Source organism: Flavobacterium tyrosinilyticum, assembly GCF_023656565.1.
In the GTDB taxonomy this organism is placed as follows: Bacteria; Bacteroidota; Bacteroidia; order Flavobacteriales; family Flavobacteriaceae; genus Flavobacterium; species Flavobacterium tyrosinilyticum.
Genome location: NZ_JAMOKG010000001.1, coordinates 241,470 through 356,812 on the forward strand (window position 1 = coordinate 241,470; position 115,343 = coordinate 356,812).

Below are 115,343 nucleotides of genomic sequence, written 5' to 3' on the forward strand. Positions count from 1 at the left end.
TTTCATGGCCGTTTTGATTTCGTCCATGATTTGTGTTTGTAAACTCATGTTTATGTTTTATTTAAAATAAGCCAAAGCTTATTAATTGATATATTAATTTGGCCCTTCGACTTCGCTCAGGTTGACCATAAGATTCACTTTAAAAACCTATTTAGAAAGTCAAATTTTGAAATTCTGTGCGAAGATAAAAAAAATAACCCGAAAATTAAATCCAATTTTCGGGTTACCCAATATTATGATTCTAAAATTAATCTACGTTATCGTGCAAAAATGAATTGTTTGAACGCAATTGCAAATCGTTGTTACTATCTGTTCCAACAGATATTCTAGAATTTGTATTGTTAGATTGTGAATTAGATAAATCTATTCCTAATCTTTTATAAGCTGGCTCTTTTTCCAACTCATCTATTCTAGAAACATTGTTATGAAATTTATAGTTAAATTCTTTTAGTTTCTTTCTTCTTTCTTCAGCTCTTAAACGTAATGTTTCTTCAATAGTTAATTCTAAAGGAGAAACTTCAGAAGTTGTAGAGAAATCAGGTTGACTAGCAAAATCAGGTCTTGGTTTCAACGTGATGTTTAATTCCTCTGGAATGGTTTCTTCAACCACTTTTTCAACTGGTTTAGAAGCCAATAAATCGTTTTCAACTTCCATATATTCTTCTAGAGAATACTTAATGATTCCGTTATCTGAAACTTCAGTTACTGGAACAAATTGTACTGGATCGTTTACTTTAATATCACGAGTTTCATTTGTCAATTCAAACAAAACTCTATTATCTTCAACAACTGGTTCTCTTTTTATAGGCTCTTGCTTGAACAAAGGAAGATCAAAAGAAAAAGTAGTTTGCTCTTCTCTTTCAAATACTCTTTGCTGTTGCACTGGCTGTTGCTGTACTGGTGGCTGTTGCACTTCTCTTGCTGCTGGCGTTTCAGGAGCAGAGATTGTAAAATCGATATCGGTAATTGGCGAAACAATTTCGAAAGTTACGTCAAGATTTTTGATAAACTCAGACATCACCACTAACTCTTCCTGATTAATAGCTGGAGCAACAGCTTGAACTGGAGTCGGAGTAAAAGTTTCGTCATCATCAATTAAATCAAAAACTACTTTATCTTCCACTTTTGCTGTTGGTGTATCCACAGTTAAATCAAAAGATGCAAGCGGTTTATTGGTTAGATTATGAACACTTCTTTGCTCATCTTCTAACGTGTGAATGATTTTCTTTGGTTCTGTATTTACAATTTCATTTTGTTGTTCTACATCAAAACCTGTTGCGATAATAGTTACTGCAATAGCTTCGCCAAGACTTTCGTCTTCACCAACTCCCATGATAATGTTTGCATTGTAACCCGCTTCAGCTTGGATGTGATCGTTGATTTCTCCAATTTCGTCCAGAGTAATCTCATTAGTTCCAGAAACGATAAGCAACAATACGTTTTTGGCACCTGTAATTTTATTATCATTCAACAATGGAGAATCCAAAGCCGAAACGATAGCATCTTTAGCTCTGTTTTCGCCTTCAGCTACAGAAGACCCCATTATAGCAGTCCCACTGTTGGCCAAAACAGTTTTCGCGTCACGTAAATCGATATTCTGAGTATAGTGGTGCGTAATTACTTCGGCAATACCTCTAGAGGCTGTTGCCAAAACTTCATCCGCTTTCGAGAATCCAGCTTTAAAACCTAGATTTCCATATACTTCTCTTAATTTATTATTGTTGATTACAATTAAAGAATCGACTTGCTTACGCAATTTCTCGATCCCAATAATAGCTTGCTCCTGACGTACTTTCCCTTCAAACTGAAACGGAATGGTCACGATACCAACTGTTAATATTTCTCTTTCTTTTGCTAATTGCGCAATTACCGGAGCTGCACCAGTTCCTGTTCCTCCGCCCATACCAGCAGTAATAAATACCATCTTAGTACCACGGTCCAACATCTTTTCAATATCAGAAATACTTTCAATTGCAGACTGCTGTCCAACGTCTGGATTTGCTCCAGCTCCTAAACCTTCAGTTAAATTAACTCCTAACTGAATTTTATTGGGAACTGAACTATTTTGAAGCGCTTGCGAATCGGTATTACAAACGATAAAATCTACGCCTTTAATACCTTGTTTGAACATGTGGTTAATTGCGTTACTTCCGCCTCCACCTACACCTATTACTTTGATTACATTTGATTGATTTTTTGGTAAATCAAATGAAATACTTCCAAATTCTGAGTTGCTCATCATCTTTTTGGTTTTTTGAAATTCTTATTAAGTACATTTTTTACTTCTTGACTTGGGGCAAGAAATAATCCTTCTCTTTTTATTATTCTGCGTTGTCTAAAAATTCTTTGATTTTGTCGACATATCGATCAAAAAATGATCTTCTTATTTTGGTTTCAGTAGATTCATTTTTAGGCGCCTTCTGACTTACAACTTCTTCAGGCTCATCAATGGTTTCTACTCTTTCAACGTAGTTTTCTTCAACTTCGTATCGCTGTACTGGCGGAGCGGTTCTATAAACAATTTTTGGTTGCTCTTTTACCATTTCCATTCTAACAGCGCTTTGCGAACTGTTTTCGATACTGTTCATTACTAATCCTACTGCAGTTGCATATAGCGGGCTAGAGATTTCTTCTCCAGAGTTTCCTGCCAAATGCTCGTTCGGATAACCAATTCTCGTATCCATTCCTGTAATGTATTCTACCAGTTGCTTAATGTGCTTTAATTGTGCACCACCACCTGTTAATACAATTCCAGCGATTAGCTTTTTACGAGGATCTTCGTGTCCGTAAGCTTTAATTTCTGCAAAAACTTGCTCTACAATTTCCACCACTCTTGCGTGGATAATTTTAGATAAGTTTTTAAGCGAAATCTCTTTTGGCTCTCTTCCTCTTAAACCTGGAATAGACACGATCTCGTTATCTTTATTTTCGCCTGGCCAAGCAGATCCGAATTTTATTTTTAAAAGTTCAGCTTGTTTTTCGATGATCGAACAGCCTTCTTTGATATCATCTGTAATTACATTTCCACCAAAAGGAATTACAGCCGTATGGCGAATGATACCGTCTTTGAAAATAGCTAAATCTGTTGTTCCACCACCAATATCGATAAGCGCAACACCAGCTTCTTTTTCTTCCTGACTCAAAACAGCATCTGCCGAAGCTAATGGTTCTAATGTCAATCCAGACAATTCTATTCCTGAACTCTGAATGCATCTTCCGACGTTTCTGATTGAAGACGCTTGCCCTACTACAACGTGAAAACTAGATTCTAATCTTCCGCCATACATTCCGATTGGCTCTTTAATTTCAGACTGTCCGTCAATTTTAAACTCTTGAGGCAAAACGTGAATAATTTCTTCTCCTGGTAACATCGCCAGTTTGTTTACCTGATCGATTAGAAGCTGAATGTCTTTTTCGCCAATTACTTCTTCTGGATTATTTCTACTGATGTAATCTGTATGCTGAATACTTCTGATGTGTTGCCCGGCAATACCCACAACCACATCTTTAATTTTGTATCCTGAATTATTTTCTGCTTCGACTATCGCCTGCTGTATCGATTGAATCGTCTGCGTAATGTTGTTTACTACTCCTCTGGCAACACCCAAACTTTTGGATTTGCCAATGCCCAAAATCTCCAACTTACCATATTCATTTTTTTTGCCAATCATGGCAACGATTTTGGTTGTTCCAATATCTAGACCTACTGCAATATTATCTTTTTCCATTTTCTATTATTTAGTGCAAACTACTTGTTCCGTAAACCTAAGGTCAATTTTTTTGTATTTGTATAACGAACTATCTAAAACTGCTTTTTGAAAAAAGGCTTTATAGTTTCTAAATTTCTTATCAACATTCATCGTTCTTCCAAAATCTATGAAGTAATCATAGTTACGATTAAACATTTTTAAGCTTCCATTCGGCATAATCTCTACAGCAATGATGTTTTTTTTCAAAAACGCATCGTCATAAATTGTGCGAAATAAAGCGGCTAAATCTTCGTTATTTTTTTCATTTATTGCCCCTGAAACAAGAGGAACTCGCGCAGTGAAATTGTCCGATAAGGGCATTTTATTCCCCTCATAGTCAATATAAAAAGAAGCAGCGCCGTCATAAACTCTTGCTATGGGCGTCTTCTGTTTTACTACTGCTTTTAGAACTCCATCAATACTTACAAAAACATTTGACTTCTCAATCATCTCTTGCGTATCGAGGGTTTTCTCTATCTTATTCAAATCTAGTTCATCTTTTCTAATACTGGAAGCGTCTCTTCTATTTTCTATCAACAATTTATTAACCGTCTCTGGCTTCACAAAAAGCGTATTTTCTCCTACAAAAACGACCACTGATTTTTTCAATTTTCGATCGCCATTTCGGTGTTTAGCGAAAGAATACAGGAACAAAACCAGTCCGAAAATAAGTACTAATCTAATATTTGCCCAATTAAATATTTTCATTTAAAACCTTTTTAATTGACGGAACCATCTCTCCCAGATCACCAGCTCCAATTGTTACAATAATAGGTGCATCACTGGCTTTAATTTCACCTAATAGATCTTCTTTTGCAACAATTTTTTTGTTCGAATTTGTCATTTTACCCAAAAGCCACTCAGAAGTTACTCCTTCCATCGGAAGCTCTCTAGCAGGGTAAATATCCATCAAAAACACTTCATCAAACTGCGATAAACTTGCTGCAAATCCGTCAATAAAGTCTCTTGTTCTGCTAAACAAATGCGGCTGGAAAATTGCCAAAACTTTACGTCCTGGATACAACTCTCTAACTGCTTGATGAACAGCATTTATTTCTGTTGGATGATGTGCATAATCATCAATATATACTAAATTTTCACTCTTAATTTGGTATGAAAAACGTCTTCTAATTCCGTTGAATGAAGCAATGGCTTTTGCAATAGAATCAGTCGGGGTGCCATAAGTTTTAGCCATCGCAATAGCCATCAATCCATTCATTAAATTGTGTCTTCCAGGCAATCCAAAACGCAAATCCTTCATAATTTCTGATGGCGTCTGCACATCAAAAACATAGGCCCCATCTTCAATGCGAACATTAAAAGCCTTATAAACAGCATCTTCATTTACAGCACATTGAACTCCCTCTAAAGGCAATTCTTTGGTAATGAAGAGATTATTTTTATCCTCAACTTTTGAAGCAAATTCTCTAAAAGAAGCCTCAATTGCATCACTTGTTTCGTAGATATCTAAATGATCCGCATCCATAGAAGTCACACAAGCGATATCTGGACGCAAATGCAAAAACGATCTGTCAAATTCATCTGCTTCTACAACTGTTACCGTTTTTCCACTTCCTATCAAGTTTGAATTATAATTTTCTACAATTCCACCAATGAAAGCCGTTACATCAGCACCGCTTTGAAACAAAATATGCCCCAAAATACTAGAAGTCGTTGTTTTTCCGTGTGTTCCTGCAACTGCAAAACAAAAAGTATCTTTACTTATAATTCCAAGAACTTCTGCACGCTTTTTAACCTCGTAATGTCTTTCAATAAAATAATTCCATTCTGAATGTGTTTTTGGAACCGCTGGAGTATAAATTACCAATGTATTCTCTACATAATAATCTTTTGGAATTAAGTTTATATCATCTTCAAAATGAATATCAATACCGCTTTCAATCAATTCATTAGTTAGCATAGAAGGCGTTTTGTCGTAACCTGAAACTTGTTTTCCAATAAACTTGAAATAACGAGCCAGAGCACTCATTCCGATTCCTCCGATACCAATAAAATAAACGTTTTGTATTTGATTTAAATTCATTTTTATTTGCTTTAAGCCTTCAACTTATTTTATTATTTAATTAACTTGACAATTTCAGCTACGATATCTTGCGTAGCTCTTGGTTTTGCCAGTTTTTTAATGTTATCACTTAATTGTTTCTGTTTTCCAGAATCTTTCAGCAGCGCTTCAAAAACAATGCTAAACTGACTGTCAAGCTCAGATTCTTTCAACAAAATCGCACCTTTAGCATCAACAATCGCTTGTGCATTTTTAGTCTGGTGATCCTCAGCTACATTCGGTGACGGAATAAAAATCACTGGTTTCCCCACAATGCACAATTCTGACACTGATGAAGCACCTGCACGTGAAATTATGACATCTGATGCTGCGTAAACAAAATCCATTCTTTCAATAAAATCAACCACTTTTACATTTGGCTGATTGTATTTTTTATAATCTTCAAAATATAATTTTCCACATTGCCAGATTACTTGAACATCTTGCGAAAGGAAATTCTGCAATTCTTTTTCAATTAACTGATTGATTCTTCTTGCTCCTAAACTTCCTCCTAAAACCAATAATGTTTTCTTATTCGGATCTAAGCCATAGTAAGCAATTGCTTCTTCACGTTTACTTTCAATATCAATCAAATCTTGACGAACGGGGTTCCCTGTTAAAACAATTTTTTCTTTTGGAAAAAAACGCTCTAAATTTTCATAAGCTACACAAATCGCATTGGCTTTCTTGCTCAACAATTTGTTTGTAATTCCTGGATAAGAATTCTGCTCCTGAACAACCGTTGGAATTCCTGCCGAACCTGCCGCTTGCAATAAAGGGCCGCTGGCAAAACCACCCGTACCGATTACCACATTTGGCTTAAACTTTTTAATTATCCTTTTTGATTCCAATAAACTGCTTGCCAGTTTAAGCGGAAACATTAAATTTTGTAATGTCAATTTTCGCTGTAAACCAGCAATCCAAAGACCTTTTATTTCGTAACCTGCCTGAGGCACTTTTTGCATTTCCATTTTATCTCTGGCACCTACAAAAAGAAACTCTGCATCAGGAAATTGTAATTTTAATTCATTTGCAATTGCAATCGCAGGATAGATATGCCCTCCTGTTCCTCCTCCGCTAAGTATGAATTTATACTTTGTCATCTGTCTAAAAATTACAACTTTTTAAAAAATTTTTATATTTTAATCTTATTTATTTAAAACCGCATTCATCGGATTTCTCGAATTGTCTTCTATCGAATACATTGCCTCTTCTTCATATATTTCATCTGCTGGTAAATCCTCTTCTGCCATTTCTTTATCTATCAATCGCTGTAAGGCTTCTTTTCGTTTTTCTCTCTCCAATTTATCCTCAGCAATTTCTTCTTCTTTTCTTGTTACACTAATGATAATTCCAAGTCCAAGACAGGTCATCCAAATCGAACTTCCCCCGCTACTTATCAACGGAAGTGTCTGCCCTGTAACTGGCAATAATTCTACCGCAACCGCCATATTGATCATTGCTTGAAATATCATCGGAAACCCAACCCCAACGACAACTAATTTTCCAAACACTGTAGGAGCTTTATGCGAAGCAATTACAAATCGGAACAACAATAACAAATACAGAATAACAATTGAAACTCCTCCAACCAAACCGTATTCTTCTACAATAATGGCATAAATAAAATCGGAAGAAGATTGCGGTAAAAAGTTCTTCTGAACACTTTTTCCTGGACCTAATCCACCTAATTTTCCAGATGCAATTGCAATTTTTGCTTTCTCAATCTGATAATCATCTTCGTCTGGCTTGTCTGTTGTAAAATTCGTAATACGACTTTCCCAAGTTGAAACCCTGCTAAAGAATCTTGAATCTGGAAAAGCTTTTGCTACCAAAAGGAAAAATGCCAACATCGCAACTCCTGAACCAATGATAAAAGCAATATATTTTAATGGATATTTACCAATAAATGTCAGCATCAAAACCATTGCAAAAATTAACGCCGTAGTCGAAAAGTTTGCCGGAAGAATTAATACTAATGTGATAAATACTGGAACCCAAAGCTGAATCAACGAGGTCTGAAATGGCTCATTTTCTTCTTTAGTCTTTGACAAATAACGCGCTACATAAATAAACAATACAATAGATGCCAATGTTGATGTCTGAAACGTAATTCCGATAAAAGGCACCTGAATCCAACGGCTAGCATTTGCACCAGCGATAACAGTTCCTTTTAAAAGCGTATAAAGCAGTAAAATCCAAACCACCGGGAGCGCAATCTTCGAAATGGCTCTAAAATAGTGATACGGAACTCTATGCACCCAGTAAATAATCAAGAATCCAATACAGATATGCGCCAGATGTTTTACCAAATACCCTAATGTATTTCCTGTTCCGTGTCCAATATAAGCCAAATTACTACTCGCACTAAAAACAGGCATAAACGAAAACAACGCCAATAAGGCCACAAATGACCATATTACCCTATCTCCTTTTAGTTTGTTTACTAGCTCCTTCATAATCTTTTTGTTTCAGGTTTTGTTTTGTTTCATGTTTCAAGTTCCGTTCAACTTGAAACCTGAAACATAAAACTCTTTCTTTTCTACAAGTTGTGTACCGCTTGCTTAAATTGTTTTCCACGGTCTTCGTAGTTTTCGAATAAATCGAAACTTGCGCAGGCTGGAGACAATAAAACCACGTCGCCTTTTTCTGTTAATCTTTGAGCAGTTTTTACTGCATCGTTCATATTATTTACTTCAACCATAATATCAACAACGTTTCCAAAAGCATCAATAATTTTACGGTTATCGATTCCAAGGCAGATAATTGCTTTTACTTTTTCGCGTACTAACGACATTAATTCGTTGTAATCGTTTCCTTTATCAACACCACCAACAATCCATACGGTAGGTGAATTCATACTATCCAAAGCAAAGAAAGTAGCGTTTACATTTGTTGCTTTTGAATCGTTGATATATTGAACGTTCTGTATTTTTAATACTTTTTCTAAACGGTGCTCAACACCTTGGAAATTAGATAGACTTTCACGAATCGTTGCATTTCTAATTTGCATCAATTTAGCTACAGAGCTTGCTGCCATGGCGTTTTTCATATTATGTTTTCCTTCTAACGCAATGTGTTCTGTATCCATTGTAAACTCTTCTTGGTTGATCTTTATTTCCATTTTGTTGTTATTTATAGAAGCCCCTTCATCAAATTTTTTCGTCAATGAAAAAGGAATTAGTTTTGCTTTTGTTTTGTTCTTCTGTAACCATTCTGTACTTGCGACATCATCTGCATCGTAAATGAGATAATCATTTTCAGTCTGGTTCATTGTTATTCGGAACTTCGAATTGATATAATTTTCATATTTATATTCGTATCGATCTAAATGGTCTGGACTTATATTGGTTATAATCGCAATATCGGGTCTGTAATTTATTATTCCGTCCAACTGAAAACTGCTTAATTCAAGAACGTAGGCATCAAATTTATTCTCAGCCACCTGCCAGGCGAAGCTCTTTCCAATATTCCCTCCCAATCCGACATTTAATCCTGCATATTTCAACAAGTGATGGGTCAGCATTGTGGTGGTTGTTTTGCCATTACTTCCCGTAATCCCGATAGTCATGGCTTCTGTGTAAGGAATTGCAAATTCAATTTCAGAAATCACTTTCACTCCTGCCGCAACCAGCTTTTTTACTATCGGAGATTTATCTGGAATTCCTGGGCTTTTCATTACCACATCTGCATTTAGAATTAAATCTTCTGTATGCTGCTCTTCTTCCCAGGCTATTTTATTAATGATAAGAACTTCTTTGTAACTCTCTTTTATTTTTCCGAAATCGGATACAAAAACATCATACCCCTGTTTCTTACCGAGGATCGCGGTTCCTACACCGCTTTCTCCTCCACCTAAAACTACTAGCCTCATTTATCTTAATTTTAGGGTAATGATTGATAAAATGGCTAACATTACAGCAACAATCCAGAAACGGGTTACGATTTTACTTTCGTGATATCCTTTTTTCTGATAATGATGATGCAAAGGCGACATCAGAAATATCCTTCGCCCTTCGCCAAAACGCTTTTTGGTATATTTAAAATAAGTTACCTGAATAATTACTGAAGCACTTTCTGCCAAGAAAATTCCACAGAACAAAACAATCAATATTTCTTTACGAACTGCAATGGCCAATACCGCAATGATTCCTCCGATTGTCAAACTTCCTGTATCTCCCATAAAAACAGATGCCGGATAAGAATTGTACCAAAGGAAACCAATCAATGCACCAACAAAAGCCGAAATAAAGACCGTCATTTCTCCCGAATTGGGGATATACATAATATTCAGATAATTCGAAAAAATAATATTACCAGAAACGAATGTAAAAATCCCGAGCGCGAGGACGGATATTGCGGAGGTTCCGGCGGCGAGCCCATCAATTCCATCTGTTAAATTAGCCCCATTTGAAACTGCTGTAATAATAAAAATAACTACCGGAATAAATACTAGCCAAGCCCATTTCTCATAGCCGTCTCCCATAAAAGACAATACTTCTGCGTAGTCAAATTCGTTGTTTTTTACGAAAGGAATAGTCGTTGCTGTAGATTTTTCTTCAACCCCTGCTGGTACAATAACTGTTGAATTTACTACAGTTTTAAATACATCTGTACGGCCAGTATCTGTTCTTACCGTTACGGCAGGATTAAAATAAAGAACTGCTCCAACGATAATTCCAAGACCAACCTGTCCAATTACTTTAAAAATACCTTTTAAACCTTGCTTGTCTTTTTTGAATATCTTGATATAATCGTCAACAAAACCAATAGTTCCCATCCATAACGTAGTTACAATAAGCAATACGATATAGATATTATGCAATCTTGCAAATAACAAAACTGGAATTAAGGTTGCAACAATGATAATTAACCCTCCCATTGTTGGTGTACCAGCTTTTTCATTCTGACCTGCAAGACCAAGCTCACGCACTGTTTCTCCAACTTGCTGACGGCGTAAAAAGTTAATTACTCTTTTACCATAAATAGTCGACAGAAGCAACGAAAGCATAAATGCCAAAGCTGACCTAAATGTGATGTACTGGAAAACTCCTGTTCCAGGAATGTCCAATGTTTTATCAAAATATTCAAATAAATAGTACAGCATATTTTCTTATTTTTTTAAATTCCAATCTCGAATTAAATTCCAAATTTTAAAACTCAAAATCCAAATTTTATTGGGATTTGGAATTTGAAATTTCCTTTTTGTTATTTATTTAGTTGTTCTAAAATCTCTTTTACCGTTTCCATATCATCAAAATGATGGCGAACACCATTTATTTCCTGATACGTTTCATGCCCTTTTCCTGCAATTAAAATGATATCTTTAGGCTGAGCCAATTGACAAGCCGTTTTAATTGCCTGTTTTCTATCTGTAATTCGCAGCATTTTTTTATAGTTTTGAGGCTCAACTCCCTGCTCCATTTCATCCAAAATAACTTCAGGATCTTCGTTTCTTGGATTATCCGAGGTCAAAACTGCTTTATCGCTTAAATCCGAAGCAATCTTTGCCATAATTGGACGTTTCGTTTTATCTCTGTTTCCGCCACAACCAACAACAGTAATCAGCTGTTCATTTTTGGTACGAATATCATTTATCGTTTTTAAAACATTTTCTAAGGCATCTGGCGTATGTGCATAATCTACAACAGCAGTAATTCCGCCATCTGATACGATATACTGAAAACGACCCGATACACTTTCTAAATCAGACAGTAAACGCAACGCTTCAAGACTATCAATTCCTAGCTCTACAGCAGTTCCATAAATCGCTAAAACATTGTATGCGTTGAATGTACCAATCAGTTTTACCCAAACTTCATTATCATTGATTTTCAACAATAATCCAGACAATTGGCTTTCTAAAATCTGCGCTCTATAATCTGCATACGATTTTAAAGCGTAAGTCAGTTTTTTAGCCACTGTATTCTGAAGCATTACTGATCCGTTTTTGTCATCAATATTCGATATTACAAAAGCTGATTTTGGAAGCGAATCAAAAAACGACTTTTTAACATCTCTATATTCAGCAAATGTTGGATGATAATCTAAGTGATCGTGAGAAAGATTCGTGAAGATTCCACCCACAAAATGTAAAGCTTCTGTACGTTTCTGGTGAATTCCATGCGAACTTACTTCCATAAAACAATGCGTAACTCCCGCTTCAACCATTTCATTCAAATAATGATTAATAGTTAAAGAATCTGGTGTTGTATGCGTTGCTGGATATTCTGTTTGATCTACTACGATTTTTACCGTTGACAATAAGCCAACTTTAAAACCCGCTTTTTGAAACAATTGAAACAATAATGATGCAATTGTAGTTTTACCATTTGTTCCTGTTACACCGACTAATTTTAGTTTTGCAGATGGATCTTCAAAATAATTAGCCGCCATAAAAGCCAAAGCCGTATTGGTATCTTTTACTTGAATATAAGTTACTTCATTAGCTGTATTTTCAGGAAGCGCATCACAAATAATCGCTTTTGCTCCAAGCTGAATTGCTTTTTCGATATAATCGTGTCCATCTGAAAGTGAACCGCGAATTGCTACGAAAATATCATTTGCTTCTACTTTACGAGAATCAAATTCGATTTTCTGAATAGCAATATCTGTTGAACCTTTTACAGATTCAATAGCTACTTTATATAATATGTCTTTTAATACTTTCACGATAATTCTAATACAATTGTTGTGTTTTTACTTATACTGGTTCCCGCTTGAATCGATTGATTCTTTACTTTTCCCATTCCATTTACTTTTACTTTCAAACCTAAATTTTCTAGTAAAGCAATCGCGTCCATTCCTGGCATTCCTTTTAAATTCGGAATCTGGTTAAGCTTTTTATTAGCTTCAGCCGTATATTTATCATAACTAGCATCCTGCTTCGGAATCCTAGAATCTAATTTTTTGATTTTATTTGTCGAAGGCGCATCAGTAAAAATCTTTTGCGCAATTCTCTTAAAAACCGGTCCGGCAACATCTGCTCCATAGTAATTATTTCTAGACGTATTAGGTTTATGAACCACTACAATACAAGAATACTTTGGATGATCAGCTGGAAAATACCCCGCAAAAGAAGATGCATAATACATTCCTTCTCTTCCTGCGTTACCATAATTCACCATAGCTGTTCCCGTTTTTCCTGCCATTGAAAAATCTTTCGAATACAACTTAGAACCTGTTCCTTTTTTAACCACATTCGCCAAGACTGCTTTTACTTTTTTAAGTGTTTCTGGCGAACAAACCTTTGGATTCATTACTTCTGTATCAAACTTTTTAATGGTTTTGTTCCATTCTTTAATTTCTGACACAAATTGTGGTTTTACCATTACCCCATTGTTTGCAACCGCATTATACAAGGTTAAAGTCTGCATTGGCGTAACCGAAACATTATATCCAAAAGCCATCCACGGAAGCGTAGTTCCCGACCAATGTTTGTCTCCAGGCTGCGGAATATAAGGCCTTCCTTCTCCTTTAAAATGCAATCCCAATGGTTTATTTAAACCTAATTCATTAATATGATTTACAAACTTACGCGGGTTGCTTTTATAATTTTCATAAACCGCCTGAACCATTACGGTATTCGACGAAAGCTCAAATCCGCGTGCCAAAGTAACTTTCCCGTAACCACCTCTATGCGAATCACGAACAGCTCTTCCATAATATCTAATTTCCCCTCCATGGCTATCGTAAACTGTACTCGTATCAGCCACTTTATCTTCTAAAATTGCCATTAAATCAACTAATTTAAAAGTCGATCCAGGTTCGTGAGATTCAGCAACTGCATAATTGGTTGTTTCGTAATAAGAACCGTCTTCTGCTCTTCCTAAATTTGAAATTGCTTTTATGTATCCTGTTTCCGTTTCCATTACTACCACACAACCGTGATCTGCTTCGTAATCTTCCAATTGTTTCAACAAAGCGTGGTGTGCGATATCTTGAATGAAAACATCTATAGTCGATATCACATCATAACCGTCAATGGGATCTACTTCGTTTACATCACGAATTGGTTTCCATTGTCCTTTTGCAATTTTTTGCTTTAGAATCTTACCATCTTTTCCGTTCAAATAGCTTTTAAAAGCCCATTCAATTCCTTTTCCTACTTCTATTCCAGTTGCTGGATCAATACGGTCGTAACCAATTGTTCTTTCTGCAATTTTACCTATTGGATGTTTTCTAACAGTTTCTTGCTCAACAATAATTCCACCTTTGAAAGCACCTAAATTGAATAATGGAAACCCTTTAATTTTAACATATTCCGTATAACTCAAATTGCGAGCAATCAAGTAATAACGGTTTTTATTCTCTCGTGCTTTTCGCAATTCTTTTTGAAAGTAACCGCTTGGCTTATCTAAAACTGTTGCTAGAGAATCTGACAATTGTTTTACATATTTTTCGAAAGTCTCTGTTTTTGGCGCTTTTGCATCAAAACGAATTTCATAATTCGGAATTGATGTTGCCAACAAACTTCCATCGGCAGAATAAATATTTCCTTTATTGGCAGGAATTACAAAGTTTCTAACCGTACGCTGTTTCGCCAGTTTTCTGTAATAATCTCCATCAACCCACTGAATATTGGTTAATTTAACGACAATAGCAATTGCCATCAAAAAGATGAAAACTGCTACGAGGTAAATTCTGTAGGATATATGTTTATCGTCTACTGCCATATTCTTTTAAAGAAACTTTTTTCTTCTTCTTTTTTAACTTCTATTTTCACTGGAGGAACCGTCGACGGAAAAATTTGTTTTTCTAACATTTTATCCGAAATGGTTGACTCCATTTTTAATTTCATCAATTCTGAACGGCGATCTACAAATTCTGATCTTAGTTCTTTTACTTCATTATTTAATTTCGCGATTTCAAAAACCTTTTGTTCGTATCGCTGTGTATTGGCAATCATCAAAATGGCCAGCAGAATTATAAAGACGATAAATCGCCAATTTTTCACTGCATCTTCATGAATCAGGAATCTTGCTTTTAATATGCTAAATACACCACTTTTCATTATTTCCTACCTTAATATATATTATAGCTTTTCTGCGACTCTTAATTTGGCACTTCTTGCTCTATTATTAATTTTGATTTCTTCGTTGTCTGGAACAATCAGTTTTCCGATAGTTTTGAATGGAACTGAAAAATTTCCGTAAAAATCTCTTTCTGGCTCTCCTTCAAACATTCCGTTTTTAATAAATCTCTTTACTAAACGATCTTCTAGAGAATGATACGAGATTACCGAAAATCTTCCTCCTGGTTTTAAAATCTCCAATGACTGCTCAATAAATTCTTTTAGAACATCCATTTCCTGATTTACCTCGATTCGAATTGCTTGATAAATCTGAGCCAAAACTTTATTTCGAACTTTCTCTGGCAAAAACTTTTTCAGAACATCTTTCAATTCTTCAGTCGTTTTGATCGGGTAATCTTTTCTTGCTTCGACAATTGTTCTAGCCAAAACCGGTGCATTTTTCAATTCCCCATAATCAAAAAAAACACGACGTAAATCCTGTTCTTCATATTCGTTAACCACTCGATAAGCATTTAAATCATTTTTTTGACTCATCCGCATATCTAGTTCGGCATCAAATCGGGTTGAAAAACCTCTTTCTGGAACATCAAACTGATGTGATGAAACTCCCAAATCTGCCAAGATTCCATCTACTGCTTTTACTCCGTGAAAACGCAAAAACCTTTTTATGAACCTAAAATTTTCGTTTATCAAAGTGAACCTTTCGTCTGGCAGTGCATTGGCAAGCGCATCTTCGTCTTGGTCAAATGCAAACAGCCTTCCGTTTGGCCCTAATCTTTTTAAAATCTCTTTTGAATGACCACCGCCTCCAAACGTAACATCTACATACACACCATCAGGTTTAATATTTAAACCATCTACTGTTGGATGAAGCAAAACCGGATTATGATATTCCATCTTCGTCGTCATTAATATTTCCCATTACTTCTTCGGCTAGATCTGCAAAATCCATATCTTCGCCACTAATTGATTTCTCGTATAAATCTTTGTCCCAAATCTCAACAATATTAACCGCAGATGAAAAAACCACATCTTTAGCAATACTTGCAAACGTTACCAAATCTTTTGGAACAAGCAATCTTCCTAATGCATCAACCTCAACCACTTTAACACCAGCAGTAAACCTTCTAATGAAATCGTTGTTCTTTTTTACAAAGCGATTAAGCTTGTTGATTTTTTTCATCATCGCATCCCATTCTACCATAGGATACAATTCTAAACACGGCTGAAAAACAGAACGCTTCAAAACGAATCCGTCTTGAAGAGAAGCCGTCAACTGCTTTTTTAAAGGTGCAGGCATCATTAGCCTCCCTTTAGCATCGACTTTACATTCATATGTTCCAACAATTGTGTTCAAAAAAAACTAGTTAACATGTTATACAGCAAAAATATAAAAAATATTACCACATTTTACCACTTTATACCACTTTGTTAATAAGTTTAACCACTTTGCTACCACTTTCCATAACCTACATTTAATCAATAGATTAACTATTAATTAACAGATTCTTAAATACGTTATTCAATCAAAAAAATAATGCGCTAATTTTCTTAAAAAATTGATTATAATGCACATTTCTTAACATTTGCTCATTTTAACAAATATCATCTTAATTACTGATTTTTAACATTTTACATATTCTACTGAAATTATCTAGTTAAAAAATCACATCAAAAATTCATTTTTGTTGAATTAACCCTATATTTGTCGAAATTGAAATTGGCATTAGATTAGATGGACAAACACTATAAAAAAGAAGGCAAATACAGCTATTTCGAAGCTGGAGAAGGAACTCCGATCGTTATTCTGCATGGTTTAATGGGAGGTCTAAGTAACTTTGATGGTGTAGCACAATATTTCCCAACGAAAGGATATAAAGTTGTTATCCCAGATTTGCCAATATACACCCAAAGCATTTTAAAAACGAACGTAAAAAGTTTTGCGAAATACGTAAAAGACTTTATCACTTACAAAGGTTTTGACAAAGTTATTCTTCTAGGAAATTCTCTTGGAGGACATATTGCTTTGTACCATACAAAACTTTATCCTGAGAAAGTTGCCGGACTTGTAATTACTGGAAGTTCTGGACTTTACGAAAGCGCAATGGGAGATAGCTATCCAAGAAGAGGTGATTACGAATACATCAAAACAAAAGCTGAAGCTGTATTTTATGACCCAAAAATTGCAACTCCCGATTTGATTGATGAAGTTTACGCTACAGCTAATGACCGCATCAAATTAATCAAAACTTTAACCATTGCAAAGAGTGCCATTCGTCATAATATGGCTAAAGATTTGCCAAAAATGGACGTTGAAACCTGTATTATTTGGGGTCGAAATGACTCTGTAACTCCTCCAAATGTAGCTGAAGAATTTGATAAATTATTGCCAAATTCAACTTTATACTGGATTGACAAATGCGGACACGCAGCAATGATGGAACACCCTCAGGAATTTAATGAAATTCTTGAAAAATGGCTTACTGAAAAGAATTTTTAGCCGTCAAAATTTATTTTTTTTAGGAGGTTTTAAAACGAAAGAACATGAAAATTAACACCGCCGAATTTATTGTCAGCAATTCTGATGCATCAAAATGTCCAAAGGACTTTTTGCCAGAATATGCTTTTATAGGAAGATCAAACGTAGGTAAGTCATCTTTGATTAATATGCTTACCAACAATAAAAACTTAGCCAAAACATCTGGAAAACCAGGAAAAACACAATTAATAAATCATTTCAAAATCAACAACAATTGGTTTTTGGTCGATTTGCCTGGTTATGGTTACGCTAAAGTTTCTAAGAAAACAAAATCAGTTTTTCAGCAATTTATTACTGATTATTTTGAAAACAGAGAACAACTGGTTTGTGCTTTTGTTTTAATTGACATTCGCCACGAAGCTCAAAAAATAGATATCGAATTTATGTCTTATATGGGCGAAAGCGAAATTCCATTCTGCATTATTTTTACTAAAGCAGATAAAATTAGCAAAACAAAAATAGATTCGCATATTGCAGCTTACAAAAAACAGATGTTTGCCAACAACTGGGCCGAAATGCCTCAATATTTTGTAACCTCATCTACAGAATCTACCGGAAAAGAAGAACTATTATCTTATATAGATGAAGTGAATCAAGAAGTTTTTAAAAACAACTCGGAATTTTAGAGTTTAAATTCCAAAAATTCAAAACTTATAATAGCTTAAATCCCAAATTCCAAGTTTGCAATTGGAATTTGGGATTTTTTTTATTGAAGTTTTCTTTTTACTGTTCTTCTAAAGTTTAAAGCTTTCCATTCTTTATAAATCAAAAATTGATAGAGGATATAAAAGAGCGAATTGAAAAACCAGAAATCAAGCACAAACGGTTCTGTAAAAATTACCGATTCGGTATTTCCTGATAGAAAAATACCCGCACTACTTGTTAGGTAGATAATTAACCCATTACAGAAATAGAAATAATTATGCTTGTGGTTTTTTAAATTTGAAACAATAAAATAAACCGCATAACATAACAATGGAATAGATGTTAGAGCTATTTCTACTAAATTAAACTCCCAATAAAGCGAAGGCTTGTTATAATATTGATATCCTAAAAAAAGCAACACCGAAACGAATACCATTATCATAACCTGCTTTAATTTCTGGTTTGAAAAACTTTTATAAAAAAAGAGATTAAGCGTGATAAACTGGAAATTAAAATAATAGTGCGAAAGGAATAAATTAGAATTCGGATAAAGGAATCCGATGATATTGCAAAGCAATTCTACACAAAATAGCAGAACCAAATAAGTGGTTATAATACGATACAATACATCTCTATCTTTGCAAGTCATGTAAAACCGTATCGCATTGGCAAGTAAAAAAAACAATCCGACAAGGCTTACAAGAAAAGGAAATAGCATACATTTTTTTTTACTCAGACAATTTACAATAAAAAGCAAAAAATCCCAAACCCAATCTTTGAAATTGGAATTTGGGATTTTTTATATTGGAATTTCTGTTACTTTGTAAGCTCCAGTTTTTCTGCAAAGTAGTCACAGAAATCTTTCATTGTGTCAGACATTTTTTCGTCGTCTGTTGCACGTTTAAAAGTATCGGCCATTGCAACTAAAGTCTGGTGGAAGAAAATCTTCATTTCATCTACCGGCATATCTTTTGTCCACAAATCTATACGCATTGTTTCTTTTACCTTACTGTCCCAAATAGACAGCATGATTGCTTTTGCTTCTTCCGCTTGAACTCCACCATCTTGCGCACTCCATGTTAATTTTTCAGGAACACGGTTTTCGTCCAATTCTATATTAAATTTAATCTCTGAGTTTATATTTGCCATTATTTCTTAGGTTTATATTTTGATTTTTCGAAGATTTCTTTTGGCTCAAGCTTGAATAATTCAGCCAAAGTAACATCACTATTGTTTTTCATGTAAGAACGTACCATCTGCCAGCCAATCCAAGCTCCCACTCGTCCTGGAGAATCGTTATCTATTTCTAGAAAGAATTTAGAAAAAGGTGCTGGAGCTATAAATCTTGCTCTCAGCTTTGGGTCTTCGTTGTAAAGCATTTCATTTTCTATGAAATAACGCCACATATAGGCTTCATTTTCTTCACACCATTTTATCTGCTCTGGAGTATATCCCATTTTTTCTGCATCTGTATATTCAGGAATCAGCAAATCTTTTGCATAAAGCTGTTTCCCTTCAAAAACCATTTGAGCAACCAAACTCTTATCTATAGAATTTGGAATATTTCGATACGAAAAACTAGACACTACGTCTGGCATAATTTGTCTTTCTTCAAAGTTCTCTTTTAAGTAATTTGGAAACTCATAAAACTTATGATTTTTACCTAAATACAATTCTAAAGCCACCACTACAAGACTATCTGCATAAATAGATTTTGCATTATAATCCATTTCTCCAATTACCGTAATTACTTTAGGAATTTTAGTTTTAGGAAAATAGTATTTTACATGCTGAAAAAGTTCGTTAAACTCTTTGCGAACCGGCTCAAAATTGCTGTACTTTTTCTGAACTTCTGTATAAACTTCTCTCCAGATTGGATCGTTCATTTTCTGAACCCAAACGTTATCGTCATTACCAGGAAAGAAAAACGGATATTGTTTTTTTACTTTCGCAAGATCTTGCGGTTTGGTTTCAAAAAACACCTTATCAAATCGTTCTACTTTAATATCAACAGGAATTTCTTCTACTTCTTTTTCAACCTTACTTTTTTGATTGCAAGACAAAAAAAACAGGCATAGAACCACTGCAAAGCGATATATTTTCATTTTATTTTAATTAGATTTGTGTTATCAGAATTTTAAGTAGTTGCATACTCAAAATAATTCTGCAAATATACATCCCTGCATCTTAAAACTTAAACTATTATGGCTAAAAAAAGCACAATTCAGACAGAAAAAGTAAATACGCACATTGTAGAGTGGTTAAAAAATTACGCTGCTAATGCAAAAGTAAATGGTTTTGTAATTGGAATCTCAGGAGGTGTAGATTCTGCAGTAACTTCTACTTTATGCGCACAGACAGGACTGAATGTTTTATGTGTCGAAATGCCTATTCATCAGGCAGAAAGTCAAGTTTCGAGAGGAAGAGAGCATATTGAACAGCTCAAAAAACGCTTCCCTAATGTTTCTGACGTTAAGACCGATTTGACCCAAACTTTTGAATCTTTTAAAAGCGCAGTGCCTTCAACTGAAGATGCAGCAAAAGTTAATTTAGCTTTAGCAAACACACGTGCCCGCATTAGAATGACTTCTTTGTATTATTTAGCAGGAATTCATGGTTTACTTGTAGCCGGAACAGGAAACAAAGTGGAAGATTTTGGCGTAGGTTTTTACACCAAATACGGAGATGGCGGCGTAGATTTGAGTCCGATTGCCGATTTAATGAAATCTGATGTATATGCTTTAGGAGAATTTTTGCAAATTCCACAATCTATTTTAACAGCCGCACCTACAGATGGATTATTTGGAGACAATCGTACAGATGAAGATCAATTAGGTGCAAGTTATGACGAATTAGAATGGGCGATGTTAGCCGCGGAGTCAGGAAAAACGGCATCTGACTTCGAAGAGAGAGAAAAATCTGTCTTTGAAATCTATAAACGATTAAACACCAGCAACAAGCATAAAATGGATCCAATTCCTGTCTGTTTAATCCCAAAAACGTTAAAATAATACATTTTAACATTCTCTGCGAGTTATTACAGAATTTATTTATTAATTTTACCATTCCAAAAACATGAACAATTCTAAAAAAGGTAAAAATTATGATTAAAGTATGTCTAGCAGACAATCATCCTGTGACGCACTTTGGCGTTAAGTCTTATTTTAAAGACCACGATCAAATTTCAATTGTTGCCAACGTAGGCAATTTTTCAATGGTTAGAGATATTCTTCAAACGAAGGAGATCGACATTTTAATTCTAGATTTAGAGTTAGAAGGTCTTTCAAGCATCTTTGAAATTAAATCTATCTTAAAAAATTTCCCAAAAACAAAAATTGTTATTTTCAGTGATCTTGCTGAGCAAATGTACGCTCCAAACGCAATTAAAGCAGGAGTTTCTGGGTATGTACACAAAACAGAAAAACTTGAAACATTAGGTCATTCTATTATTAAAGTACACGAAGGAAAAATTATCATCAACGAAACAGTACGTAAAAACATGGCACTTATTGCGAAACAAAGCAAAAGTGAGCGTCTGTACAGAAAACTTTCTAACCGCGAAATCGAGGTTTTACGTTATTTAAGCGATGGTAAGAAAAACAATGAAATCTCTAAAATCTTAAATCTGAACGAAAAAACAATCAGTACTTACAAACTGAGATTATTAACAAAATTAAATGTTACTAATCTTGTTGACTTAGTGAACAAAGCTAAGACTTTAGAAATTATTTAATCAAGTCGAAAATCTTAGCCTTTTAAGAGAATCGAAAATTATAAAACTCTATCTATTTTGAATTATCAAATTAGATAGAGTTTTTTCTTTTAGTGATAAGGCACTACTACTCGCCCTAATTTTTTCGAAAAGTTATTCAGCAATTTAGAATAATCGATCACCATACTCAAAACTTCTGAATTATCTTCCTGCGGATCGGTTAAAAGAGAATTCTTTAATTCTGCAATAATTCCAGATACCAAATACCATCTCATAGAAAATATCGTATCTGAAACATTCTGCTCAATGGTTTCACTTTTATGTTTTGGGTAAATATTCTGCCCTTCCCAATTATGAATGGTTAATCGTTCATCTTCCATCAAAATATTGGTTACTTCCTGAGCAAAATCAGGTTCTAAATGCATCAAATATTTATCTAAACTAAATGTTTCATTCTGATTATAAAAATCAATGATGTTCGTGTAAATATTCTGAAACAAAATATTAGACAACTGCACCTCATCTTCTTGAAGACTTAGATATATTTTTTCGAATACCTTATATTGTCTTTTTTCTGAAACTTCTTTTACATTTCCTTCTTCATCTGCCCTCAAAAAAACATCTTCAAAATTTTCTACTACACTTCCGTACAATAGTAAAATCTCAATGACTTTTCTTTCGAAACCATATAAAATATCTACTTTTTGATTTTGTTCTTGCGGAAAATATCCTGGATCTCCCGGATAATCGTAACCTTCGGGCGGGCCAGTTCTTGGATCTTCTGGGTCTCCTCCTGAAAATGAACCTGCTTGCGGAGGCTGATTTCTGACTACCTCAAAAGGCCTTTGTTCCTGTTTCTGCTTTTTATTAGCGTCTGCTATATCTTTCTGAATCAGCTGCGCCAAAGTACTCGTCAAAACCTGCTCCGAAATATCCATGATTCGAGCACATTCCTGAATATAAACTTCACGCTGAATACGGTCTGGAATTTTAGAAATACTCGTAACCATATCGCGAATTAGATCTGCCTTTTTTATGGGGTCATTCTTAGCTTCGCCCATTAAAATCGAAGCCTTAAATTGTATAAAATCTTTACTGTTGTTTTCTAGATACGCAACTAAATCGTCATGAGAATTTTTACGCGCAAAACTGTCCGGATCTTCTCCCTGAGGAAAAGAACAAACACGAACATTCATACCTTCTTCCAAAATCAAATCAATTCCTCGAATGGCCGCTCGTAAACCAGCCGCATCTCCATCAAAAAGAACGGTGATATTTCTAGTTAGACGATTGATCAAACGAATCTGATCTGGCGTTAATGCAGTTCCCGAAGATGCCACAACATTTTCTATTCCTGCTTGGCTAAACTGAATAACATCGGTATAACCTTCAACCAAATAACAGTTATTTTGTTTGGCTATAGATTGTTTGGCATGATAAATTCCGTAAAGAACCTTACTTTTATGGTAAATATCACTTTCAGGCGAATTGAGGTATTTTGCCGCTTTTTTATCATTCGTTAAAATACGCCCTCCAAAACCTAAAACACGACCCGACATACTTTGAATCGGGAACATTACACGCCCTTTAAATCGGTCAAATGGTCGATCTTCTCTCGGAATTGTCAAACCTGTACTTTCTAGAAATTCTAATTTATATCCTTTCCCTAAGGCTTCTTTCGTCAAAGCATCCCAAGTTTCTGGAGAATATCCTAAATTGAATTTTTTAATGGTTTCATTCGTAAATCCTCTTTCTTTAAAATACGATAAACCAATTGCTTTTCCTTCTTCAGAATTAACCAAAACATCCTGAAAATACTTAGCAGCAAATTCAGAAACCAAATACATACTTTCACGAAGATCTGTATTGGCTTTTTCTGCTTCAGTCTGCTCCGTTTCTTCAATTTCGATATTGTATTTTTTAGCTAAATAGCGAATGGCTTCTGGATAAGTAAATTGTGAATGTTCCATTAAAAATTTAACAGAGTTTCCGCCTTTTCCGGTACTAAAATCTTTCCAGATTCCTTTTGCCGGAGAAACCATGAACGAAGGAGAGCGCTCGTCTGAGAACGGACTCAGCCCTTTAAAATTACTTCCTGCACGCTTCAAATTCACAAAATCGCCAATAACCTCCTCTACTCGAGCAGTTTCAAAAACAGAATCAATGGTGGTTTGTGAAATCAAAGTGTATTAAATTTTAGAAGTTGAGAGCTTGCAAAAATACGTAAATCTTGTTGGAATTCTAATCATTTTTAAATCAAAAAAAGCATCTCTGTTGAGATGCTTTTTCCACTAACTAAACGACCAATACTTTTAGTTTAAATCTACGCGAAGTCCTAACGATATATTATTCTCTTTTACTAGATTATTTTGAAATAATGGATTTAAATCATACTTACAATACAAACTCAATTCTCTATATCCGATATAGGAGCTCAAACCATAAATGAAATTATTTACATTGTAATCGCCTTTTATTGTGGTTTTATATTTTAAATCTTCTTCTTCAAATTTTAATATCTGTTTTGATTTTACGTTGATTCCTGCATAACCCCCAATACCAAAACGGAAACTTTTATGAGTTTTAAAATACGTTTTCCCGTCACGTTCTATTGGTCTCGTAAAATCAAATTCTAAATGCACTGGCGCTACCAAATACACATTTCTGAAACGAGATTCGGTCAAATGCACTTGGTTTTCTACTAGATTGGTCTGTTCTCCATCTACGACAAAACTTCTGTTACTTGTTGGACGTATATTATTATACATTAACGAAAGTCCATATTTTGCATGAAGCAGATTGTCATTTTTCATTAATCTTGAATTATAGGTTAAACCCCATTCGTAAAAATGCGATCCCATAAATTTATAATTTGAATCCTGAAGCTTTCCATCTGCCAGCATATTATTTAAACCCATCGCAAATACAAATTGAGACGTAGTTCTTTTTTCGCTACGAATAGAATCTTTATGATGGCTATATGACTTCCAGCGAATCATGTAGATTTTTGCAGAATCTTCTTTTATTTTCCCATCTACTTTTTTCTGAACTAAATCGTTTAGTTCATTTTGAGCCATAGTAATTTTTTCCTCCATAATTACAGCTCTTACCTCTGCCAATTCTTTTTTACGTTTTTCAGCCTGTTCCTGAGTAATTTTTCCTTCAGATAACTGAACATTTACTGCTTCAACTTCTTCTTTTAAAGCTTCTTTTTCTTCTTTTGTAATTTTCTCGATTTTATTGGCAATTGCTTTTGCTTTTGCTTCAAAGGTTTCCTGCCCTACTACTTTACTTACTACTAAAAAGAAGAAAAGTATAAGGTAAATGGTAAAATTTCTCATGATTGATTGGTTTTTAAATGATTGATTGATGATGATTAATTGTTAATATAAATTGTAAATGTTGATTCTTTTATTCCATCTCCAGCGGATTAAAACCCTGCGCTACAATACGGATCGTTCCTTCTGGAATACAATCTATCTTCTTTATTCTATGCTCTTAATTCTCACTCTTGTTGATTTCTATTAGACAAAGCGACTTTTACTTCCTGAAGGTTTTTGTTTACTTTAGTAATTACTTTTTCTCTAAATGAAAGCTCTAATTCGCCGTCGACTTGATTCAATAAATCGTTGGCATTGATTTTTACTTTTGCTTTTTTAACGCCACTTTCTGCCAGAACTTTATTTTCTGCTGTTTGCAATAATTGATCAACATTTTCTTTTTTAGGATTCTCTGGAATTACGGTTTGATTGTTTGTTAATTGTTTTTCTTGATTGTTTTTGATGATTGAAGACTCCGCTATTTGATTTGATTTATTTTGAGTGATTTTATTTGAAATTTGTCCCGAAACTTTGGGATTGTTTTTTTTGTTTTTGTTTACTGTTTCTTCCGAAGTTTTTTCGGCAATTGCAGTTTCCGTTTTCACTGAATCAGCAGTATTTAAAATAGGTTCTGTTAGTGATTCTTTCTCGGTTTCAGTTTCTTTTTCTTTTTCAACAATTACCGTTTCTGGCGTTTTAGCTGCATTTTTATTTTGATTGAAAAACAGCATTCCAACCAATAAAAACCCGATGAAACTTGCTGCGATATACAACCATTTTCTTTTTGATTTTTTTTCTGGTTTTTTCTCTTCTGCCACACTCAACATCGCATCCAATCGATCCCAGGCTTTGTTGCTTGGTTCAATTTCGCGTTGATTTAGTTTTTCACGGAAATCCTTTTCAAAATTATTCGGTTCCATTATCTTGTTTTTTTAAAATAGTAATTTGTGTTTGCAGCATTTTTCTAGCGTGCGATAATTGCGATTTCGATGTTCCTTCATTAATTCCTAACATCTTGGCAATTTCATTGTGTTTGTAACCTTCAATTGCATATAAATTGAAAACCATTTTATAGCCGTTGGGCAAAGCATCAATTAAATACTGAATCTGTTCTACGGTAAATTGGCTATCTATTTCATTAAAGCTTTCTTCTACAAAAAATTCATCTTCGGCAAATTTTACCTTTTTCTGAACTCTTAAATACGAAATGCATTCGTTAACCATAATTCGGCGGATCCAGCCTTCAAAACTTCCTTTGTGTTCAAACTTGCTTAAATTGGTAAAAACTTTCATGAAAGCCGTTATCATTACATCTTCTGCCAATTGAATGTCTTTTATATATTGACGACACACACTTAACATTTTAGAAGAAAACTTGCTATAAATCTGCTGCTGTGCCTGACGATTGTTCTCGGCAGCCAGCTTTATGATTTTGGTTTCTTCTTGATGTAACTGGATAATTTTCATTAATAAGCTTTTCGGTTTTGGTTTTAGAAACAGACTTCTATTAGCATAGACGATTGTCGATTTGAAATGGTTGCATGGAGTTAAAAAAAAATCAAATTTTTAAATTCCAACATATAACAATACATAACTGATTTACAACAAAGTAAATCAATTATCTAATTGACAAATTTTCTGATTATCTAATTTAAAAAGATTATTTCTTTCTCTCAATAACGTAGTTGACCATCAAAGTCAAAGCGTCTTTGTATTCTGAATCTTCGAAGTTTTGAAGTAATGCAAGTGCTTCTTGCTGAAATTCGACCATTTTATTTTCGGCGTAAGCCAAACCATTATTATTTTTTACAAAGGCAATAACTTCTTTTACGCGTTTTTTGTCTTTGTTGTGGTTTTTGATGGAGTTTATCAGCCACTTTTTTTCTTGTGGAGTACAAGTATTTAAAACGTGAATTAAAGGCAAAGTCATTTTTTGCTCTTTAATATCTATTCCGGTTGGTTTTCCGATGGCTTCTTCGCTGTAATCAAATAAATCGTCTTTGATTTGAAATGCCATTCCGATCAATTCACCGAATTTGCGCATGTTTTCTACCTGAGCATCATCTTCGATTACGGCTTTCGCGCCAAGCGCACAACAAGCAGCAATAAGCGTTGCGGTTTTTTTTCTGATGATTTCGTAGTAAACATCTTCCGTGATATCAAGTCTTCTTGCCTTTTCTATTTGAAGTAATTCTCCTTCGCTCATTTCGCGAACGGCTACAGAAATAATTCTCAATAAATCGAAATCGCCATTATCTATAGAAAGCAATAAACCTTTAGACAATAAATAATCTCCAACCAAAACGGCAATTTTATTTTTCCAAAGCGCATTGATTGAGAAAAATCCGCGACGGCGATTACTATCATCTACCACATCATCGTGTACCAAAGTTGCCGTGTGAATAAGTTCTATTACCGAAGCTCCGCGATAGGTTCTTTCGTTTACAGTACCTCCAGAAACCATTTTTGCAGTAAGAAAAACAAACATCGGACGCATTTGTTTTCCCTTGCGGTTTACGATATAATAAGTGATTCGATTTAGCAACGCAACCTTTGAAGTCATCGATTCATGGAACTTTTTCTCGAAAAGTTCCATCTCGGTAAAAATAGGCTGCTTTATTTGAGACGTAATATTCATTTAGATTCCAAATATACTATTTTAAATAAAAATACGTTGTTTATTTTAGGTTAGGATTTAAATATTTTATGTTTTAACCTGAAAAAAAACGCCAAAAATAGCTCTAACTAATACTGATTTGAATTCATTAAGTTAAAAAAAGAACCTAAAACCATTTTTTTTATGAAAACAAAACTTTTATTAATTAGTACTTTTATTACTATGTCTTTTTTCATCAGCTGTAATTCTGATGAAAAAACAAATGACGGATCGGGAGCTGCGATTACCAACGAGGAGATTGTAACCAATGCTAAAATCGATGCTTCTGTTGAGGATGTTACGGATATTGCTGAAGATCAGTTTAGCTCTCAATTGAATATAAATGCAAAACCAAACGGACCTATAAAAAAATATCTTCCTAGCTGTGCTACAATCACTACAGTTTTAACCAATAGCACTTGGACAAAAACAGTAGATTTTGGCGTGGAAGGCTGCACTCTTAATAACGGAAATACAGTAAAAGGTAAAATGGTTGTTTCTTTTTCAAACGATTTTACTTCTTCTACCCAAACCATTAGCTACACTTTTGATGGATTTTATCATAATGGTAAAAAAATTCAAGGAAGCAAAAGTATTGTGAGAACTATTAAAGAGACCAATTTATTGGTGACAGCACATCCTGTTTCTACAGCTTCTATAGATTTAACCATTACGTTTGATGATGGAAAAGTGTATACTAGAAAAGGAACGCTAACAAAAGAAATGACTTCTGGCTATGATACATGGTTTGATTGGGATGATAATGTGTTTGTGGTTACCGGAAGCGGTTCTACAACTTTCCCGAACGGAGATACTTTTTCGGCAGAAATTACAACTCCTCTAGAGTTTAATGCGTCTTGCAGAAAATCGATTGCTGTAAAAGGAATCGCTTCTATAACTAAAAATGGCGCTACAGCAACTATTGATTATGGTAGCGGAGAATGCGATACGCTTGTAAAAGTAACAAAAGACGGCGTTACTGAAGAAGTAGATTTGAAAAAATAAGCATCCTTTTTGTCCAAGAAAAAAGCATTAAAAACGAAAAATAATTCTTGTTTTTAATGCTTTTTAATTGACCAATCAAATGTCCCGATGGGACATATTCATCATTGTCAATATTTTTTTTGTACCGACCATATACTCCTACGGAGTATTTTTTATGCTTCTTTGTTTGCTAATTGTCCGCAGGCTGCATCGATATCTTTACCTCGGCTTCTTCTCACTTTTACCACTACTCCAATATTTTCTAACGCTTTTATGTAAGCCATAATCGATTCTTCTGAAGCTTGCTGGAATTCGCCATCATCAATCGGATTGTATTCGATCAAATTGACTTTACAAGGCACATATTTACAGAATTTAACCAACGCATCAACCGAAGCTTTATCATCGTTAATTCCTTTCCAAACTACATATTCGTACGAAATTTTGCTTTTGGTTTTTCTATACCAATATTCTAAAGCTTCTCGTAAATCTTTTAAAGGGAAGTTTTTACTGAAAGGCATAATGCGAGCACGAGTTTCATCTATAGCGGAGTGCAGAGAAACTGCCAGCTTAAACTTTACATCATCATCGGCCATTTTTTTTATCATCTTCGGAATTCCTGAAGTCGAAACCATAATTCGTTTTGGAGACATTCCTAAACCTTCTTCTGAAGTAATCATGTCTATTGCTTTAATGACATTATTATAATTCATTAAAGGTTCTCCCATTCCCATGAAAACAATATTAGAAAGCGGATGATTGTAATACAAACGGCTCTCTCTATCAATAGCTAGAACTTGATCGTAAATTTCTCCAGGTTCTAGATTTCGCATTCTTTTTAATCGTGCTGTTGCACAGAAATTACAATCTAAACTACAACCCACTTGACTAGAAACACAAGCAGTAGTTCTCGTTTCTGTAGGAATTAAAACAGACTCTACTACAAGTCCGTCATGAAGCCTAACAGCATTTTTTACTGTTCCGTCACTACTTCTTTGCATTGTATCAACCTTAATATGATTGATAACAAAGCTATTTTCAAGCATAGACCTTGTAGCTTTGGCTACATTTGTCATGTCTTCAAAACTGTGGGCTCCTTTGCTCCATAACCATTCGTAAACCTGATTTCCGCGGAAAGCTTTATCTCCATTTTCAACAAAAAAATCGCGAAGCTGTTCTTTTGATAAGGCTCGTATGTCTTTTTTCTCCATTTGCATGCTGCAAAGTTAGTTTATTTCCAGTATTTTCTAAAACTTAAAGCACTTTCCCGCTTTTTTTATTGATTTCTTTCCAAAAAAATGGGCTGAAAAAACAGTACGAGATGTTTTCGATCAAAACAACACAATAAACTAATAAGCAATTACTTATATCTTGTTTTATTTCCTTTAAAGATAAAATCTTAGTGTTAATAGGCCATTCCCTCCTTTACTATAACAATTTAATAAAACTTTAGCCATGATTTTTATCATTTCGTTTTCTTCGCGCGCGCGATAATTTTGGTCTAAGAAATAAGGATAGTTTTTAATTCTGCATCCACTAACTGAATTTTAAAACGTCCTCATTTAAATGATTAACCTATACTTTATCAACATGAAAACAATTCAATCATTTTTACTGACCGTAATTTTTACAACAATAGCATTACAGGCAAATGCTCAAAAAAATTATAGTGTAGCTGCAAACTCAACTTTTGAAGTAGCAGGAACCTCTACAGTACACGACTGGGTAATGAAATCTACAGAAGGAACTGGAATGGCTAACTTAATAGTTAAGGATTCTAAACTTGCTACAATAAATAGTTTAAGAATTTCAATATTGGCCGAAAGCTTAAAAAGCTATAAAGCGAGTATGGACAAAGTAGCTTACGAAGCTTTGGATACCGAAACACACAAGAATATTGAATACGTTTTAAAATCTGCTGAAAAGATAGATGATAACACTTGGAACTTAACAGGAGTTTACACGATTGCAGGAGTAAGCAAAGAATACAAAACCCAAGTAAAAGTAACCACTAGTAAAGGAAATATTATTCTGCAGGGTTCTAACCAAATTACTTTTGGAGATTTTGAAATGACACCTCCTAAAGCAGCTCTTGGAGTTGTTAAAGCAGGAAAAGATTTAACTGTAATCTTCAATATTATTTTAAGCTAAATCAAATCGACTTAATGTTAAAAATGTCTCTCTTTTTAAGATTTTGATTTTTTAGCAAAATGTTAAAAAATGACAATTTAATAAAAATCAATACTCTTTTTTGCTTTAGTAATCGATTATGCAGAAAATGAAAACGTTGTAGTTATTAAATACCAATTTAATAAAATTTTAACAATGATTTTTATCATGTACCAAGCTGGTTTTTAAGTAGATCTTTGATACAAGTTAAAAACAAACAATAAACACTTAGAGATAGAATTGGCCGAGTTTATCTATTTTTTTTAATCAAAATCCATAATTAAAATGAAAACCCATAAAATGAAATTATTCGCCCTTGTTATTGCAATTTTCGGAATCACCTCATTTGCGACAGCACAAAAATCATATGCCTTAGATAGTAAATCAACTTTTTCTGTAGCTGGTACATCTACACTTCACGACTGGGAGATGAAATCGGCGTCTGGAACTGGAACAGCAACTCTAAACATTGCTAGCGGAAAGCTAACTGACATAGACGCTCTAACCGTTACTCTATTGGCAGAAAGCGTAAAAAGTGAGAAAAAAAGTATGGATAAAGTGGCATACGAAACGCTAAAAACAGATAAAAACAAGCAAATAAAATATGTTTTAAAGTCTGCTGAAAAAGTAAACGAAACTACTTGGGAACTCACTGGTACTTACACCATTGCTGGAGTTAGCAAAGTTTACAAAACTTCTGTAAAAACAACTGTTACTGCAAATGGATTAAATCTTCAGGGAAGCAACAAAATCACTTTTACAGACTTCGGAATGAAATCGCCAACAGCAATGCTTGGAACAATCAAAACAGGACAAGACCTGACTATAAAATTTAATTTAAACTTTAATTTATAACCGCCATGAAGAAGATTTATATCCTATTTATTACAGTAATAAGTACGTTCGCTGTAAATGCACAAGTAAGCTTTGGGAATATGCAAAACCAAATATCTAGAGGGAAAGACGGTATTAACGTTTTTGACGTACAAAAAGACAATAGAGAATTTAAAGGCCTTAGCATTGACCTTGGCGGTGCTTTCAACATGGATTTCCAAGCAACAAATTCATTCAACAACCAGCCTGCTAGTTCTACGACTACGACCACTACAGCAACTGGGACTACTACTAGAACAATTACTGGATATCGTTTAATGAATACTGAAAACAATTTTACTCTTCCAGCAGCTGATATGTATATTGGTGCACAATTGTTTGACGGAGTACGAGTAAATTTAGATGTTTATTTAGCTTCAAGACACCACAATGATTCTTACGTAAAAGGTGGATACTTACAAATTGACAAGTTAGACTTCATCAAAAAAGACTTCTTGGCTGATGTAATGAAATATGCTACCATTAAAATTGGACAAATGGAGAACAATTTTGGTGATGCTCACTTTAGAGGGTCTGATAATGGTAATACCATTAGAAATGCATTTGTTGGAAACAACATCATGTATTCTTTCACTACAGAAATGGGTATGGAGGTTTACTACAACCGAAGCGGGTTGGTAAGCATGTTAGGTATTACAAATGGTAATTTAAATCAAAGTAATGAAGAAGTTTTTTATACTAATGGTCCAAACACCAATACAACACACAGTCCTTCAATCTTAGCTAAATTAGGTTATGACAAACAGCTTAAAGAAGACTTAAGAATAAGATTAACTGGTTCTCTTTACCATAATGCAAATCTTGGAAACGCAAACATATATTCTGCCAATAGATCAGGATTTGGTTATTGGGGTATATTAAATAACAACTCTTATAAAAATACGATTACTAAGACCGACGCTGATGGTAACGTTACTTCTACAACTACTACAGATGTTCCTACTAGTTTCAGTAAAACATCTACTCCAGAAGCAACGTTCAACCCTAATTTCAAAAACTGGGCTACTACATACATGATTAACCCTTTTGTGAAATATAAAGGACTTGAATTCTTCGGAACAATCGAATTAGCTTCAGGAGGAGATAAAGCGGGTACTGACGACAAACGTACTGCTAATCAATATGCTTCAGAGCTTATTTACAGATTTGGAGGAACTGAACAATTCTATATCGGAGGAAAATACAATACAGTCTCTGGAAAATTATCTAATGCTGACGCTAAAAAGGTTACTGTAGATAAATTTGAAGCAAGTGCTGGTTGGTTTATGACGAAAAACATTTTGGCTAAATTAAACTATGTGAATCAAAAATATAAAGATTATTCACAATTTGTAGGAGATCCTGCTACTGGAAATGTAAACAACTTTTATGGCGGTAAGTTTGAAGGTATAGTATTCGAAGCAACCATTGCGTTCTAATATAAAAAAAATGAAAACGAGATTTCAAATATTAATAATGGGTTTAGCAATGTTCTTTTTACTAGGAAGTGCTAAACCCACTTTTTTCGCAGAAGATAGCGCTGTGGCAATTAATAAAATTAAAATAGAAATCACAGGACTATCTACAGTCGGTAAATATAATTGCTCCAATACCTTCGCTATAAAGGATACTGTTTATGTAAACTCAGTTAAAAAAAACACCTTTAATACCGACATCAAAATGTCAAACTTTGATTGTGGGAATAAGGTAATGACCAAAGATTTGCAAGGAACGGTAAAAGTCAAACAATTCCCAAACAGCACAGTTTCTATAAGCGACATAAAGCCAATGGGAAAGAATTACAAATGCAGACTCAACTTCTTCATAACCGACAAAACACTCAAATACAAAGATTTTATACTATATAATACTGATGATAAAATTCAAGGAACGCTTAGTTTAAAGTTCTCTGATATTGAGTTGGAACCACCAGTAAAAATGGCCGGCTTGATTAAAGTGAAAGACGACATTGTTATTAATTTCAGTTTATATAAAAACTAAATTTTATTGTAGAAAAAAAATTGAACACCAAGCTAAAAAAAGCCAAAATTTGGCACAAGAATTGTTTTGCTCTCAAAAGAAAAATAATCTTACAAAGAGCTCAATCATTTTAAAATTTGTAATTTTATTTTCAGCCATTTAACCTTTAAGTTTTATCAACCTAAAAAAATGTAATTATGAAAAAACAAATTTTAAGTTTAGCTGTTATTGCCTTATTAGCATTTGCTGTTCAGTCATGTGAAAAAAAAGAAAACAAACCTGCCGAAGATGAATTAACGCTAGGCAACAAAGTTGATTCTCTTACAACAGATATCGAAGAAGTAAAAGACAGTGCGGTAAGCAAAGCCGAAGGCGCTGCTGCTAAAGCAAAAGATGCTACAGAAACTGCTGCTCAAGATGTAAAAGACGCTACTAAAAAAGCGGCAAACGATGTTGAAAATGCAGCTAAAAAAACCGCAACTGATGTAAAAGATGCTACTAAAAAAGGAGCTGAAAAAGTTGAAAATGCGGCTAAAGCAGCCAAAGACGGAACTGTAAAAACAGCCAAAGACGTAAACGAAGCTTTGAAAAAATAAAACCTTTTTAAACCTTAAAATAAACCATTCGCAAAACGAATGGTTTTTTTATGCCCAATCGCAAGCAGATATTTTTGTATTTTTGCCTTCAAATTACAAGATACTACACCATGCATTTTATATCACAAGAATTAGAAGATTATATCGAACAGCATTCTGAAAATGAACCAGAATTGTTAGCTAAACTTAATAAAGAAACGTATCAGAAAATACTTTTGCCTAGAATGCTCAGCGGTCATTTTCAAGGACGTGTTTTAAGCATGTTGTCAAAATTGATTCGTCCGGTTAATATTTTGGAAATCGGAACTTATACAGGCTATGCTGCTTTGTGCTTATGCGAAGGAATGCAGGAAAATGGTCAATTACACACTATTGATATCAAAGAAGAATTAATCGATTTTCAGCGAAAATATTTTGACATGTCTCCTTGGGGAGAACAGATTTTTCAGCATTTAGGAGAGGCAGTAAACATTATTCCAGATTTAGACTTAAAATTTGATTTGGTTTTTATTGATGCTGATAAAGAAAACTACTTGAACTACTGGGAAATGATTGTTCCAAAAATGAATAAGGGTGGTATCATTTTATCTGATAATGTTTTGTGGAGCGGAAAAATCCTAGAGCCAGTCCACCCAAATGATGTAAGCACAAAAGTACTTTTAGAATACAATCAGCTTTTAAAAGACGATCCGAGAGTAGAAACGGTTTTATTGCCAATTCGTGATGGGTTGACGGTTTCGAGAGTATTGTGATTTTTAAGATGCTAAGGTTCTGAGATGCTGAGATTCTAAGTTTTTTTTAAAGATGCTAAGGCTCTAAGATCCTGAGCCTCTCAGTTTTTATACTGAATGAATATAGTATTGAGTTTCCTCTAGAACTGGAGGAACATAATTTAATATGAAAACTTCCCCTAGCTAAGGCTGGAGGCAATTCAACAACTATTAAAGATGAATTATAACACAGAAATAAGCGCTGAAGGTTTTTCAATCATAAATAATGTTTTTACAGAAAATGAAATTCAGAATCTAATTTCACTGATTGAAAACAAAACTGCAGATAATCAAGAAAATACGACTTTTAGAAAGTCTCAAGATTTATTTGCGATTAGACAATTTCATAAAGAAATACCTGAAACGCTTCCCTTCATTTTTAATGAAAAACTGCAGGATATTATCGAATCTACTTTTGGCGAAGGCTTTTTTATAACAAAATCTATATACTTTGATAAACCGGAAAAATCGAATTGGTTTGTGGCTTATCATCAGGATTTAACGATTTCTGTTGACCAAAAAATTGAAGTGGAAAATTTTGAAAACTGGACTGTAAAACAAAATCAATTTGCGGTTCAGCCACCTACAGAAATATTAGAAAATAATTTTACAATCAGAATTCATATTGACAAAACCACTAAAGAGAATGGTGCTTTAAAAGTGATTAATAACTCTCATTCAAAAGGAATTTTGAGAATTGAGAATCTAGATTTTAAAACTGAAAAAGAAACAATTTGTGAAGTCGAAAAAGGGGGGATTATGATTATGAAACCTTTATTATTTCACGCATCAAACAAAACCACAAACAACGAACGCAGAAGAGTCATTCATATTGAATTTAGCAAACAGCAACTTCCAAATGGTTTGGAATGGAGCGAAAAAACAATCATTAACTAAGGTTCTGAGACACTAAGATTCTAAGTTGCTAAGATTCTGAGATTCTAAGTTTTACACTACTCACTTGTCTCCTGCTTTCGCTGGAGATATATAATTTAACTACCTAAGGCTTTAGCCAAATACTTCATAATATTTGGCTAAAGCCTTTTATTTGCATATAAAAAAACCTCCAGCTAAAGCTGGAGGCAATTTAATATATATCTTTAAAACCTTAAAATCTTAGTATCTCAGAACCTTAGCACCTTTAAAAAGAACTATCCTGGAAAATACTGTGGTTTTAATTTTCTATAAACTAAATAAAGTAAAAATCCGAAAAGTGCACCAAAGAAATATCCGGTAAGGATATCACCTGGAAAATGCAATCCTAAATAAATTCGGCTGTAAGCAAAAACTAAAGGCCAAAAAAATATGAATCCGAAATATTTGAAATAGCGTTTTAAAATCAAAAATAAGAAAGTTGCAACCGCCATAGTATTGGCAGCATGTCCAGAGAAAAAGCTATATGATTTTCTAACCTGAACAACTCTAATAATTGTATTTACTTCTGGATCATTGCATGGTCTCAAACGTTGAAAAGTGTGTTTGAATAAATTGCAGGTCTGATCTGTAAAAGCAATTAGAACAGCTATAAAAAGCAACAAATACAGGGTTTGTTTTCCTCCTATTTTTTTATAAATAAGATAGAATAGTAATAGAAAAAATGGCGTCCAATACAATTGATTGGTAATAATAAGCCATAATTTGTCGTATGTTTCAGAACCTAATCCGTTAAGATAGATTAAAAGATCTTTATCTAATTCCTGTATTTTTTCAAGCATTACATTTGGCGTTTAATAGGTCCAGAAAGAGTATCAATATCTTCTTTTACTTTTTCGATTTCAGCTGTAGTGTCTCCTAAAAGGTTTCCAGTATCTCCAAGCAAATTAGATTTTGCATTATCAATTTCTGCGTTGATATTTCCAGTAATATCATTCAAAGATTTCGCATCAAGACCATTAGCCTCTGCTCCTTTTTGAATTTCACTTTTAATATCATTAGTTGCATTTTTTAACTGAGCCATAGCCTTCCCCATTGTACGCGCAATTTCAGGCACTTTATCAGAACCAAAAAGCATTAGCACTATAAACAGTATGAAAACTAATTCTCCTCCTCCTATACCAAACATAACTTTTATTTTTGTTGTCGCAAAGATATTAAATTTTGCAGCTTAGAGTTTTAAAATTAACTTAAAAAGTCCTTGAAAATACATTTAGTTAAAATAAAAAAGCTCATCAAGCTTTTATAAACCTGATGAGCATTTTATTAATTTCTATTTTATTTAGTCAAATTTTGACTTAGTTTCTACTTTTGGCCAAGAGTTATTGGTCACATCAATATCTGCTGTTAGCAATTGTGGATCAATTTGAATGCTCTTAATTGCTTTTGTAGTAGCATATACTTTTTTAGCTGTCTCGTTACTTTTTCTCCAGATTTGTGCTGGATATTTGTAATTATCTTTAGAACCATCTTCATAAGTAATCTCAACTAAGATAGGCATAATCATTCCGCCTGGCTTATTAAATTCTACTTCGTAGAAGTATTTAGGAGATTTAATAGAAGCTTTTTCTTCAGCCGTAAAAGTCTGATCTACGTAATCTGCCAAAGACTTGAAATCTTGCACTTTTAAAGCTTTTTTCTTAGAATCGTTTACTTCTGCATTATCTCCAGAAACTAAGTAAACAAAAGGTCCTTTTTCAAAACCAAAACGTCCTTTTCTAACTTTTACATCTTTAATGTCTGTAGTTGGAGTATCTGAAACGTAATATTGTTTTACGTCTTTAATTCCGATATCTACGAAATCTGTTGAGTAAAACCATCCTCTCCAGAACCAATCCAAATCTACTGCCGAAGCATCTTCCATTGTTCTAAAGAAATCTTCTGGTGTTGGGTGCTTAAACTTCCATCTGTTTGCATACGTTCTGAATGCGTGATCAAATAATTCTCTTCCCATAACTACTTCTCTCAAAATATTAAGACCTGTAGCTGGTTTTCCGTAAGCGTTATTTCCAAATTGGTGAATCGTCTCAGAGTTTGACATAATTGGCTCTAAGAACTTTTGGTCACCGCTCATGTAAGGAACAATATTTTTTGCTGGTCCTCTTCTTGAAGGGAAATTTGGATCTAATTCCTGCTCTGCCAGATATTCTAAAAATGAATTCAAACCTTCATCCATCCAAGTCCATTGGCGCTCATCTGAGTTTACAATCATTGGGAAGAAAGTGTGTCCAACTTCATGAATAATAACACCAATCATTCCGTTTTTAACTTCTCTACTTGTCACTCCATTTTCATCTGGACGACCATAATTCCAGCAAATCATTGGATATTCCATTCCTTGATCTTCTGCCGAAACAGAAACTGCTTTTGGATAAGGATAATCAAAAGTATGAGAAGAATAGCTTTTTAAAGTATGTGCTACAACCATTGTAGAAGTTTCTCCCCACAATGGGTTTGCTTCTTTTGGATAAACAGATTCTGCCATAACAGTTCTGTTTCCAATTTTCACAGCCATTGCATCGTAAATGAATTTTCTTGAAGAAGCAATTCCGAAATCACGAACATTTTTTGCACTGAATTTCCAAGTTTTTTTCTTTTCAGAAAAACCTTTTTCAGCTGCTTCTGCTTCTGCCTGCGTTACAATAACAACAGGTTTGTCAAATGATTTTTGAGCTTGCTCGTATCGTTTAACTTGTTCAGCAGTAAAGACTTCGCTTCTATTCATTAATTCACCAGTTGCATCGATCACGTGATCTGCAGGAACTGTAATATTTACATCAAAGTTTCCGAAAGGAAGAGCAAACTCTCCGCTTCCCCAGAACTGCATGTTCTGCCACCCTTCAACATCGTTGTAAACTGCCATTCTTGGATAGAATTGTGCGATTACATATAATTTATTTCCGTCTTTCTCGAATAATTCGTATCCTGAACGACCGCCTTCTTTTCTGTAGTTATTGATGTTGTACCACCATTTTATTGAGAAAGAAATCTTTTCTCCTGGTTTTAATGGTGAAGTCAAATTAATACGCATCATGGTTTCGTTGATCGTATAAGACAATGCACTTCCTTTAGCATCTTTAACTTGTTCAATATTAAAACCGCGCTCTAAATCTTTTTTCAAATATTTAGAAGAAAAACCATCCAATGGAAGAACTTGACTTATTTTGTCACTTTCTGCCAATGAGGTTTGCGTATTTGCTTTTGCTTGATTTTGATCTAACTGCACCCATAAATATTCCAGACTATCTGGTGAATTATTAGTGTAGGTAATAGTTTCAGATCCGCTTAATTTTGAATTTTTATCATCCAATTCAACATCAATTTTGTAATCTGCTTGCTGTTGGTAATAAGCAGGTCCTGGAGCCCCAGAAGCCGTACGAAACATATTTGGCGTTGCCAGCAAATCGTACATTTGGCTAAACTTGTTCGTATCGTACTTTCCCTGTTGTTTGGCTGGTGTGGTTGTTGCTTTATCCTGCGCTACTAACATTGCAGGAAAAAGTAATAATAATGAAAGTTTTTTCATAAAATTTTAATGGTAATTTCTTTAGGCTGTGAAAATAGTAATTAAAACATTAATTTTAGTAATACCTTAATATTTTAACAATTCTTTCCTTGAAGATTCTGTAAAAAGCACACTTCTTTTTGTATCAAATGCTGAAATATGTGTAATGTTTTGCTGCTCTGAATTCCAATCTACCAAAATAGTATTCGAAATTTCAAGTGTTTTGAATTTATCAATGTCTTTTATCCTGGAATAACACACCAAAACATCATCGGCTTCAACTTCTTTAGACAAAAAAGTTATTGTTTTTGATTGCCCATTTACTTTAATCAGAAAGTGTTCTGATAAATATTTTTTTAATAATTCAACATCTGCCGGAGTTTCTTTGCTTGTACCAACAAATGTTTTTTTGTGATACTTTTTCTCCATTGCATTATTTAAATCATCAATAAAAATGCGGGAAGTAATTTGCAGCATTTTCTTTTCTGCCGCATAATTTACCTGAAAAACACCAACATAAAATTTATGAAAAGCAAATGCCGAAGACAATACAAACAAAACTCCCAGCAAAGGGAAAACTAACTTTTTTTTCATTTTTGAGTAGCCTCAGCTTTCTTAAATTCTTTATTCTTATTAATCATAAAATCCATTAACTGAAACTTCTGATCTGGATTTACCAAGTCTTTAGAATGCGGATCGTTTGAGCAATACATTAAAAAAAGCTCTACTTCATCATCTTTCAAATTAAGCGTTTTAGAATAAAAATCTTTTGTAAAATTATCTTTAGCGTATTCTACAAAAGCAATATCGGTAACTTCTTCCTCTCTTACTTCGTCTTTTTTACTCAAAAGTTTTTTGACATCTTTAAAGATTCGCACAAAGTCAGTTCCATACTTTATAGTCTGATCAGAAAGCATTGCATTGTTTTTTGCAGTAGACTGCTGATCGTCTTCAAACTGCATATCTACATATTTCTGCGAACCGCCTTGTAACGCTTTTACTTTTAATTCTTTATGAACAACAACTTCTTTAAGCTGATTATTAACTAAATCTAATTTTACTTTTAAAAGGATCTCAGCACAATCTTTTTCGGTTAAAACTATTTTTTTTGACTGAAATGTAAGGCCTGAGAATAATAAAGTATCTTTTGGCTGTGCAACAATATCAAACAAACCGCCAGAACCAATAAATGTCCTAACATTGGCATTAATATTCATTACATAACCACTTTCTATGGCTAAAAAATCATTTATAACCTGACCGTGTAATGGTTTCCTGAAACCGTTTTGCCCTAATGCAATTTGACAAAATAAGCATACAACGAGTACTCCTAATTTATTTTTCATTTTCGAGAATTGTTAGATATTTTCTTGCTAGATCTGTGATTAAAAACATACTCATTGTTTTGTTTTTGATATTCAAAGATACAGCAAAATCAGCATCATCCACACAAAATAATTGAAATCCTTTAATATCATCTACTGGAATTTTCAATCTATCTGTATAATAATTCTCCTCAAAAAGGTATTCCAATTTTCTAAAAAGCGCTTCTTTTTTCTCTACATTCACCTCTTTTTTCAGCATCGAAGTTCGTCCCGAAATCGCATTTAACAACTTATCTACAGAAGTCGAATTTGCCGTATAAAGTTTTCGTTCTGCAGGCGTATATTTTTTTTGTCCGTACGGAATAATTCCTAAATTCTCAGCCGTTATATTCGCGTTTTCATTGACAATTACTTCTTTTAACTCCACTTCCTTAGCCGTCATTTTTACAACTAAAGAACTGACAGTCAAATCTTCTGCCGATATTCTTCGTTTAACAGGCTCTAAGTTTACAGCAGAAAAAACCAAAACGTCTCCTTCATGCACTCCAATCGAAAAATTACCATCAGAATCCGAAACCGTAGCGGCCTGTGTGGCATTATTTATAATATTAACCCCTTCAAGCGAAGTCGATTGCTCTTGTACTCTTCCCACCAATAACTTCAAATCTGTTTTTTGCCCAAAACCAATCTGAACAAAAAAAAGAAAAACAATAATCGATATAATCTTATTTACCCTCACCAGCAATCATTTCTTTATATTTTACAGCCAATTCTCCTAAAAGAAATTCTGTAGAAGTTTTATTTTTCGAATTCAATATCACCGTAAACTTATCATTTTCTATCGCATAATATTCAAACCCCTTTACATAATCTGCCGGAATTTTTAATCGGTCAACAAAATGATCCAGACTAAACATATTTTCCAGAAGTCTCATAAAAAATTCCTTTTTCTCAACCGCAACTTCTTTCTTAAGCATAGCCGTTCTTCCTGAAAAGAAATTCAGCAACGGATCCGCAGAAATAGAACCTCCAGCCATTGACCCTGCATTTGCTGTAGCATTTAACGCAGTCGCCGTCTGCAATTTACGTTCTGCTGCAGTATATTTCTTTTGCCCCATGGGAGTTATACCCAAACTTTCGGCATTAATATTATCATACCGTTTTACCACAACCTCTTGCAATTGATACATAATCATAGTAAGATTAACAGCAAAATTAAGATTTGAAAAATCTTCTTGTTTCAGCATCACTCTTTTTTCTTTAAAGCTTATTGACGAAAAAACCAGAACATCAGTTGGTTTTGCCAAGATTGAAAAAGAACCAGACGCATTTGTTGTTACTGTTTCTTCTGTTTGCGCATTAATCACATAAATACCATCCAAATCCAAAGTGCTTGAGACCACTTTGCCATTGAAAGCAGAACGATCTTGACTTTGAGACCAACAAACTTGCCCCGCGATAACAATTAAAAAACAAGTAATTTTCTGAAACAAAATAAAATAAATTAGAAATATTCTTAAAACGGTAAAAATATCTCAAGTCTTTCCAAATTTAATACTAATGACTTCGTAAAAATATGTTAATTAAAACATTAAAAACTAAGACAAAAACAGAGTTTTTAATATCTTTAACAAACAAAATTTGAGTTTAAAAAATCATGAAAAGCGTTATTATTGCAAGCACCTCTACTTTACACGGAGGCAACTACTTAGAATATATTTTACCTACTTTAAAAACACATTTTAAAAACTGTAAAACCATCTTATTCATTCCGTATGCGCGTCCTGGCGGAATTTCCCATGACGAGTACACCCAAAAAGCTGCGGAGGCTTTTGCGAGCATCAACATTGATGTTAAAGGAATTCATGAATTTGAAAATCCACAAGATGCTGTAAAAAATGCGGAAGGAATTTTTACAGGCGGAGGCAACACGTTTTTACTAGTTACCCAACTTTATAAAAATAATATTATGCAGTTACTTTCTGAAACTGTAAAAAATGGAACTCCGTATTTAGGATCAAGCGCAGGAAGCAATATTTGCGGTTTGTCAATGCAGACTACGAATGATATGCCTATTATTTATCCTCCAAGTTTTCAGACTTTAGGATTAATTCCATTTAACTTAAACCCACATTATTTGGATGCCGATTTGCAATCTAAACACATGGGAGAAACTCGCGAAACAAGAATTAAAGAATTTCATGCATTCAATTCGATTCCGGTTTTAGGCTTAAGAGAAGGAAGCTGGCTTGAAGTAAAAGGTAAAAAAATTACTTTGAAAGGTTCTTTATCTGCGAGATTGTTTAGACAAAATCAAGAAGCGCAAGAATTAGAATCAGAAAGCGACTTAAGTGATTTAAAGTAAAATCCAATTTTAAAATTCCAAATTCCAAAATTAAGTCAACATAATGAATACAGAATTGGAATTTGGAATTTTAAAAATATTGGAATTTACGTTTAGTCTAAAAACAAAAAAGCCTCAAACAATGTTTGAGGCTTTTGAAGAGCGAAAGACGAGGCTCGAACTCGCGACAACCAGCTTGGAAGGCTGGAGCTCTACCAACTGAGCTACTTTCGCATTAACCGGGTGCAAATTTAAAAATTTTAATTTTAAAAACAAATAAAAATCAAAAATTTTATTTTCACAAAAACAAAACTAAAAAGTTTGTTTTCTAGAGCGAAAGACGAGGCTCGAACTCGCGACAACCAGCTTGGAAGGCTGGAGCTCTACCAACTGAGCTACTTTCGCATTGGTTGTGCAAATATAGAAAGAAAGTTCAGTTCAAAACAAGCTTTTGGGCAAAAAAAATCAATAAAAATCAACATTTTTTTATAACTTATTTAAAATTAAAAAGTTATAAATGCAATATTTTTTCAAAAAATCATGATTACAATTAGAGAAATTACATCAAAAGAAACTTATGCTGTTCGCCAACCCGTTTTAAGAAAAGGAAAACCTATAGAAAGTTGCGTCTTTGAAGGCGATGATTTGAAGTCTACTCATCATTTTGGTTTATTTGATGATGAAGATTTAATAGGAATTATTTCGTTATTTGACAAAATCAACACTATATTTGCCGCACAAAATCAAGCGCAAATTCGCGGGATGGCAGTTTTAGACACCTATCAAAAAAAGGGATTTGGAGAGGCTTTGGTAAAACATTGCGAAACCTATTGCAATGAAAATCAAGTCGATCTAATTTGGTTCAATGCAAGAACAGCCGCTGTAGGCTTTTATCAAAAAATGAACTACCAAACAGTAGGCGAAGCGTTTGATATTAAAGATGTTGGCGAACATTATTTGATGTTTAAAAAATTATAATTATGAAAAAAATCTACTCTTTAGTAGTAATATGTATTCTTGTGGGTTGTAAAAAAGAGCGCCCAGAACTCGCACCCATTGTCAAAAAAAAGGTGCCGGCAATTATACTTACTGATGAGAGAAAAGTTGAAATAGATACTGCAACGATAAACGTTTTTAAAAGCGAAACGTTGAAACAATTTTACATTGCATCTGAAAATCAAACGGTATGGGGAAATCTTAAAAAGAGAGCTTTTGTTTTATCTCAATTAGAAAAATCTGATGAACTAGGCTTAGATCCAGAAGATTACAAAATATCTCAGCTGAAAAAATTTGAAAGTAAAGTGGCTTCGCTTAGCGATAAAGATTTGGCCGCTTATGACATTTTACTGACTTATAATTTTGAGAAATATCTCAATCATATTTATAAAGGGAAGCTAGACCCTAAAAAATTATATACCAATTGGGATTTGGACGCGAAGGAATTTGATGTAAATTCTGTTTTAATTAAAGGATTCAATAAAAACAAATTGGACAGCGTTGTTGAAAACATTCAGCCTAAAACACAAATTTACAAAGAGCTGTTAAAAGCACTTCAAATCATAAACACTTTTCCAGATGATAATGTAAAACCGATTGAAGCTGCTGATAAAATCGTTTTAAACGATACTAATCCTGCTTTAATAAACATCAAAAAAAGGCTTTTGTATTGGAACGACATGTCAGGAAAAGACAGTCTTACAACAATTTACAATCAAAAAACTTTTGAAGCTGTTAAAAGATTTCAAGAAAGACATGGATTAGCTTCTGACGGCGTTATCGGAGTAGGAACTATCCGCGCTTTAAACTATTCTAAAGAAAGTAGAAAAAAACAGATAATTGCCAATTTGGAGCGCTGGAGATGGTATCCATCAGAATTGGCTGAAAATTATTTCATTATTAATATTCCCGATTACAGCTTAAATGTTGTTGAAAATCAGGACACCACTTTGGTTCGGAATGTTGTAGTAGGAACTAGCAAAAGAAGAACACCTATTATTACTTCTTTCTTAAAAACAGTTGTTTTTAATCCGACTTGGACTGTTCCGCCAACGATCTTAAAAGAAGATGTAGTTCCAGCAATGAAAAGGAACCGAAATTACCTGGCCAATAAAAATATTACGATTTATGACACTTCTGGAAAGGTAGTTTCTCCAATGGCTTGGAATGAAAACAAACCTAATAATTACCGATATGTACAAAGTCCCGGCTCTAATAATTCGTTGGGATTAATGAAAATTTTGTTTCCAAACCATCACAGTGTTTATCTGCATGACACCAATCACCGTGGTGTTTTTGGACGTAATAATCGTTCTATGAGCTCTGGATGTGTGCGTGTTGAAAATCCATTAGAACTTGCACAACACATATTAGATGTTGACGGAAACTGGCCTCAAGACAGAATCGACACAATTATTGCAAGCAAAACAACAATGAGTTTTAAGATTACCAAAAAATATGCTTTATATCAATGGTATTGGACAGCATGGAGCAAAAAAAATCAGCTCATTTTCAGAGCTGATATTTATGATTTAGATTCGGATTTATATGATCAATTAAGAAATTAACCTCTCCTCCATCGAAAAGCTTCTAGATGGATGATAGATATATAAACACGATTTGTCTTTTATTAATTGAATAATTTCATTTGTCAATTCAACTGGAACTGCAGGACAGCCTTGACTTCTGCCTAATCTTTTATGATCTCTGATGAAAGATTCAGACACATAGTCTGCACCGTGCATTACAACACCTCTTTCACGAGCATTGTCGTTTACGCCATTTTCTAAGCCATCTAAACGAAGTGAAGCACCATGTTTTCCTTGATAGATTTCGCCAGTTGCATAAAATCCTAAACTGCTTTTAAATGAAGAATTAAGATTTGAAAATGCTGAAGCAAATTCTTCACCAGTGTTTCTTCCGTGAGCTACAAGAGAATTAAATAAAATAGTATTGCTAGTTAAATCAATCACCCACAAACGTTTGGAGTTTGATGACAAACTAAAATCAATCAGTGTTAAGATGTTTTTCTTAATCACTCCTTTTTCTTTCAACAAATAAAATCCTTTTAAAGCTTCCGAGAAAGTTTTAAGTTCGGGCATTTTAAAGTTGTTTGAATTTAATGAATTATAAACGCTCTCGATTTTAGAATCTACTGTAAGTTTTTCGACTTTAGCAATCGCTTTTACAGTGGCATTTTTTTTAAGGTCGGGTGTGCTTTTTGAATCTTTTCCAAAAGACAATAGCAAAAACACAAATAGCGGATAAATTTTGTAAATCATTGAATTTCTTTAGGTTAAACAAAAAATTTGGGTATCGCAAAAATATAAAAAAATCACGCCTTGCAAAATATAAGCCTGATTTTCAAGCCTTTTTTACTTAAACTTTAACATTATTAACATAAAAATGCTTTTTCTGTAAGATTTTGCCTTACAGAAAAAATCATAACATTTTGGCCTATTTCTTAAAAAAAATGAAACAAAAATGGAAATCTTGAAACAAAAACTGTAACAAGTAGAACAAAATAGAGTCTATTTCTACTATAAAAAATACATTTGCATTTTATTTCGCATCAAAAAACCAATGAAAAAAATCCTATTCTTCTGTTTTCTAATATGCTCTGTATGGAGTTATGGCCAGAAAAAATCAATTCAGGCACAAGTAACTTCGCACACAATTTCTATTGATGGAAAACTAGACGAACCTGCTTGGGAAAATATACCAGTTGCTACAGACTTTATCATGCTGGAGCCAGACAATGGAAAAGCCATTCCGCATGAAAAACGTACAGAAGTAAAAGTCCTATATAATAATGACGCCATTTATATTGGTGCAATGATGTACGATGACGAGCCTTCTAAAATTTTAAAGGAAATCTCTCAGCGTGATAATTTTGGAACGGCAGATCTTTTTGGTGTTTTCATAAACGGCTTCAATGACGGGCAACAGGACTTTATGTTTTACGTTTCTGCTGCCGATGTTCAAGGCGATTGTATCATGACTGATGCAAATGGTGAAGATTATTCTTGGGATGCGGTTTGGATCAGTAAAGCTGCTATGGCAGAAAATGGATGGGTGGTTGAGATGAAAATTCCGTACTCGGCATTGCGTTTTTCAGGAGAAAACAAACAAATCTGGGGAATCAATTTCTTTAGAGAAATTAAACGTGACCGTTATAAATATACTTGGAATTTTGTTGACAGAAAGATTGGCACTTTTACACAACAGGCCGGAACTTTGGAAGGAATTGAAAACATCAAACCTCCTACTCGATTGTTCTTTATGCCTTATGCCTCGTATTATTTAAATGCTGCCGAGGGACAAAAAACATACGGAACAATTAAAGGCGGAATGGATATCAAATATGGTATAACAGATGCTTTTACAGTTGATGCTATTTTAATTCCAGATTTTGGACAGACAAAATATGACGATCAGATTTTAAATCTTGGACCTTTTGAGCAGCAGTTTAACGAAAACAGGGCATTCTTTACAGAAGGAACAGATTTATTCAGTAAAGGAAATATTTTCTATTCTAGAAGAATTGGCGGCACTCCATCGATCGACCCAAAATTAAATGAAAATGAAGAAATTACCGAATTGCCTGCTGCAGTAAATTTAGTTAACGCTTTAAAATTATCAGGAAGAACAAAAGACGGACTTGGAATTGGGGTTTTAAATGCTGTAACAGAAAAAACTTTTGCTACTATAAAAAATACAGAAAATGGCGAAACAAGACAAGTAATTGTAGAGCCGCTCACCAATTATAATGTATTGGTTTTGGATCAGCGTTTTAGAAAAAACTCATCGGTTACTTTTATTAATACCAATGTAACTCGAAATGGACATACTAGAGATGCAAACGTAACGGGTCTAGCTTGGGACTTAAACACAAAAGCCAATACTTATAGTTTATTTGGAAACGTAAAATACAGCCACATTAATGATCTTCAAGATAAAAATGGCTTTTATTCTACTGTAAGTTTAGCCGAAACCAGCGGAAATTACAGATACAGTGTAGGCTCTGATTTTGTTACAAAAGATTATGACCCGAATGATCTTGGGATTAATTTCTATACCAATTATTACAACTTTTACGGAAATGCCAATTATAGAATTCTAAATCCAACTAAACGTTTTAATACATTTAGAATCAATTATAATATGTATACCGAATTCAACAAAGAATCTGGAAAACTGCAGGACAATAGTGTAAATGCGAACTTAAATCTAACTACCGTAAAAAATAATTACTACGGAACCGGAATCACTTTTTATCCTATAGAAATTAATGATTATTACGAACCGCGTGCCGCCAACAGATATGTAATAATTCCTCGAAAAATAGAAACCTGGGGAAGTATTTCAACCAATTACAACCATAAATTTGCAATTGACCTAAATGGAACACTGAATGTATTTGATGAATCTGAACGCATTACATACGGCTTTGATATTGGCCCGAGATATCGTTTCAGTGATAAACTTTTACTAACTTATTTCTTTAGTTATTTAAGAAAAAACAACAACAAAGGTTACATCGATCAGGTTGATGGTGACGAGAATGAAGCCACTCCAAATGATATCATTTTTGCCAACCGAAATGTCATTACGTACTCTAACACTTTAGGAGGCAAGTATGCCATAAACAGCGCGATGACTATAAATCTGGCCGTTCGCCAATATTGGTCTTATGCAGACAATAAAGATATTCTAACTTTAGAATCAAACGGAAATCTAAGTCCGTATCCACAATATACGGATAACAAAAATTCAAGTTTCTATTCTTGGAATGCCGATTTATCTTATTCTTGGTGGTTTGCGCCTGGAAGTCAGCTTTCGGCCCTGTACCGAAATAATGCTGCTAATTTTGAACGAGTTATTGATAAAGATTACAGACACAATGTGGCAGGATTATTAAATAATGACGCCCTAAAACATATCTTTTCTATAAGTGTCAAATACTTTATTGACTACAATGCTGTCAAAAATAAAGTCAGAAAAAGAGCTTAGCGTGAATTAATTTTAAAAAATAAAGGGTTCTTCAATTAAATCAATATTTTTTTTTATAGTTCATTTTATTAAATATAAATGTAACATTCCTCAGGTTTCAAACTTTAGAAATGCTTTATATTTGTAGAAAACAAAAATGTAATGAACAAGAAAGTTATCCTTATGATTTTAGATGGTTGGGGAAAATCTCCTGACCCTAAAGTATCTGCAATAGACAATGCAAATGTTCCTTTTATAAACAGTCTATACAAAAATTACCCAAGTGCTCAACTTAGAACTGACGGATTAAATGTTGGTCTTCCAGAAGGACAAATGGGAAATAGCGAAGTGGGACACATGAATCTTGGTGCTGGAAGAATTGTATACCAAGATTTAGCCAAAATAAATTTAGCTGTAGAACACAAAACTTTAGCAAAAGAGCAAGTTTTAATTGATGCTTTTACTTACGCTAAAGACAACAATAAAAAAGTACACTTTTTAGGATTAGTTTCAGATGGTGGTGTTCACTCACATACTTCACACCTTCGCGGATTAATCGATGCTTCTCAAGAATATGGTTTAGATCAAGTTTACATTCACGCTTTTACAGACGGACGTGACGTTGACCCTAAATCGGGAGGAAAATATATTCATGATTTACAAGATTATATTAAAGATACTCCAGTTAAAATTGCTTCTATTATTGGGCGTTATTATGCAATGGACCGCGACAAACGTTGGGAACGTGTAAAATTAGCTTACGATTTAGTGGTAAATGGCGTTGGAACTCCATCAACGAACGCTGTTGCAAGTGTTTTAGACAGCTACGCAAGAGACGTAACAGATGAGTTTATCGAACCAGTTGTTATTGTTGATGAAAATGCAAAACCTCTTGCTACAATTGTTGAAGGCGATGTTGTGATCTTCTTTAACTTTAGAACAGATAGAGGACGTGAACTTACTGAAGCGCTTTCTCAGCAAGATTTCCACGAGCAAAACATGCACAAACTAAACCTATATTATGTAACATTGACCAACTACGACGAAACGTACCAAAACGTAAAAGTAGTTTACAATAAAGATAATATCACTGAAACACTTGGTGAGGTTTTAGAAAAAGCAGGCAAAAAACAAATCAGAATTGCGGAGACTGAGAAATATCCTCACGTAACATTCTTCTTTTCTGGTGGTAGAGAAATTCCTTTTGAAGGTGAATCGAGAATCTTGAGAAATTCTCCAAAAGTAGCAACTTACGATTTGAAACCAGAAATGAGCGCTTACGAATTGGCTGATGCTCTTGTTCCGGAATTAAACAAAGGCGAGGTTGATTTCGTTTGTTTAAATTTCGCAAACGGAGATATGGTTGGGCATACAGGAATTATGGAAGCTGCAATTAAAGCTTGTGAAGCTGTTGACGCTTGCGCGAAAAAAGTTATCGACGCTGCTCTTGCTAACGATTACACTACAATTGTAATTGCTGATCACGGAAACTGCGAAACCATGATTAATCCTGATGGTTCTCCAAATACAGCTCACACAACAAACCCAGTGCCGATTATTTTAGTTGACAAACAATTAAAAAGCATTCAAGACGGTGTGCTAGGTGATATCGCTCCAACAATTTTAGAATTAATGGGAGTGCAGCAGCCAAATGCTATGACTTGCCATTCATTATTGTAGAAAATTTAAAACCATATAAGTGATATAAGTTCATTTAAACGGAACTTAAAAAATCTCGCAAAGACGCTAAGTCACAAAGAAATTAAACTTTGCGTCTCTGCGACTTTGCGAGAACTATTTTATACATACTCTTATTGTCATCCTGAGCGAAGTCGAAGGCTTATAAAACGTAAAAGGGCTTCGACTTCGCTCAGCCTGACAATCCTATACTTGGAAATATTTTTTATCAAACAATAAAATAATGATAAATCTGCTCCACTCCATAAATAATAAGCCCAATAACTCCACCAACTAAAGTTCCGTTGATTCGAATGTATTGAAGATCTTTCCCGATTTCCAATTCTAATTTTTCTGAAACTTCTTTTCCATCCCAACTTTTTACGGTTGAAGAAATCAAATCTCCAATTACTTTTTTGTTATTTAAAAGAACCGATAACAAATCATTTTTTATGAAACTGTTGATTTTATCAATCATAACCGAATCTTCTTTAATTCCGTTTCCGAAAGTTTGAACTAAATTTGAAATGCTATTTTTTATGGAAGAATCATCGCCTTTGTTCAAATCGTTTGTAATGGACAATTTAATTTCGTCCCAAATTCCGTTGATGTAATCTTGAACTTCTTTTTTTCCAACGAAACCTAAAATCATATCATTGATTTTAGTTCTCATTTCTTCGGAGTTTTTTACTTTCTCCAAAAAATTAAAAATGTATTCGTCAATTTTTAAACGAACAGCGCTTTCAGGCTTTTTAGCTTCATTTAAAAAATCCTGCAATCCATTAAAAACACCTTCTGTGATGCTTTTATCTGCCAAGCCAAAACTTAGAAGGGGAGTCGAAGCTTTTACTTTTTGCCTAATTAAATCTTTATTGTTGGTCAATTCAGCGCTCATTACTTCGAGAAGGTTCGTCAGCATTTGATTTTTTAATTCTCCTTTTTGCAAAGGTTCCAAAGCAACAGCAACCCAATTTCCGAAATTAATTCCCTCTATTTTTTCTTTAAATTGAACCTGAATAAATCTTTTGACATCTTCGTCTTTTATTGTTCGTAAAATTCCGTGAATAATATTTACGGCAACAACATTTGCTATTTTATCGGCATTTTCTTCATTTGAAATCCAATCTGAAGCTTTAACAGCAAAATTAAATTCGTCCAATTTAACCTCCATTTTTTCGCGATTCAGAAATTCTTCAGAAACAAAATTTCCAAGGTTCTCTCCTATTTCATTTTTCTTAGTTGGAATAATAGCGGTGTGCCAAATCGGGATTCCCATAGGATGGCGAAAAAGTGCCACAACCGCAAACCAATCGGCAATTCCGCCAACCATTGCCGCCTCGCTAAAAGCCTGAAGTATTGGGATTTTAAAATAAATGGCAATTATAAAAAGAAGCACTGCAAAACCCAAAAGCGACAAGGCTGTTGCTTTCATTTTCTTTAATGCTTTTACTTTAGCTATATCTTGATCAGTTGAAATTTCCATAATTATAAACATTTGCACTACTAATTTATGGCTTTTTTCTGAAAGCCTCAAGAGTTATTAGCCCCGAATTCACGAATTATATCAAAACTTTACCTTTAAATTCTTTATTAATGAGGTTTGTGAAATTCGATTTCTAAGATTTTTATTTGAGATAATTTGTGAATTCGTGGCAAAAAAAAATTACATAAAAAATGAGATAAAAATTGTACTTTTGCGAACTGAAAAATGGAAAAAATATGATTATCCAAAAAACTAGAGAGGAAATCGAATTGATGCGCGAAAGTGCTTTAATCGTATCAAAAACATTAGGAATGATTGCTTCTGAAATTAAAGAAGGAGTAACTACATTATATCTTGACAAATTAGCCGAAGAATTTATTCGTGATCACGGTGCAGTTCCAAGTTTCCTTGGATTGTATGATTTCCCGAATTCGCTTTGCATGAGTCCAAACGCTCAAGTTGTTCACGGTATTCCTAATAATACACCTCTTAAAAATGGTGATGTTATTTCGGTTGACTGTGGCGCTTTTAAAAATGGTTTCCACGGAGATCACGCTTACAGTTTCGAAATTGGAGAAGTTGCGCCAGAAGTTAAAAAACTTTTACGTGTTACTAAAGAATCTCTTTACGTTGGAATTAGAGAATTTAAAGCAGGAAATCGCGTAGAAGATGTTGGAAATGCGATTCAAAAATATACTGAAGCTCACGGTTATGGAGTAGTTCGTGAATTGGTTGGACATGGTGTTGGGCAAAAAATGCACGAAGAACCAGAAATGCCAAATTACGGAAAACGCGGACGCGGAAAGCTTTTTGTTGAAGGAATGGTTGTAGCAATCGAACCTATGATCAACATGGGAACTAGAAACATCAAACAACTTAAAGACGGCTGGACAATCTTGACTGCCGACGGAAAACCTAGTGCACATTTTGAGCACGATGTAGCTTTAATTAATGGAAAACCAGAATTATTATCGACTTTCCAATACATTTACAAAGCCCTTGGAATTGAGAGCAACGAAGAAGATGAATTTAGACAAGTTCCTTTAGTACTGTAAGGTATTCCACAGAGATTCACAGAGATATACGCCAAGATTCACAAAAAATTTTTTATACGCCTTTAAAATGTATTCTCAAAATTTAGTCTCACAGGATGAACTGGATGCTATTTCTTATAAAATTATTGGTTTAGCAATTGAAGTTCATAGACAGCTTGGTCCAGGTTTATTAGAATCTGCTTATCAAGAATGTTTGTATTATGAAATTATGAATTCAGGTTTAATTGTTGAAAAACAAAAAGCTTTACCGATAATTTATAAAGACATAAAATTAGATCACGGATATAGAATAGATTTGCTGATTGAAAATAAAATTGTCATCGAATTAAAAACTGTTGAGGCTTTTACAGATGTCCATTTTGCTCAAATATTAACCTACCTAAAATTAGGAAATTATCCATTAGGATTGCTTATTAATTTTGATTCAAAAATATTAAAAAACAATATAAAAAGATTTATAAACACTTTGTGAAGCTCTGTGCAAACTTTGTGTAACTCTGCGAAATAACCCCATGAAAAAACTTTTCAAATTAGTTTTAAATACAATCCCGCGCCCAATATTAATTCGTTTAAGTTATGTGGCGCGTCCAATTTTAGCTTTCTCTTTAAAAGGAGATAAATTTACAGATCCAATTGACGGAAAAAGCTTTAAATCGTTTTTGCCTTACGGATACGGAAAACAGCGTAATAATGTGCTTTCACCAAGTACACTTTCTTTAGAAAGACACCGTTTGCTTTGGCTGTATTTAAATGATCAGACTGATTTTTTTACAGCACCAAAAAAAGTGTTGCATTTTGCTCCAGAACAAGCTTTTTACAAAAGATTTCGCAAGCAAAAAAACTTAGATTATACGACAACTGACTTACTTTCGCCATTGGCCGATGTAAAAGCAGACATCTGTAATTTACCTTTTAAGGATAACGAATATGACGTTATTTTATGCAATCACGTTTTAGAGCACATTCCAGACGACACAAAAGCAATGCAGGAATTATACCGTGTTTTAAAACCAGGCGGAATGGCAATTTTACAGATTCCTCAGGATTTATCTCGCGAAGTTACTTTTGCTGATGATTCGATTACAGACCAGAAAGAACGCGCAAAAATCTTTGGACAATATGATCACGTACGTGTTTACGGACGCGATTATTTCAATAAATTAAGAAGCATTGGATTTATTGTTATCGAAGAAGATTATACAAATAAAATTGCACCAGAATTGGTTGAGAAATACTGTTTAGCCAAAGGCGAAATTATTCCACTTTGCTTTAAACAGGAAAACTAATTTTTCACCATATAAGTTCATTTAATAAAGAGTTTTCAAAATATTTAGATTTGAAAACTCTTTATTTTTTTGCCCAATTCCCAAATATAAGCCTAACCAAATCTCTAAATCTTGGAACCTACAAAATCATTTCAGTTCTGTTTTGACATCAGTTTGGAAAAAAATCTGAATGTCTATATTCCAACCGCGTACATTGTTGAGAATACTAGCGAAATCAAATACTTAGATAAAAAAGCAAGTCCAGATGTACTTGAAAGTTTCGGAATCATTTTTGACAATTTAGATTCCAATTCAAAAAGAATATTAACCGCTTGCGACTCTCTTAAACCTGAATTTATTTTTAAAAAATTCGGAGCCAAAATTAAATCAGCCAAAACAATTGCTGATCTACAGAAAGATTCAAAAATTGAATTCGCCATTCGCCAGCATTTAAAATTCAATTTAAGTTCGTTTTACGATTTAATTGTAAAAGAACAATTTCCGCTGTCTCTAAACCTCGGACCAGAAAAAGATTTCTACCGATCTAGAATCAGCATTGAGCCACTTGATTTTGAACCTCAGATTCAATTTGATAAACATGCCGAAGGAATCACTTACACGTTATCTTTAAAAGAAAATGAAACTATTTTTCCTCCAATGGACAGCAAAGTTGATATTCTTTTAGATGAACCAGGCTGGCTGATTATCAATAAAAAATTAGGACAAATAAAAGAGCTTAATTCAAAAAAATTAATGCCTTTTTTAAAGAAAAAATCTATTGAAATTCCATCCAAATTAGTTGATGATTATTTCAAGAGTTTTATTCCGCAGATTGCAAAGAAAATAGATATTGAAGCAACTGGTTTTGAGATCGAGCTTCGTGATAAAATTATTTCGTGCACGATTCAGCCTATTCATGATTTCTTCAAAAACTGTTATTATCTCAATCTTTATTTTGATTATAACGGCTATTCATTTGACGGAAGCAAAGCCAAAAAGTCACATTCTTTTGTAGATTTCAGCGTTGCTAATGAACCTAAGATAATTCAGTTTAAAAGAAATCCTGAAGAAAATTTATATATCGATAAATTAAATGAAATTGGTTTAACCAAAATCAAAAACGAATTATTTGGATTAAATTCAGAAACTGAAAATACAGATCCATATATCAACATTCAGCTGATTATTGATAACAAAGAGAAACTGAAAAATTTAGGTTTTACTATTGAAAATCTAAAACTGGAAAGCAAAGAAATCATTACAGAAAATCATACTATTTTTGCTTCAAAAGAAACAACTGGAGATTGGTTTGATATTAAAATAATTATTACCGTTGGAAATTATAAAATCAATTTCAGCGAAATTATTCCGAATATAAAAAGCAAAGAAAGACTTTTTGCATTACCTGACGGAAACTATTTCTTGATTCCATTAGAATGGTTTAGCAAATATGGTTCTTTGGCAAAATTAGCTAAAACAGAAAATGGTATTTTACTTTTACGAAAAAGTAATTTTACGGCTTTGGACGGAATTTCAGAAATTGATAATGATTTAGATCAAATTCACCAAGCCGAATTTACAGCTTCAGACTTAATAAAAGCAAGTTTAAGACCCTATCAAATTGATGGCGTAAAATGGCTTTTAGGACATTTTAATTCCAATATGGGCGCGTGTTTAGCTGATGATATGGGACTTGGAAAGACGTTGCAAACCTTATCTGTTTTGGTTTCGGTGCAAGAGCAATTAGGCTTTACCACTAAAACCACCAATTTTGATTTGTTTGCCAACGAAACCACGATCGAAAGAGAACCGCTTAAAGCTTTGATCGTCCTACCTTCTTCGCTGGTTTTTAACTGGTTTAATGAAGCTGGAAAGTTTACGCCTCACTTTTCGAAAATGCAATATGTGGGGAATGACCGAAAATCTTTAGCAAGCAGAATCAATTCAACCGATTTGATTTTTACAAGTTACAGTATCATTCACCGAGATATTTCTATTTTAGAAAAATACGATTTCCGTTATTTGATTTTGGACGAAAGCCAATACATTAAAAACAAAAATTCTAAGATTTTTAAAGCCATAAATAAAATCAGTACGGGACATAAAATTGCTTTAAGTGGAACACCGATCGAAAATTCGCTTGACGATTTATGGTCGCAAATGCAGTTTATCAATCCAGAAATTTTAGGAAGCTATGCTTTCTTTATGGAAAATTTCAAAAATCCGATTGAGAAAAAACAGAATGAAGAAGTTTTAGCAGAATTAAAAAATTTGATTCAACCTTATATTTTGCGACGAACTAAAGAACAGGTTTTAAAAGATTTACCAGAATTAACAGAGCAGATTTATTACTGTGACATGGATCCTGAACAGGAAAAATTATACGAAAAAGAAAAATCTAAAGCTCGTAATTTCCTTCTTAAAACCGATGGATCTCCAGACAAAATCAGCATTATCAATACTTTGATGAAGTTAAGACAATTGAGTAATCACCCAAAAATGGTCGATGCAGATTCTGAAATTGATTCTGGGAAATATATTGCAGTAACCAATTATTTAGAAAGTTTAGTAAAAGGAAAACAGAAAGCGATTATTTTCAGTTCGTTTGTTACCAATTTAAGTTTTTATACCGATTGGTGTAAAGAAAACAAAATTGATTTTTGCGAAATTACAGGTGAAACGCCTGCCGATAAAAGAGAACAGCAAGTAAAATTATTTCAGGAAAAAGAAAGCCCGTTGTTATTCTTTATTTCGCTAAAAGCTGGTGGAGTTGGTTTGAATATTACAAAAGCTTCTTATGTATTATTCTTGGATCCTTGGTGGAATCCTTTCGCAGAAAAACAAGGCGTTGGACGTGCACATAGAATTGGACAAATGAATAAAGTAAACGTGATTCGTTTTATTTCTAAAAACACCGTTGAGGAAAAAATCATCAAACTCCAAGAAAACAAAAAACTATTATCTGATTCTCTTTTAGAAGAAAGTTATATTAATGATGAGATCGAAGGCAACTTAGAATATATTTTGGGTTCATAATCGTTAAATCCAATAGAATGGCATCTTTTTCGTTATATAAAATTGTTATATTTACAATCTTACAATGTTTTAAGATGCCAAAATTTTTATATACAAGCTTTATTTTTCTTTTTATTTTCACTTTAGCGAAAGCTCAAGAAAAAGAAATCGACCCACCGTATAATATTAAAACGGTTTCGTTTATCCAGAATGGCAGCAATGTCCCTCCTATTTTCGAATTAGGCTCTGCATTTACTTTTCAATTTGATGATTTATTTGGTAATGAAGCCAATTATTATTTTGAAGTTATTCATTGTGATTACAATTGGTTTCCAACAAATATTCCAAAAACAGACTATGTTGTTGGAATGGATAATCAGAGAATTACCGATTTTTCAAATTCTTTTAATACACTGCAGGTTTATACACATTACAGACTTTCTTTTCCGAATCAATTTACACAGCTTCTGAAACTTTCGGGCAATTATATGCTCCGAATTCTAAATGAAGACAAAGAAGTTATTTTCTCTAGAAAATTCATCTTGTATGAAAACCATTGTACAGTTGGAGTTCAAGTAAAAAGAAGTCGCAACCTCAGCAATATTGAGTACAAGCAGAATCTTGATTTTGCCATTTTATCTAACGATATTGTTTTTCAGACTCCATTACAAAATGTAAAAGTGCTTTTACTTCAAAATGGCAATTTTCATACCGAGATAAAAAACATCGTTCCTCAATATACCATTGGCAATCAGCTGGTTTATAAATACGATAAAGAAACGCAGTTTTGGGGCGGAAATGAGTTTTTGTATTTTGAAAACAAAGACATTCGAGCAGCCAATAATAATGTTGCCAAAATAGGTTCGAACAATGATATTTACAATGCGTTTTTGTATACCAATGCCGCAAGAGGAAATCAGATTTATACGAATTATGAAGATGTAAACGGAAATTTTGTAGTTAAGAACATCAACGGTTCTAACAACGACATTGAAGCCGATTATGCTTGGGTTTATTTTACTCTTTCTGCTCCTGCTTTTAGAATGAACAAAGACATTTATATTACTGGAATGTTCAACAATTACAGCCTTTCACCAGAATACAAAATGGATTACAATACTGACAAAGGAGTTTTTGAAAAAGCTATTATGATCAAACAAGGTTTTACTAATTTTCAATATACAGTTGCAGATAAAAAAGGGGCTATTGACTTTGAAAATGCTATTGACGGAAACTTTTATCAGACTGAAAACGAGTACACCGTGCTGGTTTATTACAAAGAGGCAACAGACCGTTATCAGCGTGTAATCGGAAAGGGAAATGCAAACTCTATCAATATAGTCAATTAAAACAATGTTAAGGTTTTAGTTTAAACGATTTTTTTTCGTAGCTTTGCCTCTATAACACTCACATATATACGGCGTTAGTATGGTTTCTCAAATTACACGAGGCATAAAAATATCTGTTTTGACTAGTTTTGAAGGTACATACTTCAAAAACTACAAGATTCATTTTGCTTTTAGCTACGTAGTTACCATCGAAAATCATAGTAAAGATTCGGTACAATTAACTTCTCGCCATTGGGAAATTTTTGACTCTTTAAATGATTTAGAAGTTGTAGATGGTGAAGGTGTAATTGGTAAAAAACCAGTTCTAAAACCTGGCGAAAACCACACTTATAGCTCTGGCTGTTTATTATCGTCTCCTTACGGTGCAATGAAAGGTCATTTCAATATGATCAATTTTACTACCACAAAAACATTCAAAGTAATTGTCCCTACTTTTAGAATGTGCGCTCCTTTTGCATTAAATTAAGATATAGTTTACATCTATAGCTTTTATCGTTATCTTAATCATAAAATTGACAATTTATTAATTTATCCTTTGTACTTTTGTGCAGCGTTAGATTATTCGTAACAAAACAAATCGTCTAACTTTAAATTGTCTAATTCACAAATTTTAAATAACATGCTTAAAGGATTTTTTCATGTACCAAAAGCGGTAAACGAGCCTGTAAAGAGCTACGCACCAAACTCACCAGAAAAAGCTGCTGTTCAGGCTGCTTATACCACAATGTGGAATTCTCAAATTGACGTTCCTTTATATATTGGAAACGAAGAAATTAGAACTGGAAATACAAGAAACATTACAGCTCCACACGACCACAAACACGTTGTTGGGAAATACCATTTAGCTGAAAAACAACATATTGAAAAAGCAATTGCTAATGCACTTGAAGCAAGAAAAGCATGGGCTAACATGGCATGGGAACAACGTGCTGCTATTTTCTTAAAAGCTGCTGAACTTATCGCAGGACCATACAGAGCTCGTATTAACGCTGCTACAATGATTGGTCAATCTAAAAATATTCACCAAGCAGAAATTGATGCATCTTGTGAATTAATCGACTTCTTACGTTACAATGTTGAGTTTATGACTCAAATCTACAACGATCAGCCAAAATCAGATTCTACTGTTTGGAATCGCGTAGAATACAGACCATTAGAAGGTTTTGTTTACGCTATTACTCCTTTTAACTTTACTGCTATTGCCGCAAATCTTCCTGCAAGTGCTGCTATGATGGGTAACGTTGTGGTTTGGAAACCAAGTGATAGCCAAGTATTCTCTGCAAAAGTTATCATCGATGTTTTCAAAGAAGCTGGAGTTCCAGACGGAGTTATCAACGTAGTTTTCGGAGATGCTTTAATGATTACCGATACAGTTTTAGCAAGTCGTGAGTTTGCTGGAGTACACTTTACTGGTTCAACTCACGTATTTAAAGATATTTGGGGTAAAATTGGAGCAAACATCAATAACTATAAAACGTATCCAAGAATTGTTGGTGAAACTGGAGGTAAAGATTTTATCATTGCTCACCCAAGTGCAAACGTAAAACAAGTAGCTACAGGAATTACTCGTGGAGCTTTTGAATTCCAAGGACAAAAATGTTCTGCAGCTTCTAGAGCTTATGTTCCGCAAAGTTTATGGCCAGCCGTAAAAGAGCAATTAATTACTGATGTAAAATCTATGAAAATGGGTTCTCCAGAAGATTTTGGAAACTTCATTACAGCAGTTATTCACGAAGGTTCTTTTGACAAATTAGCTAGCTATATTGACCAAGCAAAAAAAGATGCTGACGCTGAAATCATCGTTGGAGGAAATTACGATAAATCTGTAGGATACTTTATTGAGCCAACAGTTATTGTAACGACAAACCCTAAATATACTACAATGGAAACTGAGTTGTTTGGACCAGTTATCACGATTTATGTTTACGAAGATGCTAAATGGGAAGAAACTCTTGAATTAGTAGATACTACTTCTGAGTACGCTTTAACAGGAGCTGTTTTCAGCCAAGATCGTTATGCAATTGAAGTAGCAACTACTAAATTACAAAACTCAGCTGGTAACTTCTATATTAATGACAAACCAACTGGAGCTGTTGTAGGTATGCAACCATTTGGTGGAGCAAGAGCTTCTGGAACTAACGATAAAGCAGGTTCTGCATTAAACTTATTGCGTTGGGCTTCTCCAAGAACTATCAAAGAAACTTTTGTAACTCCTGAAGATTACAGATATCCATTCTTAGGTTAATCTGATTTTAGAGTTTAGATTATAAAAAAGCGGGAATTTCATTTGAAATTCCCGCTTTTGCTTTTGCAATTAGAATTATATAAAAACGCATCTCCTTCTGTATATTGTATTTTTTGTAATACTTTTCTTATTTATTTAAAAATCAGCACTTTAAAAAACTTATTTGCCTTATTTTAATACTTTAAAAACTTTTTGTTCCAGTCAAAAAAAAATCATCCTTATAAATTTGCTTCAATCTTAATTGATATTAAAAGATTTAATAAAATAAACAATATAAGAATGAGAAATCTAAACAATGTTCCTAAGATTATTATGGAATCAAAAAGTATTGGACATCCAATAGATTACAAATGGACAAAAAGAAAAATAAACGAACTTTTAGATCCATCAGAAGAAAATATTAACCTTGAAGACACTCTTATGCAAATTAATCACAAGGGGTCAATTGGTTTAACTGCTGCATTGTTAGAATGGATCTATTGGCGTTTTACAGGGTATACTCAAGCAACAACCGATACACAAAAACGTATTGAAGCACTTTGGTGTTCCATTAATAATCGCGAACAAACAAACCCTTTATTATTTGATACCGATTTTGAAATATCTGCTTCAGGTTCAGTAAATGGTGCATTATGGATTGCCTTAATGAATGTTAGAATGATTGATGTTAGATACAGAAAAGGTTCTTACTTTTTACAAAGCGAACTTATTGGACTGGTTCTTCTTGCACGCCATATTACGCCTAAAAAGAAAAAATTTGACAAGTGGTTTAGTCAAACCATTATAAAGTTAATTCACTCACATCCTAATCCATACAAAAACGATGAATTAGATGAAAGCGATGAAGCTGTTTACGATTCTTCAAACGAATCTGTAATTTCCAGAGAATTTTTCTTTGATTCAGAATTTCAATACACCATTGAAGCTTCTGAAAACTCAATTCATAATTTCATTGATAATTTAAATATAAAAGCAAATCCTTTCTTAGATTTTTCTAAAAAAGCATCTTAGTTAGGCCTATTAATTCAAAAACCGGAAAGAAATTCTTTCCGGTTTTTTTTTATATCAAACTAAGGCTTAAATTTTAAAGGAAGATGAACCACTTTTTTAGTTTCAAAAAACTCATCCTCAAATATTGCTGCTAAATCATACAAAGTGGCATTCGGAAAATCTTTTAATTCTTCTGTTAAATCGCCACCTTTTAAATATAGGATTCCATTTTTTAAAAGATGCTTGTGTTGCTTTTTGATTTTATCTTTAATCCAAGAAACAAAATCTGGCATATTGGTCACTGCACGGCTAACGATAAAATCGAAATCACCTTTTACCAATTCGGCACGTTTTTGTTCCGCTTTAACGTTCTTTAATTCTAACGCATCTACAACTCCCTGCACTACTTTTATTTTTTTGGCAATCACATCAATCAAATAAAAACGAGTTTCAGGAAATAGAATCGCTAACGGAATGCCCGGAAAACCACCCCCAGTTCCAACATCTAAAACTGTCGCTCCAGGCTCAAATTTCATAATCTTAGCAATTCCTAACGAATGCAAAATATGTTTTGTGTATAAAGAATCAATGTCTTTGCGCGAAATGACGTTGATTTTTTCATTCCAATCGTGATATAATAAGTCTAATTTTTGAAACTGTTCGATTTGAAGATCGGTCAAATTGGGAAAATATTTCAATATCTCATCCATTGCTGTAAATTTTTAACAAAAGTACTACTTTACGATTGAAATATTTAACTCAATTTTGCAAATTGAGAATTTATAATAATTACCTTTGAAATCTATTTAAAACAATTATGAATAACACGGCTCCAACTTTTGCAAGGCAAGACAATTTGAAGTTCTTCAGAACGCTTAACTCTCGGGTAAACAATTACTTCAAAGAAAACAATATCAAAAAAACCGGAAACTGGAAATTACACTTAAAAGCCGTTATTCTATTTGCAGTTTTTTTAACTCCATACTTTTTAATTCTTACACTTGACATGCCGTTTTGGGTAATGCTGCTTTTATCTATCGTAATTGGTATTGGAATGGCTGGTGTTGGAATGAACGTAATGCACGATGGTAATCACGGTTCTTATTCGACTAAAAGCTGGATTAATAAATTTATGGGAGGAACAATTTATGTTCTTGCCGGAAATGTTTACAACTGGCAGGTACAGCACAATGTCTTGCATCATACTTACACCAATATCCCTGGTCACGACGAAGATCTGGATGCAGGAAGAATTATCCGTTTTACGGAACATGCAGAATGGCATAGTTTTCACCGTTTTCAGCATTACTATTCTGTTTTCTTGTATGGTTTATTAACTTTTAATTGGGCCATCACTACTGATTTTAAGCAGATGAGAAATTATCTGAAAAGAAAATTGTCTTACGGTGAACCAAAAAGCCCAAAAATTCTTTGGACAACCCTAATTATTACTAAAGTTATTTATATCTCTATTTGGATCGTTTTGCCAATGGTAATTGGAATTACGTGGTGGAAAGTTCTTCTTGGATTTTTCGTAATGCATTATACTGCCGGATTAATTTTAAGTATTGTATTTCAGTTAGCACACGTTGTAGATCATACTACAAATCCTTCTCCAAATGAATTGGGAGAAATGGACAACACCTGGGCTGTTCACCAATTGTATACTACAACTAATTTTGCACCAAAAAATGCAATCGTAAACTGGTATACAGGTGGATTAAATCATCAAATCGAACATCATATTTTCCCGAATATTAGTCACATTCACTATGGTAAAATTGCAAAAATTGTAAAGGAAACTGCCAAAGAATGTAATTTACCCTATTACGAATACAAAACAATGGGAAGTGCTATTGTAGCTCACTTCAAACATTTACGTGATTTGGGAATGAAACCTGAATTATCTGTTTAAACTAAAAAAAATCTATTAATAATTAACCTTCCTTAATTTTGCTACGCCAATTAAGGACATTCAAAATTTTTATAATGAATCATATTCTTTCGGACAGAATCAACAATCTTGCAACTTCGCAGACATTAGCAATGGCCGCTTTGGCAAGAGAATTAAAAGCACAAGGAAAAGACATTATCAGCTTAAGTTTAGGTGAGCCAGATTTCAATACGCCAGACTTTATTAAAGAAGCAGTAATAAAAGCAGTAAACGAAAATTATAGCACTTATTCTCCAGTAGAAGGTTACCTTGAATTGAGAGAGGCAATTTGCAGAAAATTCAAAAGAGACAACGATTTAGATTATAAACCATCACAAATCGTAGTTTCTACAGGAGCAAAACAATCTTTATACAACATTGCACAAGTAATGTTAAACGATGGAGACGAAGTTATTTTACCAGCTCCATACTGGGTTTCTTATTTCGAAATCGTAAAACTTTCTGGAGGAGTTCCTGTTGAAGTTCCAACATCAGTAGATACTGATTTCAAAATTACTCCAGAGCAATTAGAAGCTGCAATCACACCAAAAACAAAAATGATGTGGTTTTCTTCTCCATGTAATCCTTCTGGATCTGTTTACAGCAGAGAAGAATTAACAGCATTGGCAAAAGTTTTAGAAAAACACCCAAATATTTACGTAGTTGCAGATGAAATCTATGAGCATATCAATTTCTCAGGAACTTTCTGCAGTATCGGTTCAATTCCGGGAATGTTCGAAAAAACAATTACTGTAAACGGAGTTGCAAAAGCATTTGCAATGACAGGATACAGAATTGGGTACATCGGAGCTCCTGAATTTATCGCAAAAGCGTGTACTAAAATTCAAGGACAAGTAACTTCTGGTGCAAATTCTGTAGCACAAAGAGCTACCATTACAGCCGTAGATGCTGATCCAAGCGTATTAAACGAAATGGTTCAAGCTTTCCACGGTCGTAGAGATTTAGTGGTTGGATTATTAAAAGAAATTCCAGGAGTAAAAATCAACGTTCCGGAAGGTGCATTTTATGTATTCCCAGACGTTTCTTCTTTCTTCGGAAAAACTTTAAAAGGAACTGAAATCAAAGATGCAAACGATGTTTCGATGTATCTTTTAGCTGAGGCAAACGTTGCTACAGTAACAGGAGACGCTTTCGGAAATCCAAACTGTATTCGTTTCTCTTACGCAACAAGCAACGACATTTTAAAAGAAGCTTTACGCAGAATCAAAGAAGCTTTGACTGCATAACAATATTCTAAGTTTTTATAAAAACGGCTTAAGGTTCAAAAGTTTCATCACTTTTATACTTTAAGCTGTTTTTTTTGCAAACAAAACAAATGTAAGTTTTTATTTATATTTTTGTGCCGTAAAAAAAAATAAAATTATGGGAACCTGGTCTGCTAAAATTGAAGATGATGATACTTTTTTGGATATTTATGATGAGTTTTTTAATTTGTATAATTTAGAAAACGAACCTCTAGAAATAAAAGAAAAACTTAGATTAGAATATACTCTTCCACGAACGGAGCATCTTTTCTGGCTTGCATTAGCAAAAGCTTTTTGGGAGTGTCAGCAAGAAGATCTTGAAATAAATAAACATATAGATGAATTAATTAGCAATAAAAAAGATCTTGAAATTTGCAAAGATTTAGGTTTTGACCAATCATTTATACAACAACGGGAAAAAGAGTTACAAAAGTTTTTAAAGAAAATTTCTATTAGAAAAACAAAACCAAAAATCCGAAAAAAAATACAACAACCTCTTTTCGAAACTGGTCAAATATGGACCTTTTCTTATAACTCAATTTTCTATTCATTTATAGTTCTTGCGGAATTAAAAAATATCTACGGACAAAATTTAATTGGTTTACTTAACTATAACAAATCTACAGAACCAAAATTGGAAGATTTAAAAGACAAACAGATTTTTTATTATGAAGTTGACGCATTTGTTAAAAGTGAAGAACCTAGTTTTTTGATTTTTAAAGACAATGATGAAGTTTACAGTGCAACCATATTAGTCATAGATAGAGATAATTTTCCTGTAAAAAATTTAAAACAAAACTTTAAACTTATAGATAAAATTAAAATTAATATCTCATTAAATCATAAAGATCAATATTATCATCATTGCGGAAATGGATTACTCCCATTGATTCAAAAAAGCTTTAATTCTAAACAAATATTAGATGATTCATCTTTTAAAATAGATTTGACCAATCTTAATTAAAAAATATATTACAAAATTCCCATTCCACAATATTATAAAACCCCAAATGTAATCCTGTAAAACATTCCATTCTAGAAGTCCCCATCTTTGTAATGTATTAATTTAAAAACTATTAGTCATGATACATACAGATGAAACCACACAAGAAGCAGTTAAAACTTTAGAAGGATTAATTTCAATCCTTGAAGACGGAAAATTAGGATATACAGATGCAGCTGAACATATAGAGAATCCTGCAATGAAAACTGATTTCCTTGAATATGCCCGCGAACGCGCTTTATTTATTGTAGAACTACAAAATCAAATCAATAAACTAGGAAAATCTACAGACAACTCAGGAGGAGGACCACTAGGAGCTTTACACCGAGTTTGGATCGATATTAAATCGGCATTTACTGGCGGCGACACAGAAGCCATTATAAACGCTTGTATTACAGGTGAAGAAGCTGCTGTTGAAAAATACAAAAAAGCACTAGAAGAAAATCATTTAGAGCACGATCAGATCTACATTGTTTCTAAACAATTAAATAGTATCCAAAATACTTTATCGCAAATTAAAATGAGAGCAAGCTAAACGATTCATGCTTTTTTTTTTGAAAACCGCTCGGTCTTCGGATTGGGCGGTTTTTTTGTTTTTTTAATAGAAATTCTTGATGCAAAAGAAGAAAAAAAAAAAATACTCTTATAAATCCTAAAAAAAAAACATTCATCTTTGTGAATATCAAAATCAGTTCATGGGAAAAATTATAGGAATAATTATTCTAATTTTTGGAATTAGATTTGCTTACAAATTTTCAGATATAGGAAGAAAAACACCGACAATAAAACATAGTAATAAATCAGATACTTTTTTTATAATAATATTCATTTTCATGATAATTGCAGCTGGGATTAGTTCTTTATTCCATTAATACTACAATTAAGAGAGTTCTAATTATCATCATTCCATATTTAGTTAACAATTTCAAAAAAATCGCTTCATCACTAGCAAACTCGAATAATTTATTAGACCTTTGCACACTTTTTTTCGGGAATACCACAAAAGTCTAAAGTTTTAGAAATGAAGAAGAAAATCGAAATATTAGCTCCTGCTAGAGATTTAATTGGAGGAATCGCCGCCATAAACAGTGGCGCTGATGCTGTATATATTGGTGCGCCACAGTTTGGTGCACGTTCTAACGCCAACAATTCTATTGAAGATGTGGCAGAATTGGTAAAATACGCACACTTATTTAACGCACAGGTTTTTGTGGTTATGAATACCATTTTATACGACAATGAATTAGAAACTTGTCGCGCTATGATTTGGGAATTATACGATATTGGTGTCGACGCCCTGATCATTCAGGATATGGCGATTATGGAAATGGACTTGCCTCCTATCGTACTTCACGCCAGTACACAAGCCAATAATCGTGACGCAGATAAAATTAAATTCCTAAAAGATGCCGGAATCAAACGTGTTGTTTTAGCACGTGAATTAAACTTGCATCAAATTAAAACAATATACGACCACGCTGATGTTGAACTAGAGTTTTTCGTAACCGGAGCTTTATGTGTTTCTTTTAGCGGAAACTGTTATATGAGTGTGGCCAACGGAGAACGTAGCGCCAATCGTGGTTCTTGCGCGCAAAACTGCCGTTTACCTTATAACCTAATCGATGGAAACGGAGATACTTTAATCAGAAACAGTCACTTGCTTTCGATTAAAGATTTAGATGTTTCAGATCAGATTCCGAATTTGATTGAAGCTGGAATCGTTTCTTTCAAAATCGAAGGAAGATTAAAAGACGTTGCTTATGTTAAAAATAACGTATCTTATTTACGTCAAAAACTAGACAGCTATTTAGAAGGAAGCGATAAATACATTAAAGCCTCTTCAGGAAAATGCACGTATACTTTTGATTCTACTTTAAGCAGAACTTTCAACCGTGGTTATACCGATTATTTCGTAAACGAAAGACACAGTTCTATTGGTTCTTGGGAAAGCCCAAAATCAAAAGGACAATATATTGGTAAATTAATTAGAACTATTGGAAACGCTTACGAAATCGAAAACGGCGAATTATTGAACAACGGTGACGGACTTTGCTTTATCAACGAAAATAATGAAGCTGACGGAATCTACGTAAACAAAGCCGAAAACGGAAAAGTATACCCAAACGTTCTGAAAGAAATTAAAGACGGAACTTTCATTTATAGAAATAACGACGCTGCTTTCATCAAAATTGTTGAAAGAGAAGACAGTGCAATTCGTAAAATCGGAACAACTTTATTGCTTACAGAAAACGAAAACGGTTTTGAATTAATTGCAACCGACGAAGATGGAAATGTAAGTACAGTAAAATTAGAGCACCCGAAAGAACAAACGAAAACAGGCGAATCAATCGAAGAAAACATAAAAGTTCAATTAGCCAAAACAGGTTTTACGCCTTACAGCGCTGATGAAATCAATGTAATGTTCACTGAAAACTGGTTCCTTCCTATTTCAAAAATCAACGAAATGAGAAGAAATGTTTTCGAACAATTATCAGAAATTCGTTTGGCAAATTACGTTCGCGAAGAACATCAATTGGTAAAAACGTCACATCCGTATCCAGAAACCAAACTGGATTTCATGTACAATGTTTCGAACAAAACCGCTCGTAAATTCTACGAACGTCACGGTGTAACCGAAATTGAAAAAGCTTTCGAATTACAATGGGATCCAGGAAAATCTCGTGTAATGACAACCAAATATTGCATCAAATACGAGTTAAAAAAATGCCCAATTCACCAAAAAGATATAGTGGGTGTTAAAGTAAAAGAACCTTTGGTTTTAAAACAAGGCGAGCTTGAATACAAACTAAAATTCAACTGCAAACCATGCGAAATGGAAATCTGGGAAAAAGATGCTGAATTTGAGATTGAAGAAGATCATTTTCACTAAAAAAGTTTAACCGCAAAGGACGCAAAGTTTACGCAAGGTTCGCAAAGATTTTAAAATATCTTTGCGAACCTTTTCTTTTACTTAAAAACTTGACCTTGCGTTCTTCGCGTAATTCTTTGCGCTCTTTGCGGTTAAATTAATTTGCAAAATCAGCGCGAGAACTTTGCGGTTAAAAAAAGCTTTTTCCCTACTTTTACTACTCAAACAATACAACACTCCAAAATGAAAATACTACTCCTAGGTTCAGGCGAATTAGGCAAAGAATTTGTCATTGCCGCACAACGAATCGGACAAACCATAATTGCAGTTGACAGTTACGAAAACGCACCAGCCATGCAGGTTGCGCACGGATTTGAAGTCATCAACATGCTTGACGGTGACGCACTTGACCGAATCGTAGCCAAACACCAACCCGATTTTATCGTTCCCGAGATAGAAGCTATACGCACCGAACGTTTTTACGATTACGAAAAACAAGGAATCACCGTTGTTCCTTCAGCGAAAGCGGCAAACTTTACCATGAATCGTAAAGCAATTCGTGATTTAGCAGCAATAGAATTGGGATTACGAACAGCAAAATATCAATACGCAACATCAGCCGAAGAACTGCAAAAAGCCGTTCAGGAAGTTGGAATTCCATGTGTTGTAAAACCATTAATGTCTTCGTCAGGAAAAGGACAATCGACAATCAAAACAGAAAGTGATATCGAGAAAGCATGGCAATATGCTGTTGCAGGTTCGCGTGGCGATGTTATTGAAGTTATTGTAGAAGCTTTTGTAGATTTCCATTCAGAAATTACCCTTTTAACGATTACTCAAAATAACAACCCGACTTTATTTTGTGCTCCAATTGGCCACAGACAAGAAAGAGGTGATTACCAAGAAAGCTGGCAACCGGCTTTGGTATCAGAAAAGGATTTATACGAGGCTCAGGATATGGCCGAAAAAATCACCGAAGCGCTTGGCGGTGCAGGACTTTTTGGCGTTGAGTTTTTCCTGACCAATGAAGGCGTTTATTTCTCTGAACTTTCTCCACGTCCGCATGATACTGGAATGGTAACTTTAGCAGGAACACAGAATTTCAACGAATTTGAACTGCATTTGAGAGCGATTTTAAGTCTTCCGATTTTTGAAATTACTTTAGAAAAAGCTGGAGCAAGCGCCGTAATTTTAGCATCTGAAGATTCTGCAAATCCAACTTTTAGCGGAATCGAAAAAGTAGCAGCTTTACCTAAAACTGATTTCAGGATTTTCGGAAAACCAACTTCTAGACCATATCGAAGAATGGGAGTTGTTTTAAGCCACGATACGCTTTCAACTCCAATTAACGAAGTAATAGAGCGTGCCAAAGAAACGGCAAAATTAATAACTGTAAACTCTTAGAAAATGAAAAATATACTTTTAGCGACTTTCCTTTTTATTGGAATCGCAGTACAGGCACAAGACAAAAAGAAATTTGACAAACCAACAATCGTTGAAGCTTCTTGCGGAGAATGTCAATTTGGAATGAAAGGTAAAAGCTGTGATTTAGCCGTTCGCATTGACGGAAAAAGCTATTTCGTGGACGGAACTACAATTCACGATCACGGAGATGCTCACGCTGAAAAAGGTTTTTGCAATGCAATCAGTAAAGCATTAGTTACAGGAGAAATTAAAGGAGATAGATTTAAAGCAACTTCATTTACTTTAATCGACGATAAAAAATAATGGCATTAATTCTCGAAAACATTGCCAAACACGTTTCTCTGACACCAGAAGAACAGGCGCTTTTTTTATCTAAACTAGAAACGAACACTTACAAAGCCAAAACGCTTTTATTAAACGCCGGCGAAGTCTGCAAACATTCGTATTTTGTAAATTCAGGTATTTTAAGAAGTTTCAATATCAACGACAATATTGTTGAACATGTTTTATCGTTTGCCTGCGAAGGCTGGTGGATGAGCGATATGTACAGCTTTTTTTCACAGAAACCAGGTCAGCTTTTTATTGAAGTTTTGGAAGAAGCAGAAGTCGTTTCTTTATCAAAAGAAAATCAAGAACAATTGTATCTTGAAATTCCGAAACTGGAACGTTTTTTCAGAATTTTAATTGAGAATTCATTAGTTGCGAATCAACAGCGATTAATGGACAATTTGAGTTTACCTGCGGAAGAACGTTTCGAAAAATTCACAAAAAAATACGGAACATTGGTTCACAAAGTTCCTCAAAAACAAATCGCTTCTTTTATTGGTGTAACACCAGAATTCTTCAGCAAAATGAAAGCAAGACTTTTGAAAAAGTAAAATTAAACCATTAAGATATTAAGATTCATTAAGCTAGACTTAATCTTCCTTATTTTTAAGGATATAAAGCTTAACTTTCTTAATATCTTAATGGTAAAAAAAAGAATTAAAATTGCTCAACCTCTGTAGAATGTTCCATTGCGGTTATTGCTGATTTTCCTAACATTACTGTGTTCTGAACGGCATCGAAATACGAAGTTCCCACAAAAGCCTGATGTTTTACCGCTCTGAATCCGTTTTTCTGTAAAGCGAATTCGCGTTCCTGCAATTCAGAATATCCTGCCATTCCTCGCTCTTTATAAGCTCTTGACAATTCGAACATACTCGTATTTAAAGCGTGGAATCCTGCTAAAGTGATGAACTGGAAACTATATCCCATTGCTGCCAAATCTTCTCTGAATGTTTCCATTTCGGCTACTGATAATTTTGCTGCCCAATTGAAAGACGGTGAGCAATTGTAAGCCAGCATTTTATCTGGAAATTCTTTTTTCATTGCTTTTGCAAATTTTCTTGCATAATCCAAATCGGGATTACTGGTTTCCATCCAAATTAAATCTGCATAAGGCGCGTAGCTCAAACCTCTTGCAATTCCCTGCTCTATCCCGTTATTTACATAAAAGAAACCTTCAGGCGTTTTCTCACCCGTTAAAAACTTTCTGTCTCTTGGATCTGCATCGCTCGTTAATAAATTAGCTGCATCAGCATCTGTTCTTGCCACAATTAAAGTTGAAACGCCCATAACATCTGAAGCCAGTCGTGCTGCAATTAGTTTATTGATCGCTTCCTGAGTTGGCACCAAAACCTTTCCACCAAGGTGTCCACACTTTTTAGCAGAACTCAGCTGATCTTCAAAATGAACTCCAGAAGCTCCCGCTTCAATCATAGATTTCATCAATTCGAAAGCATTTAAGTTTCCTCCAAAACCTGCTTCAGCATCAGCTACAATTGGAACTAAATAATCTTTTTTATCTTCAATATTATTTACTGTTTGAATTTGATCGGCACGCAATAAAGCATTGTTGATCTTTTTTACCACCATTGGAACGCTGTTTACAGGATAAAGCGACTGATCTGGATACATTTCTCCCGCCAGATTTGCATCAGCAGCAACCTGCCATCCACTTAAATAAATCGCTTCTAAACCCGCATCGACTTCCTGAATTGCCTGATTTCCAGTCAACGCCCCCAAACCCGCAACATAATCCTGACTTTTTAACTTTCGCCATAATTTTTCTGCACCCATTTTCGCAATAGAATGCTCAATTTTATAAGACCCCTGAAGCGTTACTACTTCGCTTGCGGTGTAAGGACGCTCAACACCTTTCCATCTCGGGTTTGTAATCCAATCGTTAATCAATTCCTGAATTCTGTCTTCTGTTGTTTTCATAATATAGTTTAGTTAAAGTGGTTCGTAAGTATATAGTGTTCAGTTTACAGTTAAAAATGCTCAGTTTTCACTGGACTTATTTTTTTAAACACATAGAAACATAGTTATCCTTTGTGGTTAAAGGCGTTTCACTTGTTTCAACAAACATAGCTATGTGTGAAAAACTAGTTTTTTTCTTTTATCTTTTAATTAAAATCTAAAATCTATGTTTCTATGTGTTTAAATAAATCATAAATATTTGTAACACGGAATCGTCAAGAAATCAACGAAATCAGAGTTTACAACTAATCTTTCCAATACTTTTTCAGCCAATGGAAATTGTTGTTTTTCATGATTTTCTTCGCCTAATTCCTCTTTGATTTTACTGAATTCATCTAAAGCTAATTCATGATAATAAGCCAAATCTAATTTTCGGCCGTTATCCAAAAGCACTTTATTCTGAAGCCATTGCCACAATTGCGATCTTGAAATTTCGGCCGTTGCGGCATCTTCCATCAAATTATGCAATGCGGCAGCGCCTTGTCCGTTCAGCCAGGAAGCCAAATACAAAACTCCAACATTGATATTTTTTCGAACACCATTTTCAGTGATGATTCCAATTGGTGGTTCAATCAAATCGGCTTCTGTAATTTTTCGATGTTCTCTTTTTATATGAATCTGATTTGGAGTTGGCATTCCTTTATCAAAAATCTCTTTTGCAACCGCAACCAAATCGGGATGCGCTACCCAAGTTCCGTCATGACCATTTCGAACTTCACGCTCTTTGTCGGTTTTTACTTTTGCGAAAGCAACTGCATTGGCTTCTTCATTGTTTCGAATCGGAATCTGTGCTGCCATTCCGCCAATCGCATGAATTCCTCTTTTATGACATCTCTGAATTACCAGATTTGAATAGGCATTCATAAAAGGCGAAGTCATATTTACCTGATCGCGATCTGGAACAATGAATTTTGGATTTTTTCTAAACTTCTTGATGTATGAGAAAATATAATCCCAACGTCCACAATTCAAGCCAACAATATGCTCTTTCAATTCGTGAATAATTTCATCCAGCTGAAAACTTGCCGTTATGGTTTCAATTAAAACCGTCACTTTTATCGTTCCTCTTTTCAGTTTCAAATAATCCTCAGTAAAATCAATTACATTATTCCACCAGCGCGCTTCCAGATAATGTTCTAATTTCGGAATGTAGAAATAGGGTCCAGAATTATTTTCTAAAAGTCGTTTATGATTATGAAAAACATACAGTCCAAAATCTACCAAAGAACCCGAAACTTCTTTTCCTTCAATTAAAACATGCTTTTCTGGCAAATGCAAACCTCTTGGGCGAACAATTAACGTTGCAGTTTTTTCATTCAAGTGATACGATTTCTGTTTAACCAAATCAGTAAACGTAATTGTTTTTTTTACTGCATCAATTAAATTCACTTGCCCATCCATAAGGTTTTGCCAAGTTGGCGAAGTACTGTCTTCAAAATCAGCCATAAACGTTTTGGCGCCAGAATTCAAAGCATTGATAATCATTTTACGGTCAACTGGACCAGTAATTTCTACTCTTCGATCCAGTAAATCCTTAGGAATTTCTCCAGCTGTCCAATTACTTTCTCTGATGCTTTTTGTTTCAGGAGTAAAAACGGGCATGATTCCCTGATCAAAAGTGACTTGTTTCTGTTCTCTCTGTAAAAGCAATAATTTTCTTTGCGATTCGAATTTTCTGTGCAATTCGATAATAAACGTAGTCGCTTCTTCTGTCCAGATTTTTGGATAAGCAAGCTTTTTGTCGGCTAGGAATTCTATAGCCATTTCAGTAATCTCTAATTGGTTTTTCATAGCTGCAGATTTTAATTTTTAATTTGACTAAACAGATTTTCTATTTAATCCTTTTCATCGTATCAAAACAACTCAATCATAACTAATTCATAATTAACAAGTTTCAACGATACAATGTTATAAAAAAGTTTTTTACAAAACAAGCGAACGTTCGCTAAATTTTAAAAATATTTTTTTGGCGATTATTTTTAGATTACTTACATTTGGATTATGGATATCGAAAAAGACTATATAAAGCTGATTTTTGGGCTAAAAATGAAACAAGTTCGTACGCAAAAAAACTTGTCTCTTTTTGGCTTAGCCAAACTGACCAATCTTTCAAAATCGTACTTGAACGAAATTGAAAAGGGAAAAAAATATCCAAAAACAGATAAAATTCTGCTTCTCTGTGAGCATTTGGATGTGAATTACGACCAAATGGTGTCTTTAAAACTCGACAACAACCTCGCTCCTATTGGCGAAATCTTGAAATCAGGAATTTTAAAAGAGATTCCGCTCGAGCTTTTCGGGATCCAGGAAGCGGATTTAATTGATATTATTGCCAATGCTCCAGCAAAAGTCAATGCGTTTATTAGTACAATAATCGAAATCGCGCAACACTATAATTTAAGCCGCGAAAGTTTCTTTTTAGCCGCTTTGCGTTCGTATCAGGAAGCGCACAGTAATTATTTTGAGGACTTAGAAGAAAAAGTAATTGCATTTTCAAAGTCGTTTCAAATTAATCTGGATTCTAAAATCAGCGTTGAAGAATTGGAAGCGATTTTAAAAGAGGAATACGAATACAACATTAAAGAAATCGCTTTTACAGATCAGGAAGCTTTGGGCGATTTGCGCTCGATTTATGTTCCAAAAAGTAAAACTTTATTGCTTTCAACCGAATTAGATTCTCCGCAGAAAGCATTTATTTTAGCCAAAGAAATAGCTTATAATTATCTAAAAATATCCGATCGATTACTGACTTTCAGCTGGATTAAGTTTGAAAATTTCGATCAGGTTTTGCACAACTTTTATGCTTCTTATTTTGCCGGCGCTTTATTATTGCCGAGAAAATTGGTTGTCGAGAAAATCAATTCTTTTTTGGAAAATGAAAATCCAAAACCCGAAGAATTTGTTCAATTAATTGAAAGCTTTGAAGTTTCGCCAGAATCGTTTTATCAGCGATTGACCAATTTATTACCAAAAGATTTTCAGCTAAAAAACTTGTTCTTTTTAAGATTATCACATAAAATCAATTCTGATTTTTACCAGATCAATAAAGAGTTGCACATTACACATCAGCAGGAACCGCACGCTAATGAAACCAACGAACATTATTGCAGAAGATGGGTTTCGATAAAAACAATTGACGAAGCGATCAGACAAAACAAATCTCATTTTTTTGATGCACAAATATCGAGTTATGCGAATAGCGGAAACGAATATCTGGTTTTTTCATCGGCTACAAAAGATCCTTTCTTGCATGATACCATCCGAAGTATTTCTGTTGGAATTTTGATCAATCCAGCCATGAAAAAGAAATTCAAATTCATCGACGGAAAACCTTTGGTGAAACGAATTGTTGGTGTAACTTGTGAGACTTGCGCTGTCAAAGATTGCTTAGAAAGAGTTGCCCCACCAATTGTTTTAGAAAGAAAAAAACGCCACGAGAATACAGATGCTGTTGTACAGCAATTTATGAATCAATATAGTTAGAATGCCATGAAATATTTTGCTTTACTCATCACGCTGCTTTTCATTAACTTCAATCAGAAAACAGATAAACTTACTGGCCGATACAATTATTTGATTGAAGACGATAATGCTTATATCCTAAAAGATAAAATTACTTTTAAGGACAGCATTTTTGCTTTTGATAACAAATATTTGCCGAAAGGAAAAGTTTCTTATGGCAATGTAATACTATTGGATAATTTCATTAATACCGATTTGATTATCAGTATTCCAAAGGATCAAATCGAAAAAGATACTATTCCTTTTTTTATGCATGATAAGAAACATCGTGCTATGAATTATCTTGATGTAGTAGTTGGAAAAGGGAAATTGGTTCGGATTAAGTAGTTTTTAATAATCTCGCAAAGACGCTAAGTCGCAAAGATTATTTTTCTTTGAGTGCAATTGTTCAACGCAATCTTGTCATCCTGAGGAACGAAGGATCACACTCGGAACTCGACAAAAATTGACGATTATGTAGGGGAATTTCTTGTGTGATCCTTCGTTCCTCAGGATGACAAACTTTGTGGCTACACTTTGTGTTCAATCGTAAATAAAACTTCTACTGAAAACTAAAACTTCTAAAATAGCCCCGATAGAAGTGGAAATCCTTTTGTGTCTCGTTCCTTTAACGAGACACAAAAGATTGAAACGGATAGCGGGACTAAACGTCTTTTGAAAACGATACTTCTGCTCCCGAAAAAAACTTAGCATCTCAGCCACTTAGAACCTCAGAATCTTTTCTTAATCTACATTAAGTGCTTTTCGTTTACATCGACTGTATCTTTGTACTATCAAAATCAATAAAAGACAAAATCATGGAAAATATAGTATTGCACAAAGCAGACACAAGAGGAAACGCAAATCACGGATGGTTGAACGCTTATCATAGCTTTAGCTTTGCGAGCTGGTACAATCCAGATAGAATTCAGTTTGGAGCGCTTCGTGTTTTGAATGACGATACAATTGCTGCGGGAATGGGATTTGGAACTCACCCTCACGATAATATGGAAATTATTACGATTCCGTTGGAAGGTGATTTGGCTCATAAAGACAGCATGGGAAATACGGAAGTGATCAAAAACGGAGATATTCAGGTAATGAGTGCAGGAACTGGAATTCAGCATAGTGAGTTTAATCCGAATGAAGATCAGCAGACTAAATTGTTGCAGATTTGGTTGTTTCCAAACAAAAGAAATGTTACGCCTCGTTATCAGCAAATTACTTTGGATGTTGCCGATAGACACAATAAATTGTCTCAGGTTTTATCTCCAAATGCAGATGATGAAGGAGTTTGGATTCACCAAGACGCATGGTTCAATATGGGTAATTTCGATTCTGGAATTACGGCCGAATATAAAATCAAAAAAGAAGGAAACGGAGTTTATGCTTTCGTTTTAAAGGGAAATGTAACCATCAACGGTCAGGAATTAAATTCTCGTGATGCAGTTGGAATTTCAGGAACTGATGTTTTAAATATTAAAGCCAATACAGATGCTGAATTTTTATTAATGGACATTCCGATGAATTATTAATTCAAACAAAAACAATTAATACCTGTACTTTGAAACGATAATAAATCTGTAAATCAGATCATTATCGTTTCTTTTTTTGTTCCATTTCAAAAAAGAAAGACTAACTTTATGATAAGAAATTGGTCTGACTTTAAAATTAAAACTAATCCTTAAAATTTTAAACCATGAATCCAAATAACCTAACTAAAGAATACACAAACGGAGAAGTTACGATTGTATGGCAATCTGGAAAATGCATTCATTCTGCCAATTGTGTCAAAAATAATCCAGATGTTTTTCGCCCAAAAGAAAAACCCTGGATTACTCCAGAACAATCTACAACTGAGAAAATAATTTCTACTGTTAATAAATGTCCTTCAGGAGCGCTGACATTTTATATGAATAGCAAAAACTAAGCTTAAGCATTAGTTTTTTTTCGCCACAGATTAAAAGGATTAAATTGATTTTTTTCGCCACGTCTCGAGCGATAGCGAACAGGCGTAGCAATTGCTCGAAATAAATTGAATTGAAACTTGTGGAAATTCGTGGCAATATTTCTTTTAATCCTATTAATCTGTGTAATCTGTGGCAAAAACAATTACATTTTTCATTTCTTAATCTAGGTTAAGTGCTCCAGGACAACTGTCACCGTAACTTTGTCCTATCAAAATGAAACAAATTAATTATTTAAAAAAAAATAAAATTATGGCAACTACAAAATGGTCAATTGACCCAACTCACTCAGAAATTGGTTTTAAAGTTAAACACATGATGTTTACAAATGTTTCAGGAAAATTCGGAACTTATGATGCTTCTGCAATTACAGAAGGAGAAAGTTTTGATAATGCAGATTTCAGTTTTTCTGCTGATATTGCTTCAGTAGACACTGCAAATGCTGATCGTGACGGACATTTAAGAAGCGGTGATTTCTTTGACGCTGAAAATCACCCGAAATTAACTTTCAAATCTTCTGCTTTCAAAAAAATCAATGATGGTGAATATGAATTAACTGGAGATTTAGACATTAAAGGTGTTTCTAAAACAGTAAAATTCCCAGTTGAATTTAGCGGAATCATGACTGATCCTTGGGGAAATACAAAAGTAGGTTTAAGCATAGAAGGAAAAATTAATCGTAAAGATTGGGGTTTAAATTGGAACTCAGCTCTTGAAACAGGTGGTGTTTTGGTAGGTGAAGAAGTTCGTTTGAACATTGAATTACAATTTGTAAAACAAGCCTAATACTTATAATAGGTTTTAATTTGGTTGGTTAAAATCCTGTACCTTCTCGGGGTACAGGATTTTTTGCTTTTAGGAACGGGGCTTCGACTTCGCTCAGCCTGACAATCGTATTCTTAAAGATATCATATGTCAGGCTGAGCGAAGTCGAAGCCACTTCTTACTTTACATTTCTAAATTCAGTCGGCGACATTCCGGTTTGTTTTTTGAAGAAGCGGGAGAAATATGAATAATCTTCGTAACCGACTTTGAATGCTACTTCATTTACAGCTAATTGTTTGTCGATCAGCATTCTTTTTATTTCCAAAATCACTCGGTCTGTAATTACTTCTGTGGCTGTTTTTTGGAGAATTTCGTTACAGATTCTGTTTAAATGCTTCAACGTAATATTTAGTTTTTCTGCATAAAATGAAGGCAGTTTCTCTGTTCTGAAATATTCTTCTAAAAGCGATTCAAACGTATTGATTTTAATATTGTAAGAATGGGTTTGATGCGAATACGTTTCGCCATATTTTCTAGCGACTTCAATATGAATGCAATCCAATAAATTCAATAATTTGTCTAATTGATATTTATTAGCTTGACTATTTTCTTGAATCAACAAATCGAAATAAGGTAGGATTTTCGGGATTTCCTTTTCTTCAAAAACCATCTCGGGACGGTTTTGAATGGAATGGTAAAAATTGTAATCGTTGATTTTTTTCTGTCCGAAATACAGATTATACAATTCCTGTGAAAAGATAATAACGAAACCTTCAATATCTTCCGATAAATTCCAATGGTGCATTTGCCCAGGTTGAAGCACAAAAAGACTTCCTCTTTTGATTTCGAATTGATCAAAATCGACTTCATGCAATCCCGAGCCATTTGTAAAAAAGACCATTAAATAGGAATCGTGGCGATGCGGTTCTTCTACAAAACTGTGACTTTTTAAATGCTCCGTAAAAGTATTGACATAGAAATCGCGGTGAATATCGTTACAGCTAAAATTCTGAACACTATAAATGGGATATTTTTTCATAAATAAGTATTATTTATTTTTTTGATTATAAAAATCACCGTTTCCATTTTGTAATTTGGAATTTGTTTTTTGAAAATTTAAATCAAAATGTCTTTATTGTGCTATAATAAGCGAAGATACTAAAAAGACTTTTATAATGCTCTGAATTACCTTTGTATAAACAAAAATTAACAATATCATGTCAAGCGCATTAACTCATATTTTAAAAAACGAATGTCCTGTTTGTCATAAAGGAAAAGTTTTTACAGACAAAAATATTTTTCTGAATTTCAGTTTTCCGAAAATGAATGAATACTGCAGCCACTGCAATTATAAGTTTCAAAAAGAGCCTGGTTATTTCTTTGGTGCTATGTATGTAAACTACGGATTAACAGTTGCTCAAGGAATTGCAACCTATTGTATTGCTCAGTATTTTTTCGAAACAAACTTCGATTTAAGAATCCTTCCTATTATTGCTGTGGTTATTACTTTACTGACTCCTTTTAATCTTAGATTTTCAAGATTAGCATGGATTTATATGTTTAAGAGATATACGAGCTAAAAAAAATAGTACTTTTGCCTTTCAATTGAAACTAATTTTCAATCAAAAAAAATAAAAAACAAATTAGACAAATGAAAGCATACGTATTTCCGGGTCAAGGAGCGCAATTCACAGGAATGGGTAAAGACGTTTATGAAAATTCGGCTTTAGCCAAAGAATTATTCGAAAAAGCAAATGAAATTCTAGGTTTCAGAATTACAGATATCATGTTTGAAGGTACTGCCGAAGAACTAAAAGAAACTAAAGTAACGCAACCAGCTGTATTTTTGCACTCTGTTATTTTAGCTAAAACTTTAGAAGATTTCAAACCGGAAATGGTTGCAGGGCATTCATTAGGAGAATTTTCAGCTTTGGTTGCTAACGGAACTTTATCTTTTGAAGATGGTCTTAAATTAGTTTCTCAGCGTGCTTTGGCAATGCAAAAAGCTTGCGAAATTACTCCATCAACAATGGCTGCTGTTTTAGGTTTGGCCGATAATGTTGTAGAAGAAGTTTGTGCTTCTATCGATGGTGTTGTGGTTGCTGCTAACTATAACTGCCCAGGACAATTAGTTATTTCTGGTGAAACTACTGCTGTTGAAAAAGCTTGCGAAGCTATGAAAGCTGCTGGAGCAAAACGTGCTTTGATTTTACCTGTTGGAGGTGCTTTTCACTCTCCAATGATGGAGCCAGCAAGAGAAGAATTGGCTGCCGCAATTGAAGCAACTACTTTCTCTGCTCCAATCTGTCCTGTGTATCAAAACGTAACTGCAAATGCGGTTTCTGATGCTAATGAAATTAAAAAGAATTTAATCATTCAATTGACTGCTCCTGTAAAATGGACTCAGTCTGTACAGCAAATGATCGCTGATGGCGCTACTTTGTTTACTGAAGTTGGTCCTGGAAAAGTATTAACTGGTTTGATTAATAAAATTGACAAAGAAGCTGCTGTTGCGAATGCTTAATTAGTATTCAGTTTTTAGTGATCAGTTAAAAACTATACTTATAAAAAATCCTCATGAACAGATTGTTTATGAGGATTTTTGCTTTATAGCTCTTTTGCTTCTTCGCTGTAATTATTTAGAATTCCGGTAATCAAATAATTTTGATTTCTTTTTTCGAAAAATATATACCAAGTTGTTCTCGCATTAGATTTATAAAAGATATAATTTAAACCTAAATATTGAAGAGGTTTTGGAGTTTTCTTATGAGGAGATTTTTTTATTCTTTCGGGAACAACATCATAAATAGCATCTACATATTCTTCGGCTGATTCTATAAAACCAAAGTATTCTTTTTTATACAAGATTAAAACCAAATTATCAAGATAACTAATTACTGATGGAGTAAAAACAACTTCTATTTCCCCCACCATTCTCTAATTCTCCTTTTCGATTCTGCTTTTGCTTCCTCCGGCGTTAATCCTTTTGCAAATTCAGCATCAAAATCAAAAGTTTCACGATCTATACCTTTAAATTTTGGTTTTTGAACTTCATATTCAACCGCAGGTTCTTCAACCTTGTTCTTTTTATTTTCTTTATCCGAACCCATTATTCCTACATTTTAATTCTTACAAATTTACAAAATAAAATGAATCAAATTTTATAAAACTTTCTTTTCCTTCTTCTTGTAATTTACAATAAAAACACCGAGAATAATTAAAGCTGTAGCAATAATAAAATCTATTGTAATCACTTCGTCTAAAAGCAGCCAGCCTAGAAAAACTGCAATTATCGTATTGATGTACGATAAAATAGAAACCTGCACTGCTGTAACATGTTTCAGAGCGTAATTATAGCTAAAAAAAGCAATTACAGACCCGAAAATCGACAAATACAATGCTGCTAAAATACTTTTAGAACTCCATAAACTCACATCAATATTGGGCGAAAAAATAAATGCTAAAACAATCTGAATGCACGAAGCCATTGTAAACTGGTAAAATAAATTAAGAATTATATTTTTAGATTTATTCCCATGAAGTTTGGTATAAATTGTTCCACCAGCCCAAGCCAATATCGCAAATCCCATGAACATCATTCCGGTTCTATAATCAGCATCTAAAAAGGATCCGAGGCCGTCTTTAAAAATAAAAACCACCCCTGAAAATCCAATAATTACACCTATAAATCCTCTTAAACTCATTTTTTGTAGTCCAAACATAATGCTACCTAGAAAAATAAGTATCGGAGACAAGGCGCTTATCACAGATGCTAATCCGCTAGGTACAGTCTGCTCGGCTATGGTTGTAAACCCATTTGCTATTACAATCATTAACACAGAAGGAACGAGCTGATGTTTTAAATTCTCCCATCCAATCCATTTTAACTCTTTCTTAAACAATAAAATTGTCATCATGATCAATCCTGCTAATCCCTGACGAATTGAAGTTACAAACCAAGGCGGAATCGTTTCAACTGCAACGCGAATTCCTAAAAAGGTTGTTCCCCAGATAATTCCAACTGCTGCAAGAGCAAAAATTAATTTATAATCTAAATTTTGTTTCATAAAAATGCTTTAAAAAAAAGTCCCAAACTATATTACTATAATCTGGGACTTTAAAAAATTATAATCTTATTAAAAAATTACTTATTCCTTACTTTTTGTTCCCATTCCCAGGCGCTTGCCATCGCTTTATCAAGACTTAGTTCAGCCTTCCATCCTAAGACGTTATTTGCCTTATCTGTATTTGCGTAAGCTTCAGTAATATCACCTTCGCGGCGAGGCATCATCTTATAAGGCAGTTTTTTACCGCTGACTTTTTCAAAACTATGAATCACTTCAAGAACAGAACTTCCCTTTCCAGTTCCTAAATTGAAGGTTTCAACTTTTGCTAAATTCTTTTTATTTAACAAACGTTGTAAAGCAATGACATGGGCTTTTGCCAAATCAACAACGTGAATATAATCACGAACTGCGGTTCCGTCTGGAGTTGGATAATCATTACCAAAAACAGATAATTCCTGGCGCATTCCTACACCTGTTTGTGTAATAAATGGAACTAGATTTTGAGGAACTCCTAACGGTAATTCGCCAATCTGCACAGATTCGTGAGCTCCAACTGGATTAAAATAACGCAATAAAATCGCACTGATATTGGTAACTTTTGCGGTGTCTGTGATAATTTCTTCTCCGATCTGTTTTGTGTTTCCGTAAGGAGACATTGCCAACTGAACCGGAGCATCTTCTGTAATTGGCATTTTTTCGGCTTGACCGTAAACGGTACAAGACGAGCTAAAAATAAAACTTGCTTCAGGTTTTTGCTGTAATTCCTGTAAAAGATAAATTAAACTGCTAATGTTGTTTTCATAATACAACAAAGGCTGTTCAACACTTTCGCCCACTGCTTTTGAAGCCGCAAAATGAATTACCCCAGTAACATCATTATGTTTTTTAAAAAAATCCTGCACTGCAGTCTTTTCTCTTAAATCTAATTTTTCAAATAAAGGTGTTTTCCCTGTAATTGCTGTAATTCCATTTAAAACATCTTCTGAAGAATTGGAAAGGTTATCAATAATCACTACTTCGAAGCCTTCATTTTGCAATTCGACTACGGTGTGAGATCCAATAAATCCTAATCCTCCTGTTACTAATACTTTCATTTGGTGGTTGTTTGTAGTTATATTTTGGCTAATACTTAAATTGTCTTATTTTAAAAATTCGATTACGCTGTCTGTAATATATTTAATCTGTTCATCATCAAGTTCTGTATGCATTGGTAAAGCAATTACTTCTTGAACTAATTGATTTGTTACAGGAAATTGCTCTTCTTTATAACGAGGATCTAAATATGCTTTTTGAGAGTGAAGTGGAATTGGATAATAAATTGCACAAGGAATTCCTTTATCCAATAAATGTTGCATTAAAGCATTACGATCTGCATCAACGATTCTTAATACATATTGATGAAAAACGTGATCATTTTCGTTTGCATCAAAATCTGGAGTTATGATATGCGCATTTCCAGCGAAAGCTGCATTGTATTTAGTTGCCGCCAAACGACGTGCTTGATTGTATTCATCTAAAAGTGGCAATTTTGCATTTAAAACTCCAGCCTGAATACTATCTAAACGTGAATTTACACCTACAACATCGTGGTGGTAACGCTCATACATTCCGTGATTTACAATTCCGCGGATAATGTGAGCCAATTTATCATCATTTGTAAAAATCGCTCCTCCGTCACCATAACACCCTAAGTTTTTAGATGGGAAGAATGAAGTTGCTGCCACGTGACCAATTGTTCCTACTTTAACTTTTGAACCAGATTTAGAAACATAATCTGCACCAATTGCCTGAGCATTATCTTCGATTACATATAAATTGTATTGAGCTGCAATTTCCATAATTGCATCCATATTTGCAGCGCGTCCAAATAAATGTACAGGAACAATCGCTTTTGTTTTTGGCGTAATTGCTTTTTTCACCGCATCAATATCGATGTTCATATTATGCAAATCAACATCAACCAAAACTGGAGTTAATTGCAATAAAGCAATCACCTCAACTGTAGCCGCAAAAGTAAAATCGGCAGTGATAACCTCATCTCCAGGTTGAAGACCAAGTCCCATCATGGCAATCTGCAACGCATCTGTACCATTTGCACAAGGAATAACGTGTTTTGCGCCTAAATAATCTTCAAGATTTTTTTGAAACTGATGAACTAAAGGTCCGTTGATATAAGTATTTGTATCTAAAACTTCTTGAATTGAAGCATCTACAGTCGATTTTATTTTTTCGTATTGACTCTTTAAGTCAACCATTTGTATTTTTTTCATTTTGAATCTATTTAAAAAAATTAAAGACACCGTTTTTAGGCAGAAATCTCTAAAAGGAGGAACAAAAATAGTTATTAATAGCTTCAAACCAATGAAAATAGTCGAAAGAAATGTAATTTAGCTGCAAAAAAAATTACATGCTTTTTTTATACAATCTAACCATTTACATCGCAGGATTTTTCTTAAAAATCATAGCGCTATTTAGTCCGAAAATTAAGCTTTTTATTGAAGGCCGAAAAAATGTATTTTCAGTATTAGAAGAAAAAATTAAAGTAGAGGACAAAACAATCTGGTTTCATTCTGCCTCACTTGGCGAATATGAACAAGGACTTCCTGTTATAGAAAAAATCAAAGAAAAATATCCCTCACATAAAATTATTGTAACCTTTTTTTCACCATCTGGATACGAAGTGCGTAAAAATAACACAGTTGCCGATGTGACCATTTATTTACCGCTTGACACTAAAAGTAATGCAAAACGATTTTTAAAACTGGTTCATCCTGAATTTGCTTTTTTCATCAAATACGAATTCTGGCTTAACTATTTAAAGGAATTAGAAAAAAGCAAAACACCAGCTTATCTGATTTCGGGAATTTTCAGAGACAATCAGATGTTTTTTAAATGGTATGGCGGCTTTTACAGAAAAGCTCTGAATACTTTCACTTATTTTTTTGTTCAAAATGAAAGCTCCAAACAAAAAATTGAATCAATTGGATTTCATAACGTAATTGTTTCTGGCGACACTCGTTTTGATCGCGTAAATGCTATTTTAGAAAGAGACAATCGTCTTGATTTTGTTGAGAATTTTAAAAACAATCAGACGACAATTGTCGTTGGAAGCTCATGGCCAAAAGATGAAATCTTAATTGCCGAATATATCAATCAAGCTCCTGAAAATGTAAAATTCATAATTGCTCCACACAATATTAAACCCGATCAGATTTCAGATCTTTTGTCAAAAATCACAAAACCAACGGTTCTCTTTTCAGAAAAAGAAAACAAAGATTTATTTGATTACAGCGTTTTTATAATAGACACTATTGGAATTTTGACTAAGATCTATAGTTACGGAACCATTGCATATGTAGGCGGCGGATTTGGAAATCCCGGAATACACAATATATTAGAACCTGCTACCTTTGGAATTCCAATTGTAATTGGCCCTAATTATTCAAATTTCGCAGAAGCAGTTGATTTAGCCAAAATTGGAGGCTGCATGCCCATATCAACGAGCGCAGAACTTAAAGCCATTTTGGACAAATTATTGAATGATAAAAACTTTCTAGAAGAAAAAAGCGCAATCTGCAAATCGTTTATTCAAGACCATAAAGGAGCCACTGAAACGATCATAAAACTCATCTCATAGCCTTTTGACTTGATAAAGGTGTTAAAATTGAAGAAATAAGTCTAAACGATCCTGCTTAAATACTCTTAAAAAACAATACAAATCCTAAATCAAAGAAACTAAATAACTGATTTTCATAAAGATTATTCAACAAAAAATTATTTAGACGAGAAATTAGATAATTTAAGAAAAATTTATAATTTTGGCATATTCTTTGATAAATAAGATAAACGTGAGTAAGGAAAATATTTTAAAAAAAAAGTGAAAAAATATTTTACATATTAAAAAATTTATATCTTTGCCACGAATTAATAATTAACCTTTTATAATAAAGTAAGATGAAAAAAGTATTTTTAAGTTTAGCTGTTGTTGCTGTTTTAACTGTTGTATCTTGTAAAAAAGCTGACGCTGCTGCTGAAGCTCCTGCTGTAGATTCTACTGCTGTTGCTGTTGATTCAGCTGCTGCTGTTGTTGATTCTGCTGCTGCAACTGTTGATTCTGCTGCTGCTAAAGTTGACTCTGCTGCTGCTAAAGTAGAAGAAGTAAAAAAATAATTAGAACCTAAGTTCTAACGATTTTAAAACCATCTTTATAGATGGTTTTTTTTTGCGATAACTTTTTTTTTCGCAAAATTCACAAATAAAAAAAAGCGTCCGCAATTGCGAACGCTTTTTTCATTCAGCCGCTTCTTCCACTTCTTCATCTTCAGATTCCTCATCACCAAAAATTGACTCACTCGAAGAAAAATCCAAAATTTCCGATCTAGAAGAATAAGTCACGATCTCCTTCACCCCTTTCTGCAAAAGCAATTCCGTACTGTATTTTCGACTTGTAGCAAAATGAACATCACCAAGCATCAATTTAAAAAAATACTTCCCTCCAGAACCCTTAAACTTCAAAAACTTCGCAAGCTCAATATTCGCCTTAAACCTTTCAATATCCTCTTCACACTCAAACCTCAACTCATAACTCAAACTCGTAAAAATTACTTTCCCTCTCCGAGAGGTAAACGTAAACTTATATTCATCATTAAACCGCTTGCTAATTACAAAAGCACCCATTTATAAATTTTAGATTTTAGATTGTTGATTTTTTTTTGAGATTCCGAGATTCTGAGATTCTGAGATTCTGAGATTCTGAGATTCTGAGATTCTGAGATTCTGAGATTCTGAGATTCTGAGATTCTGAGATTCTGAGATTCTGAGATTCTGAGATTCTGAGATTCTGAGATTCTAATAAATTTACTGCGTAAATTTATTATCTGCAAGCCTGCAAATAAAAAAAGCCTCTTCAAAAGAAGAGGCTTTAGTACTCAGAGCGGGACTTGAACCCGCACGAACATTGCTGTTCACTGGATTTTAAGTCCAGCGTGTCTACCAATTTCACCATCCGAGCATTGTATGGTTTTTGAGCGAAAAACGGGGCTCGAACCCGCGACCTCGACCTTGGCAAGGTCGCGCTCTACCAACTGAGCTATTTTCGCATTTTCAAATTCTATTTAAGAACTGCAACACTTGATTTGTTTCGTATTGCGAGTGCAAATTTAGGACATTTATTCAATTACACAAGCGTTTTTTCAAAAAAAAATCCACTTATTTTATAACATTCTGATAACCTAAACTTTAAAATTGAAAATTTTTAGATTTTATTTTTTAACCAGCATTCTTTTGATCTCATTCAGTTTCATCAATGCTTCTACTGGTGTAATTGCATTAATGTCGAGGCTCAAAATTTCCTCTTTTATCTCTTCCAACAAAGGATCATCTAGATTAAAGAAACTCATCTGCATTTCATCATTAGCAGATTTTATTCCGTTTAGAGCATCACTTGAATGGTTCTTTTCTAATTTCTTTAAAAGCTTTTGTGCTTTCGAAATAACCAGCTGAGGCATTCCAGCCATTTTAGCAACATGAATTCCGAAACTATGTGCGCTCCCTCCTTTTACCAGCTTTCTAACAAAAAGAACGGTATCTTTCAACTCTTTTACCGCCACATTAAAATTCTGGATTCTCGGCATCGATTCCGTCATTTCATTCAACTCATGATAATGCGTTGCAAAAAGCGTTTTTGCTCTCCCCGGATGCTCGTGCAAAAATTCAGCAATTGCCCAAGCAATCGAGATTCCGTCGTAGGTACTTGTTCCTCTTCCAATCTCATCTAACAGCACTAAACTTCGATCTGAAATATTATTCAAGATCGAAGCCGTTTCGTTCATTTCGACCATAAAAGTTGATTCTCCCATTGAGATATTATCAGAAGCTCCAACTCTGGTAAAGATCTTATCGACAATTCCCATTCTAACACTGTCAGCAGGCACAAAACTTCCCATTTGAGCCAAAAGTACAATTAGAGCCGTTTGCCTTAAAATCGCCGACTTACCCGACATGTTTGGCCCGGTAATCATAATAATCTGCTGCGTTTCTCTGTCTAAGAAAACATCATTGGCAATATAAGGCGTTCCAACTGGCAATTGCTTTTCGATTACAGGGTGTCTTCCGTTTTTGATATCCAATTCGAATGTATCATCGATTTCAGGCTGCACATATTGATTTTCGACAGCCATTTGCGTAAACGAACATAAACAATCCAATTGCGCAACCAAATACGCGTTCATTTGAACTGGTTTGATATAAGTCGAAATCCAAGCTACTAATTGCTCAAAAAGCTCACTTTCTATTTTATAGATCTTTTCTTCTGCTCCTAAAATTTTGGTTTCGTATTCTTTTAATTCTTCAGTAATATAACGCTCTGCATTTACCAAAGTCTGTTTACGAATCCATTCTTCTGGAACTTTATCTTTGTGCGTATTTCTAACTTCAATATAGTATCCGAAAACATTGTTAAAAGAAATTTTCAATGAAGAAATTCCTGTTCTTTCCGATTCTCTTTTTTCAATTCCTTCTAAAAATTCTTTTCCTGAAGTTGAAATCGCACGCAATTCATCCAGTTCTTCATTTATTCCTGCTGCGATCGCATTTCCTTTTGAGATTGCAACTGGCGCATCTTGGTTTAATGTCGTTTTAATTTTTTCGCGAAGCAAATCACAAGCATGTAAACTGTCTCCGATAACCTTTACCGCTTCTTGCGGACTTTCCAGCGCAAGAGTTTTAATCGGAATAATGGCATCTAAAGATTCCTTTAAATACACAATTTCTCTTGGCGAAACTTTTCCTGCAGCAATTTTAGAAATCAAACGCTCTAAATCTGAAATCTGTTTAATCTGATATTGGATATTATGCAGAATTTCAGGATTTGATTTTAAATACGCTACTACTTCATGTCGTCCTTTTATTTTATTAGCGTCTTTTAAAGGCAATGCCAACCAACGTTTCAACAAACGACCTCCCATTGGAGAAAGCGTTTTATCGATAACGTCCAAAAGCGTAACTGCATTTGGATTATAACTATGATACAATTCTAAGTTTCGAATGGTAAAGCGATCCATCCACACGTAAGCATCTTCCGCAATACGCTGAATAGCCGTAATATGCTGCACACGATTATGCTGCGTCTCGGATAAATAATATAAAATTGCTCCAGAAGCAATAATTCCTTCTTTTAATTCTTCAACACCAAATCCTTTTAAGGAATTCGTCTGAAAATGCTTTGTTAAAGTTTCTAAAGCATAATCTTCTTTATAAATCCAATCTTCTAGGTAGAAACTATGAAAATCTTCTCCAAAAGCAGTTTTAAAATCATTCTTATTATTCTTTGCAACCAAAACCTCGCTTGGGTTAAAGTTCTGCAACAATTTGTCAATATATTCTGCATTTCCTTGAGCCGTTAAAAACTCTCCAGTTGAAACATCTAAAAATGAAATTCCGATATTTTTATTAGCAAAATAAACAGATGCCAAAAAGTTGTTTGATTTCGATTGTAAAACCTCATCGTTCAAAGAAACTCCAGGAGTTACCAACTCCGTTACCCCTCTTTTTACAATTGTTTTGGTCATTTTTGGATCTTCCAGCTGATCGCAGATTGCAACACGAAGTCCAGCTTTTACCAATTTTGGCAAATAAGTATTAACAGAATGATGTGGAAACCCCGCAAGCGCCGTTTCTGTATCAGATCCTGCACCTCTTTTTGTTAATGTTATTCCTAAAATCTTAGAAGCTCTAATGGCGTCTTCTCCAAAGGTTTCATAAAAATCTCCTACTCTGAAAAGCAGACATGCATCAGGATATTTAGCCTTGATTTCGTTGTACTGTTTCATTAAAGGTGTTTCCTTCACCACTTTCTCTTTAGCTGCCAAATTGTAATGTTTTTAAATGAAAAAATTAAGACAGCGAATTTATGCTTTTTTAGCCGCATATGAAAAGCTTCAAAAATTAAAATATTTTAAGATTTTTTTAGGTTGTAGTATAAGATTTTTACATAGCTTTGTTTATCATTAAAAAAGACCCTTAAAGATGAAAAAAATAATCTTATTCGCTATGTTAGCTGTAGCTGGTATTACGGCTACTAATGCACAAACAACTAAAAAAGCTAAAGCGGCTAAAGTTGCTAAAGTTGAAGGAGCTGGAATGGCTTTCGAAACTGAAACTATCGATTACGGAACTATCGCTCACAATGCTGATGGAAAACGTGAATTCGTTTTTGTAAACAACGGAACTAAGCCATTAATCATTACTAACACTACAGGATCTTGCGGATGTACTGTTCCAACTACTCCAAAAGAACCAATCGCTCCAGGAGCTAAAGGTGTTATTGGTGTAAAATATGCTACTGATAGAGTTGGTGCTTTTACAAAAACTGTAACTGTAACTTCTAACGCAGAAGGACAACCTACAAAAATCCTTACTATTAAAGGTACTGTTTTACCAGATCCAGTAAAAAGCTAATCTGAAAAACATTTAAAATAATCAAAAAGCTTCCTTATCTTTGGAAGCTTTTTTTATGACTACAATTCAAAAACAATGAGAAAACTCGAAAACAGCGAACTAGACCGTAAATCTATTGAAGATTTTAAAAAATCGGAGAAAACACCTTTAATATTAGTTTTAGACGATATTAGAAGTCTACACAATATTGGTTCTGTTTTTAGAACTGCTGATGCGTTTTTGATTGAAAAAATAATCTTATGCGGAATCACCGCAACTCCTCCAAATAAGGAAATCCATAAAACTGCTCTTGGCGCAACCGAAACTGTTGCTTGGGAACATAATGAAAATGTTTTGGAAGTTATCGAAAACTTAAAGAAAGAAAATGTTCTTACAATGGCAATTGAGCAGGTTGAAAGTTCCGTTTTTCTTCAGGATTTTAAAATTGAAAAAGACCAGAAATATGCTTTAGTTTTTGGAAATGAAGTTTATGGCGTTTCGCAAGAAGCCGTAGCAATCTGCGACGGATGTATTGAAATTCCGCAACTTGGAACCAAACACTCTCTTAATATTTCTGTAAGTGCCGGAATTGTGGTTTGGGATTTATTTCAAAAAATGAACTGGCCAGAATAAAATCAATCGGGTTTTTATTAAAAAAATGTGATTTTATGATATTTTCAAGCCTAAATATGTTAGAAATGTAAATATATTTTTTTGTTGTTATAAAATTGATACTTTTATAAAATGAAAAATAATTATTTCTTAAAAGCATCTTTTTTATTCATTTTATTGCTGTCCAGTTTTATTGGATCTGCACAACAATATACTTCAATTCCCGATTCTAACTTCGAACAAGCTTTAATCGATTTAAATATTGATAGTGGCACTATTGATGGTCAAGTTCTGACTGCAAATATTATTAATCTGAAGACATTAGTGCTACAAGGAAAAAATATTTCAGATCTAACCGGAATAGAAAACTTTACAAATCTGGAATATTTAGACTTAGGAGCAACCAATAATGATCCTGATAGGAATAACAAAATCAGCTATTTAAATATCACAAAAAACACAAAGCTAAAGCTTCTAAGCTGCAACTTCAACAATCTAACCAGTCTTGATTTATCAAAAAACATCAATCTGACTGAACTACATTTAAATGGAAACAAATTAAATAGCATCAACATATCTAACAATAACCTTTTAGCCATTTTTAATTGCGGCGGCAACAATCTTACAAATCTAGATGTAACCCAAAACACAGCATTAAAACATTTATCTTTCGACAGAAACAAATTAACAGATATAGATTTATCAAACAATACAGCATTAATCGGTTTATCCTGCAATTACAACGAATTAACAAATCTTAATATCAGTAAAAACATAAATCTTGATAATTTAAATTGCAGTTTCAATAAATTAACCACTCTAGATGTTAGTCAAAATACTATTATTCAAGGCATATCCTGCGATATCAATCAGCTTACAAGTTTAGATGTCAGCAATAACCCCATATTAAAAACTTTAACTTTAAATAACAATAAAATAAGTGCATTGGACATTTCTAAAAATCTTCAGTTATTTGTTTTAGATGCTGGCAATAATCAACTAACTAGCATCGATGCAACAAAACATTTAAGTTTGAACAATTTAAATATTGGTAGTAATCCAATATCAAATCTAGATATTACAAACAATAGCGCTTTAGAATCATTATCTTTTCGTTCGACAAAGGTTTCCAATATTGATACTTCTAAAAACCCCAAACTAACACAGTTATATTGTTCTAACACATTATTAACTTCTTTAGATGTTTCTAAAAATCCTAAGTTAACCAGCTTTGTCTGCAATGGTAATTCATTAAGTTCTTTGAATTTAAAAAACGGAAACAATACTCTACTTAATAATTTAAGTTTTATCTCCAACCCAAGCCTTAGCTGCATTCAAGTAGACAACGCAAATTATTCTAATGCCAATTGGTCTGCTTACAAAGACAATACAGCTACTTATTCTAACGATTGCAGCAAATTTTCGGCTGTTGCGCCGCCAGTAATTAAAGCTACTGGCGATCAATTATACTGTCCTCAAAGCACTATAAAAATTGTAACAGACGTAACCATAACAAACGATCCTTCTGAAACTGGAACCGAAGCCATTTATATTCAAATTTCTTCTGGATATTCTAGCGGTTTTGATAAACTTGAACTTTTAAATCCTACAGCGCATTCTAACATTACCACAAGTTGGGATCCTGTGGCAGGAAAAATAACATTATCTAGCACTACCACTGGAGCCGATGTTTTATATTCCGATTTTGTTGCCGCTATTAAAGATGTTGCCTTTACAAATTCTTCTGCAACGGCTTCTGGAATCAAGACATTTTCTATTACAATGGGTAAAGCAAATTATTTACCCTCTACACAGCATTATTATGAATATGTTCCAAGTATCGGAATAACATGGACAGCAGCAAGAGATGCGGCAGCGGCTCGAACTTATTATGGTCTTCAAGGTTATTTAGCCACTATTTTATCTGCTGATGAAGCAAAACTAATTGGCGAACAAGCTTCTGGAACGGGATGGATTGGAGGCAGCGATGCCGAAACTGAAGGAGTCTGGAAATGGGTTACGGGTCCTGAAGCAGGAACTATTTTTTGGAATGGAAACGCAAACGGATCAACACCAAATTATGCTTTTTGGAACACAAATGAACCCAACCAACAAGGCGATGAAGATTATGCTCATATTACACAACCTGGTGTAGGAATACGAGGCTCTTGGAACGACTTATCAAATGCAGGAGATACCTCTGGCGATTATCAGCCAAAAGGATATGTGGTAGAATATGGCGGAATGCCGGGCGAAACTCCTTTACAGATTGCAACCAGTACCAAAATCACTATTCCTGTGGCAACACCAGCTAGCAATCTGAGTCCCGTTTGCAACTCAGGAAGTTTTACTTTAACTGCAACCGCAAATGCTGGTACGATTAACTGGTACGATGCCGCTACAGGAGGAAATTTATTAGGAACCGGAACTACCTACACCACTCCAATAATAAGTACAACTACCATTTATTATGTTGATGCAGGTTGCGAACTAAACCGAAAATCGATAACTGCAACTGTAAATATAACTCCTTCGACTCCTATTGCAGAACGAGACACCTATACCAATTGTGGCCCAGGAACTCTGACTATTAAAGCAACTTCAAATATTGGTTCCATAAATTGGTATGCTTCAGCAACTGGAGGAACAAGTCTTTATGTGGGAACAACTTTTACCACTCCAACTATTTCATCCAATACCACTTATTATGCCGAAGCATCAAATACTGGATGCATCAACCCAACAAGAACTCCAATAAATATTGAGATTTACACACCTCCAGCTGTTACTGATGAAACTTTGTCATTGTGCGAATTTAAGACCATAACATTAGATGCTGGAATTTCTGGAATGAATTATTTATGGTCAAATGGAGCTACAACTCAAACTAATACTGTTAGTACTGGCGGAACATACACGGTAGCCGTTACAAGTCCGTCTCCTGAAAATTGTACGAGTACAAAAACAATTATAGTCGAAGAACATAAAATTCCTCAAATTGCGCGAGTTGATGTTGAAGGAACTAGAGCTATTATCTATCCTGTAAAAGCAGAAGATTATTATGAATATTCTGTAGATGGTGTCAATTTTCAAGATTCTACTATTTTCTACGATGTTCCTGGCGGATTACAAACTGCGTATGCACGAGAAAAAAGTGGCTGCGGGCAAAATACCAAACAATTTGTAGTGCTCGTTTTTCCTCCATTTTTTACACCAAACAACGATACTTACAACGATGTTTGGGAAGTAACCGGAATGGAAAATTATCCTCAGGCGGTCGTTACGATTTTTGACCGCTACGGAAAATTAATAGCACAATTAAGCCGCTTCAAAATGACTTGGGACGGTACTTTAAATCAAGTTCCGCTTCCTGCTTCAGATTATTGGTATGCTTTAAAAGTAGATGATTCAACGCCTATTTTAAGAGGACATTTTACTTTGAAAAGATAGTTTTTAATGAGAGAATATGTCAATTTGATAATTAGATAATTAAAAAAAGACATCTCTAAAAAATTATCTAATTGACACATTATCTAATTATCTCAATTAATTAAGCTTCTTCTTAATTTCATTTAATATATAAAGATAATCTTCGTGTTTTTTTACAAAATCTCGGTCTGAAACATCAATGATTAAAACATTCAAATCGGTTTGAGATTTTATGTATTCCAAATACCCATTATTGATTTTATCCAAATAGGATCCTTCAATATTCTGTTCGTAAATACGTCCGCGTTTTTTTATATTTTGAAGAAGTCGTTCTGTATTTTGATACAAATAAACATACAAATCGGGTTTTGGCATTTCTTTATAAATGATATCAAACAGATTTCTATACAAACGATATTCATCTTCGGCAAGCGTTATTTTCGCAAAAATCAAAGATTTAAAAATATGATAATCGGCCACTATAAAATCTTTAAACAAATCGAATTGCGCCAAATCATCGGCCAATTGCTGATAACGGTCCGCCAGAAAAGACATTTCTAGAGGAAACGCATATCTATTTTGATCTTTATAAAATTTGGGCAAAAACGGATTATCTGCAAATCGTTCTAAAACAGTTTTTCCGTTAAAATCTTCGGCTATCTTATGCACCAAAGTAGTTTTTCCTGCCCCAATATTCCCTTCAAAAGCAACATAATTAAATTGATTTAGAGGAATTTGTGCAATTGGACTTTTCAGATTCTGCACAACTGTACAAACACTATCGTCTGGAGTTACGGCAATCAATTCGGGAATTGTTTTTTGCAAAATCGGATGTTTCCAACTTAACTTTAAATCCTGCATTGGAAGCAAAACAAAATTTCTGTTCTGCATTAGCGGATGCGGGACTTGAAGTTTTTCCGTATCAATTATTTCGTTATCAAAAGCAATCAAATCAACATCAATAATTCTAGACTGATACCCTTCTTGATTCAAACGGATCCTTCCTAGTTCTTTTTCGACTTTTAAAATTTGATTTAATACTTTTTGCGCAGATAAATTGGTATGCAAAAGAAGTGCGCAATTATAAAAAGCATCACTTTCAAACCCCCATGCAGGAGTTTCATAAAGTTTTGAAACCTCGATAACAGTTCCCACATTTTGATGTATTAAATCAATACAATTTTGAATGTTTTCTAGTCTGCTGCCTTGGTTGCTGCCTATCGATAAAACGATTTGATGCTGTAATTTCATAATTAATGCAAATTAACTAAAACTATTTTAGAATTAACCAATATATTTGTGAAACGACGTCTCAAATTCAATCCTAAATTTAGATGTCTAGTTTGTAACATTTTGCCCTTTTTTGCTACTTATTAAAAAAATATACATATGAAGTTTTTAGGAAATGTAATTGCCACAGTTATTGGTATTTTTGTTTTTATTATGCTCTTCTTTTTTGGAGTGCTCTTTATCGGAGTTGTTTTTGGCGGTGACGATAGCGTTTCTGTTAAATCCAATTCGGTTATTGAATTAAATTTAAAAGAAATTAAAAACGATTACGCAGGAAAATATAAAGATCCATGGGTAACTCGTTTTTCTGAACAAAAAGGCATTGGTTTGACCGATGTAATTGATGCTATTGAAGCGGCAAAAACAGATGATAACATCAAAGGAATTTCAATCTTAAATGATGAATCGTCTCTTGGTCTTGCACAATATAAAGATTTAAGAAATGCTTTAGAAAGCTTCAAAAAATCTGGAAAATTTGTCTGGGCTTATGCCAATACGTATTCTCAAAAAGAATATTACTTAAACTCGGTTGCCAATACCATTTATCTAAATCCAGCTGGAGATTTAGATTTTAAAGGACTTTCTTCTGAAGTTATGTTTTTCAAAGATTTTCAAGATAAATCTGGAATTCATATGGAGGTAATTCGTCACGGAAAATACAAAAGTGCTGTTGAACCTTTCTTAGACAATAAAATGAGCGATGCCAATAGAGAGCAGATTACTGCACTTTTAAACTCTATTTGGGGTATCGTTTCGGCAGATATTTCAAAAAGCAGAAATATTTCGTTACCAAAATTAAACGAAATTGCAAACGGTCTTTTGGCTAGAACTCCAGAAATGGCAAAACAGCAGCATTTAGTAGATATTATTGCTTACGAAGATGTTTACCACGATGCCATTAGAAAAGTTCTAAAAGTAGACAAAGATGAAGATTACAACAAAATTTCAATCTCAGATTACACTCAAAATCACGTAACAACAGCTTTGGCCGATACTTCAAGCGATCAGATTGCGATTATTTACGCTCAAGGCGAAATTGGAAGCGGTGAAGGAGATGTAAATACAATTGGAGAAGGTTCTATGCGCCGCTCTTTGCAAGAAGCTAGAAAAAATGATGATGTTAAAGCAATCGTCCTTAGAATTGACAGTCCGGGCGGAAGTGCACTAACTTCTGATTTAATCTGGAGGGAAATTGAAATTACTAAAAAAGTTAAACCTGTTGTGGTTTCTATGGGTAATTATGCGGCTTCTGGCGGTTATTATATCGCTTGTAACGCCAATAAAATTTTTGCTGAAAACAATACCATTACAGGATCTATTGGAGTTTTCGGAATGCTGCCAAACTTTAGTCCATTGGCAAACAAATTAGGAATCAATTCTGAACAAGTTAAAACGCATGAAAACTCAGCAAACTACAGTCCGTTTGTACCTGTTGATGAAAAATTCAAAGCTTTTACTTTAGAAGGAGTTGAAAAAGTATACAACACTTTTGTAACTCATGTTGCCGAAGGTCGAAAAATGACTTTTGCACAAGTCGACTCAATTGCGCAAGGTCGCGTTTGGTCAGGAACTGAAGCTTTAAAAATTGGTTTGGTGGATAAAATTGGCGGATTGAATGATGCGATTGCTGAAGCAGCTAAAATTGCTAAAGTAAAAAAATACAGCACTCAGAATTATCCTGAATACGAAAAAACACTAAACGATCTTCTTTCTAATCTTCCTTTTGCTAAATCGAAAGAAGCTTTTATAAAAGAAGAAATTGGCGAAGAAAACTACCTTCTTATCGAACAGGTTAAGAAATTTCAAAAACAAAAAGGAGTGCAAACGATATTGCCCTACGGAATCAATATTTATTAATTGAATTAAAAGATGAATAAAGTAATTCTTTTTTTAACGGTTTTGTTTTGGAGTTTCATAAATGCCCAAGACAAAAAAGAAATCACGTTTAAGGAAACTCCGGCTATATTAAAGATTAACAACGACCAGATTTTCGGTACGCTGACAACTCCAGATTTGACTAAAAAATTTCCGGTTGCTTTAATCATTGCTGGCTCTGGCCCAACAGACAGAAACGGGAATAATCCGATGATGAAAAACAATTCGTTGAAAATGCTGGCAGAAGCTTTGGCTAAAAACGGAATTGCCTCTTTGCGATATGATAAAAGGGCTATAGGAGAAAGTAAGGCAGCAGGCGGATCTGAAGGCAGTCTGGTTTTTGAAAATTATATTCAAGATGCCAAAAGCTGGATTAATTACTTGAAACAAGATAAGCGTTTTTCTAAAATAATCATCATTGGTCATAGTGAAGGCTCTTTAATTGGAATGGTTGCAAGTGCAAAAGCAGACAAATTTGTTTCTATTGCGGGCGCGGGCGAACCAGCAGATCAAATTCTAAAAACACAGATTGGTGCAAAATCAATGAAACAGCTAAACGATATGACTTTTCCGATTATCGATAGTTTAAAAAACGGATTCGAGGTTAAAAAAATCGACCCAATGCTGAATTCTCTTTTCAGGCCAAGCATTCAACCCTATTTGATTTCGTGGTTTAAATACAATCCGCAGACCGAAATACAAAAACTTACTATTCCTGTTTTAATTCTGCAAGGAAATAATGATATTCAAATTGCAGTAAAAGATGCAGAGAATTTAAAACAAGCCAACAAAAATGCAGATTTGCAGATTATTGATAAAATGAATCATATCATGAAAATTGTTGAAGGCAATCAGGAAGCCAATTTAGCCACCTACAACAATGAAACATTTCCTATTTCGGAAGTCTTGGTCGAGAAGATAGTTTCATTTATTCAGAAATAATAAAATAAATTCACTTAAAAATCCGTTTTGAAAATAGTTCTCAACGGATTTTTTTATTTAACAATTTTAATAAAATTCCTACTTTTTTAAGAAAACTTTATCTGCAAACTGTAGTAAAAAAAACTATTTTTGCAGGAGTCGATTTTAAAACGTTAACCCTCAAATCTATTAATATATGCTAAAAAAAGTTTTAAAAATAAGTGCCATATTTATTGTGGTATTTATTGCTGCCTTATTTGCCATTCCGTTTTTGTTTAAAGACCAAATCAAATCTAAAATCGTCGAAGCAATTAACGAAAGTGTTGATGCCAAAGTAAGTTTTACAGATGCCGATTTAAGTTTATTTAAAAATTTCCCTAATGCAACGGTTGGAATCGAGAAATTAGTTATCATCAACAAAGCTCCTTTTGAAGGTGACACATTGGTTTCTTTAGGAGAATTGAATTTAAAAATGAGCGTTAAAGAACTTTTCAAAGGAAAAGATGAGCCTTTAAGCATTCAGGGAATCAGTTCTACAAACGGATTAATAAACATTATCTTCAATAAAGATGGTGTCGGAAACTTCGATATTGCCTTAAAAGACAAAAAAGACGATAAAAAAGACGAAGCAAGCAAACCTCTTGCACTTAAAATTCAAAATTATAAGATTGAGAATTTTACTTTTAGATACATCGATCAAGGTTCTAAAATTAAAATGGTAATTGACAGTTTAAACCACGAAGGAACTGGAGATTTTACCAATTCAAAATTAGACTTGACAACAAAATCTACCGCAAAAGTTTCATTAGACATGGATAAAATGAATTACATGAAAAATGTGAAACTGACTTTAGACGCCGTTCTTGGAATTGATTTAGAGAAGAGCAAATATACTTTCAAAGAAAATAAAGCTTTAATCAATCAATTGCCTTTAGAGTTTGATGGATTTATTCAAATGACTGAAAAAGCTCAGATTTACGATTTGAAATTCAAAACGCCTACTTCATCGTTTACAAACTTCTTAGGTTTAATTCCTTCGGCATACGCATCTAGTTTAGAAGGTGTAAAAACGACTGGAGATTTTACTGTAAATGGTTTTGCAAAGGGTGAATTGACAGATACTACAGTTCCTAAATTTAACATCGAAATTGCATCAAACAACTCTTCTTTCCAATATCCAAACCTTCCAAAATCGGTTCAGAATATTGTAATTGATACGAAAATCATTAACGAAACCGGAATCTTAAATGATACTTACGTTAATTTAGATAAGTTATCTTTCAGAATTGATCAGGATGTTTTTAGCGCTAAAGCGAATATCAAAAACATAACGGTAAATCCAATTGTTGATGCAGCTTTAAAAGGAACAATCAACCTAGCTAATCTTTCGAAAGCCTATCCAATTAAAATGGATAAGCCTTTGGCGGGTATTTTAAAAGCTGACGTTACAACAAATTTTGATATGGCTTCTGTAGAAAAAAGTCAATATCAGAACATAAAAAATGCGGGTACAATGAGTTTGTCAGGATTTAAATATACTGATGAAAACAATAAAGCAATGAACATCAGTACAGCGTTGGTCGAATTTAATCCGAGCAAAATCAACTTAAAACAATTTGATGCTACAACTGGAAAAAGTGATATTAGCATTAACGGAGTTCTAGAAAATTTTTATGGTTTTATGTTTAAAAAACAAGAACTAAGAGGAAATTTCAACATGAGTTCAAAACAATTGGCTGTTGATGATTTTATGACTTCTGGCGAACCTGCAAGTGCAAAGACAGAAGCGAAACCAGCTGAGGCGATGAAGATTCCGGCTTTCTTAAACTGTACTTTAAATGCTAAAGCGACAACCGTTTTATACGATAATTTAAAACTTCAGGATGTTGCTGGAACATTAATTATTAAAGACGAGAAAGCAACTCTTCAAAACTTTAAAACTAATATCTTCGGCGGATCAATTGGTCTTAACGGAGCTGTTTCTACAAAAGAAAAAGTACCTACATTTGATATGAACTTAGGTTTCAATCAAGTTGATATTGCACAGACTTTTACACAATTGGATATGATGAAAAAAATCGCTCCAATTGCGGGAATCATCAACGGAAAATTAAATTCGACTATCAAATTAAATGGTAATTTGGATGCTAAAGAATTGACTCCAGATCTTAAATCAATTTCAGGAGATTTAATTGGCCAATTACTATCTACTACAGTAAACTCGAGTAACTCTACTTTACTTACTGCATTAAGTTCTAATGTTAAGTTTCTTGATTTAAATAAAGTGAACCTGAATGACATTAAAGCTGCTTTAACTTTTGATAATGGAAAAGTAAATGTTAAACCTTTTGATATTAAATACCAAGATATTAAAGTAACGGTTGGAGGAACTCATGGTTTCGATCAAACTATGAATTATACTCTAAAATTTGATGTTCCTGCTAAATATTTAGGAACTGAAGCCAATAATTTAATTGCAAAATTATCTCCTGCTGATGCTGCAAAATTGGAAAACATTCCAATTAATGCCGCTTTGACGGGTAACTTTTCAAATCCTAAGATCAGTACAGATATGAAAGCTGCTGTAAGCAATTTGACTACACAATTGGTTAATCAGCAAAAAGAAAAACTGACTCAAAAAGGAACTACCGCACTTACAGATTTAATCAATAAAAATACTAAAGCGAAAGATACAACTCAAGCAGCTAAAACTGAGAAAGAGCAAAAAACTCAGGAAGTAACTAAAAAAGCGAGTGATTTATTGAATGGATTGTTTAAGAAAAAGAATCCATAAAAAAGTTGCTAAGATGCAAAGGTTGTAAGATACTGAGTTTATCTAAAGCTTAAAAAACTTAGAACCTCAGTATCTTAGAAACTTAGCATCTTTTAAAAAAAAATCCTGTTCGAATGAACAGGATTTTTTTTATTATATTGCTCTTGAATAAAAATTTAATCTACCGTTATTCAAAATTGAATTTATTGTTTTTATGTATTGTTTTTTCGTGTAGAGATTAACATCTATTCCAATACTGCAATTGTCATACGGTTCATATTTTTTCAAATTAGATACAGAAAACAATCCAATAGTTGGTGTATGTACCGAACTTGATAAATGCATAATTCCGCTGTCAGCACCAATAAACAAATCTGCATTTGCAATAACAGATCCTATTTCTCGAATATCTTTACTGTAAAATGTTGGTGCTTTAAACCCAATTTGCGACACATTCTCTACAGGCAAAATCTCAATAATATTATAGTCTTTATACTCTGAAGTAAGTTGAGAATAAAATTTTTCCCACCATTCCTCCGAAAGACATTTTGTTCCTGTTGCATAGGTAAAAATACAGATTGTCTTTTTATCGTTATTTGTCAGCTCTCCTAATATCTTTCTGCCTTCTGCAATTTCAGAAGCAGATAATTTAAGTTCTAAAGGAGCAATTATTTTGTTGCTGTTAGTTGGTAGTCTCAATTTTGAAAGATAATTTCGAAAATTATAAACAGGATATTTTGCAATATGTTCAAAATCACTTTTGTGCTCTGTTTCTTCCTCATTTGAGTCTCCAAAAAACTTGTATTTGGCATTTGAAAATTGAACTGCTAATCGTCCAGAAGAAGAGTTTTGATCTACGTTAATCGCTAAATCATATGGTGTTCTCTTTAATGAAATCCAGACTTTTGAATAGGCTAGCAAACTTTTAAATGGTTTTTTAGGCAGATGAATTATTTTGTCAACAGTATCGTATTTTTCAAAAATAATTGGAGCTAACGTTCCTTTTACAAATAAATCAATTTTACAATTTGGAAACATTTCAGACACTTCTTGAACAAGTGGCGTGATTAACAAAAGGTTTCCTAATCTTCCATTTGGTCTACAGATTAGAACTTTTTTGATCTCGCTCTTATCGACCAAAATAAAATCGTCCTGCAAATTTGTCTTTCCAACATTCTTAGTCAGATTCCGCATTATGCTACGTCTGTGTACGTTTATTTTGCTTAAAACACTCATTTATGGAATAATTTATTGATTATAAAATCTTAATTAAATTTTAGAAATAGTGGCAGTCTCAAATCTACCTTCTTTTATTATCTAAAAATAAATTCTTCCAATAAGCATTTGTTACAAAATTGTAATCAAATGTATCATCATTTACACCTTTTCGTGTTTTGGAATTGAGCTAAAATTACAACAAATTATCACAGAATTAACAAATTAATAGACTATTATGCAATAAACATCGACAACTCCCTAGAAAACCTAGACATTTATTGAAACTACGTAGCCTTCAGATCCGCGAATATTAAAAACTGTACCGTTCTCAAATAGTAAATATTGACCTTTAATTCCAGTTAATTTTCCGCTGAAAGAAGGTGTTTTATCAAGATTTAAACTGTTCACTTTAGCAGGATAACTCAAAACGGGATACTGAAGTTCGTAAACATCATTTTTTTCAGCATAAAAATAATCTCTAACTTCTGTTGGAATTAAACTTTCAATTTTTGCTTTCTCTGCAATTAAATCAAAACTTTCAACAGCGTTTTGCAACATTTTTCTCCAATTGGTTTTGTCTGTATAGTGGTCTTTTAATGCTACCTCTGTTATTCCCGCCAGATATCGGTTTGGAACCTCAACAATGGCAATCGCTTGAGATGCACCTTGATCGATCCAACGAGTTGGAACTTGCGATTTGCGAGTCACTCCCACTTTTATTTCGCAAGCCGAAGCCAAATACACAACGTGCGGTTGCAATTGCGCTTTTGATTCGTATTCTAAATCTCTATCTGCAATTCCTAAGTGCGCTGTACTCAATTCTGGTCTCATAATCCAATCTCCTACTGCAGGGCTTGAATAAAAACACTCGTAACAGAAACCTTGTCGGTATATTTTTTTCTTTTTACCGCAATTTAAGCATTGACAGCCCACAAAATTGATTTCAATTTCTTTATCTAATAATTGATTAACATTTAAGAAACTATCTTCGAAAACCAAATAATATTGAATTGGACTTCCAAGTTCGGTTTGCATTTTTGTGAGTACACCTTGATATTGCATTCGTAATTTTTATTTATAATTGCTGATTTAGATTTATCAAAAGATTTAAAATTTTTGTGTTAAAATTCGACTTATCAGGTAGAATCTTTACCTTAAATCGAATTGTTTATTACAAAAAAATATTATTTTTGATATGAAGACAAAGTTACTATTTGTCTATCGATATTCAAATTTTAAGTTTTCTGTTTTACACAGATTGTAAGATTTAAAACCTAAAATTAGTTAACTAAAAAACAAATCCATGCCTTTATCTATTATCAATTCGTTTGCATCTTGGGTCCTTAAACAAAGGATTCATCAAATAGAGCTTTTTTTAAAATACCCAAATGAAGTTCAGGAAGAATTATTGCACAACTTATTGACGGCATCTGAAAATACGGTTATTGGAAAACAATATGATTTCTCGAGTATTAACTCTTATCAAACCTTTGCAGAAAGAGTTCCAATTGCCACTTATGAAGAATTACAACCGCTAATCGAACGTACGCGTTTGGGCGAACAAAATGTGTTTTGGGAAACGCCAATTAAATGGTTTGCCAAATCTAGCGGAACCACAAATGCAAAAAGCAAATTTATTCCAGTAAGTAACGAAGCTTTGGAAGACTGCCATTATAAAGGAAGTAAAGACCTTTTGTGTCTTTATTTGAATAATAATGAAGATTCTGAATTGTTTTTGGGAAAGAGCCTTCGTTTGGGAGGAAGTTCTCAGATTTACGAAAACAACAATACTTTCTTTGGCGATTTATCGGCAATTTTGATTGAAAACATGCCTATTTGGGCTGAATTTAGTAGTACACCTAGCAGTAAAACTTCGTTAATGAGCGAATGGGAAACTAAAATGGCTGCGATTATCAACGAAACTAAAAATGAAAACGTAACCAGTTTTGCTGGAGTTCCATCTTGGATGCTGGTTTTAATGAATAAAGTTTTAGAAAATACTGGCAAACAAAGTTTATTGGAAATTTGGCCGAATCTTGAAGTCTATTTTCATGGTGGTGTAAGTTTTTCTCCGTACAAAGAACAATACAAGAAAATTTTACCAAGTAAAGATTTTAAATATTATGAAATCTACAACGCTTCTGAAGGGTTCTTTGCTATTCAGGATTTAAATAACTCAAGTGATTTATTATTGATGTTGGATTATGGAATTTTCTACGAATTTATTCCGATGGATACTTTTGGAACTCCAAACCAAAAAGTAGTTCGCCTGGCCGATGTAGAATTGAATAAAAATTACGCCATTGTAATTACTACCAATTCTGGTTTGTGGCGTTATTTGATTGGAGATACGGTTCGTTTTACTTCTTTAAATCCGTACAGAATTAGAGTTACGGGAAGAACCAAACATCATATTAATGTTTTTGGGGAAGAATTAATGGTAGAAAATACTGATCAGGCTATTGCAAAAGCTTGTCAGGTAACCCAAACTGAAGTTATCGATTATACAGTAGCTCCTATTTTTATGCAAGATAAAGAAAAAGGCGCTCACGAATGGATGATTGAATTTAAGAAACATCCTGCTGATGTTGGTCTTTTCCAAAAAGTTTTAGACGAAACGTTGCAGACTTTAAACTCAGATTACGAAGCAAAACGTTACAACAATATGACTCTTAATCCTTTGGTGATTAATGTTGCTCGTGAAAATCTTTTTTATGATTGGCTGAAAGAAAGAGACAAATTAGGAGGCCAACATAAGATTCCGAGATTATCGAATCAGAGAGATTATTTGGAGCAGTTAAAAGAAATGTGCTAATTTATATCTAACTCATTTGATCAAGAAATTTTTATCTAAAAGAGAAATTGAGGTTAAAATTCTAATTGCTCTTCTTTTAATTCTTATTTTCAGTTGCTGTTCTCATTCAAAGTTTGGAAGCGATCAGGCTGAATTTGAATTAAAAGATGCACTTGAAAATCCAAGGAAGGACAATTTTGTCGATAACAAAAAATTACTCATTAAGGACAATCAAACTGCAATCAAAATCGCAGAGCCTATTCTTTTTAATATTTATGGAGAAGATGAAATTACACATCAAAAACCTTATGAAGTAAATCGAATTTATAATCATTATGTTATTAACGGAACGTTAATGTGGGGAGAACAGGGCGGAACATTTTTAATTATAATTGACGCTAGGAATGCAAAAGTTTTAAAAATCAGTCATTCCAAATAACTATTTAATTTTCTTAAATAAAAATTATACCAAATGAAGGATACCAAATTCAGCGATATGACTACTGAAGAACTGATTAAAAATCAGAAGACATTAAAAACTGTGAATACTATTTTTTGCGTTGTACTTTTTATGTTATTCGTTCTTAATCTATTCATTATTTTTATGAAAGGTTTTAGTGCCATGAATGTTATTCCGATTGCTTTGTTGCCTATTCTTTTTTTGAATATTAAGAATTTAAAAGAGATTAAACGAGAGTTGGAATCGAGAAAGTAAATTCAAAAAGTTTTGGATGAAATTTTGCAGACCTTAAGTGCACCTTAAAAATCCAAAAGAAATTAAACAATGACTCATCAAGAAAATAAATTAGTTTTAAATAACTTTTTCCATTCTCTGTTTCCAATAGAAAAAGAAACAGTAGAAAAAATTACTAAAAATTTTACTCCTTTTAAATTAGAAAAAAACTCAATTCTTCTGGATAAAGAAACTGTAAGCACCAAAACTTATTTCTTAGAAAAAGGCTACATGGCATCTTTTATTTTAAATGAAGATAATGATGAAATCATTACAAATATCTTCACAGCACCTTGCTTTGTAAACGATTTTCTTTCTTTTTTTAAAAAAGAACCCACCAAAGAAACATTTCAAACCATTACAGATTGTACTTTTTGGGAAACGGATTTAGAAACGGTTCAAGACAATTTTCATTCTATTTCTCAATTTAGAGAATTTAGCCGACTATTGTTTGTAATTAATTATCACAATCTTAACGATAGACTTATCGAAATGATAAGTCAAAAAGCCGAAACTAGATATTTAAAACTTTTAAAGCAAAGACCCGATATATTTAAGCATGTCCCGCTTAAAATTATAGCTTCGTATTTAGGAATTACCGATACTTCATTAAGCCGTATTAGAAGAGACACATCCCATTTTTAAATTCTTATCATTTGACAAGTATTATTAAATACAGAAGAAATGATATTTGTAAAAAAATGAAAAAATGAAAAGAAAACATATTATTGTAGTAGGACTCGGAGGAGTTGGAGGCTATTTTGGTTTTAAAATAAATCAAACCAATGAAACTAAAAAAAAGCATCAAATTACATTTGTTGCCAGAGAACAAACGTACGATGCTGTTAAAAATAATGGATTAGTTTTAATTTCTGATGAGCATCCTAATTCGGTTACAAAACCTGATTTTATTTGTGATAATATAAAAGAAATCTCTTCTCCTGATTTAATATTACTTTGCACAAAAGAATATGATCTTGAAAACATCTGTAAGCAGATGGTTCAAATTATAAGCCCAGAAACTATCATATTACCAATGATGAATGGCGCTGATATTTATGAAAGAATAAGAAAATTAATTCCTAAAAATACTATTCTACCAAGTTGCATTTATGTCGCTTCTCATATAAAAGAAAAGGGAATAGTCGAACACAAAGGAAAACCAGGAAAGATATTCATTGGACGTGATCCTGAAAATTTTAATGAAAACATTGACTGGATAATTGATTTATTATCTGAAAGCAGCATCGATTTTGAATTGAAAGACAATTCTTTTACTGAAATCTGGACGAAATTTATTTTTATTGCCAGTTTTGGCTTGGTAACTTCCAAATACAATTCGTCTATTGGAGAAGTTTGTACAAATCCTATACAAAGAAGTGAAGCTGAAGAAATCATGCAAGAGATTAAACTAATAGCCAATAAAAAAGGAATTGAATTAAGTACCGAAATCATAGAAAAGACTTTTGAAAAAGCATCAACTTTTCCGCCGAAAACACCAACTTCCTTACAGCTTGATATAAACTCAAACAAAGCAAATAATGAGTTGGAATTATTTGCAAGTCCAATAATTAATTACGGAATCGAATTAAATATTGAAACTCCATGCACGAGAAAAATTTACAATGAACTGAACGAAAAAATAAACTTAAGTTCTTTTTAGTCAGCTAATTTCATAATTTAAAAACATTAATTCCACTAAACCCGCATGAGGGATAGAAGTGGAAATCCTTTTGTGGTGGGGTTCACCACAAAAGATTGAAACGGATAGCCCGACCCAGAGGGACATGCCATTATTAAGATTCTGAGATTCTAAGTTGCTAAGATTTTCTCCATATTGTCAATTTCGGCGTAAGGAGAAATCTTCGCTAGAAATTCAAAAAAGATTGGATTCTCTTTGCGGAGCTACTTGTGAAGATTTCTCCTTACGTCGAAATGACAAAAATTAGGTGAATTTTCTCTTTATTTCGGTTGTCAGGCTGAGCGAAATCAAAGCCTTTTTCTACATGAAAATCCTTCGACTTCGCTCAGGGTGACAACTTGTAAATTACATCATATCAATATACCTATCGTGATATCCTAATAAGTATAAAACACCGTCAAGACCTAAACTTGAGATTGAGGTTGAGGCACTTTCTTTTACTTTTGGTTTGGCATGGAAAGCGATTCCTAAACCTGCTAAGTTTAGCATTGGTAAATCGTTTGCTCCGTCTCCAACTGCGATTGTTTGATTGATGTGAATTCCTTCTTTTTCGGCAATTGCTTTTAGATATTCGGCTTTTTTCTGGCCGTCTACGATATCGCCTAAATATTTACCGGTCAGTTTACCGTCTTTTATTTCTAATTGATTGGCGTGAACATAATCTATTCCTAGCTCTTTTTGAAGATATTCTCCAAAATAAGTAAATCCTCCAGATAGAATTGCGGTTTTGTAGCCGTAGTATTTTAAGGCTTTCATTAAACGATGTGCCCCTTGTGTAATTGGCAAATTAACAGCAACGTTTTGTAGAACTTCTTCGCTTAAACCCTCAAGAAGAGCCATACGTTTTTTGAAACTTTCGTTGAAATCAATTTCGCCATTCATAGCCGATTCTGTAATCGCTCGAACTTGATCTCCAACGCCATTCAATTCTGCAAGCTCATCGATTACTTCGGTTTGAATTAAAGTCGAATCCATATCGAAGCAAACCAAACGACGGTTTCTTCTATAAATATTATCTTCTTGGAATGAAATATCAACGTTTAGCGTTCTAGAGATCTCCATAAAACTCGCCGTCATGATGATCTTATTTACAATTTCGCCCGTTACAGACAATTGAATACAAGAACGCGGATATTCTTCTTTTTCTACAATTGAAGTTCTTCCCGTTAATCGGATAATAGAATCGATATTTAAATTTTGATCTGACAATATTTGAGTTACTGCAGACAATTGTGAAGCCGCAAGTTTCTCCCCCAAAATATTGATGATATAACGTTGTTTTGATTGTGATTTTACCCACGTTTCGTAATCTTCGATAGAAATCGGAATGAATTTCACTTTGATTTCCAATTCGTATGCTTTAAACAAAAGATCTTTTAAAACGGGAGCCGAAGAAGAACCTGCAGCAATTTCGAACAAAATTCCTAAAGAAAGCGTATCATGAATATCGGCTTGGCCAATATCTAATATATTAGCATCATATGCTGCCAAAACAGCCGTTAAACCTGCTGTAACCCCAATTTTATCGTGTCCTGAAACTTTTAATAAAATTATTTCTTTATCTTCTGCTGCCATTTTTCTTTCTTGATTATGAAGCGACAAAAATCGGCAATCTCTCGTTGATAAAAAAGAATAATGCTTGTTTTTTTGAAAAGAAAAAGCACATATAAATGTGCTTTTTCGAGTAATTTAACAATTATCTTTTATTATTAAAATAACGTAACTTTTAAGTTATTTCATTCCTTCATTTTTATCAAAACTCACCATCCAATTGATGCCGAATTTATCTTTAAACATTCCGAAATAAGATCCCCAGAAAGTGTCATTCATCGGCATTTCTACTTTTCCTCCAGCCGAAAGTCCGTTAAAGATTTTATCGGCATCTTCTCTGCTTTCTGCATTAATGGAAATCGAAAAATTATCTCCAAAACCTACATCTCCGTATCTCGGATGACTGTCACTTCCCATTAAAATAGTATTTCCAATTGGAAGAGAAACATGCATAATTCGATTTAGAGCTTCCTCAGAAAGTACTTCTCCTTCTTCTGCTGGTGCATCTTTATATTTTCCGATATACGGAAAATCTCCACCAAAAACTGATTTATAAAACAGAAATGCCTCTTCACATGTTCCGTTAAACATTAAATATGGATTGACTGCTGTTGCCATGATATTTCTTTTTAATTGTAAATTGTTAATTATCTAACTTCCCTCTCTCCTCTTTATTCTTTATTCTATTCTCTTTCTTCTAACTTTTACTTCTCAGACAATTCTTTAATTAATTCCACCGCCTTTGGAAATGCATCTTTGAAGTAATCAATATATTTTTCAATTACATCTACCTCAACATGAAGATCTACAACATCTCCTTTTTGAGTCAGTCTGTAAGTTTCCATTGCACCGCTCCATTTTTCTGTTTCTTTATTTGGTGGCACTTCCTTATGATCCTTGATTTCGCCAAGATGCTTAAAAGCCATATATTCATTCGGAATTTTGGTCTCAATCAGACTATTCATTCCATCTGCTCCTCCAGGACCTAAAAAATAAATTTTGTCCCCTTCGTTCCAAGTTGACTCAGCGTAACTTCCTTCGGCAAAAACGCTTGTCCATTTTCTGTACGTTTCATCGTCCCATAAGACTTTCCAAATCTTTTCTTTTGGAGCCTTTATATCGATATTAAATACTAATTTTTCCATATTAACCTGGTAATTTGCTAAAATCCATAAATAAAACATTCCAACGATGACCATCCAAATCGGCAAAACCACAGCCGTACATCCAACCCTGACTTTCAGCAGGAGGAGCAAAAACGTTTCCGCCCGCTTCTTTGACTTTCTCTGCTAGTTCATCTACTTCTTCCCTGCTTTCTGCATCAATCGAAATCAACACTTCTGAGCTTAATTTTGTATCTGTAATACTATTTTGAGAAAAGCTTGAAAAAAGCATTTCTTCAAAAAGCATTACTACAAAATGTCCTTCACCTACCACCATGCACGTCGAACTTGGCGTGTCATGCTGTTCATTAAACGAAAAACCTATTTTCCAGAAAAAGTCCTTCGCTTTTGCCACATCCTTTACAGGAAGATTCAACCATATTTGTTTTGTCATTTTTTGTTTTTTTTGTTGGGTTAGATATTTGTTTTTTTTAAACCATATAAGTGATATAAGCTATTTAAGTTTGTAATCTTTAAACCTTTGTTACTTTGAGCCTTTAAACCTAAAAACTAATTAGTCTCAACGTAACTTTTAAAATTATCCAGAATTGCCTGCCAGCCTGCACGCTGCATTTCTTCTGGATTTTGTGTTTCCGGATCAAAACTTTCAACGATTTCTACACCGTCTGGAGTTTCTGTAAAAGTAATTTCAACTTTTCTTCCATCTCCCAGAACATACGAAAGCGCTTCGTTTGGTTTAACCAAAGTAAATTCTCCTCCAAAATCAAAACTCATGCTTCCGTCTTTGGCTGCCATAGTCGATTTGAACTTGCCTCCTTCTCTCAAATCTGCTTCTGCATAAGGTGTGTGCCAATCGGGAGATGCAAAACTCCATTTTGTAATGTGTTCTGGTGTGTTCCAAAATTTCCAAACTTTCTCTGCAGATGCTTTTACTGTATTTTTTATTGTTATCATTATTCTTATTTTTATATTTAAAAAATTGATCTATTTCTTAAAATGATTCGACGTAGTTTTTAAAATTTTTAATAATTGCAGAACAAAATTGTTCTTCCATATCTGCGCTTTTTGGAGTTGTAGGCTCAAATGTTTCCGTAATTCTTACTGTATTATTCTCGCTTTCAAACCGTACATTTGCAGTTCTATTATCAAAAAGTTTATATTCTATTAATGAAAACTTTTCTATTTTAGTATAAATACCTTCAAAGTCAAAACTATCGCTGCCGTCTTTAAGAGCCATAGTAAATTTAAATTTATTTCCTACCTTCAAATCATTTTCAACGTAAGGAGTATGCCAATCCAAAGAAGCATTATTCCAATTCATAATGTGTTCAGGCAATGTCCAAAATTTCCACACTTTTTCTATTGAGGCATTTATAGTGTTTTGAACTTTTATCATGTCTTTCGCTTAATTTACATACTATCAGGAATCTGACTTTCATCCATATAAAAAACTTCCCAGTGATGTCCGTCTGGATCAAGAAAAGTTCTTTGATACATCCATCCGTAATCTTTTGCTTCAATATAATCTGTTCCTCCAGCTTTAACAGCTTTTTCAAGCATTTCATCTACTTGTTTACGAGAATCAAGAGAAATCGAAATAAGAACTTCGCTTGTTGTAGCAGAATCACAAATCTGCTTATTAGTAAAGGTTTTATAAAACTCTTCTACCAATATCATTACAAATATATTTTCGTCAATAACTATGCAAGCTCCTTTTTCGTTTGTGAATTTCGGATTGGTTGAAAAACCAAGTCCGTTGTAAAAAGACACTGCCTTGTTCAAATCTTTTACGGCAAGATTTAAGAAGATTTTTGTTTTCATCTTTATAAAATTACGAATTAATTAAAACAAATTTAATTTTTTAAGATTAGTTTAAAATGCCAATAAAAGTCATTTTTAGGGGCATTTAAGACAAAATGCTTATTTTTGTCTGAATGTGAAATTTTCAAAACAATCAAAATCATGAGCAAGAAATTAGGATTAATCGTGCCTCACGACTATAAATTATTAAGTATTGCGGCTATTTTAGAAGTATTCGAAACAACCAATAAATTAAGTTCGGAAATCGAAAAACCATTCGAAATCATGATTTTTCAATCTAAAGAACAATCGGATCAAGGAAAGATATTTGGTTATACTTCTAACGAAATTGAAACTTCTGATATTATTTTAGACCTCATTTTGATTCCCGCTTTTACGACTGACAATATGAGTGAAATGATTAAAAAGAATAGAAATTTTATTCCGTGGTTACAAAAACAACATCAAAATGGAGCCGAATTAGCCAGTTTTTGCACTGGAGCTTTTTTGTTTGCTGCTTCTGGTTTATTGAATGAAAAATTGGCCACAACACATGTTGACGCTTGCAGTGCCTTTACCAAAGCTTTTCCGATGGTAAAATTAAAACCTGAAGAAACTTTGACTGCAGACGGAAGTTTATACACTAGCGGCGGATCTACCTCAACCTTTCATTTATTGATTCTTTTGGTTCAGAAATTCTGCGGCAACGAAATGGCAGTTAAAATTGCTAAAATATTTTCAATCGATTTGAATCGATACAAACAAAGTTATTTCAGCACCTTCAGACCCAATCATTTACACAATGATTCCTTAGTTGCACTTTTGCAGCAAAAAATTGAAAATCAGTATCATTCTATCGAAAAACTGGAAGAAATCACGAAAGATATCCCGACAAGTGCTCGAAACATGACTCGCCGTTTTAAACAAGTGACAGGAATTCCTCCTATTGAATATTTACAGAATATCAGGGTCGAAAGTTCGAAGAAATACTTAGAGCAAACCCAACTTTCGATTTCAGAAATTATCGAAAAAACCGGCTATAACGATCCCAAAGCTTTTAGAAAAGTATTTTATAAGATGGTCGGTATGAAACCAATTGAATATCGAGAAAAATTTAGAGTGCAATAAATAATATTTTATAATTATTTTCCTATTTTTATCATCGATTTTAAAATTTTAAAAAGATGAAAAAAGTTATTGGAGTTTCATTAATCATCTTATTTTCAACTAGCTGCGACTCAAACAGTCTTAAAGAAGAACCTATCGCAGGTTATATTCTTGACGCCGCTATAGACTTCAGCGTTGTTAATTCTAAAAACGAAGATTTATTAAATCCGAGCAATCCTGGCAGTTATGACCAAAGTAAGATAAAAATACTTTTTTTATTAGATGGTAAATTAGTTTCACAATATCAAGGAAACTTAGATTACCCCAATTTCTTCATGATTTATCAAAATTCAGATCGCTATGTAATTAGGGTTTTCTTAAATTACGATAAAGCAGAAAAATTCCCTGAAACTTATATTCAATGGAATGAAAACGACAAAGACATCGTAAAAGTTGAATATTCGCGAACAAAAAATTCTACTATCAAAAAAAATGTTTGGCTTAATGATCAAGCAATTACTAATCCTACTTATTTGACCATTACAAAGTAAGTGTTTAGCTGATTATATATTTATGTTTTTATAATCCACATTAGGACTTTTTTATTCGTTTTCAA

Annotated in this window: 109 protein-coding genes and 4 tRNA genes (2 of these 113 cut by a window edge); 55 read left to right on the forward strand and 58 right to left on the reverse strand. The window is 33.6% G+C overall.

Annotated features, from left to right (window positions below):
- From NCC77_RS01090 to NCC77_RS01155, 14 genes are all read right to left on the reverse strand, one after another.
- Nucleotides 1-48: the 5' portion of a GatB/YqeY domain-containing protein gene (locus NCC77_RS01090; protein ID WP_198854339.1), read on the reverse strand. Its footprint begins 402 nt before the window's first position; 48 of the gene's 450 nt are visible here — the first part of the coding sequence; it begins with the start codon at nt 46-48; the stop codon falls past the left edge of the window.
- Between the two features lie 199 nt (nt 49-247).
- Nucleotides 248-2,242, reverse strand: coding sequence for a cell division protein FtsZ (gene ftsZ / locus NCC77_RS01095; RefSeq protein WP_250834004.1), 1,995 nt, complete (start codon nt 2,240-2,242; stop codon nt 248-250).
- A gap of 79 nt (nt 2,243-2,321) precedes the next feature.
- Complete coding sequence (ftsA, locus tag NCC77_RS01100; protein ID WP_250834005.1) at nt 2,322-3,728, reverse strand: cell division protein FtsA; 1,407 nt, start codon at nt 3,726-3,728, stop codon at nt 2,322-2,324.
- A 6-nt stretch (nt 3,729-3,734) separates the two neighbouring features.
- Entirely contained in the window at nt 3,735-4,457 is a 723-nt protein-coding gene (locus NCC77_RS01105) for a cell division protein FtsQ/DivIB (protein WP_248729504.1), read from the reverse strand.
- Nucleotides 4,444-5,793 carry a UDP-N-acetylmuramate--L-alanine ligase gene (gene murC / locus NCC77_RS01110; protein ID WP_250834006.1) on the reverse strand — a complete coding sequence of 450 codons (1,350 nt, stop codon included), beginning with the start codon at nt 5,791-5,793 and terminating at the stop codon, nt 4,444-4,446. Before murC ends, NCC77_RS01105 begins: the two co-directional genes overlap by 14 nt.
- Nucleotides 5,794-5,825: 32 nt before the next feature.
- Complete coding sequence (murG, locus tag NCC77_RS01115) at nt 5,826-6,914, reverse strand: undecaprenyldiphospho-muramoylpentapeptide beta-N-acetylglucosaminyltransferase (protein WP_250834007.1); 1,089 nt, start codon at nt 6,912-6,914, stop codon at nt 5,826-5,828.
- A gap of 45 nt (nt 6,915-6,959) precedes the next feature.
- Nucleotides 6,960-8,270, reverse strand: a complete 1,311-nt coding sequence (locus NCC77_RS01120) for an FtsW/RodA/SpoVE family cell cycle protein (RefSeq protein WP_095928587.1) — start codon at nt 8,268-8,270, stop codon at nt 6,960-6,962.
- 83 nt (nt 8,271-8,353) lie between these two features.
- Complete coding sequence (gene murD, locus NCC77_RS01125; RefSeq protein ID WP_250834008.1) at nt 8,354-9,685, reverse strand: UDP-N-acetylmuramoyl-L-alanine--D-glutamate ligase; 1,332 nt, start codon at nt 9,683-9,685, stop codon at nt 8,354-8,356.
- Nucleotides 9,686-10,918, reverse strand: a complete 1,233-nt coding sequence (gene mraY, locus NCC77_RS01130; protein ID WP_250834009.1) for a phospho-N-acetylmuramoyl-pentapeptide-transferase — start codon at nt 10,916-10,918, stop codon at nt 9,686-9,688.
- A 101-nt stretch (nt 10,919-11,019) separates the two neighbouring features.
- On the reverse strand, nt 11,020-12,483 hold the full coding sequence (locus NCC77_RS01135; RefSeq protein WP_250834010.1) for a UDP-N-acetylmuramoyl-L-alanyl-D-glutamate--2,6-diaminopimelate ligase: 1,464 nt from the start codon (nt 12,481-12,483) through the stop codon (nt 11,020-11,022).
- The gene (locus tag NCC77_RS01140; protein ID WP_250834011.1) at nt 12,480-14,486 is read right to left on the reverse strand and encodes a penicillin-binding protein; all 2,007 of its coding nucleotides are present in this window, start codon (nt 14,484-14,486) and stop codon (nt 12,480-12,482) included. Before NCC77_RS01140 ends, NCC77_RS01135 begins: the two co-directional genes overlap by 4 nt.
- A complete protein-coding gene (locus NCC77_RS01145) occupies nt 14,477-14,824 on the reverse strand; it encodes an FtsL-like putative cell division protein (RefSeq protein ID WP_008467159.1) in 348 nt (115 codons plus the stop codon). Before NCC77_RS01145 ends, NCC77_RS01140 begins: the two co-directional genes overlap by 10 nt.
- Before the next feature lie 21 nt (nt 14,825-14,845).
- Nucleotides 14,846-15,754 (reverse strand): 16S rRNA (cytosine(1402)-N(4))-methyltransferase RsmH, encoded by a 909-nt coding sequence (gene rsmH, locus NCC77_RS01150; protein ID WP_248729495.1) that lies wholly within the window; start codon nt 15,752-15,754, stop codon nt 14,846-14,848.
- Nucleotides 15,729-16,202 (reverse strand): division/cell wall cluster transcriptional repressor MraZ, encoded by a 474-nt coding sequence (locus NCC77_RS01155; protein WP_250834012.1) that lies wholly within the window; start codon nt 16,200-16,202, stop codon nt 15,729-15,731. Before NCC77_RS01155 ends, rsmH begins: the two co-directional genes overlap by 26 nt.
- Nucleotides 16,203-16,580: 378 nt before the next feature.
- Here NCC77_RS01155 and NCC77_RS01160 point away from each other — a divergent pair, with 378 nt between their 5' ends.
- Together NCC77_RS01160 and yihA are read left to right on the forward strand one after the other, a co-directional pair.
- Nucleotides 16,581-17,345: an alpha/beta fold hydrolase gene (locus NCC77_RS01160; protein ID WP_095928582.1), complete on the forward strand. Its 765-nt coding sequence runs from the start codon at nt 16,581-16,583 to the stop codon at nt 17,343-17,345.
- A 44-nt stretch (nt 17,346-17,389) separates the two neighbouring features.
- Complete coding sequence (gene yihA, locus NCC77_RS01165; RefSeq protein ID WP_095928581.1) at nt 17,390-18,010, forward strand: ribosome biogenesis GTP-binding protein YihA/YsxC; 621 nt, start codon at nt 17,390-17,392, stop codon at nt 18,008-18,010.
- Nucleotides 18,011-18,090: 80 nt separating this feature from the next.
- On the opposite strand, the gene NCC77_RS01170 is transcribed toward yihA, so the two are convergent.
- The 3 genes from NCC77_RS01170 to gldB all read right to left on the reverse strand — a co-directional run bounded on the left by NCC77_RS01170 (nt 18,091) and on the right by gldB (nt 20,134).
- On the reverse strand, nt 18,091-18,471 hold the full coding sequence (locus NCC77_RS01170; protein ID WP_250834013.1) for a hypothetical protein: 381 nt from the start codon (nt 18,469-18,471) through the stop codon (nt 18,091-18,093).
- A gap of 374 nt (nt 18,472-18,845) precedes the next feature.
- Nucleotides 18,846-19,178: a gliding motility protein GldC gene (gene gldC / locus NCC77_RS01175; RefSeq protein WP_172426852.1), complete on the reverse strand. Its 333-nt coding sequence runs from the start codon at nt 19,176-19,178 to the stop codon at nt 18,846-18,848.
- Entirely contained in the window at nt 19,178-20,134 is a 957-nt protein-coding gene (gldB, locus tag NCC77_RS01180; protein WP_095928578.1) for a gliding motility lipoprotein GldB, read from the reverse strand. Before gldB ends, gldC begins: the two co-directional genes overlap by 1 nt.
- Before the next feature lie 99 nt (nt 20,135-20,233).
- Here gldB and nadE point away from each other — a divergent pair, with 99 nt between their 5' ends.
- Complete coding sequence (gene nadE / locus NCC77_RS01185; protein WP_250834014.1) at nt 20,234-21,040, forward strand: NAD(+) synthase; 807 nt, start codon at nt 20,234-20,236, stop codon at nt 21,038-21,040.
- A gap of 92 nt (nt 21,041-21,132) precedes the next feature.
- On the forward strand, nt 21,133-21,762 hold the full coding sequence (locus NCC77_RS01190; protein ID WP_008467169.1) for a response regulator transcription factor: 630 nt from the start codon (nt 21,133-21,135) through the stop codon (nt 21,760-21,762).
- An 89-nt stretch (nt 21,763-21,851) separates the two neighbouring features.
- Here the strand turns inward: NCC77_RS01190 and dnaG are convergent, their stop codons facing one another.
- From dnaG to NCC77_RS01215, 5 genes are all read right to left on the reverse strand, one after another.
- Entirely contained in the window at nt 21,852-23,924 is a 2,073-nt protein-coding gene (gene dnaG / locus NCC77_RS01195; RefSeq protein WP_250834015.1) for a DNA primase, read from the reverse strand.
- 129 nt (nt 23,925-24,053) lie between these two features.
- Nucleotides 24,054-25,082, reverse strand: coding sequence for a hypothetical protein (locus tag NCC77_RS01200; RefSeq protein WP_250834016.1), 1,029 nt, complete (start codon nt 25,080-25,082; stop codon nt 24,054-24,056).
- A 164-nt stretch (nt 25,083-25,246) separates the two neighbouring features.
- Complete coding sequence (locus NCC77_RS01205) at nt 25,247-25,981, reverse strand: hypothetical protein (RefSeq protein WP_250834017.1); 735 nt, start codon at nt 25,979-25,981, stop codon at nt 25,247-25,249.
- Entirely contained in the window at nt 25,968-26,528 is a 561-nt protein-coding gene (locus NCC77_RS01210) for an RNA polymerase sigma factor (RefSeq protein WP_250834018.1), read from the reverse strand. Before NCC77_RS01210 ends, NCC77_RS01205 begins: the two co-directional genes overlap by 14 nt.
- A gap of 193 nt (nt 26,529-26,721) precedes the next feature.
- A complete protein-coding gene (locus NCC77_RS01215; protein WP_250834019.1) occupies nt 26,722-27,699 on the reverse strand; it encodes a polyprenyl synthetase family protein in 978 nt (325 codons plus the stop codon).
- Nucleotides 27,700-27,861: 162 nt separating this feature from the next.
- Here NCC77_RS01215 and NCC77_RS01220 point away from each other — a divergent pair, with 162 nt between their 5' ends.
- Nucleotides 27,862-28,722: a hypothetical protein gene (locus NCC77_RS01220; protein ID WP_250834020.1), complete on the forward strand. Its 861-nt coding sequence runs from the start codon at nt 27,862-27,864 to the stop codon at nt 28,720-28,722.
- 152 nt (nt 28,723-28,874) lie between these two features.
- Here NCC77_RS01220 and rlmN read toward each other — a convergent pair whose 3' ends face one another.
- Nucleotides 28,875-29,918, reverse strand: coding sequence for a dual-specificity RNA methyltransferase RlmN (rlmN, locus tag NCC77_RS01225; protein ID WP_095928570.1), 1,044 nt, complete (start codon nt 29,916-29,918; stop codon nt 28,875-28,877).
- Nucleotides 29,919-30,291: 373 nt separating this feature from the next.
- Between rlmN and NCC77_RS01230 the strand changes: the two genes are divergently transcribed.
- From NCC77_RS01230 to NCC77_RS01260, 7 genes are all read left to right on the forward strand, one after another.
- Complete coding sequence (locus tag NCC77_RS01230; protein ID WP_095928569.1) at nt 30,292-30,852, forward strand: YceI family protein; 561 nt, start codon at nt 30,292-30,294, stop codon at nt 30,850-30,852.
- A 303-nt stretch (nt 30,853-31,155) separates the two neighbouring features.
- Nucleotides 31,156-31,725 (forward strand): YceI family protein, encoded by a 570-nt coding sequence (locus NCC77_RS01235; protein ID WP_250834021.1) that lies wholly within the window; start codon nt 31,156-31,158, stop codon nt 31,723-31,725.
- 5 nt (nt 31,726-31,730) lie between these two features.
- Entirely contained in the window at nt 31,731-33,182 is a 1,452-nt protein-coding gene (locus NCC77_RS01240; protein ID WP_250834022.1) for a hypothetical protein, read from the forward strand.
- Nucleotides 33,183-33,192: 10 nt separating this feature from the next.
- The gene (locus tag NCC77_RS01245) at nt 33,193-33,744 is read left to right on the forward strand and encodes a hypothetical protein (RefSeq protein ID WP_250834023.1); all 552 of its coding nucleotides are present in this window, start codon (nt 33,193-33,195) and stop codon (nt 33,742-33,744) included.
- 176 nt (nt 33,745-33,920) lie between these two features.
- On the forward strand, nt 33,921-34,319 hold the full coding sequence (locus NCC77_RS01250; RefSeq protein ID WP_250834024.1) for a hypothetical protein: 399 nt from the start codon (nt 33,921-33,923) through the stop codon (nt 34,317-34,319).
- Nucleotides 34,320-34,429: 110 nt separating this feature from the next.
- Entirely contained in the window at nt 34,430-35,071 is a 642-nt protein-coding gene (locus NCC77_RS01255) for an O-methyltransferase (RefSeq protein WP_095928565.1), read from the forward strand.
- Between the two features lie 195 nt (nt 35,072-35,266).
- On the forward strand, nt 35,267-35,986 hold the full coding sequence (locus tag NCC77_RS01260) for a phytanoyl-CoA dioxygenase family protein (RefSeq protein ID WP_250834025.1): 720 nt from the start codon (nt 35,267-35,269) through the stop codon (nt 35,984-35,986).
- A 254-nt stretch (nt 35,987-36,240) separates the two neighbouring features.
- Here NCC77_RS01260 and NCC77_RS01265 read toward each other — a convergent pair whose 3' ends face one another.
- The 7 genes from NCC77_RS01265 to NCC77_RS01295 all read right to left on the reverse strand — a co-directional run bounded on the left by NCC77_RS01265 (nt 36,241) and on the right by NCC77_RS01295 (nt 42,345).
- Entirely contained in the window at nt 36,241-36,804 is a 564-nt protein-coding gene (locus NCC77_RS01265; protein ID WP_250834026.1) for a phosphatase PAP2 family protein, read from the reverse strand.
- Nucleotides 36,804-37,151 carry a Sec-independent protein translocase subunit TatA/TatB gene (locus tag NCC77_RS01270; RefSeq protein WP_095928562.1) on the reverse strand — a complete coding sequence of 116 codons (348 nt, stop codon included), beginning with the start codon at nt 37,149-37,151 and terminating at the stop codon, nt 36,804-36,806. Before NCC77_RS01270 ends, NCC77_RS01265 begins: the two co-directional genes overlap by 1 nt.
- A gap of 153 nt (nt 37,152-37,304) precedes the next feature.
- Nucleotides 37,305-39,548 (reverse strand): M1 family metallopeptidase, encoded by a 2,244-nt coding sequence (locus NCC77_RS01275; protein WP_250834027.1) that lies wholly within the window; start codon nt 39,546-39,548, stop codon nt 37,305-37,307.
- 66 nt (nt 39,549-39,614) lie between these two features.
- Nucleotides 39,615-40,121, reverse strand: coding sequence for a DUF6702 family protein (locus tag NCC77_RS01280; RefSeq protein WP_250834028.1), 507 nt, complete (start codon nt 40,119-40,121; stop codon nt 39,615-39,617).
- Entirely contained in the window at nt 40,118-40,873 is a 756-nt protein-coding gene (bamP, locus tag NCC77_RS01285) for a BamP family beta-barrel-assembly machinery protein (RefSeq protein WP_250834029.1), read from the reverse strand. Before bamP ends, NCC77_RS01280 begins: the two co-directional genes overlap by 4 nt.
- Nucleotides 40,863-41,516 (reverse strand): carboxypeptidase-like regulatory domain-containing protein, encoded by a 654-nt coding sequence (locus tag NCC77_RS01290; RefSeq protein ID WP_349306031.1) that lies wholly within the window; start codon nt 41,514-41,516, stop codon nt 40,863-40,865. The genes bamP and NCC77_RS01290 overlap by 11 nt, the downstream gene beginning before the upstream one ends.
- 61 nt (nt 41,517-41,577) lie before the next feature.
- Nucleotides 41,578-42,345 (reverse strand): carboxypeptidase-like regulatory domain-containing protein, encoded by a 768-nt coding sequence (locus tag NCC77_RS01295; RefSeq protein WP_250834031.1) that lies wholly within the window; start codon nt 42,343-42,345, stop codon nt 41,578-41,580.
- 164 nt (nt 42,346-42,509) lie between these two features.
- On the opposite strand from NCC77_RS01295, the gene pepE reads away from it, so the two are divergent.
- Entirely contained in the window at nt 42,510-43,217 is a 708-nt protein-coding gene (pepE, locus tag NCC77_RS01300; RefSeq protein ID WP_250834032.1) for a dipeptidase PepE, read from the forward strand.
- A 140-nt stretch (nt 43,218-43,357) separates the two neighbouring features.
- Here pepE and NCC77_RS01305 read toward each other — a convergent pair.
- Together NCC77_RS01305 and NCC77_RS01310 are read right to left on the reverse strand one after the other, a co-directional pair.
- A tRNA-Gly gene (locus tag NCC77_RS01305) sits at nt 43,358-43,430 on the reverse strand.
- Between the two features lie 98 nt (nt 43,431-43,528).
- Nucleotides 43,529-43,601: transfer RNA gene (locus NCC77_RS01310), tRNA-Gly, on the reverse strand.
- A gap of 135 nt (nt 43,602-43,736) precedes the next feature.
- Here NCC77_RS01310 and NCC77_RS01315 point away from each other — a divergent pair.
- Both NCC77_RS01315 and NCC77_RS01320 read left to right on the forward strand, forming a co-directional pair.
- On the forward strand, nt 43,737-44,174 hold the full coding sequence (locus tag NCC77_RS01315) for a GNAT family N-acetyltransferase (protein ID WP_250834033.1): 438 nt from the start codon (nt 43,737-43,739) through the stop codon (nt 44,172-44,174).
- A 2-nt stretch (nt 44,175-44,176) separates the two neighbouring features.
- Nucleotides 44,177-45,760 carry a L,D-transpeptidase family protein gene (locus tag NCC77_RS01320; RefSeq protein ID WP_250834034.1) on the forward strand — a complete coding sequence of 528 codons (1,584 nt, stop codon included), beginning with the start codon at nt 44,177-44,179 and terminating at the stop codon, nt 45,758-45,760.
- Here NCC77_RS01320 and NCC77_RS01325 read toward each other — a convergent pair.
- Nucleotides 45,749-46,474 carry a murein L,D-transpeptidase catalytic domain family protein gene (locus NCC77_RS01325; RefSeq protein ID WP_250834035.1) on the reverse strand — a complete coding sequence of 242 codons (726 nt, stop codon included), beginning with the start codon at nt 46,472-46,474 and terminating at the stop codon, nt 45,749-45,751. The genes NCC77_RS01320 and NCC77_RS01325 overlap by 12 nt on opposite strands.
- Before the next feature lie 301 nt (nt 46,475-46,775).
- Between NCC77_RS01325 and NCC77_RS01330 the strand changes: the two genes are divergently transcribed.
- Both NCC77_RS01330 and gpmI read left to right on the forward strand, forming a co-directional pair.
- Nucleotides 46,776-49,205, forward strand: coding sequence for a DUF5916 domain-containing protein (locus NCC77_RS01330; RefSeq protein WP_250834036.1), 2,430 nt, complete (start codon nt 46,776-46,778; stop codon nt 49,203-49,205).
- A 141-nt stretch (nt 49,206-49,346) separates the two neighbouring features.
- Entirely contained in the window at nt 49,347-50,864 is a 1,518-nt protein-coding gene (gene gpmI / locus NCC77_RS01335; RefSeq protein WP_250834037.1) for a 2,3-bisphosphoglycerate-independent phosphoglycerate mutase, read from the forward strand.
- Nucleotides 50,865-51,090: 226 nt separating this feature from the next.
- Here gpmI and NCC77_RS01340 read toward each other — a convergent pair whose 3' ends face one another.
- Nucleotides 51,091-52,344 (reverse strand): DUF445 domain-containing protein, encoded by a 1,254-nt coding sequence (locus tag NCC77_RS01340; RefSeq protein ID WP_250834038.1) that lies wholly within the window; start codon nt 52,342-52,344, stop codon nt 51,091-51,093.
- 236 nt (nt 52,345-52,580) lie between these two features.
- Here NCC77_RS01340 and map point away from each other — a divergent pair, with 236 nt between their 5' ends.
- The 8 genes from map (at nt 52,581) to NCC77_RS01380 (ending at nt 62,284) form a co-directional block, all read left to right on the forward strand.
- Nucleotides 52,581-53,399 (forward strand): type I methionyl aminopeptidase, encoded by an 819-nt coding sequence (gene map, locus NCC77_RS01345; protein WP_250834039.1) that lies wholly within the window; start codon nt 52,581-52,583, stop codon nt 53,397-53,399.
- A 67-nt stretch (nt 53,400-53,466) separates the two neighbouring features.
- Nucleotides 53,467-53,871, forward strand: coding sequence for a GxxExxY protein (locus NCC77_RS01350; RefSeq protein ID WP_250834040.1), 405 nt, complete (start codon nt 53,467-53,469; stop codon nt 53,869-53,871).
- Between the two features lie 40 nt (nt 53,872-53,911).
- On the forward strand, nt 53,912-54,685 hold the full coding sequence (locus tag NCC77_RS01355) for a class I SAM-dependent methyltransferase (protein ID WP_250834041.1): 774 nt from the start codon (nt 53,912-53,914) through the stop codon (nt 54,683-54,685).
- A 111-nt stretch (nt 54,686-54,796) separates the two neighbouring features.
- On the forward strand, nt 54,797-57,700 hold the full coding sequence (locus NCC77_RS01360; RefSeq protein WP_250834042.1) for a DEAD/DEAH box helicase: 2,904 nt from the start codon (nt 54,797-54,799) through the stop codon (nt 57,698-57,700).
- A 74-nt stretch (nt 57,701-57,774) separates the two neighbouring features.
- Nucleotides 57,775-59,028: a type IX secretion system plug protein gene (locus NCC77_RS01365; protein WP_250834043.1), complete on the forward strand. Its 1,254-nt coding sequence runs from the start codon at nt 57,775-57,777 to the stop codon at nt 59,026-59,028.
- A gap of 79 nt (nt 59,029-59,107) precedes the next feature.
- The gene (gene apaG, locus NCC77_RS01370) at nt 59,108-59,494 is read left to right on the forward strand and encodes a Co2+/Mg2+ efflux protein ApaG (protein ID WP_008467225.1); all 387 of its coding nucleotides are present in this window, start codon (nt 59,108-59,110) and stop codon (nt 59,492-59,494) included.
- A 153-nt stretch (nt 59,495-59,647) separates the two neighbouring features.
- Nucleotides 59,648-61,273, forward strand: a complete 1,626-nt coding sequence (gene pruA, locus NCC77_RS01375) for an L-glutamate gamma-semialdehyde dehydrogenase (protein ID WP_250834044.1) — start codon at nt 59,648-59,650, stop codon at nt 61,271-61,273.
- 279 nt (nt 61,274-61,552) lie between these two features.
- Nucleotides 61,553-62,284: a hypothetical protein gene (locus tag NCC77_RS01380; protein ID WP_250834045.1), complete on the forward strand. Its 732-nt coding sequence runs from the start codon at nt 61,553-61,555 to the stop codon at nt 62,282-62,284.
- Between the two features lie 59 nt (nt 62,285-62,343).
- Here the strand turns inward: NCC77_RS01380 and rsmG are convergent, their stop codons facing one another.
- On the reverse strand, nt 62,344-62,973 hold the full coding sequence (gene rsmG / locus NCC77_RS01385; RefSeq protein WP_250834046.1) for a 16S rRNA (guanine(527)-N(7))-methyltransferase RsmG: 630 nt from the start codon (nt 62,971-62,973) through the stop codon (nt 62,344-62,346).
- Nucleotides 62,974-63,080: 107 nt separating this feature from the next.
- Here rsmG and NCC77_RS01390 point away from each other — a divergent pair, with 107 nt between their 5' ends.
- From NCC77_RS01390 to NCC77_RS01425, 8 genes are all read left to right on the forward strand, one after another.
- Nucleotides 63,081-64,178 (forward strand): fatty acid desaturase family protein, encoded by a 1,098-nt coding sequence (locus tag NCC77_RS01390; protein WP_095928544.1) that lies wholly within the window; start codon nt 63,081-63,083, stop codon nt 64,176-64,178.
- A gap of 74 nt (nt 64,179-64,252) precedes the next feature.
- Nucleotides 64,253-65,443 (forward strand): pyridoxal phosphate-dependent aminotransferase, encoded by a 1,191-nt coding sequence (locus NCC77_RS01395; protein WP_250834047.1) that lies wholly within the window; start codon nt 64,253-64,255, stop codon nt 65,441-65,443.
- A gap of 136 nt (nt 65,444-65,579) precedes the next feature.
- Nucleotides 65,580-66,425: a hypothetical protein gene (locus tag NCC77_RS01400; RefSeq protein WP_250834048.1), complete on the forward strand. Its 846-nt coding sequence runs from the start codon at nt 65,580-65,582 to the stop codon at nt 66,423-66,425.
- Between the two features lie 118 nt (nt 66,426-66,543).
- The gene (locus tag NCC77_RS01405) at nt 66,544-66,999 is read left to right on the forward strand and encodes a ferritin-like domain-containing protein (protein WP_250834049.1); all 456 of its coding nucleotides are present in this window, start codon (nt 66,544-66,546) and stop codon (nt 66,997-66,999) included.
- A gap of 486 nt (nt 67,000-67,485) precedes the next feature.
- A complete protein-coding gene (locus NCC77_RS01410; protein ID WP_250834050.1) occupies nt 67,486-69,354 on the forward strand; it encodes a peptidase U32 family protein in 1,869 nt (622 codons plus the stop codon).
- Nucleotides 69,355-69,576: 222 nt separating this feature from the next.
- A complete protein-coding gene (gene purT, locus NCC77_RS01415; protein WP_250834051.1) occupies nt 69,577-70,737 on the forward strand; it encodes a formate-dependent phosphoribosylglycinamide formyltransferase in 1,161 nt (386 codons plus the stop codon).
- A gap of 3 nt (nt 70,738-70,740) precedes the next feature.
- Complete coding sequence (locus NCC77_RS01420) at nt 70,741-71,061, forward strand: DUF6370 family protein (RefSeq protein WP_250834052.1); 321 nt, start codon at nt 70,741-70,743, stop codon at nt 71,059-71,061.
- Nucleotides 71,061-71,636: a Crp/Fnr family transcriptional regulator gene (locus NCC77_RS01425; RefSeq protein ID WP_073407828.1), complete on the forward strand. Its 576-nt coding sequence runs from the start codon at nt 71,061-71,063 to the stop codon at nt 71,634-71,636. Before NCC77_RS01420 ends, NCC77_RS01425 begins: the two co-directional genes overlap by 1 nt.
- Before the next feature lie 106 nt (nt 71,637-71,742).
- Here the strand turns inward: NCC77_RS01425 and aceA are convergent, their stop codons facing one another.
- Complete coding sequence (gene aceA / locus NCC77_RS01430; protein WP_250834053.1) at nt 71,743-73,023, reverse strand: isocitrate lyase; 1,281 nt, start codon at nt 73,021-73,023, stop codon at nt 71,743-71,745.
- Nucleotides 73,024-73,251: 228 nt separating this feature from the next.
- A complete protein-coding gene (gene aceB, locus NCC77_RS01435) occupies nt 73,252-74,853 on the reverse strand; it encodes a malate synthase A (RefSeq protein WP_250834054.1) in 1,602 nt (533 codons plus the stop codon).
- A 210-nt stretch (nt 74,854-75,063) separates the two neighbouring features.
- Here aceB and NCC77_RS01440 point away from each other — a divergent pair, with 210 nt between their 5' ends.
- The 5 genes from NCC77_RS01440 to NCC77_RS01460 all read left to right on the forward strand — a co-directional run bounded on the left by NCC77_RS01440 (nt 75,064) and on the right by NCC77_RS01460 (nt 79,316).
- Nucleotides 75,064-76,545 (forward strand): helix-turn-helix domain-containing protein, encoded by a 1,482-nt coding sequence (locus NCC77_RS01440; RefSeq protein WP_250834055.1) that lies wholly within the window; start codon nt 75,064-75,066, stop codon nt 76,543-76,545.
- A gap of 6 nt (nt 76,546-76,551) precedes the next feature.
- Complete coding sequence (locus NCC77_RS01445) at nt 76,552-76,911, forward strand: hypothetical protein (protein ID WP_250834056.1); 360 nt, start codon at nt 76,552-76,554, stop codon at nt 76,909-76,911.
- Between the two features lie 470 nt (nt 76,912-77,381).
- On the forward strand, nt 77,382-78,098 hold the full coding sequence (locus tag NCC77_RS01450; protein WP_250834057.1) for a pirin family protein: 717 nt from the start codon (nt 77,382-77,384) through the stop codon (nt 78,096-78,098).
- A 164-nt stretch (nt 78,099-78,262) separates the two neighbouring features.
- Complete coding sequence (locus NCC77_RS01455; RefSeq protein ID WP_250834058.1) at nt 78,263-78,493, forward strand: (4Fe-4S)-binding protein; 231 nt, start codon at nt 78,263-78,265, stop codon at nt 78,491-78,493.
- A 289-nt stretch (nt 78,494-78,782) separates the two neighbouring features.
- Nucleotides 78,783-79,316, forward strand: a complete 534-nt coding sequence (locus tag NCC77_RS01460) for a YceI family protein (protein WP_073407833.1) — start codon at nt 78,783-78,785, stop codon at nt 79,314-79,316.
- A 157-nt stretch (nt 79,317-79,473) separates the two neighbouring features.
- Here the strand turns inward: NCC77_RS01460 and NCC77_RS01465 are convergent, their stop codons facing one another.
- Nucleotides 79,474-80,334, reverse strand: coding sequence for a helix-turn-helix domain-containing protein (locus NCC77_RS01465; RefSeq protein WP_250834059.1), 861 nt, complete (start codon nt 80,332-80,334; stop codon nt 79,474-79,476).
- 178 nt (nt 80,335-80,512) lie between these two features.
- Between NCC77_RS01465 and NCC77_RS01470 the strand changes: the two genes are divergently transcribed.
- Nucleotides 80,513-80,875 carry a DUF983 domain-containing protein gene (locus NCC77_RS01470; RefSeq protein ID WP_250834060.1) on the forward strand — a complete coding sequence of 121 codons (363 nt, stop codon included), beginning with the start codon at nt 80,513-80,515 and terminating at the stop codon, nt 80,873-80,875.
- A gap of 71 nt (nt 80,876-80,946) precedes the next feature.
- Nucleotides 80,947-81,819 carry an ACP S-malonyltransferase gene (fabD, locus tag NCC77_RS01475; protein ID WP_250834061.1) on the forward strand — a complete coding sequence of 291 codons (873 nt, stop codon included), beginning with the start codon at nt 80,947-80,949 and terminating at the stop codon, nt 81,817-81,819.
- Between the two features lie 83 nt (nt 81,820-81,902).
- Here fabD and NCC77_RS01480 read toward each other — a convergent pair whose 3' ends face one another.
- From NCC77_RS01480 to NCC77_RS01500, 5 genes are all read right to left on the reverse strand, one after another.
- Nucleotides 81,903-82,229 (reverse strand): hypothetical protein, encoded by a 327-nt coding sequence (locus NCC77_RS01480; RefSeq protein ID WP_250834062.1) that lies wholly within the window; start codon nt 82,227-82,229, stop codon nt 81,903-81,905.
- Nucleotides 82,214-82,405, reverse strand: coding sequence for a hypothetical protein (locus NCC77_RS01485; protein WP_250834063.1), 192 nt, complete (start codon nt 82,403-82,405; stop codon nt 82,214-82,216). The genes NCC77_RS01480 and NCC77_RS01485 overlap by 16 nt, the downstream gene beginning before the upstream one ends.
- Before the next feature lie 51 nt (nt 82,406-82,456).
- Nucleotides 82,457-83,362, reverse strand: a complete 906-nt coding sequence (locus NCC77_RS01490) for a DMT family transporter (protein ID WP_250834064.1) — start codon at nt 83,360-83,362, stop codon at nt 82,457-82,459.
- Between the two features lie 77 nt (nt 83,363-83,439).
- Nucleotides 83,440-84,456: a UDP-glucose 4-epimerase GalE gene (gene galE, locus NCC77_RS01495; protein WP_250834065.1), complete on the reverse strand. Its 1,017-nt coding sequence runs from the start codon at nt 84,454-84,456 to the stop codon at nt 83,440-83,442.
- Nucleotides 84,457-84,501: 45 nt separating this feature from the next.
- Nucleotides 84,502-85,632: a DegT/DnrJ/EryC1/StrS family aminotransferase gene (locus tag NCC77_RS01500; protein ID WP_250834066.1), complete on the reverse strand. Its 1,131-nt coding sequence runs from the start codon at nt 85,630-85,632 to the stop codon at nt 84,502-84,504.
- A gap of 137 nt (nt 85,633-85,769) precedes the next feature.
- On the opposite strand from NCC77_RS01500, the gene NCC77_RS01505 reads away from it, so the two are divergent.
- Both NCC77_RS01505 and NCC77_RS01510 read left to right on the forward strand, forming a co-directional pair.
- Complete coding sequence (locus NCC77_RS01505) at nt 85,770-86,999, forward strand: 3-deoxy-D-manno-octulosonic acid transferase (protein ID WP_250834067.1); 1,230 nt, start codon at nt 85,770-85,772, stop codon at nt 86,997-86,999.
- A gap of 317 nt (nt 87,000-87,316) precedes the next feature.
- A complete protein-coding gene (locus tag NCC77_RS01510) occupies nt 87,317-87,532 on the forward strand; it encodes a PG1828 family lipoprotein (RefSeq protein WP_008467260.1) in 216 nt (71 codons plus the stop codon).
- Nucleotides 87,533-87,652: 120 nt separating this feature from the next.
- Here NCC77_RS01510 and NCC77_RS01515 read toward each other — a convergent pair whose 3' ends face one another.
- The 4 genes from NCC77_RS01515 to mutS all read right to left on the reverse strand — a co-directional run bounded on the left by NCC77_RS01515 (nt 87,653) and on the right by mutS (nt 91,230).
- The gene (locus NCC77_RS01515) at nt 87,653-88,039 is read right to left on the reverse strand and encodes a DUF1508 domain-containing protein (protein WP_250834068.1); all 387 of its coding nucleotides are present in this window, start codon (nt 88,037-88,039) and stop codon (nt 87,653-87,655) included.
- Nucleotides 88,040-88,287: 248 nt separating this feature from the next.
- Nucleotides 88,288-88,373, reverse strand: a tRNA-Leu gene (locus NCC77_RS01520).
- 15 nt (nt 88,374-88,388) lie between these two features.
- Nucleotides 88,389-88,461 (reverse strand) — tRNA-Gly (locus NCC77_RS01525).
- Nucleotides 88,462-88,623: 162 nt separating this feature from the next.
- Nucleotides 88,624-91,230 carry a DNA mismatch repair protein MutS gene (gene mutS / locus NCC77_RS01530; RefSeq protein ID WP_250834069.1) on the reverse strand — a complete coding sequence of 869 codons (2,607 nt, stop codon included), beginning with the start codon at nt 91,228-91,230 and terminating at the stop codon, nt 88,624-88,626.
- A 157-nt stretch (nt 91,231-91,387) separates the two neighbouring features.
- On the opposite strand from mutS, the gene NCC77_RS01535 reads away from it, so the two are divergent.
- The 3 genes from NCC77_RS01535 to NCC77_RS01545 all read left to right on the forward strand — a co-directional run bounded on the left by NCC77_RS01535 (nt 91,388) and on the right by NCC77_RS01545 (nt 95,860).
- Nucleotides 91,388-91,819 carry a DUF1573 domain-containing protein gene (locus tag NCC77_RS01535; protein WP_095927851.1) on the forward strand — a complete coding sequence of 144 codons (432 nt, stop codon included), beginning with the start codon at nt 91,388-91,390 and terminating at the stop codon, nt 91,817-91,819.
- A 75-nt stretch (nt 91,820-91,894) separates the two neighbouring features.
- On the forward strand, nt 91,895-92,431 hold the full coding sequence (locus NCC77_RS01540; RefSeq protein ID WP_250834070.1) for an RNA methyltransferase: 537 nt from the start codon (nt 91,895-91,897) through the stop codon (nt 92,429-92,431).
- 111 nt (nt 92,432-92,542) lie between these two features.
- Nucleotides 92,543-95,860, forward strand: coding sequence for an Ig-like domain-containing protein (locus tag NCC77_RS01545; protein WP_250834071.1), 3,318 nt, complete (start codon nt 92,543-92,545; stop codon nt 95,858-95,860).
- Between the two features lie 96 nt (nt 95,861-95,956).
- Here the strand turns inward: NCC77_RS01545 and folK are convergent, their stop codons facing one another.
- Nucleotides 95,957-97,090: a 2-amino-4-hydroxy-6-hydroxymethyldihydropteridine diphosphokinase gene (folK, locus tag NCC77_RS01550; RefSeq protein ID WP_250834072.1), complete on the reverse strand. Its 1,134-nt coding sequence runs from the start codon at nt 97,088-97,090 to the stop codon at nt 95,957-95,959.
- 138 nt (nt 97,091-97,228) lie between these two features.
- Here folK and sppA point away from each other — a divergent pair, with 138 nt between their 5' ends.
- The 3 genes from sppA (at nt 97,229) to NCC77_RS01565 (ending at nt 102,719) form a co-directional block, all read left to right on the forward strand.
- Nucleotides 97,229-98,986 carry a signal peptide peptidase SppA gene (gene sppA, locus NCC77_RS01555; RefSeq protein ID WP_250834073.1) on the forward strand — a complete coding sequence of 586 codons (1,758 nt, stop codon included), beginning with the start codon at nt 97,229-97,231 and terminating at the stop codon, nt 98,984-98,986.
- Nucleotides 98,987-98,998: 12 nt separating this feature from the next.
- Complete coding sequence (locus NCC77_RS01560) at nt 98,999-99,946, forward strand: alpha/beta hydrolase family protein (RefSeq protein ID WP_250834074.1); 948 nt, start codon at nt 98,999-99,001, stop codon at nt 99,944-99,946.
- Nucleotides 99,947-100,121: 175 nt separating this feature from the next.
- The gene (locus NCC77_RS01565; protein ID WP_250834075.1) at nt 100,122-102,719 is read left to right on the forward strand and encodes an AsmA-like C-terminal region-containing protein; all 2,598 of its coding nucleotides are present in this window, start codon (nt 100,122-100,124) and stop codon (nt 102,717-102,719) included.
- Between the two features lie 132 nt (nt 102,720-102,851).
- Here NCC77_RS01565 and NCC77_RS01570 read toward each other — a convergent pair whose 3' ends face one another.
- Both NCC77_RS01570 and NCC77_RS01575 read right to left on the reverse strand, forming a co-directional pair.
- Entirely contained in the window at nt 102,852-103,934 is a 1,083-nt protein-coding gene (locus tag NCC77_RS01570) for a glycosyltransferase family 9 protein (protein WP_250834076.1), read from the reverse strand.
- A gap of 249 nt (nt 103,935-104,183) precedes the next feature.
- Nucleotides 104,184-104,978 (reverse strand): DUF2797 domain-containing protein, encoded by a 795-nt coding sequence (locus tag NCC77_RS01575; RefSeq protein WP_250834077.1) that lies wholly within the window; start codon nt 104,976-104,978, stop codon nt 104,184-104,186.
- A gap of 241 nt (nt 104,979-105,219) precedes the next feature.
- Between NCC77_RS01575 and NCC77_RS01580 the strand changes: the two genes are divergently transcribed.
- The 5 genes from NCC77_RS01580 (at nt 105,220) to NCC77_RS01600 (ending at nt 109,106) form a co-directional block, all read left to right on the forward strand.
- Complete coding sequence (locus NCC77_RS01580; protein ID WP_250834078.1) at nt 105,220-106,731, forward strand: GH3 auxin-responsive promoter family protein; 1,512 nt, start codon at nt 105,220-105,222, stop codon at nt 106,729-106,731.
- 16 nt (nt 106,732-106,747) lie between these two features.
- Entirely contained in the window at nt 106,748-107,149 is a 402-nt protein-coding gene (locus tag NCC77_RS01585; protein ID WP_250834079.1) for an NTF2 fold immunity protein, read from the forward strand.
- A gap of 33 nt (nt 107,150-107,182) precedes the next feature.
- On the forward strand, nt 107,183-107,425 hold the full coding sequence (locus NCC77_RS01590; protein WP_250834080.1) for a redox-active disulfide protein 2: 243 nt from the start codon (nt 107,183-107,185) through the stop codon (nt 107,423-107,425).
- 69 nt (nt 107,426-107,494) lie between these two features.
- Nucleotides 107,495-108,088, forward strand: a complete 594-nt coding sequence (locus NCC77_RS01595; RefSeq protein ID WP_250834081.1) for a Crp/Fnr family transcriptional regulator — start codon at nt 107,495-107,497, stop codon at nt 108,086-108,088.
- A gap of 64 nt (nt 108,089-108,152) precedes the next feature.
- On the forward strand, nt 108,153-109,106 hold the full coding sequence (locus NCC77_RS01600; RefSeq protein WP_250834082.1) for a ketopantoate reductase family protein: 954 nt from the start codon (nt 108,153-108,155) through the stop codon (nt 109,104-109,106).
- Between the two features lie 384 nt (nt 109,107-109,490).
- Here the strand turns inward: NCC77_RS01600 and serB are convergent, their stop codons facing one another.
- The 7 genes from serB to NCC77_RS01635 all read right to left on the reverse strand — a co-directional run bounded on the left by serB (nt 109,491) and on the right by NCC77_RS01635 (nt 113,641).
- The gene (gene serB / locus NCC77_RS01605; RefSeq protein ID WP_250834083.1) at nt 109,491-110,720 is read right to left on the reverse strand and encodes a phosphoserine phosphatase SerB; all 1,230 of its coding nucleotides are present in this window, start codon (nt 110,718-110,720) and stop codon (nt 109,491-109,493) included.
- Nucleotides 110,721-110,876: 156 nt separating this feature from the next.
- On the reverse strand, nt 110,877-111,314 hold the full coding sequence (locus tag NCC77_RS01610; protein WP_250834084.1) for a VOC family protein: 438 nt from the start codon (nt 111,312-111,314) through the stop codon (nt 110,877-110,879).
- 86 nt (nt 111,315-111,400) lie between these two features.
- Nucleotides 111,401-111,841: an SRPBCC family protein gene (locus NCC77_RS01615; protein ID WP_250834085.1), complete on the reverse strand. Its 441-nt coding sequence runs from the start codon at nt 111,839-111,841 to the stop codon at nt 111,401-111,403.
- Nucleotide 111,842: 1 nt separating this feature from the next.
- Entirely contained in the window at nt 111,843-112,253 is a 411-nt protein-coding gene (locus NCC77_RS01620) for a VOC family protein (RefSeq protein ID WP_111283865.1), read from the reverse strand.
- A 116-nt stretch (nt 112,254-112,369) separates the two neighbouring features.
- Nucleotides 112,370-112,774: an SRPBCC family protein gene (locus tag NCC77_RS01625; protein WP_250834086.1), complete on the reverse strand. Its 405-nt coding sequence runs from the start codon at nt 112,772-112,774 to the stop codon at nt 112,370-112,372.
- A 37-nt stretch (nt 112,775-112,811) separates the two neighbouring features.
- Nucleotides 112,812-113,216: an SRPBCC domain-containing protein gene (locus NCC77_RS01630; RefSeq protein WP_250834087.1), complete on the reverse strand. Its 405-nt coding sequence runs from the start codon at nt 113,214-113,216 to the stop codon at nt 112,812-112,814.
- 14 nt (nt 113,217-113,230) lie between these two features.
- Nucleotides 113,231-113,641, reverse strand: coding sequence for a VOC family protein (locus NCC77_RS01635; RefSeq protein ID WP_250834088.1), 411 nt, complete (start codon nt 113,639-113,641; stop codon nt 113,231-113,233).
- A 141-nt stretch (nt 113,642-113,782) separates the two neighbouring features.
- On the opposite strand from NCC77_RS01635, the gene NCC77_RS01640 reads away from it, so the two are divergent.
- Both NCC77_RS01640 and NCC77_RS01645 read left to right on the forward strand, forming a co-directional pair.
- Entirely contained in the window at nt 113,783-114,748 is a 966-nt protein-coding gene (locus tag NCC77_RS01640) for a GlxA family transcriptional regulator (protein ID WP_250834089.1), read from the forward strand.
- Between the two features lie 56 nt (nt 114,749-114,804).
- Nucleotides 114,805-115,278 (forward strand): hypothetical protein, encoded by a 474-nt coding sequence (locus tag NCC77_RS01645; RefSeq protein ID WP_250834090.1) that lies wholly within the window; start codon nt 114,805-114,807, stop codon nt 115,276-115,278.
- Between the two features lie 20 nt (nt 115,279-115,298).
- Here NCC77_RS01645 and NCC77_RS01650 read toward each other — a convergent pair whose 3' ends face one another.
- Nucleotides 115,299-115,343, reverse strand: the 3' end of a protein-coding gene (locus tag NCC77_RS01650; protein ID WP_250834091.1) for a murein L,D-transpeptidase catalytic domain-containing protein. Its footprint extends 597 nt past the window's final position; 45 of the gene's 642 nt are visible here — the last part of the coding sequence; its start codon lies off the right edge, out of view; it ends in the stop codon at nt 115,299-115,301.

Bases quoted from the DNA above. Each gene is read 5' to 3' on its own strand.
- ftsA (WP_250834005.1), bottom strand. From the start codon at position 3,728: ATGGAAAAAGATAATATTGCAGTAGGTCTAGATATTGGAACAACCAAA.
- NCC77_RS01595 (WP_250834081.1), top strand. From the start codon at position 107,495: ATGACTCATCAAGAAAATAAATTAGTTTTAAATAACTTTTTCCATTCT.
- NCC77_RS01640 (WP_250834089.1), top strand. From the start codon at position 113,783: ATGAGCAAGAAATTAGGATTAATCGTGCCTCACGACTATAAATTATTA.
- NCC77_RS01620 (WP_111283865.1), bottom strand. From the start codon at position 112,253: ATGACAAAACAAATATGGTTGAATCTTCCTGTAAAGGATGTGGCAAAA.
- NCC77_RS01445 (WP_250834056.1), top strand. From the start codon at position 76,552: ATGAAATATTTTGCTTTACTCATCACGCTGCTTTTCATTAACTTCAAT.
- NCC77_RS01560 (WP_250834074.1), top strand. From the start codon at position 98,999: ATGAATAAAGTAATTCTTTTTTTAACGGTTTTGTTTTGGAGTTTCATA.
- gldC (WP_172426852.1), bottom strand. From the start codon at position 19,178: ATGGCAAATATAAACTCAGAGATTAAATTTAATATAGAATTGGACGAA.
- aceB (WP_250834054.1), bottom strand. From the start codon at position 74,853: ATGAAAAACCAATTAGAGATTACTGAAATGGCTATAGAATTCCTAGCC.
- NCC77_RS01275 (WP_250834027.1), bottom strand. From the start codon at position 39,548: ATGAAAAAACTTTCATTATTATTACTTTTTCCTGCAATGTTAGTAGCG.
- NCC77_RS01390 (WP_095928544.1), top strand. From the start codon at position 63,081: ATGAATAACACGGCTCCAACTTTTGCAAGGCAAGACAATTTGAAGTTC.
- NCC77_RS01395 (WP_250834047.1), top strand. From the start codon at position 64,253: ATGAATCATATTCTTTCGGACAGAATCAACAATCTTGCAACTTCGCAG.
- NCC77_RS01410 (WP_250834050.1), top strand. From the start codon at position 67,486: ATGAAGAAGAAAATCGAAATATTAGCTCCTGCTAGAGATTTAATTGGA.
- NCC77_RS01565 (WP_250834075.1), top strand. From the start codon at position 100,122: ATGCTAAAAAAAGTTTTAAAAATAAGTGCCATATTTATTGTGGTATTT.
- NCC77_RS01315 (WP_250834033.1), top strand. From the start codon at position 43,737: ATGATTACAATTAGAGAAATTACATCAAAAGAAACTTATGCTGTTCGC.
- NCC77_RS01270 (WP_095928562.1), bottom strand. From the start codon at position 37,151: ATGTTTGGTATAGGAGGAGGAGAATTAGTTTTCATACTGTTTATAGTG.
- gpmI (WP_250834037.1), top strand. From the start codon at position 49,347: ATGAACAAGAAAGTTATCCTTATGATTTTAGATGGTTGGGGAAAATCT.
- yihA (WP_095928581.1), top strand. From the start codon at position 17,390: ATGAAAATTAACACCGCCGAATTTATTGTCAGCAATTCTGATGCATCA.
- NCC77_RS01645 (WP_250834090.1), top strand. From the start codon at position 114,805: ATGAAAAAAGTTATTGGAGTTTCATTAATCATCTTATTTTCAACTAGC.
- NCC77_RS01405 (WP_250834049.1), top strand. From the start codon at position 66,544: ATGATACATACAGATGAAACCACACAAGAAGCAGTTAAAACTTTAGAA.
- NCC77_RS01485 (WP_250834063.1), bottom strand. From the start codon at position 82,405: ATGGGTTCGGATAAAGAAAATAAAAAGAACAAGGTTGAAGAACCTGCG.
- NCC77_RS01350 (WP_250834040.1), top strand. From the start codon at position 53,467: ATGTATTCTCAAAATTTAGTCTCACAGGATGAACTGGATGCTATTTCT.
- NCC77_RS01470 (WP_250834060.1), top strand. From the start codon at position 80,513: ATGTCAAGCGCATTAACTCATATTTTAAAAAACGAATGTCCTGTTTGT.
- NCC77_RS01450 (WP_250834057.1), top strand. From the start codon at position 77,382: ATGGAAAATATAGTATTGCACAAAGCAGACACAAGAGGAAACGCAAAT.
- fabD (WP_250834061.1), top strand. From the start codon at position 80,947: ATGAAAGCATACGTATTTCCGGGTCAAGGAGCGCAATTCACAGGAATG.
- NCC77_RS01420 (WP_250834052.1), top strand. From the start codon at position 70,741: ATGAAAAATATACTTTTAGCGACTTTCCTTTTTATTGGAATCGCAGTA.
- NCC77_RS01215 (WP_250834019.1), bottom strand. From the start codon at position 27,699: ATGAATATTACGTCTCAAATAAAGCAGCCTATTTTTACCGAGATGGAA.
- map (WP_250834039.1), top strand. From the start codon at position 52,581: ATGATTATCCAAAAAACTAGAGAGGAAATCGAATTGATGCGCGAAAGT.
- NCC77_RS01240 (WP_250834022.1), top strand. From the start codon at position 31,731: ATGAAGAAGATTTATATCCTATTTATTACAGTAATAAGTACGTTCGCT.
- NCC77_RS01480 (WP_250834062.1), bottom strand. From the start codon at position 82,229: ATGGTGGGGGAAATAGAAGTTGTTTTTACTCCATCAGTAATTAGTTAT.
- NCC77_RS01545 (WP_250834071.1), top strand. From the start codon at position 92,543: ATGAAAAATAATTATTTCTTAAAAGCATCTTTTTTATTCATTTTATTG.
- NCC77_RS01265 (WP_250834026.1), bottom strand. From the start codon at position 36,804: ATGCTTGAAAAAATACAGGAATTAGATAAAGATCTTTTAATCTATCTT.
- purT (WP_250834051.1), top strand. From the start codon at position 69,577: ATGAAAATACTACTCCTAGGTTCAGGCGAATTAGGCAAAGAATTTGTC.
- rsmH (WP_248729495.1), bottom strand. From the start codon at position 15,754: ATGACGACGAAGATGGAATATCATAATCCGGTTTTGCTTCATCCAACA.
- NCC77_RS01235 (WP_250834021.1), top strand. From the start codon at position 31,156: ATGAAAACCCATAAAATGAAATTATTCGCCCTTGTTATTGCAATTTTC.
- NCC77_RS01380 (WP_250834045.1), top strand. From the start codon at position 61,553: ATGAGAAATCTAAACAATGTTCCTAAGATTATTATGGAATCAAAAAGT.
- NCC77_RS01465 (WP_250834059.1), bottom strand. From the start codon at position 80,334: ATGAAAAAATATCCCATTTATAGTGTTCAGAATTTTAGCTGTAACGAT.
- NCC77_RS01635 (WP_250834088.1), bottom strand. From the start codon at position 113,641: ATGAAAACAAAAATCTTCTTAAATCTTGCCGTAAAAGATTTGAACAAG.
- pruA (WP_250834044.1), top strand. From the start codon at position 59,648: ATGCTTAAAGGATTTTTTCATGTACCAAAAGCGGTAAACGAGCCTGTA.
- NCC77_RS01615 (WP_250834085.1), bottom strand. From the start codon at position 111,841: ATGGAAAAATTAGTATTTAATATCGATATAAAGGCTCCAAAAGAAAAG.
- NCC77_RS01460 (WP_073407833.1), top strand. From the start codon at position 78,783: ATGGCAACTACAAAATGGTCAATTGACCCAACTCACTCAGAAATTGGT.
- rlmN (WP_095928570.1), bottom strand. From the start codon at position 29,918: ATGCAAATGGAGAAAAAAGACATACGAGCCTTATCAAAAGAACAGCTT.
- NCC77_RS01440 (WP_250834055.1), top strand. From the start codon at position 75,064: ATGGATATCGAAAAAGACTATATAAAGCTGATTTTTGGGCTAAAAATG.
- NCC77_RS01365 (WP_250834043.1), top strand. From the start codon at position 57,775: ATGCCAAAATTTTTATATACAAGCTTTATTTTTCTTTTTATTTTCACT.
- pepE (WP_250834032.1), top strand. From the start codon at position 42,510: ATGAAAAGCGTTATTATTGCAAGCACCTCTACTTTACACGGAGGCAAC.
- NCC77_RS01145 (WP_008467159.1), bottom strand. From the start codon at position 14,824: ATGAAAAGTGGTGTATTTAGCATATTAAAAGCAAGATTCCTGATTCAT.
- NCC77_RS01210 (WP_250834018.1), bottom strand. From the start codon at position 26,528: ATGAAAATTATCCAGTTACATCAAGAAGAAACCAAAATCATAAAGCTG.
- murG (WP_250834007.1), bottom strand. From the start codon at position 6,914: ATGACAAAGTATAAATTCATACTTAGCGGAGGAGGAACAGGAGGGCAT.
- NCC77_RS01205 (WP_250834017.1), bottom strand. From the start codon at position 25,981: ATGGAACCGAATAATTTTGAAAAGGATTTCCGTGAAAAACTAAATCAA.
- nadE (WP_250834014.1), top strand. From the start codon at position 20,234: ATGGCTAAAAAAAGCACAATTCAGACAGAAAAAGTAAATACGCACATT.
- NCC77_RS01590 (WP_250834080.1), top strand. From the start codon at position 107,183: ATGAAGGATACCAAATTCAGCGATATGACTACTGAAGAACTGATTAAA.
- gldB (WP_095928578.1), bottom strand. From the start codon at position 20,134: ATGAAAATATATCGCTTTGCAGTGGTTCTATGCCTGTTTTTTTTGTCT.
- NCC77_RS01220 (WP_250834020.1), top strand. From the start codon at position 27,862: ATGAAAACAAAACTTTTATTAATTAGTACTTTTATTACTATGTCTTTT.
- NCC77_RS01330 (WP_250834036.1), top strand. From the start codon at position 46,776: ATGAAAAAAATCCTATTCTTCTGTTTTCTAATATGCTCTGTATGGAGT.
- NCC77_RS01625 (WP_250834086.1), bottom strand. From the start codon at position 112,774: ATGATAACAATAAAAAATACAGTAAAAGCATCTGCAGAGAAAGTTTGG.
- galE (WP_250834065.1), bottom strand. From the start codon at position 84,456: ATGAAAGTATTAGTAACAGGAGGATTAGGATTTATTGGATCTCACACC.
- rsmG (WP_250834046.1), bottom strand. From the start codon at position 62,973: ATGGATGAGATATTGAAATATTTTCCCAATTTGACCGATCTTCAAATC.
- NCC77_RS01200 (WP_250834016.1), bottom strand. From the start codon at position 25,082: ATGAGAAATTTTACCATTTACCTTATACTTTTCTTCTTTTTAGTAGTA.
- NCC77_RS01455 (WP_250834058.1), top strand. From the start codon at position 78,263: ATGAATCCAAATAACCTAACTAAAGAATACACAAACGGAGAAGTTACG.
- NCC77_RS01280 (WP_250834028.1), bottom strand. From the start codon at position 40,121: ATGAAAAAAAAGTTAGTTTTCCCTTTGCTGGGAGTTTTGTTTGTATTG.
- murD (WP_250834008.1), bottom strand. From the start codon at position 9,685: ATGAGGCTAGTAGTTTTAGGTGGAGGAGAAAGCGGTGTAGGAACCGCG.
- NCC77_RS01260 (WP_250834025.1), top strand. From the start codon at position 35,267: ATGAATTATAACACAGAAATAAGCGCTGAAGGTTTTTCAATCATAAAT.
- NCC77_RS01575 (WP_250834077.1), bottom strand. From the start codon at position 104,978: ATGCAATATCAAGGTGTACTCACAAAAATGCAAACCGAACTTGGAAGT.
- NCC77_RS01500 (WP_250834066.1), bottom strand. From the start codon at position 85,632: ATGAAAAAAATACAAATGGTTGACTTAAAGAGTCAATACGAAAAAATA.
- murC (WP_250834006.1), bottom strand. From the start codon at position 5,793: ATGAATTTAAATCAAATACAAAACGTTTATTTTATTGGTATCGGAGGA.
- NCC77_RS01230 (WP_095928569.1), top strand. From the start codon at position 30,292: ATGAAAACAATTCAATCATTTTTACTGACCGTAATTTTTACAACAATA.
- NCC77_RS01515 (WP_250834068.1), bottom strand. From the start codon at position 88,039: ATGGGTGCTTTTGTAATTAGCAAGCGGTTTAATGATGAATATAAGTTT.
- NCC77_RS01535 (WP_095927851.1), top strand. From the start codon at position 91,388: ATGAAAAAAATAATCTTATTCGCTATGTTAGCTGTAGCTGGTATTACG.
- NCC77_RS01160 (WP_095928582.1), top strand. From the start codon at position 16,581: ATGGACAAACACTATAAAAAAGAAGGCAAATACAGCTATTTCGAAGCT.
- NCC77_RS01140 (WP_250834011.1), bottom strand. From the start codon at position 14,486: ATGGCAGTAGACGATAAACATATATCCTACAGAATTTACCTCGTAGCA.
- NCC77_RS01630 (WP_250834087.1), bottom strand. From the start codon at position 113,216: ATGATAAAAGTTCAAAACACTATAAATGCCTCAATAGAAAAAGTGTGG.
- NCC77_RS01490 (WP_250834064.1), bottom strand. From the start codon at position 83,362: ATGAAACAAAATTTAGATTATAAATTAATTTTTGCTCTTGCAGCAGTT.
- sppA (WP_250834073.1), top strand. From the start codon at position 97,229: ATGAAGTTTTTAGGAAATGTAATTGCCACAGTTATTGGTATTTTTGTT.
- folK (WP_250834072.1), bottom strand. From the start codon at position 97,090: ATGAAATTACAGCATCAAATCGTTTTATCGATAGGCAGCAACCAAGGC.
- mraY (WP_250834009.1), bottom strand. From the start codon at position 10,918: ATGCTGTACTATTTATTTGAATATTTTGATAAAACATTGGACATTCCT.
- NCC77_RS01510 (WP_008467260.1), top strand. From the start codon at position 87,317: ATGAAAAAAGTATTTTTAAGTTTAGCTGTTGTTGCTGTTTTAACTGTT.
- NCC77_RS01570 (WP_250834076.1), bottom strand. From the start codon at position 103,934: ATGAGTGTTTTAAGCAAAATAAACGTACACAGACGTAGCATAATGCGG.
- apaG (WP_008467225.1), top strand. From the start codon at position 59,108: ATGGTTTCTCAAATTACACGAGGCATAAAAATATCTGTTTTGACTAGT.
- NCC77_RS01190 (WP_008467169.1), top strand. From the start codon at position 21,133: ATGATTAAAGTATGTCTAGCAGACAATCATCCTGTGACGCACTTTGGC.
- NCC77_RS01250 (WP_250834024.1), top strand. From the start codon at position 33,921: ATGAAAAAACAAATTTTAAGTTTAGCTGTTATTGCCTTATTAGCATTT.
- NCC77_RS01540 (WP_250834070.1), top strand. From the start codon at position 91,895: ATGAGAAAACTCGAAAACAGCGAACTAGACCGTAAATCTATTGAAGAT.
- NCC77_RS01610 (WP_250834084.1), bottom strand. From the start codon at position 111,314: ATGGCAACAGCAGTCAATCCATATTTAATGTTTAACGGAACATGTGAA.
- NCC77_RS01120 (WP_095928587.1), bottom strand. From the start codon at position 8,270: ATGAAGGAGCTAGTAAACAAACTAAAAGGAGATAGGGTAATATGGTCA.
- NCC77_RS01245 (WP_250834023.1), top strand. From the start codon at position 33,193: ATGAAAACGAGATTTCAAATATTAATAATGGGTTTAGCAATGTTCTTT.
- NCC77_RS01320 (WP_250834034.1), top strand. From the start codon at position 44,177: ATGAAAAAAATCTACTCTTTAGTAGTAATATGTATTCTTGTGGGTTGT.
- serB (WP_250834083.1), bottom strand. From the start codon at position 110,720: ATGGCAGCAGAAGATAAAGAAATAATTTTATTAAAAGTTTCAGGACAC.
- NCC77_RS01325 (WP_250834035.1), bottom strand. From the start codon at position 46,474: ATGATTTACAAAATTTATCCGCTATTTGTGTTTTTGCTATTGTCTTTT.
- NCC77_RS01355 (WP_250834041.1), top strand. From the start codon at position 53,912: ATGAAAAAACTTTTCAAATTAGTTTTAAATACAATCCCGCGCCCAATA.
- NCC77_RS01580 (WP_250834078.1), top strand. From the start codon at position 105,220: ATGCCTTTATCTATTATCAATTCGTTTGCATCTTGGGTCCTTAAACAA.
- NCC77_RS01600 (WP_250834082.1), top strand. From the start codon at position 108,153: ATGAAAAGAAAACATATTATTGTAGTAGGACTCGGAGGAGTTGGAGGC.
- NCC77_RS01425 (WP_073407828.1), top strand. From the start codon at position 71,061: ATGGCATTAATTCTCGAAAACATTGCCAAACACGTTTCTCTGACACCA.
- NCC77_RS01340 (WP_250834038.1), bottom strand. From the start codon at position 52,344: ATGGAAATTTCAACTGATCAAGATATAGCTAAAGTAAAAGCATTAAAG.
- NCC77_RS01105 (WP_248729504.1), bottom strand. From the start codon at position 4,457: ATGAAAATATTTAATTGGGCAAATATTAGATTAGTACTTATTTTCGGA.
- NCC77_RS01255 (WP_095928565.1), top strand. From the start codon at position 34,430: ATGCATTTTATATCACAAGAATTAGAAGATTATATCGAACAGCATTCT.
- ftsZ (WP_250834004.1), bottom strand. From the start codon at position 2,242: ATGATGAGCAACTCAGAATTTGGAAGTATTTCATTTGATTTACCAAAA.
- bamP (WP_250834029.1), bottom strand. From the start codon at position 40,873: ATGAAAAATAAATTAGGAGTACTCGTTGTATGCTTATTTTGTCAAATT.
- aceA (WP_250834053.1), bottom strand. From the start codon at position 73,023: ATGAAAACAACAGAAGACAGAATTCAGGAATTGATTAACGATTGGATT.
- NCC77_RS01400 (WP_250834048.1), top strand. From the start codon at position 65,580: ATGGGAACCTGGTCTGCTAAAATTGAAGATGATGATACTTTTTTGGAT.
- NCC77_RS01170 (WP_250834013.1), bottom strand. From the start codon at position 18,471: ATGATAATGGTATTCGTTTCGGTGTTGCTTTTTTTAGGATATCAATAT.
- NCC77_RS01505 (WP_250834067.1), top strand. From the start codon at position 85,770: ATGCTTTTTTTATACAATCTAACCATTTACATCGCAGGATTTTTCTTA.